The organism is Paenibacillus sp. FSL W7-1287, assembly GCF_038004245.1.
In the GTDB taxonomy this organism is placed as follows: domain Bacteria; phylum Bacillota; class Bacilli; order Paenibacillales; family Paenibacillaceae; genus Pristimantibacillus; species Pristimantibacillus camelliae.
This window is the reverse complement of sequence record NZ_JBBORD010000002.1, coordinates 468,700-584,042: the sequence shown is the minus strand read 5'-3', so window position 1 is coordinate 584,042 and position 115,343 is coordinate 468,700. Positions and strand designations below refer to the sequence as shown.

General features: G+C 42.6%; 111 protein-coding genes and 5 tRNA genes (2 of these 116 only partly in view). 32 read left to right on the top strand and 84 right to left on the bottom strand.

Annotation, left to right across the window (positions count from 1 at the left end; genetic code table 11):
* The 3 genes in view from NSQ99_RS22635 to NSQ99_RS22625 are tightly spaced (each overlapping or abutting the next) and all read right to left on the bottom strand, a layout consistent with a single transcriptional unit that may run on beyond the window.
* Positions 1-146: the beginning of a response regulator gene (locus NSQ99_RS22635; RefSeq protein ID WP_340839186.1), read on the bottom strand. 940 nt of this gene lie to the left of the window's left edge; only the first 146 of its 1,086 coding nucleotides appear in the window; its start codon is at positions 144-146; its stop codon lies off the left edge, out of view.
* Complete coding sequence (locus NSQ99_RS22630) at positions 143-2,935, bottom strand: hybrid sensor histidine kinase/response regulator (RefSeq protein WP_340839185.1); 2,793 nt, start codon at positions 2,933-2,935, stop codon at positions 143-145. Before NSQ99_RS22630 ends, NSQ99_RS22635 begins: the two co-directional genes overlap by 4 nt.
* On the bottom strand, positions 2,923-3,198 hold the full coding sequence (locus tag NSQ99_RS22625) for a hypothetical protein (RefSeq protein WP_340839184.1): 276 nt from the start codon (positions 3,196-3,198) through the stop codon (positions 2,923-2,925). The genes NSQ99_RS22630 and NSQ99_RS22625 overlap by 13 nt, the downstream gene beginning before the upstream one ends.
* 272 nt (positions 3,199-3,470) lie before the next feature.
* Between NSQ99_RS22625 and NSQ99_RS22620 the strand changes: the two genes are divergently transcribed.
* On the top strand, positions 3,471-3,782 hold the full coding sequence (locus NSQ99_RS22620) for a winged helix-turn-helix transcriptional regulator (RefSeq protein ID WP_251668531.1): 312 nt from the start codon (positions 3,471-3,473) through the stop codon (positions 3,780-3,782).
* Positions 3,783-3,833: 51 nt separating this feature from the next.
* Here NSQ99_RS22620 and NSQ99_RS22615 read toward each other — a convergent pair whose 3' ends face one another.
* From NSQ99_RS22615 to NSQ99_RS22600, 4 genes are all read right to left on the bottom strand, one after another.
* Positions 3,834-5,702, bottom strand: a complete 1,869-nt coding sequence (locus NSQ99_RS22615) for an SLC13 family permease (protein WP_340839183.1) — start codon at positions 5,700-5,702, stop codon at positions 3,834-3,836.
* Between the two features lie 310 nt (positions 5,703-6,012).
* Positions 6,013-6,777: a succinate dehydrogenase iron-sulfur subunit gene (gene sdhB, locus NSQ99_RS22610; RefSeq protein ID WP_251668527.1), complete on the bottom strand. Its 765-nt coding sequence runs from the start codon at positions 6,775-6,777 to the stop codon at positions 6,013-6,015.
* Between the two features lie 2 nt (positions 6,778-6,779).
* Complete coding sequence (gene sdhA / locus NSQ99_RS22605; RefSeq protein WP_251668525.1) at positions 6,780-8,537, bottom strand: succinate dehydrogenase flavoprotein subunit; 1,758 nt, start codon at positions 8,535-8,537, stop codon at positions 6,780-6,782.
* Between the two features lie 23 nt (positions 8,538-8,560).
* A complete protein-coding gene (locus NSQ99_RS22600) occupies positions 8,561-9,232 on the bottom strand; it encodes a succinate dehydrogenase cytochrome b558 subunit (RefSeq protein ID WP_251668522.1) in 672 nt (223 codons plus the stop codon).
* 219 nt (positions 9,233-9,451) lie between these two features.
* Here NSQ99_RS22600 and NSQ99_RS22595 point away from each other — a divergent pair, with 219 nt between their 5' ends.
* A complete protein-coding gene (locus NSQ99_RS22595) occupies positions 9,452-10,348 on the top strand; it encodes a LysR family transcriptional regulator (protein WP_251668520.1) in 897 nt (298 codons plus the stop codon).
* Positions 10,349-10,496: 148 nt separating this feature from the next.
* Positions 10,497-12,176 carry a CPBP family intramembrane glutamic endopeptidase gene (locus tag NSQ99_RS22590; protein ID WP_251668517.1) on the top strand — a complete coding sequence of 560 codons (1,680 nt, stop codon included), beginning with the start codon at positions 10,497-10,499 and terminating at the stop codon, positions 12,174-12,176.
* On the opposite strand, the gene uvrC is transcribed toward NSQ99_RS22590, so the two are convergent.
* Positions 12,136-13,977, bottom strand: coding sequence for an excinuclease ABC subunit UvrC (gene uvrC / locus NSQ99_RS22585; RefSeq protein ID WP_251668515.1), 1,842 nt, complete (start codon positions 13,975-13,977; stop codon positions 12,136-12,138). The two genes, NSQ99_RS22590 and uvrC, sit on opposite strands and share 41 nt — an antisense overlap.
* Positions 13,978-14,133: 156 nt before the next feature.
* Between uvrC and NSQ99_RS22580 the strand changes: the two genes are divergently transcribed.
* Complete coding sequence (locus NSQ99_RS22580; RefSeq protein WP_251668513.1) at positions 14,134-14,277, top strand: YqzM family protein; 144 nt, start codon at positions 14,134-14,136, stop codon at positions 14,275-14,277.
* 82 nt (positions 14,278-14,359) lie between these two features.
* Here the strand turns inward: NSQ99_RS22580 and NSQ99_RS22575 are convergent, their stop codons facing one another.
* The 4 genes from NSQ99_RS22575 to NSQ99_RS22560 all read right to left on the bottom strand — a co-directional run bounded on the left by NSQ99_RS22575 (position 14,360) and on the right by NSQ99_RS22560 (position 18,136).
* Positions 14,360-14,578: a YezD family protein gene (locus NSQ99_RS22575; RefSeq protein ID WP_340839182.1), complete on the bottom strand. Its 219-nt coding sequence runs from the start codon at positions 14,576-14,578 to the stop codon at positions 14,360-14,362.
* A gap of 673 nt (positions 14,579-15,251) precedes the next feature.
* Entirely contained in the window at positions 15,252-16,127 is an 876-nt protein-coding gene (cysW, locus tag NSQ99_RS22570) for a sulfate ABC transporter permease subunit CysW (protein ID WP_340839181.1), read from the bottom strand.
* Positions 16,128-16,139: 12 nt separating this feature from the next.
* Positions 16,140-16,967: a sulfate ABC transporter permease subunit CysT gene (cysT, locus tag NSQ99_RS22565; RefSeq protein ID WP_340839180.1), complete on the bottom strand. Its 828-nt coding sequence runs from the start codon at positions 16,965-16,967 to the stop codon at positions 16,140-16,142.
* Between the two features lie 41 nt (positions 16,968-17,008).
* Positions 17,009-18,136, bottom strand: a complete 1,128-nt coding sequence (locus tag NSQ99_RS22560) for a sulfate ABC transporter substrate-binding protein (RefSeq protein WP_340839179.1) — start codon at positions 18,134-18,136, stop codon at positions 17,009-17,011.
* 358 nt (positions 18,137-18,494) lie between these two features.
* Between NSQ99_RS22560 and NSQ99_RS22555 the strand changes: the two genes are divergently transcribed.
* Together NSQ99_RS22555 and NSQ99_RS22550 are read left to right on the top strand one after the other, a co-directional pair.
* Positions 18,495-19,091 (top strand): YdcF family protein, encoded by a 597-nt coding sequence (locus tag NSQ99_RS22555; protein ID WP_340839178.1) that lies wholly within the window; start codon positions 18,495-18,497, stop codon positions 19,089-19,091.
* 23 nt (positions 19,092-19,114) lie between these two features.
* The gene (locus tag NSQ99_RS22550; protein WP_340839177.1) at positions 19,115-19,483 is read left to right on the top strand and encodes a hypothetical protein; all 369 of its coding nucleotides are present in this window, start codon (positions 19,115-19,117) and stop codon (positions 19,481-19,483) included.
* A 77-nt stretch (positions 19,484-19,560) separates the two neighbouring features.
* On the opposite strand, the gene NSQ99_RS22545 is transcribed toward NSQ99_RS22550, so the two are convergent.
* Positions 19,561-20,064 (bottom strand): hypothetical protein, encoded by a 504-nt coding sequence (locus NSQ99_RS22545; RefSeq protein WP_340839176.1) that lies wholly within the window; start codon positions 20,062-20,064, stop codon positions 19,561-19,563.
* A 169-nt stretch (positions 20,065-20,233) separates the two neighbouring features.
* Between NSQ99_RS22545 and NSQ99_RS22540 the strand changes: the two genes are divergently transcribed.
* The 3 genes from NSQ99_RS22540 (at position 20,234) to NSQ99_RS22530 (ending at position 21,375) form a co-directional block, all read left to right on the top strand.
* Entirely contained in the window at positions 20,234-20,434 is a 201-nt protein-coding gene (locus NSQ99_RS22540) for a hypothetical protein (protein ID WP_340839175.1), read from the top strand.
* Complete coding sequence (locus NSQ99_RS22535; protein ID WP_340839174.1) at positions 20,421-20,621, top strand: hypothetical protein; 201 nt, start codon at positions 20,421-20,423, stop codon at positions 20,619-20,621. Before NSQ99_RS22540 ends, NSQ99_RS22535 begins: the two co-directional genes overlap by 14 nt.
* A gap of 265 nt (positions 20,622-20,886) precedes the next feature.
* Complete coding sequence (locus NSQ99_RS22530) at positions 20,887-21,375, top strand: NUDIX hydrolase (protein WP_340839173.1); 489 nt, start codon at positions 20,887-20,889, stop codon at positions 21,373-21,375.
* Between the two features lie 1,051 nt (positions 21,376-22,426).
* Here NSQ99_RS22530 and dnaI read toward each other — a convergent pair.
* The 3 genes from dnaI to NSQ99_RS22515 form a co-directional block, all read right to left on the bottom strand.
* On the bottom strand, positions 22,427-23,383 hold the full coding sequence (gene dnaI, locus NSQ99_RS22525) for a primosomal protein DnaI (RefSeq protein WP_251668500.1): 957 nt from the start codon (positions 23,381-23,383) through the stop codon (positions 22,427-22,429).
* A gap of 20 nt (positions 23,384-23,403) precedes the next feature.
* Positions 23,404-24,960, bottom strand: coding sequence for a DnaD domain protein (locus tag NSQ99_RS22520; protein WP_340839172.1), 1,557 nt, complete (start codon positions 24,958-24,960; stop codon positions 23,404-23,406).
* 796 nt (positions 24,961-25,756) lie between these two features.
* Entirely contained in the window at positions 25,757-26,047 is a 291-nt protein-coding gene (locus NSQ99_RS22515) for a YuiB family protein (RefSeq protein WP_251668482.1), read from the bottom strand.
* Positions 26,048-26,233: 186 nt separating this feature from the next.
* On the opposite strand from NSQ99_RS22515, the gene hemQ reads away from it, so the two are divergent.
* The gene (hemQ, locus tag NSQ99_RS22510; RefSeq protein ID WP_251668480.1) at positions 26,234-26,983 is read left to right on the top strand and encodes a hydrogen peroxide-dependent heme synthase; all 750 of its coding nucleotides are present in this window, start codon (positions 26,234-26,236) and stop codon (positions 26,981-26,983) included.
* Between the two features lie 102 nt (positions 26,984-27,085).
* Here the strand turns inward: hemQ and NSQ99_RS22505 are convergent, their stop codons facing one another.
* Together NSQ99_RS22505 and NSQ99_RS22500 are read right to left on the bottom strand one after the other, a co-directional pair.
* Positions 27,086-27,370 (bottom strand): hypothetical protein, encoded by a 285-nt coding sequence (locus NSQ99_RS22505; protein ID WP_251668479.1) that lies wholly within the window; start codon positions 27,368-27,370, stop codon positions 27,086-27,088.
* On the bottom strand, positions 27,370-28,563 hold the full coding sequence (locus NSQ99_RS22500; RefSeq protein ID WP_340839171.1) for an NAD(P)/FAD-dependent oxidoreductase: 1,194 nt from the start codon (positions 28,561-28,563) through the stop codon (positions 27,370-27,372). The genes NSQ99_RS22505 and NSQ99_RS22500 overlap by 1 nt, the downstream gene beginning before the upstream one ends.
* A 480-nt stretch (positions 28,564-29,043) precedes the next feature.
* Between NSQ99_RS22500 and NSQ99_RS22495 the strand changes: the two genes are divergently transcribed.
* On the top strand, positions 29,044-30,045 hold the full coding sequence (locus NSQ99_RS22495) for an NAD(P)/FAD-dependent oxidoreductase (RefSeq protein WP_340839170.1): 1,002 nt from the start codon (positions 29,044-29,046) through the stop codon (positions 30,043-30,045).
* Positions 30,046-30,196: 151 nt separating this feature from the next.
* Here the strand turns inward: NSQ99_RS22495 and sda are convergent, their stop codons facing one another.
* The 3 genes from sda to NSQ99_RS22480 form a co-directional block, all read right to left on the bottom strand.
* Positions 30,197-30,361 (bottom strand): sporulation histidine kinase inhibitor Sda, encoded by a 165-nt coding sequence (sda, locus tag NSQ99_RS22490; RefSeq protein WP_251668476.1) that lies wholly within the window; start codon positions 30,359-30,361, stop codon positions 30,197-30,199.
* A 270-nt stretch (positions 30,362-30,631) separates the two neighbouring features.
* On the bottom strand, positions 30,632-31,303 hold the full coding sequence (locus NSQ99_RS22485) for a YheC/YheD family protein (RefSeq protein WP_340839169.1): 672 nt from the start codon (positions 31,301-31,303) through the stop codon (positions 30,632-30,634).
* An 804-nt stretch (positions 31,304-32,107) separates the two neighbouring features.
* Complete coding sequence (locus tag NSQ99_RS22480; RefSeq protein WP_340839168.1) at positions 32,108-34,225, bottom strand: DNA topoisomerase III; 2,118 nt, start codon at positions 34,223-34,225, stop codon at positions 32,108-32,110.
* Between the two features lie 186 nt (positions 34,226-34,411).
* Between NSQ99_RS22480 and NSQ99_RS22475 the strand changes: the two genes are divergently transcribed.
* Positions 34,412-35,128, top strand: coding sequence for a metallophosphoesterase (locus NSQ99_RS22475; RefSeq protein WP_340839167.1), 717 nt, complete (start codon positions 34,412-34,414; stop codon positions 35,126-35,128).
* 168 nt (positions 35,129-35,296) lie between these two features.
* Here the strand turns inward: NSQ99_RS22475 and NSQ99_RS22470 are convergent, their stop codons facing one another.
* The 16 genes from NSQ99_RS22470 to NSQ99_RS22395 all read right to left on the bottom strand — a co-directional run bounded on the left by NSQ99_RS22470 (position 35,297) and on the right by NSQ99_RS22395 (position 53,821).
* Complete coding sequence (locus tag NSQ99_RS22470; protein ID WP_340839166.1) at positions 35,297-37,246, bottom strand: ABC transporter permease; 1,950 nt, start codon at positions 37,244-37,246, stop codon at positions 35,297-35,299.
* Positions 37,221-37,997 carry an ABC transporter ATP-binding protein gene (locus NSQ99_RS22465; protein WP_251668468.1) on the bottom strand — a complete coding sequence of 259 codons (777 nt, stop codon included), beginning with the start codon at positions 37,995-37,997 and terminating at the stop codon, positions 37,221-37,223. Before NSQ99_RS22465 ends, NSQ99_RS22470 begins: the two co-directional genes overlap by 26 nt.
* Before the next feature lie 118 nt (positions 37,998-38,115).
* Positions 38,116-39,189 (bottom strand): sensor histidine kinase, encoded by a 1,074-nt coding sequence (locus tag NSQ99_RS22460; protein WP_340839165.1) that lies wholly within the window; start codon positions 39,187-39,189, stop codon positions 38,116-38,118.
* Between the two features lies 1 nt (position 39,190).
* Positions 39,191-39,949 carry a response regulator transcription factor gene (locus tag NSQ99_RS22455; RefSeq protein WP_340839236.1) on the bottom strand — a complete coding sequence of 253 codons (759 nt, stop codon included), beginning with the start codon at positions 39,947-39,949 and terminating at the stop codon, positions 39,191-39,193.
* A 199-nt stretch (positions 39,950-40,148) separates the two neighbouring features.
* Positions 40,149-42,578: a glycoside hydrolase family 31 protein gene (locus NSQ99_RS22450; protein ID WP_340839164.1), complete on the bottom strand. Its 2,430-nt coding sequence runs from the start codon at positions 42,576-42,578 to the stop codon at positions 40,149-40,151.
* A gap of 17 nt (positions 42,579-42,595) precedes the next feature.
* A complete protein-coding gene (locus NSQ99_RS22445) occupies positions 42,596-43,480 on the bottom strand; it encodes a carbohydrate ABC transporter permease (protein WP_340839163.1) in 885 nt (294 codons plus the stop codon).
* Between the two features lie 16 nt (positions 43,481-43,496).
* Entirely contained in the window at positions 43,497-44,390 is an 894-nt protein-coding gene (locus NSQ99_RS22440) for an ABC transporter permease (protein ID WP_251668461.1), read from the bottom strand.
* Between the two features lie 66 nt (positions 44,391-44,456).
* On the bottom strand, positions 44,457-46,145 hold the full coding sequence (locus NSQ99_RS22435) for an extracellular solute-binding protein (RefSeq protein WP_340839162.1): 1,689 nt from the start codon (positions 46,143-46,145) through the stop codon (positions 44,457-44,459).
* Between the two features lie 168 nt (positions 46,146-46,313).
* On the bottom strand, positions 46,314-47,678 hold the full coding sequence (locus NSQ99_RS22430) for a response regulator transcription factor (RefSeq protein ID WP_340839161.1): 1,365 nt from the start codon (positions 47,676-47,678) through the stop codon (positions 46,314-46,316).
* A 2-nt stretch (positions 47,679-47,680) separates the two neighbouring features.
* The gene (locus NSQ99_RS22425; RefSeq protein WP_251668451.1) at positions 47,681-49,411 is read right to left on the bottom strand and encodes a sensor histidine kinase; all 1,731 of its coding nucleotides are present in this window, start codon (positions 49,409-49,411) and stop codon (positions 47,681-47,683) included.
* A gap of 160 nt (positions 49,412-49,571) precedes the next feature.
* On the bottom strand, positions 49,572-49,880 hold the full coding sequence (locus tag NSQ99_RS22420) for a hypothetical protein (protein WP_251668449.1): 309 nt from the start codon (positions 49,878-49,880) through the stop codon (positions 49,572-49,574).
* Between the two features lie 145 nt (positions 49,881-50,025).
* Positions 50,026-50,559, bottom strand: a complete 534-nt coding sequence (locus tag NSQ99_RS22415) for a Crp/Fnr family transcriptional regulator (RefSeq protein ID WP_340839160.1) — start codon at positions 50,557-50,559, stop codon at positions 50,026-50,028.
* A 117-nt stretch (positions 50,560-50,676) separates the two neighbouring features.
* Positions 50,677-51,183 carry a DoxX family protein gene (locus NSQ99_RS22410; protein ID WP_251668445.1) on the bottom strand — a complete coding sequence of 169 codons (507 nt, stop codon included), beginning with the start codon at positions 51,181-51,183 and terminating at the stop codon, positions 50,677-50,679.
* 281 nt (positions 51,184-51,464) lie between these two features.
* Positions 51,465-52,571, bottom strand: coding sequence for a PAS domain-containing sensor histidine kinase (locus NSQ99_RS22405; protein ID WP_445670577.1), 1,107 nt, complete (start codon positions 52,569-52,571; stop codon positions 51,465-51,467).
* On the bottom strand, positions 52,564-53,226 hold the full coding sequence (locus tag NSQ99_RS22400) for a response regulator transcription factor (protein ID WP_340839234.1): 663 nt from the start codon (positions 53,224-53,226) through the stop codon (positions 52,564-52,566). Before NSQ99_RS22400 ends, NSQ99_RS22405 begins: the two co-directional genes overlap by 8 nt.
* A gap of 127 nt (positions 53,227-53,353) precedes the next feature.
* Entirely contained in the window at positions 53,354-53,821 is a 468-nt protein-coding gene (locus NSQ99_RS22395) for a GAF domain-containing protein (protein WP_340839159.1), read from the bottom strand.
* A 199-nt stretch (positions 53,822-54,020) separates the two neighbouring features.
* Here NSQ99_RS22395 and NSQ99_RS22390 point away from each other — a divergent pair, with 199 nt between their 5' ends.
* From NSQ99_RS22390 to pflA, 4 genes are all read left to right on the top strand, one after another.
* The gene (locus NSQ99_RS22390) at positions 54,021-54,779 is read left to right on the top strand and encodes a Crp/Fnr family transcriptional regulator (protein WP_340839158.1); all 759 of its coding nucleotides are present in this window, start codon (positions 54,021-54,023) and stop codon (positions 54,777-54,779) included.
* A 189-nt stretch (positions 54,780-54,968) separates the two neighbouring features.
* A complete protein-coding gene (locus tag NSQ99_RS22385) occupies positions 54,969-57,509 on the top strand; it encodes an iron-containing alcohol dehydrogenase (protein ID WP_340839157.1) in 2,541 nt (846 codons plus the stop codon).
* Positions 57,510-57,548: 39 nt separating this feature from the next.
* The gene (pflB, locus tag NSQ99_RS22380) at positions 57,549-59,801 is read left to right on the top strand and encodes a formate C-acetyltransferase (protein ID WP_340839156.1); all 2,253 of its coding nucleotides are present in this window, start codon (positions 57,549-57,551) and stop codon (positions 59,799-59,801) included.
* Positions 59,801-60,589, top strand: coding sequence for a pyruvate formate-lyase-activating protein (pflA, locus tag NSQ99_RS22375; protein WP_340839155.1), 789 nt, complete (start codon positions 59,801-59,803; stop codon positions 60,587-60,589). The genes pflB and pflA overlap by 1 nt, the downstream gene beginning before the upstream one ends.
* A 140-nt stretch (positions 60,590-60,729) precedes the next feature.
* Here the strand turns inward: pflA and NSQ99_RS22370 are convergent, their stop codons facing one another.
* From NSQ99_RS22370 to erpA, 5 genes are all read right to left on the bottom strand, one after another.
* The gene (locus NSQ99_RS22370) at positions 60,730-60,852 is read right to left on the bottom strand and encodes a hypothetical protein (protein WP_340839154.1); all 123 of its coding nucleotides are present in this window, start codon (positions 60,850-60,852) and stop codon (positions 60,730-60,732) included.
* Between the two features lie 242 nt (positions 60,853-61,094).
* Positions 61,095-61,622 carry a hypothetical protein gene (locus NSQ99_RS22365; RefSeq protein ID WP_340839153.1) on the bottom strand — a complete coding sequence of 176 codons (528 nt, stop codon included), beginning with the start codon at positions 61,620-61,622 and terminating at the stop codon, positions 61,095-61,097.
* A 24-nt stretch (positions 61,623-61,646) separates the two neighbouring features.
* Complete coding sequence (locus NSQ99_RS22360) at positions 61,647-63,896, bottom strand: ABC transporter transmembrane domain-containing protein (protein WP_340839152.1); 2,250 nt, start codon at positions 63,894-63,896, stop codon at positions 61,647-61,649.
* A gap of 15 nt (positions 63,897-63,911) precedes the next feature.
* Positions 63,912-64,424, bottom strand: a complete 513-nt coding sequence (locus tag NSQ99_RS22355) for a hypothetical protein (protein WP_340839151.1) — start codon at positions 64,422-64,424, stop codon at positions 63,912-63,914.
* A gap of 259 nt (positions 64,425-64,683) precedes the next feature.
* Complete coding sequence (gene erpA, locus NSQ99_RS22350; protein ID WP_251668423.1) at positions 64,684-65,043, bottom strand: iron-sulfur cluster insertion protein ErpA; 360 nt, start codon at positions 65,041-65,043, stop codon at positions 64,684-64,686.
* Positions 65,044-65,234: 191 nt separating this feature from the next.
* On the opposite strand from erpA, the gene NSQ99_RS22345 reads away from it, so the two are divergent.
* A complete protein-coding gene (locus tag NSQ99_RS22345; RefSeq protein WP_340839150.1) occupies positions 65,235-66,299 on the top strand; it encodes an NAD(P)/FAD-dependent oxidoreductase in 1,065 nt (354 codons plus the stop codon).
* Between the two features lie 117 nt (positions 66,300-66,416).
* Here NSQ99_RS22345 and NSQ99_RS22340 read toward each other — a convergent pair whose 3' ends face one another.
* Positions 66,417-66,689 (bottom strand): YuzB family protein, encoded by a 273-nt coding sequence (locus NSQ99_RS22340; protein WP_251668420.1) that lies wholly within the window; start codon positions 66,687-66,689, stop codon positions 66,417-66,419.
* Between the two features lie 107 nt (positions 66,690-66,796).
* On the opposite strand from NSQ99_RS22340, the gene NSQ99_RS22335 reads away from it, so the two are divergent.
* Positions 66,797-67,042, top strand: a complete 246-nt coding sequence (locus tag NSQ99_RS22335; protein ID WP_251668419.1) for a NifU family protein — start codon at positions 66,797-66,799, stop codon at positions 67,040-67,042.
* Positions 67,043-67,092: 50 nt separating this feature from the next.
* On the opposite strand, the gene NSQ99_RS22330 is transcribed toward NSQ99_RS22335, so the two are convergent.
* The 10 genes from NSQ99_RS22330 to NSQ99_RS22285 form a co-directional block, all read right to left on the bottom strand.
* Positions 67,093-67,866 carry an SDR family oxidoreductase gene (locus NSQ99_RS22330; RefSeq protein ID WP_340839233.1) on the bottom strand — a complete coding sequence of 258 codons (774 nt, stop codon included), beginning with the start codon at positions 67,864-67,866 and terminating at the stop codon, positions 67,093-67,095.
* Between the two features lie 38 nt (positions 67,867-67,904).
* Entirely contained in the window at positions 67,905-68,621 is a 717-nt protein-coding gene (locus tag NSQ99_RS22325; protein WP_340839149.1) for a Cthe_2314 family HEPN domain-containing protein, read from the bottom strand.
* A gap of 110 nt (positions 68,622-68,731) precedes the next feature.
* Positions 68,732-69,655, bottom strand: a complete 924-nt coding sequence (locus NSQ99_RS22320; RefSeq protein WP_251668417.1) for a COX15/CtaA family protein — start codon at positions 69,653-69,655, stop codon at positions 68,732-68,734.
* Between the two features lie 90 nt (positions 69,656-69,745).
* A complete protein-coding gene (locus tag NSQ99_RS22315; RefSeq protein ID WP_251668416.1) occupies positions 69,746-70,084 on the bottom strand; it encodes a thioredoxin family protein in 339 nt (112 codons plus the stop codon).
* Between the two features lie 72 nt (positions 70,085-70,156).
* Positions 70,157-71,821, bottom strand: coding sequence for a putative polysaccharide biosynthesis protein (locus tag NSQ99_RS22310; RefSeq protein ID WP_340839148.1), 1,665 nt, complete (start codon positions 71,819-71,821; stop codon positions 70,157-70,159).
* Between the two features lie 23 nt (positions 71,822-71,844).
* Entirely contained in the window at positions 71,845-72,558 is a 714-nt protein-coding gene (locus tag NSQ99_RS22305; RefSeq protein WP_340839147.1) for a ThuA domain-containing protein, read from the bottom strand.
* Positions 72,559-72,575: 17 nt separating this feature from the next.
* Complete coding sequence (locus NSQ99_RS22300) at positions 72,576-73,055, bottom strand: DUF456 domain-containing protein (RefSeq protein WP_251668413.1); 480 nt, start codon at positions 73,053-73,055, stop codon at positions 72,576-72,578.
* Between the two features lie 40 nt (positions 73,056-73,095).
* The gene (locus NSQ99_RS22295) at positions 73,096-73,863 is read right to left on the bottom strand and encodes a Cof-type HAD-IIB family hydrolase (RefSeq protein WP_340839146.1); all 768 of its coding nucleotides are present in this window, start codon (positions 73,861-73,863) and stop codon (positions 73,096-73,098) included.
* A gap of 514 nt (positions 73,864-74,377) precedes the next feature.
* Complete coding sequence (locus NSQ99_RS22290) at positions 74,378-76,510, bottom strand: peptidoglycan D,D-transpeptidase FtsI family protein (protein WP_340839145.1); 2,133 nt, start codon at positions 76,508-76,510, stop codon at positions 74,378-74,380.
* Positions 76,511-76,532: 22 nt separating this feature from the next.
* Positions 76,533-77,033, bottom strand: a complete 501-nt coding sequence (locus tag NSQ99_RS22285) for a hypothetical protein (RefSeq protein WP_340839144.1) — start codon at positions 77,031-77,033, stop codon at positions 76,533-76,535.
* Between the two features lie 100 nt (positions 77,034-77,133).
* On the opposite strand from NSQ99_RS22285, the gene NSQ99_RS22280 reads away from it, so the two are divergent.
* Together NSQ99_RS22280 and NSQ99_RS22275 are read left to right on the top strand one after the other, a co-directional pair.
* Positions 77,134-78,318: an MFS transporter gene (locus NSQ99_RS22280; protein WP_340839143.1), complete on the top strand. Its 1,185-nt coding sequence runs from the start codon at positions 77,134-77,136 to the stop codon at positions 78,316-78,318.
* Positions 78,319-78,916: 598 nt separating this feature from the next.
* A complete protein-coding gene (locus tag NSQ99_RS22275) occupies positions 78,917-79,285 on the top strand; it encodes a toprim domain-containing protein (RefSeq protein WP_251669844.1) in 369 nt (122 codons plus the stop codon).
* Here NSQ99_RS22275 and NSQ99_RS22270 read toward each other — a convergent pair.
* Both NSQ99_RS22270 and cyoE read right to left on the bottom strand, forming a co-directional pair.
* Complete coding sequence (locus tag NSQ99_RS22270; RefSeq protein ID WP_340839142.1) at positions 79,282-79,911, bottom strand: SCO family protein; 630 nt, start codon at positions 79,909-79,911, stop codon at positions 79,282-79,284. The two genes, NSQ99_RS22275 and NSQ99_RS22270, sit on opposite strands and share 4 nt — an antisense overlap.
* Before the next feature lie 22 nt (positions 79,912-79,933).
* Positions 79,934-80,791, bottom strand: coding sequence for a heme o synthase (gene cyoE, locus NSQ99_RS22265; RefSeq protein WP_251669847.1), 858 nt, complete (start codon positions 80,789-80,791; stop codon positions 79,934-79,936).
* Positions 80,792-81,044: 253 nt separating this feature from the next.
* On the opposite strand from cyoE, the gene NSQ99_RS22260 reads away from it, so the two are divergent.
* The 3 genes from NSQ99_RS22260 (at position 81,045) to NSQ99_RS22250 (ending at position 83,146) form a co-directional block, all read left to right on the top strand.
* Positions 81,045-81,467 carry a cell wall hydrolase gene (locus NSQ99_RS22260; protein WP_251669848.1) on the top strand — a complete coding sequence of 141 codons (423 nt, stop codon included), beginning with the start codon at positions 81,045-81,047 and terminating at the stop codon, positions 81,465-81,467.
* Between the two features lie 99 nt (positions 81,468-81,566).
* Positions 81,567-81,989: a spore coat protein GerQ gene (gerQ, locus tag NSQ99_RS22255; RefSeq protein WP_432806954.1), complete on the top strand. Its 423-nt coding sequence runs from the start codon at positions 81,567-81,569 to the stop codon at positions 81,987-81,989.
* A gap of 155 nt (positions 81,990-82,144) precedes the next feature.
* A complete protein-coding gene (locus tag NSQ99_RS22250; RefSeq protein ID WP_340839141.1) occupies positions 82,145-83,146 on the top strand; it encodes a metal-dependent hydrolase in 1,002 nt (333 codons plus the stop codon).
* Between the two features lie 87 nt (positions 83,147-83,233).
* Here the strand turns inward: NSQ99_RS22250 and NSQ99_RS22245 are convergent, their stop codons facing one another.
* Positions 83,234-83,446 (bottom strand): alpha/beta-type small acid-soluble spore protein, encoded by a 213-nt coding sequence (locus tag NSQ99_RS22245; RefSeq protein ID WP_251669851.1) that lies wholly within the window; start codon positions 83,444-83,446, stop codon positions 83,234-83,236.
* A gap of 119 nt (positions 83,447-83,565) precedes the next feature.
* On the opposite strand from NSQ99_RS22245, the gene NSQ99_RS22240 reads away from it, so the two are divergent.
* Positions 83,566-83,760, top strand: a complete 195-nt coding sequence (locus NSQ99_RS22240) for a hypothetical protein (protein ID WP_251669852.1) — start codon at positions 83,566-83,568, stop codon at positions 83,758-83,760.
* Here the strand turns inward: NSQ99_RS22240 and NSQ99_RS22235 are convergent.
* Positions 83,748-84,155, bottom strand: a complete 408-nt coding sequence (locus NSQ99_RS22235; protein ID WP_251669854.1) for an O-methyltransferase — start codon at positions 84,153-84,155, stop codon at positions 83,748-83,750. The two genes, NSQ99_RS22240 and NSQ99_RS22235, sit on opposite strands and share 13 nt — an antisense overlap.
* A 241-nt stretch (positions 84,156-84,396) precedes the next feature.
* Between NSQ99_RS22235 and NSQ99_RS22230 the strand changes: the two genes are divergently transcribed.
* Complete coding sequence (locus tag NSQ99_RS22230; RefSeq protein WP_251669856.1) at positions 84,397-85,668, top strand: methyl-accepting chemotaxis protein; 1,272 nt, start codon at positions 84,397-84,399, stop codon at positions 85,666-85,668.
* A 125-nt stretch (positions 85,669-85,793) separates the two neighbouring features.
* Here the strand turns inward: NSQ99_RS22230 and NSQ99_RS22225 are convergent, their stop codons facing one another.
* Positions 85,794-86,735, bottom strand: a complete 942-nt coding sequence (locus tag NSQ99_RS22225; protein WP_340839140.1) for a CAP domain-containing protein — start codon at positions 86,733-86,735, stop codon at positions 85,794-85,796.
* A gap of 250 nt (positions 86,736-86,985) precedes the next feature.
* Here NSQ99_RS22225 and NSQ99_RS22220 point away from each other — a divergent pair, with 250 nt between their 5' ends.
* On the top strand, positions 86,986-87,378 hold the full coding sequence (locus NSQ99_RS22220; RefSeq protein WP_340839139.1) for a VOC family protein: 393 nt from the start codon (positions 86,986-86,988) through the stop codon (positions 87,376-87,378).
* Between the two features lie 131 nt (positions 87,379-87,509).
* Here NSQ99_RS22220 and ltrA read toward each other — a convergent pair whose 3' ends face one another.
* The 13 genes from ltrA to yicI form a co-directional block, all read right to left on the bottom strand.
* Entirely contained in the window at positions 87,510-88,772 is a 1,263-nt protein-coding gene (gene ltrA / locus NSQ99_RS22215; protein ID WP_340839138.1) for a group II intron reverse transcriptase/maturase, read from the bottom strand.
* A 163-nt stretch (positions 88,773-88,935) separates the two neighbouring features.
* Positions 88,936-89,109: a hypothetical protein gene (locus NSQ99_RS22210; protein ID WP_251671621.1), complete on the bottom strand. Its 174-nt coding sequence runs from the start codon at positions 89,107-89,109 to the stop codon at positions 88,936-88,938.
* Positions 89,110-89,375: 266 nt separating this feature from the next.
* Positions 89,376-90,026, bottom strand: a complete 651-nt coding sequence (locus NSQ99_RS22205) for a DUF4386 domain-containing protein (RefSeq protein WP_251669862.1) — start codon at positions 90,024-90,026, stop codon at positions 89,376-89,378.
* An 86-nt stretch (positions 90,027-90,112) separates the two neighbouring features.
* Positions 90,113-92,485 (bottom strand): LuxR C-terminal-related transcriptional regulator, encoded by a 2,373-nt coding sequence (locus NSQ99_RS22200; protein ID WP_340839137.1) that lies wholly within the window; start codon positions 92,483-92,485, stop codon positions 90,113-90,115.
* Positions 92,486-92,530: 45 nt separating this feature from the next.
* The gene (locus NSQ99_RS22195; protein ID WP_340839136.1) at positions 92,531-93,253 is read right to left on the bottom strand and encodes a DUF4386 domain-containing protein; all 723 of its coding nucleotides are present in this window, start codon (positions 93,251-93,253) and stop codon (positions 92,531-92,533) included.
* A 33-nt stretch (positions 93,254-93,286) separates the two neighbouring features.
* A complete protein-coding gene (locus NSQ99_RS22190; RefSeq protein WP_251669868.1) occupies positions 93,287-93,511 on the bottom strand; it encodes a helix-turn-helix transcriptional regulator in 225 nt (74 codons plus the stop codon).
* 1 nt (position 93,512) lies between these two features.
* The gene (locus tag NSQ99_RS22185) at positions 93,513-93,956 is read right to left on the bottom strand and encodes a hypothetical protein (protein ID WP_251669870.1); all 444 of its coding nucleotides are present in this window, start codon (positions 93,954-93,956) and stop codon (positions 93,513-93,515) included.
* A gap of 306 nt (positions 93,957-94,262) precedes the next feature.
* Positions 94,263-96,068 carry a family 43 glycosylhydrolase gene (locus tag NSQ99_RS22180; RefSeq protein ID WP_340839135.1) on the bottom strand — a complete coding sequence of 602 codons (1,806 nt, stop codon included), beginning with the start codon at positions 96,066-96,068 and terminating at the stop codon, positions 94,263-94,265.
* A 25-nt stretch (positions 96,069-96,093) separates the two neighbouring features.
* Positions 96,094-97,023 carry a glycoside hydrolase family 43 protein gene (locus tag NSQ99_RS22175; protein WP_340839134.1) on the bottom strand — a complete coding sequence of 310 codons (930 nt, stop codon included), beginning with the start codon at positions 97,021-97,023 and terminating at the stop codon, positions 96,094-96,096.
* A 138-nt stretch (positions 97,024-97,161) separates the two neighbouring features.
* Entirely contained in the window at positions 97,162-98,187 is a 1,026-nt protein-coding gene (locus NSQ99_RS22170; protein ID WP_340839133.1) for a Gfo/Idh/MocA family protein, read from the bottom strand.
* A 27-nt stretch (positions 98,188-98,214) separates the two neighbouring features.
* Positions 98,215-98,994, bottom strand: coding sequence for a sugar phosphate isomerase/epimerase family protein (locus NSQ99_RS22165; RefSeq protein ID WP_251669879.1), 780 nt, complete (start codon positions 98,992-98,994; stop codon positions 98,215-98,217).
* 121 nt (positions 98,995-99,115) lie between these two features.
* The gene (locus tag NSQ99_RS22160) at positions 99,116-100,159 is read right to left on the bottom strand and encodes an AbrB family transcriptional regulator (RefSeq protein ID WP_340839132.1); all 1,044 of its coding nucleotides are present in this window, start codon (positions 100,157-100,159) and stop codon (positions 99,116-99,118) included.
* Positions 100,160-100,313: 154 nt separating this feature from the next.
* Positions 100,314-102,635 carry an alpha-xylosidase gene (gene yicI, locus NSQ99_RS22155; RefSeq protein WP_340839131.1) on the bottom strand — a complete coding sequence of 774 codons (2,322 nt, stop codon included), beginning with the start codon at positions 102,633-102,635 and terminating at the stop codon, positions 100,314-100,316.
* 148 nt (positions 102,636-102,783) lie between these two features.
* Between yicI and NSQ99_RS22150 the strand changes: the two genes are divergently transcribed.
* Both NSQ99_RS22150 and NSQ99_RS22145 read left to right on the top strand, forming a co-directional pair.
* Positions 102,784-103,698, top strand: coding sequence for an AraC family transcriptional regulator (locus NSQ99_RS22150; protein WP_251669886.1), 915 nt, complete (start codon positions 102,784-102,786; stop codon positions 103,696-103,698).
* A 155-nt stretch (positions 103,699-103,853) separates the two neighbouring features.
* Positions 103,854-104,081 (top strand): 3-dehydroquinate dehydratase, encoded by a 228-nt coding sequence (locus NSQ99_RS22145; RefSeq protein ID WP_340839130.1) that lies wholly within the window; start codon positions 103,854-103,856, stop codon positions 104,079-104,081.
* Positions 104,082-104,238: 157 nt separating this feature from the next.
* Here the strand turns inward: NSQ99_RS22145 and NSQ99_RS22140 are convergent, their stop codons facing one another.
* From NSQ99_RS22140 to NSQ99_RS22125, 4 genes are all read right to left on the bottom strand, one after another.
* The gene (locus NSQ99_RS22140) at positions 104,239-105,498 is read right to left on the bottom strand and encodes an MFS transporter (protein WP_340839129.1); all 1,260 of its coding nucleotides are present in this window, start codon (positions 105,496-105,498) and stop codon (positions 104,239-104,241) included.
* A gap of 552 nt (positions 105,499-106,050) precedes the next feature.
* On the bottom strand, positions 106,051-106,917 hold the full coding sequence (gene hflC / locus NSQ99_RS22135; RefSeq protein WP_251669893.1) for a protease modulator HflC: 867 nt from the start codon (positions 106,915-106,917) through the stop codon (positions 106,051-106,053).
* Positions 106,918-106,931: 14 nt separating this feature from the next.
* Positions 106,932-107,999: an FtsH protease activity modulator HflK gene (hflK, locus tag NSQ99_RS22130; RefSeq protein ID WP_251669894.1), complete on the bottom strand. Its 1,068-nt coding sequence runs from the start codon at positions 107,997-107,999 to the stop codon at positions 106,932-106,934.
* A gap of 148 nt (positions 108,000-108,147) precedes the next feature.
* On the bottom strand, positions 108,148-109,056 hold the full coding sequence (locus NSQ99_RS22125) for a copper amine oxidase N-terminal domain-containing protein (protein ID WP_340839128.1): 909 nt from the start codon (positions 109,054-109,056) through the stop codon (positions 108,148-108,150).
* A 143-nt stretch (positions 109,057-109,199) separates the two neighbouring features.
* Here NSQ99_RS22125 and NSQ99_RS22120 point away from each other — a divergent pair, with 143 nt between their 5' ends.
* On the top strand, positions 109,200-111,365 hold the full coding sequence (locus tag NSQ99_RS22120; RefSeq protein ID WP_340839127.1) for a DUF2339 domain-containing protein: 2,166 nt from the start codon (positions 109,200-109,202) through the stop codon (positions 111,363-111,365).
* Positions 111,366-111,511: 146 nt separating this feature from the next.
* Here NSQ99_RS22120 and NSQ99_RS22115 read toward each other — a convergent pair whose 3' ends face one another.
* Complete coding sequence (locus NSQ99_RS22115) at positions 111,512-111,757, bottom strand: hypothetical protein (protein ID WP_340839126.1); 246 nt, start codon at positions 111,755-111,757, stop codon at positions 111,512-111,514.
* 473 nt (positions 111,758-112,230) lie between these two features.
* Between NSQ99_RS22115 and NSQ99_RS22110 the strand changes: the two genes are divergently transcribed.
* Complete coding sequence (locus NSQ99_RS22110; RefSeq protein WP_251669901.1) at positions 112,231-112,476, top strand: translation initiation factor 2; 246 nt, start codon at positions 112,231-112,233, stop codon at positions 112,474-112,476.
* 80 nt (positions 112,477-112,556) lie between these two features.
* Here the strand turns inward: NSQ99_RS22110 and NSQ99_RS22105 are convergent, their stop codons facing one another.
* The 7 genes from NSQ99_RS22105 to NSQ99_RS22075 form a co-directional block, all read right to left on the bottom strand.
* Positions 112,557-112,766 (bottom strand): hypothetical protein, encoded by a 210-nt coding sequence (locus tag NSQ99_RS22105; protein WP_340839125.1) that lies wholly within the window; start codon positions 112,764-112,766, stop codon positions 112,557-112,559.
* 79 nt (positions 112,767-112,845) lie between these two features.
* Positions 112,846-112,931, bottom strand: a tRNA-Leu gene (locus NSQ99_RS22100).
* A 49-nt stretch (positions 112,932-112,980) separates the two neighbouring features.
* A tRNA-Lys gene (locus NSQ99_RS22095) sits at positions 112,981-113,056 on the bottom strand.
* 43 nt (positions 113,057-113,099) lie between these two features.
* A tRNA-Glu gene (locus tag NSQ99_RS22090) sits at positions 113,100-113,174 on the bottom strand.
* A 142-nt stretch (positions 113,175-113,316) separates the two neighbouring features.
* Positions 113,317-113,407, bottom strand: a tRNA-Ser gene (locus tag NSQ99_RS22085).
* Between the two features lie 5 nt (positions 113,408-113,412).
* Positions 113,413-113,488, bottom strand: a tRNA-Asn gene (locus NSQ99_RS22080).
* 44 nt (positions 113,489-113,532) lie between these two features.
* Complete coding sequence (locus NSQ99_RS22075) at positions 113,533-114,003, bottom strand: SprT family protein (RefSeq protein ID WP_340839124.1); 471 nt, start codon at positions 114,001-114,003, stop codon at positions 113,533-113,535.
* A gap of 143 nt (positions 114,004-114,146) precedes the next feature.
* Between NSQ99_RS22075 and NSQ99_RS22070 the strand changes: the two genes are divergently transcribed.
* On the top strand, positions 114,147-114,503 hold the full coding sequence (locus NSQ99_RS22070; protein WP_251669908.1) for a hydrolase/acyltransferase: 357 nt from the start codon (positions 114,147-114,149) through the stop codon (positions 114,501-114,503).
* A gap of 268 nt (positions 114,504-114,771) precedes the next feature.
* On the top strand, positions 114,772-114,918 hold the full coding sequence (gene cmpA, locus NSQ99_RS22065; RefSeq protein ID WP_251669911.1) for a cortex morphogenetic protein CmpA: 147 nt from the start codon (positions 114,772-114,774) through the stop codon (positions 114,916-114,918).
* A gap of 118 nt (positions 114,919-115,036) precedes the next feature.
* Here cmpA and NSQ99_RS22060 read toward each other — a convergent pair whose 3' ends face one another.
* Positions 115,037-115,343: the final stretch of a Tex family protein gene (locus NSQ99_RS22060; RefSeq protein ID WP_340839123.1), read on the bottom strand. 1,850 nt of this gene lie beyond the right edge of the window; the window shows 307 of its 2,157 coding nt (coding positions 1,851-2,157); the start codon falls outside the window, past its right edge; its stop codon occupies positions 115,037-115,039.

Below are 115,343 nucleotides of genomic sequence, written 5' to 3'. Positions count from 1 at the left end.
AGATCTGGCTGTAGCGAGACAGCATCATTTAGTGCATCTCGAACACGTTTATATTTTCCCACAACCGTAACTCCGCCGATTTCACCTAAAAAAATCTCAATAACATCAAGTGCAATCTGTTCATCATCAATGATTATTGCTTTCATGTACCACCCTCCGTTATTAACAAAGTTACTCGAGTACCTACTCCCAGCTCACTCTCAATCTGGAGCTTTTGACCATATATCATAAACAGTCTACGATTAACGTTTTGCATGCCAACTCTTCCCGTTCGCCCTTCTTGTAAAGCTCGTAGGCGATCTGTCTCCATCCCAGCTCCATTATCATCTACGACTATTTTAGCTCCCTGCTCCGTCATAGAAGCACTTATGAGGATTCGACCTCCTGTCGCTATCGTCGCCAAGCCATGGCGCACTGCGTTTTCCACAATAGGCTGCAATATTAATGGAGGGAGCATGCAATGAAACCCTTCTTCAATCTCATAGTCGACACGGAATTGGCCGCTAAAGCGAACCACCTCTATCGCTAGGTACGCTTCGATCAGCTCTAATTCACGCTCAAACGGTATAACCCCGTTCTCCGATAAGAACATGAATTTTGCACGTAGATAGGTGCTTAGGTTAACGATTAATTCACGCAGCTTCTCTGTATCGGTATAGCTCAAGCCCACAACAGCATTTAAGCTGTTGTATAAAAAATGCGGCGTAATCTGTGCCTGTAAAAAATCAATTTCCTTTCGAATTGATAATTGAAAGGATTGCTTCATCGCAAGCAGAGATTGCATTCTAGCTTTCAACTCGGTCATTTCAAACGGCTTCAGAAGAATATCGTTAGCTCCTGCTGCAAATGCCGCCGAAAGGTCTCTTTTCTGACCAAATGCCGTAAGCATTAATACTGGCAGCTCAGCCATACCATGTGTTTTACGAATCTCCTTGCACACTTCAAGCCCTGATATACCCGGCATCATTAGATCTAATAAAATTAGATCGGGAACTGGTCCTTCCTTTAACAATGTAAGCACTTCGTCACCACTGCTGAGCGCAGTATATCGAAATTGTAGCGAGCTAACGACATGTATGAGTATTTTGCGATTTACTGGCTCGTCATCAACGATATAGACATGTATATCGGAAGCTTGCTCAAGTACTGCATCTTCAGCTCCAGCTGCAACATGATCAACGAATACTGGCTGCTTATCACTTGAATCTATCTGCGGCTTATCATTAGCTGTTGCTAGTGGTAGAGTAAATGTAAACGTAGTGCCTAATCCAGCTGTTGACGTTACCTCTAGTCTGCCTTGCTGCTGATCAATGAGCTCCTTGACAATTGTTAACCCTAACCCTAGTCCACTAATCCAACCATCATGCTCATCATAAGTTGTAAATGGTTCGAACAGATGCTTTAGTCGTTCCTCCGAAATACCAATTCCGGTATCGGAGACTGAAACCTTGATCTTTTCACCGACCACTTCTGCTTGAATCCGGATAATCCCTTTCTCTGTAAACTTCAGCCCGTTCTCGATTAGATTATAAAGAATCTGCTGTAATCGATCCTCATCGGCTCTTACATACGGGATTCCCTCAGGCATATCGTTAACAATCGTGACACCTGGCTTATCAATAACAACAGATAAGGTCTGAACAACGAAATCGACGGTCATTGCCAGATCTACTGGCTTTACATTGAGCTTCAATTGTCCATATCTAATTTTATTTAGATCAAGCACATCATGCACTAATCCGGCAAGTCTATTACCAATCGCATGAACGAATCGAATATTCTCCAAATGCTTGGGTGGCAATATGTGCTGAGAACTCTCGTCATCTAGCATAATTTGCGTTAAATTAATTATTCCGTGCAGTGGTGTTCTGAGCTCGTGGGAGGTTTTCGCTAAAAACTCATCCTTTTGACGATCAAATGCGACCAGCTGTTGATTCATTCTTTCATTATGAAGATAGGATTCATGGAGCCTGTCCGCCATTAGAAGCGCTTGAGACAATACAAGCATGAGCGGAGAGAAGATCATATAATACGGAGTATCGAGCGCCATTTGATAGCGGAACTGAGCGAATACCCACATCGCAATCAGAGCGAGAAAGCCAAGCAGCAAAAAGCCCTTGCCTTGAACACCTCGTTCTCGATTTCTAAATATGACGATTAATAGCGTGCATAAATATACTGAAGCGAGCAGTACGTGTACGATCAAATAATCAACGAGCATATGATTAGGTATGAGAAGTTCAATGAAAAGATAGACCGTAATAATCCATGACGTTACTTTGGAAAACTTTAAGTTTGTTTTGTGCAAGTAGCTTAGAACATATTGGCCATAGAAAAAGATCGTAAGTGCTGGACCAATAAATAGAATCTTCTGGAGCCAATAAAACGATAAAGAAGGGAATAAACTAAGAATCAATATTTCATTATCAAAGCAAAAAAACAGTCCTAGTGTAATACAAAAATAGCTGAAATATTTTAAGTGCGGTTCTCTCCGCCAATGTCTGAACATTCCAACATAATATAAGCCAAACATAAATAATGCTGTAATTAACGACATATCTAGCAAGCGAGAAATATCCTGTCGTGCGAACACGTCCTCTGTTAGCCCAAACTCGGGGGATTGAACAATTCCGCCCTCTACATTATTAAAGCTAGCAACTTGAATAATGAGCTCAATGGAGCCTGGTTGAGCTTCAGTCATCGCAATGATAGGCTGATTGCTTGCTTGGAAGGTATCTGCTTGAGTTGCGGGTGTACCATGGCCTCCCTTATCCTCACCATTGATAAAGATATGACTAGAGAGTCTGACCTTCTTCATTCGAAGACTGTAAGAGGCCTCTTCTTCGATTTGAATAAACAGTCGATACGTGCCAGCCGCTGTCTGTCCATCATTCGACAGCTCAGAAAAATTACTGGGAACCTTTACCCATTGCATTGGTCCAGTCTTTGATTGAGTAAAATGATTAGGCTCGAGCAGGACATCAGGGTAGAATTCCCATTCCCAGCTAACGGAATAACTCCTTGCTGCGAAAAATCCCAGCCTGTTGCATCCAGCTCCCCTTTAATTGCGATGGGGTAAGTATCTTTCGGCTCGATCCAGTTCATAATAAGAACAGAAATCCCGACAACAAACACCCCACACATTAACAATAGTGGAGCAAGATGTCTTTTTATTAATGCATCATGCAAACTTTCCACCTCTTCGCTCTGCTGTTTCACTCCATACTAAGTGCTTAATACAGAATGAAGGTCTTATGCACTATGTACTTGGTATTAGTATAATCGCTGTATCCCAGTTCGTCTAACACCAATCGCTTCCATACATTCACATGATGTTGTACGTATGTTTTTTATCTCCTAGAAATTGAGATCTATCGAACTTGAATGATTATTCATTAAAATTGCAACTTTATGTGTACTTACTTTTTTTAAGTAGTTATGGTACAATAAAGCAAAGGAAGGTGATTCGAATGGACTATTCCATTATGTGTCCAAGATTTGAATCAGCCACAGATATTCTTGGGAAAAAGTGGACAGGAAAAATCATTCACGTACTACTCGGTGGATCGAAACGCTTCAAGGACATTAAGGAGCAAATTCCAGAAATGAGCGATAAAATGCTCACTGATCGTATGAAAGAGCTGGAATGTGTAGGAATTGTTAAGCGTAATGTGTATCCTGAAATGCCAGTGCGTATTGAGTATGAACTAACTGAAAAGGGCCTCGCGCTCGAGCCAGTCATCTGCTCAATTCAAGAATGGGCTGAAAAATGGATAGATTAAATCAATAGAGCGATAGATGAATGCTTAGCATCCGTCTATCGCTCTACTTGTTTAGAGTGGAAATACAAAGGGTAGAGCAATAACCATTACAATACCTAGCAGCACCTGCACAGGAAGTCCTACTTTAACATAATCGAGAAATTTATAGCGCCCTGCTGCCATAACGAGTGCGTTAGGTGGGGTTGAGAAAGGCACTGCAAAGCACATGCTTGCACCAATCGATACCGCAAATAAATATGGTATAGGGCTAACGCCCATAGATATAGCAGCAGCTAACGCAATAGGTGCAAATAAAACGGCGCATGCCGTATTGCTAATGAATAACGTCATAAACGAGGTTGCAAAGTAGATCCCAGCCAATAGCGCGAGCGGCCCAAACCCTCCTATGCTTTGAACAAGTCCCTCAGAGATCATCGCTGCTGCACCTGTTTTTTCGATTGCTGTAGACATGGGGATCATCGCACCTATGAGAACGATGCTTTCCCAATTTACCGTTTTATAGGCAGCCTCCATATTAGGCAAGCAGCCTGTTGCAACCATTAGAATCGCTGCAACCATGACGCAGACGACTGCAGGCACGACATTAATAATCATAGCAGCAATCATCAATACCATAATAGCGGCTGCTATTGGTGCTTTATGACGCAATGGCATCGTAGCAGCGGCATCAGCTGGCTGACCTACGACAACAACATCCTCATGCTCTAACGCAAGTCTTGATATATGCTTCCATTCCCCTTGAATAAGCAGTGCATCACCTGCCCTCATCCGCTCTTCCTTTAGCTCACGCAGCAAATAAACGCCTTTACGCTGAATACCTAAAATATTCACGCTATAATTTTCACGGAAGCCGGAATGCTTAACGAGCTGGTTAATATGCTTAGAGTTTGAAGGAATAAGCACCTCTGCAATGCCGATCTGTGAATTTGCCAGATCCTCCAGCTTCGCACCTTCCTTCTTCTCTACTGCCTCCTCACTCATTAACATTAATTGATAAGCTTCACAGAATTCAACGATATGCTCGTAATCTCCAGCTGCATATATGACATCCTCTGTATGAAAAGTAGTGTTAGGACCTGCGAGCTCTGTATTAATCGTCTTCAAGAAAGGATTCTTATTCGATTGTCGGCGTCTCACTTCGTGGATATGTACATGGAATTGGCTTGCTACGGATAATTGCTTAAGGGTCATATTTACAATTGTAGAACCCTCATTAACCTTCAATCGATATAAATTATTACCTAGACTATATTGCTTCGCCAGCTCCTCCAGAGAGCGCTGGTGTTGACGTTTAGAGCTGTTGCGCTTATCTTTTCTGTTTAGCAGCTTGCTGAACAATGCGATAAGGATCGTGCCCGCAGCTAAACAAATCAATCCAATGGGAGTAAAGGAGAAGAAAGTAAGCGCACCATAGCCCGCTTGCTCTAGTGTCTCACTAATGACCATATTAGGCGGTGTCCCGATCAGTGTAAGCATGCCTCCCAGGCTGCTTGCAAAAGCTAGTGGCATGAGTAATCGGCCAGGATGCACGCCTGTGCTAGCCGCTAAGCTTACTACAATAGGCAGCATGACAGCGACTGTACCCGTGTTACTGACAAATGCACCAATGAACGATGCTGACAGCATGACAGTTAACAGCAGTCTCGTTTCATGATTGCCCGACAGCCTAAGGAGCTTGCCACTAACTACTTTAGCAAGACCCGTTTGAAAAATAGCTCCTCCCACGACAAATAAGCCGATCATCATAATAACGACAGAGTTTGAGAAGCCTGATAATGCTTCATTGGTCGTTAATATTCCAAGCATAACTAGCAGCGTTAAGGCACCGACTGCAACTAGATCCGATCTTACTCGCCCACTTACAAACAGTAATGATGCAATCGCTAGTATAGCTAGCGTTAACACCATATCTAAACTCACAAGCATCACCTCAAGCATCGACATATAATTGTTGTAGTATGTTCATTAAAACTGGCATCATTCAAAGCTTAGCTTACCATAGCACTACAGCTTTGCATGTGATTTTCATTACACTCGAATAATCAAATTTATTCGAAGCCATTGACAGAACCATCAGCTTTCGATAATATTGATTGTAAAGTAATTGATAATGATTATCACTATTAACAAACTGATAAAATCATAAGCTGGTCCATAAAAAAAGCGTCAGAATAGGTAACTACTCTGACGCTAACAATAACAAAATCTTGACTAATAGCTTATTTCGTATTTAGACACCAAGCCATTTTTTGAATAATAGCTTCGTCGTATCGCGATTCATCGCAGCGATCGAAGTCGTAAGAGGAATGCCTTTCGGGCAAGAACGTACGCAGTTTTGTGAGTTACCGCAGCCTTCAATCCCGCCATCCTCCATCAATGCAGCCAAGCGCTCATCCTGATTCATCTCACCTGTTGGATGAGCATTGAACAAGCGAACTTGGGAGATTGCTGCCGGACCGATAAAGCTGTTACGATCATTAACATTCGGGCATGCTTCTAAGCATACACCGCAGGTCATGCATTTCGATAACTCATATGCCCATTGACGCTTGGATTCTGCCATACGTGGTCCAGGGCCAAGATCGTAGGTTCCGTCAATTGGAATCCATGCCTTTACTTTTTTCAATGCAGCGAACATACGCTCACGATTAATAACAAGGTCGCGAACGACTGGGAAAGTGCGCATAGGTTGAAGTCTAATCGGCTGCTCCAGCTGATCGACCAACGCGCTACACGCTTGGCGTGGTTTACCGTTAATGACCATCGAGCAAGCACCACAAACCTCTTCCAGGCAGTTAGAATCCCAAACAACTGGTGTTGTCTTTTTGCCTTCAGCTGTAACCGGGTTTCGCTGTATTTCCATCAGTGCACTTATGACGTTCATATTCGGACGATACGGAATAGAAAACGTTTCGGTATAGGCTTCTGAGTCCGGCTTATCTTGACGGGTAATAATAAATGTAACCGTTTTGCTTGCTACTGTACTTTCAGCCATCGTTATTCTCCTTTCTTTTTGTCCGATGTATAATCGCGTTTACGAGGAGGAATCAAGCTAACGTCAACATCCTCATAAGAAATTTTTGGACCTTCTGCAGTCCAATCTGCAATCGTTGTTTTTAGGAACTGCTCATCATTACGCTCAGGGAAGTCAGGCTTGTAGTGCGCACCGCGTGACTCATCACGCATTAACGCGCCAAGCGTCATTGCCTCGGACAGCTCAAGCATATTCCATAGCTGACGAGTGAACGCAACACCTGCGTTGTTCCATTGCGCTGTATCGTTAATATTAATATTGTTATAACGCTGCTTCAGCTCTTTAATCTTATGAATCGTCTCTTGCAGCTTGTCATTAAAGCGAACAACCGTCATATTGTTCGTCATCCATTCTCCAAGCTCTTTATGAAGCACATACGCATTTTCTGTGCCGTTCATGCCAAGAATACGATCGTATTTTGCTTGGTGCTCTTTAGTCGCACGCTCAAATACAGAGGATGAAACATCTTCAGCAGATTTACTCAAGCCTTTAATGTACTCGACTGCTTTTGGTCCGGCTACCATTCCTCCATAGATAGCTGATAGCAAGGAGTTTGCGCCAAGACGGTTTGCACCATGATATTGATAATCACATTCCCCTGCAGCAAAAAGACCAGGGATGTTCGTCATCTGATTGTAGTCAACCCACATTCCGCCCATAGAGTAATGAACAGCAGGGAATATTTTCATCGGAATTTTGCGAGGGTCATCGCCCATGAACTTCTCATAGATTTCAATGATACCGCCAAGCTTAACATCAAGCTCTTTCGGGTCTTTATGAGATAGATCAAGGTAGACCATGTTCTCGCCATTAATTCCAAGCTTCTGATCGACGCAGACGCTGAAAATTTCACGCGTTGCAATATCGCGTGGTACAAGGTTTCCGTAAGCTGGATATTTTTCCTCTAGGAAGTACCATGGCTTACCATCTTTATATGTCCAGATGCGTCCGCCCTCACCACGTGCTGACTCACTCATCAAGCGAAGCTTGTCGTCCCCTGGGATCGCTGTTGGATGGATCTGAATGAATTCACCATTCGCGTACTTAACACCTTGCTGGTACACAGCACTTGCTGCCGTACCTGTATTAATAACGGAGTTTGTTGTTTTACCGAAAATAATACCAGGACCACCGGAAGCTAGAATAACTGCGTCACCACGCATCGTCTGAACTTCCATCGAACGTAGATCCTGAGCAGCAATTCCGCGGCATACGCCATCATCATCGATGACCGCACCTAGAAACTCCCAATGCTCATACTTTGTAACAAGTCCTGCTGCTTCCCAGCGACGAACCTGCTCATCTAGTGCATAAAGCAGCTGCTGCCCTGTTGTTGCACCTGCGAAAGCCGTACGGTGATGCTTCGTTCCTCCAAAGCGGCGGAAGTCTAGCAAGCCCTCAGATGTACGGCTGAACATTACACCCATACGGTCCATCAGATGGATAATACCAGGTGCTGCTTCACACATTGCTTTAACTGGCGGCTGGTTCGCTAGGAAATCGCCTCCATAAACTGTATCATCAAAATGCTCCCACGGAGAGTCGCCTTCACCCTTCGTATTTACAGCACCGTTAATACCGCCTTGAGCACAAACGGAGTGAGAGCGCTTAACGGGAACGAGTGAAAACAAGTCGACGTGCGTGCCGGCTTCGGCAGCTTTAACAGTAGCCATAAGACCTGCCAGTCCGCCTCCGACAACAATAATTTTATTTTTAGCCATTAGAAATCGCTCCTTGTTCTATACTAAAGAATTGAGCGCACTGCCATGACGGCATCTGCCACTTCTTTGAACTCATTGCCTCTAAACCCAACAAGGGACAAAATAAACAACACTGCTACTACAACAAATACACCCATACAAATTTTAGAAGAAATACGCTGCGCTCTTTCTCCTACTGTAATGCCCCAGCTAATGAGGAATGCCCATAGGCCGTTAGCAAAGTGGAAGGTTGCAGCAAGGACACCGATCAGATAAAGCACAAAAATCAGTGGATCGGTAGCAATCTTATGCATCGTAGAGCCAAGCTCTTCATGTGAAATATTGCCGATGTACACTTGGAATCGAGTTTGATACACATGCCAGAATACAAAGACGAACGTAATGACACCGGTAATACGCTGAGCGGTAAATGCCCAATTTCGTCCATACTTAAAGCGTCCTAGATTAGAATTCGATTGAAACGCTACATATAAACCATATATGCCATGGAACAGCAATGGGATGTAGATCAAGATGAATTCCAGGACTGGCAATAGCGGCAAGCTATTGATTAATTTAACCCCATTTTGAAACCCTTCAGGTCCTCGCTCGAAAGCTTGGAAATTCGTCAATGCATGCACGATGAAAAAACCGCCTAGTGGAATAATCCCCACTAAAGAGTGCAGCTTGCGAGAGAAATAGCTATTTCCCTTCATCTTTTTGTTTTCTCCTTTCAAACTGTAAGTGCTTACTTATCCAACTCCATAAAACCATTCAAATTGTACTCCACGCACCACATCTCGTCAACTTGTATTCTGCTGCGCAGACTACAGTCGACACATTTCTGCCATACTTTAATCCTACTCCACTTTCGCTTATAATGGAACTGCATATTTATTATTAATACTTATAACTTTTTAGTATAAGGAGAAGCCATGAACGAAGCATACCTCATTTTCAAATGTATTGTAGAGCAATCAAGCATGAATAAGGCAGCTCAGCTATTAAATTTATCACAGCCTGCGCTCTCTCGCAAAATTGCTAAGCTTGAGCAGGATATAGGCGCACCGCTGTTCAGGCGTGTCGGTAAACGCCTGGAGCTTACCCGCATTGGGCAGCTTACCTATGATTACGCGGCTGAAGGTGAGCGGCTTCACCGGCAATTCATGAATACCGTTGCAGAGTTCAAGGAAACAGGCAGGAGCTCGGTTACGATTGGAGCGAGCTTAACGACGCTGCAATCGACACTTCCTGATTTAATTACACTGCTCCGGGAGTCTCATCCTGAAATTGATATCAATGCCGTCACAGGAAAGACACATGAAATTGTTAATTATGTAAGGGAGCATAAGGTCGATATCGCCGTGATCGCCTCTCGGCTACACGATCCTTCGGTTCACTGTACGCCATTGTTTGATGATCACCTTATCCTTGCGCTGCCTCGTACGCTTGCAGAGGATGAAGCTCATCATATTAGTTTGAGTGATCTCAATCATATTCCAATGATCTTGTTTTCTAAGGGGACTTGGTATCGTCTGCTTACCGATGAGCTGTTCGAGCAATATCATTTGTCTCCAGAAATACGGATGGAGATCGATTCATTTGAAGCCATTCTGCGTCTGCTCCATACATTCCGGGCAGGTGCTTTATTACCCAAATCCTATCTTCGTCCTCAGCTTGTTACTGTGAATGATCTCGTAACGTATCATATACCAGAGCTGGAAGCAACAAAGCGCTCGACATCATTAATTCATGCTGATCCGAAAAGCTTAGATGCTGCCGTTCGCAGCTGTATATATGAAATTGCAACCCATTACCAAAAACAATCGTAATATATACTAAAGCTTCCTAATATTACAATATATAGAACAGCATCGAGCTGTCATATCTCCTGTGCACGGCTTTAGCATAATCTGCGAGCGTTGTTTAGGCTTTGTCTGTGCGGTATACTAGGAAGGACATCAATTGAAGAGGTGAAGTATGATTAATCCAATTTCTTCGAAGGCTTGGCGGGTCGCATGTATTGCTGCCCTAATCTCTGCGGTCGTTTTCGTACTTATGCAATTTCTACCTACTCTTTCATATGAGACGACATCACAACGACCGATTAGCAAAGAGAAAGCAATCGAAACTGCAACTGCATTTGTAAATGATCGCACCGGCTTTTTAGTTGATAAAGCTGAAGCCTACCATGACTCTGATAAGGACTATACCGGTTATCTAGCGAAATATAAGCTAGAAGAATCGCATAAAAAAACGTTTGAGGAATTTTTACCGATCGATCAATATCGAGTCAATGTAAGAACCGTTGGCGATGAGCTGCTCTTAGGTTCTGTTTTCTTAAACCTATATACCGGCGAGGTTGTCGGTTGGGATTTTACATACGCTAATCAACAGCTTGTCGATGAGCAGACAGCCCATCAGGCAATCTATGCTGAGCTTGAGCAGAGAAATTTCCCGTTGACTGAGGAAACCTACATTGATACTTATGAGCAAGTTGAAAGTCTAGATTTGTTCGATGCAGGTAATCGAACGACGATAGGTTATTATGTATCTAATGATCAGTTTGTTATTAAAGATGCGGTGATGCAGCTCGATGCCAGCGTTATCGAATATAATGGTTCTATTATCGTTAACCGTATGGTAACTGAGTTTATGCTGCCGGGGGATTATACCGAGCTCATCGACAAGCAGGATCTGTACGCTAACATATGGACCTTCGCGGTCTATACCTTTATGTCGTTCGTACTCGGCATCCTTGCTATCATCTATGCGATCATCTATCGCCAGCATACATCATTCAAATATGGTATTGTACTGACGATTATTGCATCAATCATTGGCATCATCGTTAATGCCGGCTTGATGAATTCTCAGTTGGGTCTAGAAGGACAAATGTTGTCTGATTCAGGATTCTTACTATTCTTTACGATCATTGTTACAATCATAACGATTATTTTAGGTGCAGTCAGCTACTACTTCTCATTTGTAGCTGGTGATGGTCTATGGCGAGCACAGGGCTTTAATCTGTGGCCTCGATTCAGGGAGGCGAATTATGGCAAGCATGTGTGGGATTCAATGAAGATGGGCTATTTGACGGCCATCATTGCACTTGGCGTGCAAACCATCATCTTCTTGTTGCTTACGAATCTTCTTGGCACTTGGTCAGCTAACGATACTTCCCAGTCATTGCTTAATTTCGAGTATAGCTGGCTGTTCCCATTAATCGCTTGGTTTGCAGCGATTACTGAAGAGGTTATTTTCCGACTATTCGGTGTCGGCTTATTCCGACGCTGGTTCAAAAACACTTGGATTGCAGCGTTTATTCCTACTCTGGTTTGGGCAGCAGGGCATACGCTCTATCCGCTATACCCGGCATCAACAAGAGTCATTGAATTGCTCATCATCGGGTATATGTTTACATGGGTAATGATTCGATTCGGATTTATTACAGGCATGTTCATGCATGCTGTATTCAATACAATCTTAATTAGCATCTCCATGTATGTGAGCGGCACAGCTGCAGATATGATCTCAGCTAGCTTCTTCCTTGTACTTCCAGTCATTATCGCTGGTATTATTAGATGGCTGCATGGACGAAAAAAGGACACGAAGGAGACTAATGCTCCTCCGTATCCTCCTGTAGCGCCGCAAGAATAGTACTTGCAAGCTTTTCTCCGATTGACAGAGGCTTAAAGTCTTCGACTTTAGCCTCTTTTATTTTTTTCAGCGAGCCAAAATGTTTAAGCAGCTGATTACGCCGTTTTTCCCCAATGCCAGGTATGCTGTCCAGCTTCGATTCGACCATCGACTTTGCTCTCTGCTGACGATGGAACGTTATTGCGAAGCGATGCACCTCATCCTGAATACGCTGCAGCAAATAAAACTCCTGACTATCACGCATGAGCGGCACAATTTGTGGCGGATCTCCCCCCATCAGCTCTGCCGTACGATGCTTTTCATCTTTAACAAGTCCACATACAGGGATATATAAATTAAGCTCATCCTGCAAAATTTCTGTTGCCGCTGAGATCTGGCCTTTTCCTCCATCGACGATGATAAGATCTGGAAGCGGCAAGCCTTCCTTCAATACACGCTCGTAACGTCTTCTTACGACCTCGCGCATCGTACCATAATCGTCTGGGCCTTCGATCCCTTTAACTTTGTATTTACGATACTCTCTTCGATCCGGCTTCCCATCTGTAAACACAACCATCGCAGAAACGGGGTTACTGCCTTGGATATTCGAGTTATCAAACGCTTCAATGCGATGCAAATGCTCAAGCCCTAATGCTGCGCCAAGCTGCCTAGCAGCAACGACACTGCGTTCCTGCTCACGCTCAATAAGCCTGAACTTCTCATCCAGTACATTTTGCGCATTTTGTGTCGCCATCGATACAATTTCACTTTTTTGTCCGCGCTGTGGAATAACGACCTTCACCTTTAGCCATTCATGCAGCCATGATGTAACCTCTTCAGCACTCATGCTGCTGTCATTGCTAGGAATCGGCAGCAGGATTTGACGTGGCAGCGCTGGATTGTCGCTATAATACTGCGTAACGAAGCTTATGAAATCATCGTATTCCTCGCCATAGTACGGAAAGGCCGTCCCATGACGCTCAATGAGCTTCCCTTTGCGCATATATAGAATTTGAACACTCATCCAGCCCTTGTCGACTGCATAGCCAAATATATCTCGATCCATTGCATCGTTCAGCGTTATTTTTTGCTTCTGCATAATCGTATCGATCGCCGTAATTTGATCACGATATTCCGTCGCTTTCTCAAACTCCAGCTTTTCTGCTGCTTCTTCCATCTTGCGCTGAAGCTCCTGTCTTACGGAATCCTCACCACCGTTAAGAAATCTAGTAATCTCATGAATCATCTGCTCATACTGTGATTGCTCAACCGGATACTCACAAGGAGCCAAGCATTGCCCGATATGATAATATAAGCAAACCTTGTCCGGCAGCTTGCCGCATTTGCGAAGCGGATAGAGCCGATCCAGCAGCTTTTTCGTCTGCTGCGCCGCATATGCATTCGGATACGGGCCAAAATACTTCGCTTTATCCTTAGTCACACGACGGGTGATCTCCAGCTTCGGATGCTTTTCATTCGTAATTTTGATGTACGGGAACGTTTTATCGTCCTTTAGCAGTACATTGTATCTAGGATTATGAAGCTTTATCAGATTACACTCAAGAATGAGCGCCTCCATATTACTATCGGTTATAAAAAACTCGAAGTCCACGATTTCACTGACGAGCTTTTGAGTTTTAGCATTGTGACTTCCTGTAAAGTACGAGCGAACGCGATTTTTAAGCACCTTCGCTTTTCCAACATAGATGATCACATCTTCACTGTTCTTCATTAAGTAACAGCCTGGCCGATCAGGAAGAAGTGCCAGCTTATTGCGAATATGCTCTTTAACAGCAGCCTCTTGATCATGTTGTGTCACCATTCTTCCCCCTTTTCTTGCTTGAAACAAGCCTCTCATTATTGTAGCATAATTTGAGGCTATCTAGCTTTTTATCTATAATTGACTTGCAGCTTTACAATACAGCAAATTATTGGGTATACTAGGAAAAGCAATTGGTCTGTCAAGGAGGACTGCAGGATGGAAAATGTACGCGATCCACGTCAACATATCAACGAAGAACCACGTGACGATCTTAAAGACGTTATTGTAGGCTTTGCTGTAATGCTTGGCTTTATGACCGTTGTGTTCGCTGCTGCTGTTATTGCGAAAGCAATGATGTAATGCGGCGGCATCAACATGAAAGCCCGCAACCTTTTCTCTTAATGAGAATGGTTGCGGGCTTTTTCATCGTTATCCATGTGAGCTAGCTTGAGGCAAGTCTAGGACGGGCTGTTTTCTTTTTAGAAGCTGATAGTGGCCCTTCACTTTCCTTGGCGGAGGCTAATGGATATCGGGTGCGCTCCATGCGATCTATTTGCACGATTTGACCATCATGCACCGTTACAATGACCTGACCGTATTGCATACCTGCAAGCTGCTCCGTTATGCGCTGCTGCCAAATATTATCCATTTCTTGTGTCATTTTATATACCTCCTTAAATATACATTATGCAGTTAAACGTACAGCTTCCAGCACCTGATTGCCCCGCTGAATCAAAGATTCGATGTCGAATACGCTACAGCGAGTTACTTCGTGATCAAAGGTGTACTTTTTGAACTTCCTCTTCCAATATGTGTTCAAAATGTTCACCTTTCAGCACCGAGAAGGTTGAAAGAAGCTAGAGATTGAGAAGCACAGCGTACGCAATTGGTACGTGAGCATCGGAAAGCTCGGCTGAATTCAAGATTCGATGTCGAATAAGCTACAGCAGAATACTTCGTGATCAAAGGTGAATGTTTTGAACTTCCTCTTCCAATATGTGTTCAAAATGTTCACCTTTCAGCACCGAGAAGGTTGAAAGAAGCTAAGGACTGAGGAGCGCAGCGTACGTTATTGGTACGTGAGCACCGGAAGGCCCGGCTGAATTCAAGATTCGATGTCGAATAAGCTACAGCGAGTTACTTCGTGATCAAAGGTGTACTTTTTGAACTTCCTCTTCTAATATGTGTTCAAAATGTTCACCTTTCAGCACCGAGAAGGTTGAAAGAAGCTAGAGATTGAGAAGCGCAGCGTACGCAATTGGTACGTGAGCATCGGAAAGCTCGGCTGAATTCAAGATTCGATGTCGAATAATCTACAGCAGAATACTTCGTGATCAAAGGTGAATGTTTTGAACTTCCTCTCTCCACTCCACAATCGCTTTAACAATCAACGTCACAATAGCCAGCACCATAAGCAAGGAAGCAATCGCAAATGCCGCTGAGAATTGATACTCATTGTATAAAATCTCTATGTGCAGCGGCAGTGTATTGGTGCGTCCACGTATGTGACCCGAGACGACAGATACAGCCCCAAACTCGCCCATTGCGCGGGCATTACACAGAATAATTCCATATAACAGGCCCCACTTAATATTGGGAAGGGTTACCCGCCAGAACACCTGAAAGCCCTTTGCGCCTAAGCTTACAGCCGCCTCTTCCTCGGTAATTCCTTGCTGTTGCATAAGCGGAATAATTTCTCTGGCTACAAATGGAACAGTAATAAACAACGTCGCAATGATAATACCAGGCACTGCAAATATTATTTTAATGTTGTGCTCGGAAAGCCAAGGACCGAGGTAGCTCTGCGCGCCAAACATGAGCACAAACACTAGGCCAGCGATAACAGGTGATACTGCAAAAGGCAAATCAATAAGCGTTAGCAGCAGCTGTTTTCCGCGAAACTTAAACTTTGAAATCGCCCAAGCAACGAGTACGCCAAATACGGTATTAAGCGGTACGGCGATAAAGGCAGTGATTAATGTGAGCCTCAGCGCAGACATCGCATCCTCATGAGCAATTGCCGCAAAATAAACGGATGCTCCCTTCTTTAACGCTTCTGTCATAACGACCGCCAACGGTAATATGATCATAATTGCAATAAACAGAACTGCTATAGAGATCAGCGTCCACCGTACGATGAGCGATTCATCGATATGCTTTTCTCGGGTCTGCTTCTTCGTGGTAGCATGATATCTAACGACTCCAGCCATATGCTCCCCTCCCTAAGAATTAGCCGTCAAGCGGCGATTCATCGACCACTGCAGCAAATTAATGAGCAATAGAAGTAGGAAGGATACAATAAGCATCACCGCTGCAATGGCCGTTGCGCCTGCATAATCATACTGCTCCAGCTTCGTCATAATTAAAAGCGGTGATATTTCTGTAACAAGCGGCATATTACCGCTAATGAAAACGACAGATCCGTATTCGCCTATTCCACGGGCAAAGGCTAACGTAAAGCCTGTAAGCAGCGCGGGATACAGCGTTGGCAGTACCACTCGAAGGAGTGTTCTAAGACGGTATGCGCCAAGCATGACGGCTGCTTCCTCCATCTCCTTCTCTAAGTCCTCAATTACAGGCTGTACCGTCCTTACTACGAAAGGGATACCGATAAAAGTCAGGGCAACAATGATGCCAAGCGGTGAATAGGCAACCTTAATGCCAAGAGGCTCTAGCAACGAGCCAATCCAGCCATTTTTCGCATATAGTGCAGTTAACGCAATACCAGCAACAGCAGTAGGCAGTGCAAATGGAATATCGACAAGCGCATCAATTATCTTCTTACCTGGAAATTGATAGCGTACGAGCACCCAAGCTACAATTAGCCCAAAAACGGTGTTGATTATGGCTGCGCAAAATGCTGTAACAAAGCTGATGCGATAGGAAGCAAGTACCCGTGGATTAACGATCGTATCCCAAAATTGCGCTAGGCTAAGCTCAAATGATTTGATAAAGATGATCGAAAGCGGAATGAGTACGAGTATGCTTAAATAAAACACAGATATACCGATGCTGAGTCGAAAGCCTGGAATGATGGAACGTTTTGACATGGCAATCTTTCTCCTTTAAATTGTACTGAAGAATCGATGAATTAGCTCCCAGGTGTGTAGATTTGATCGAATAATCCACCCTCTGCAAAGTGCTTTTCCTGTGCTGCTTTCCAGCCACCAAAGTCCTCATCGATTTGCAGCAGCTCAAGCTTTGGAAATTGATCGTTGAATTGCTCTGCTATCGCTTGGTTCGTTGGTCGATAATAATTTTTCCCGGCTATCTTCTGACCTTCATCTGTGTATAGAAACTGCAAATAAGCCTCTGCAACCTCTCTTGTTCCGCGTTTATCAACAACCTTATCTACGATCGCTACAGGCGGCTCAGCTAATATGCTTAATGACGGGTAGACAATGTCGAATTTATCAGGACCTAGCTCGTTAATCGATAAGTACGCTTCGTTCTCCCATGCTAGCAGTACATCTCCTATCTCTCGCTCGACAAACGTTGTCGTAGAGCCGCGCGCCCCTGTATCTAGAACTGGAACATGCTTGAACAGCTCAGCGACATATTGCTTCGCAGCCTCTTCATCGTTGTTGTTTTGCTTTAATGCATAGCCCCATGCGGCAAGGTAATTCCATCTTGCTCCACCTGACGTTTTTGGATTTGGCGTAATAACTTCTACATCTTCCTTAATCAGGTCATCCCAATCGATTATATTTTTTGGATTTCCTTTTCTAACAAGAAACACAATTGTTGAGGTGTAAGGCGAGCTGTTCAGCTCATATTGCGATTGCCAGTCAGGCTCGATAAGCCCTGCATCTACAATTGCATCAATATCGTAGCCAAGTGCCAGCGTAACAACATCTGCTTCCAGACCATCGATAACAGCACGACCTTGCTTACCCGATCCACCGTGAGACTGCTCGATCGTTACTTCTTGATTGGCCGTTTCTTTCCAATGCTTGGCAAAGGCTTCGTTGAATTCAACATATAGCTCCCTCGTTGGATCATAGGATACATTTAATAATTTCACAGCGTCCTTCGCTTTAGCTTGCTCGTTAGACTCTTTGCTATTTGACTCCTCTTTCCCATTGCTATTAACCTTATTCGATGAGCTCGATTCATTGCTGTTGTTGCCGTTTCCTTGACCGCAAGCAGCAAGCAGACCCACCATAAGAATTACTGCTGAGAACAATAATAAAAATTGACGAATAGACCGGATATACATAGACACTTCCCCCTTATTATTCGGGATAGGCTAACGTTCATTCCGGTGGTCCGGTCATTAATTATTATTCCTATCTGTTTAGTTGGTTATGTCGTGATATTAACAATTACTGCCATGCGTTGTCAATAGTTTTTTTTTATGCGAATGATTAGATTTACTTATAAATGACTTATTACACTTCATGTAGCTTTAAGTCTATTGCTGGCTCCCACATTATAATGCTTCACCTATTACTCACTAGCTGATTCAAGTAATCTGCTTTACTATTGGATTTGCAATTGCAACATTACGTTGCTTAGCTTCGTTAACTAGGTAGCAAGAAGAGGCATAAACATCCAATGCGTTATGCCAAAAAATAATGATCGAAGGTGTGGAGTTGAACACTGTTCATTTTATTAAACGTTTTTTCTTAGCAGCCGCAGCAGCTCTATTGCTTTGGTTTATCATTCACACGATAGTCATTGTAATGGACGGGCTGAATGATGAATTGATGCCTGTTGATGTAGCCGTTGTATTAGGTAATAAAGTTGAGACTACTGGACGACCCTCTAATCGGTTACAAGCAAGGCTAGACAAATCAGCCGAGCTATACAGAGAAGGCTACTTCACCTATATCGTTGTAAGTGGCGGTATTGGCAAAGAAGGCTTTGATGAGGCTAAAGTTATGAAGGATTACTTAATAGAAAAAGGGATAACGGAAGATAAAATAATAGAGGATAATAACGGGTACAACTCATATATGACGGCTCAAAATACTAGCCATATTATGAATGAGCAACAATTGGACTCGGTAATGATTATTACGCAGTATTTTCATATATCTAGGACAAAATCAGCGTTTAGTAAAATGGGAATTGAGGAAATCTACTCCGCTCATGCCGACATCTTTGAGTTTAGAGATCTTTACTCAATTATAAGAGAATTCCCAGCCTACTATAAATATCTATTAAAATAGTATTTCTCAAGGGAGCTTCTTATATGAAAAAAACTTGGAAAATCGTTATAGCAAGCGTTATTGCATTCTTTCTGGTTAGTATAATTGCTGCAGCAATTTTCATCAATAACATCGGATATCACAATATTAAGCTGATCACTGAACTCAATAAAAACTCAAATCAAATTCTCAAAATGGAAAAGGAAGGCGACTATTTGACGAAAGCCAATGCTCAAAACGAAAGGCTTATCAAAAAAATGATGAACGAAGGATGGAATTTCATAGATCAGGAAGGCGCCGGTTATTTTTTTGAAAAGAACGGTCAAGAAACGATCATTACTGTAAAACAAATGTGGAGTCGTCATTACGTAGTTTACAGAGTGACAAATGATGCTATTAATTTATCAGAGTAGTTGCGCTATAAATTGAAGGGGCTATTTTATGATAGCCCCTTTCCTCATTTGTTGCTCGTATAAAATTTTGAGTGGTACTATGTAGATTTATTTTTGTTAGCCATAAAGAACAGACCTGCAAGCACAAGCACAATGGCTAGAATCGGTTGACCGAAGAGTTGTTCATTCATCAAGCTGCCTAACGCAAATACGGCAAAGAATAGCAGTGACAAGATCGTTAACACACAGATTGGTATTAACAGCCATTTATTACGAGTGCCAAACCAGTAAAATTCAAACAGCCCTGCTGCAGCTGCCAATATAAAACCAGGCCACATATTTCCCCAGTTATCCAGCAGCATCGATATCTGGCAGACAATTCCTGCTACGAGCAAGGTTCCCCCCGGAATAAGCAGACCTATTCCTTTTTTATTAAGTACTCCGAAGTACAGCCAATGAAAAAACAAACCAAGCGGTATTACAAACATCGTTGGCCAAAAATGAGCAAATATGTAGCCTGTACTCATTTCTCCAGCTGGATTTAACAAAAAGTATACCCCTAGAAGCAATAGGACAGGTCCTACAATTGCTTTTCTTAACATACGTTCCACCCTTTCGATATTTGAGCTAAATGCCCGATCAACCTTTTATGTACTAACAATATGAAGTGTAACATAGCAAAAAACGCTGCACATCGTGCGGAGGGGGAGGGAGAATACTAGACTAAAGTCCAGATTCTTCTAGAGATGTAGTTCAAAATACTCGACTTTGATGACGATGATTTGGCTTACGGCGCTCATTCGGCGGCGAATATGGGGATCAACCGAAAACTACGTTGCTCTCGTACCAGGTGACGTACGCTGCGCTACTCGTTTTCTAGTTTCGCCCCATCTTCTTGGTCCTGAAAGCCGAGATTTTGAACCTTTATTGGAATGGGTAGTTCAAAAGTACGTCTTTGATGACGACGTGTAAGCTGACGGATCTCATTCGGCGGCGAATATGGGGATCAACCGAAAACTACGTTGCTCTCGTACCAGGTGACGTACGCTGCGCTACTCGTTTTCTAGTATCGCCCAAGCTTCTTGGTCCTGAAAGCCGAGATTTTGAACCTTTATTGGAATGGGTAGTTCAAAAGTACGTCTTTGATGACGATAACTAGGGCTTACGTAGCTGGCTCGACGGCGAATCTTGAACGGTACCGAAAAGCTTTTGCTTCCGATGCATGTTTTCTTCGAAAACAGTAGGTGCTCACGTACCAAGAGCGTACGATGCGCTGCTTGCTTTCTAGTATAAACCCTTGCATAGCTCAATGTCTCCCCATCTTCGACCCTCATTCCGATTGCAACAGAAAATATGTAACAGCAGGGAAATACGGTATTATGTGGAATCTGTATGTAACTCATAATAATTGGAGGTTTTGAAATATGGCTTTCCCTACACATATTGTATCGGCTGGCGGAATTGTAGAAGATGGCGAAGGAAATATACTATTAGTAAAAGCACATGACGATGGATGGGTGTATCCTGGAGGGATAACAGAAATAGGTGAGAACCTTATTGATGGCGTACTGCGTGAAATCAAGGAGGAAAGTGGCATAGACGCATCTGTTAGTCATCTCGTTAATGTGGTATCAAATACCGCGATACATAAATGGCATGACGGTGTGACCGACGTACCGACTAAGGTCATGTTCGATTTCGTATGCCAAGCTGTTAGTGGAGAATTAACAACTTCTGATGAAACGAGCGATTGTAAGTGGGTACCGAAGGATAAGGTGCTTGACTTCATTGCTTTACCCGCAATTCGCATGCGTTATGAGGCTTACTTGAACTACAATGGCTCCGTAAACTATTTGGAATACTATACTGCTAATACAAAGGACTGTGAGCTCAAGCTGCAACGACTAATCTAGATGATAGCGCCTCTTCCTTCTAAGAAATTCAATAAAAAAAGCCCCAGCGAAGCTCGATGTCTCCATCTGCGACCCTCATTCCGTAGGAATGTTCGAGCGATGGGAAACTTGAGCGGAGCGCTGAGACACTTACTTTGCTACGTTAGACTATGCCATCGAATCTTTTCATCGTAGCCAAACATAAAAAAAGAGAAGCATCAGCGGAGCCCAAATGTCTCGTGAGCGACCCTCATTCCGTAGGAATGTTCGAGCGAACGAGATATTTGAGCAAAGCGATGAACCCCTCTCACTTTGCTGCGATAGTCTACGCCGATGAATCTTTCCATCGCTGACAAACAGCAAAAAAGAAGCCCCAGCGCAGCTCAATGTATCCATCTGCGACCCTCATACCGTAGGAATGTTCGAGCGATGGGACATTTGAGCGGAGCGCTGAGACACTCATACTTTGCTACGATAGACTATGCCAACGAATCTTTTCATCGCTGACAAACAGCAAAAAAGAAGCCCCAGCGCAGCTCAATGTATCCATCCGCGACCCTCATTCCAAAGGAATGTACGAGCGATGGGACATTTGAGCGGAGCGCTGAGACACTCACTTTGCTACGTTAGATTATGCCATCGAATCTTTTCATCGTAGCCAAACATAAAAAAAAGAGAAGCATCAGCGGAGCTCAAATGTCTCGTGAGCGACCCTCATTCCGTAGGAATGTTCGAGCGAACGAGATATTCGAGCAAAGCGATGAACCCCTCTAACTTTGCTACGTTAGATTATGCCATCGAATCTTTCATCGTAGCCTAACATAAAAAAAAGAGAAGCATCAGCGAAGCTCAAATGTCTCGTGAGCGACCCTCATTCCGTAGGAATGTTCGAGCGAACGAGATATTTGAGCAAAGCGATGAACCCCTCTAACTTTGCTGCGTTAGTCTATGCAGATGAATCTTTTCATCGTAGCCAAACATAAAAAAAGAGAAGCCCCAGCGCAGCTCAATGTATCCATCTGCGACCCTCATTCCGTAGGAATATTCGAGCGATGGGACATTTGAGCGGAGCCTAGAAGTGACCTCGTTTGTTTTTTCCTGTTACAACGAGCTCATCCACATAAGGCGCGACACGATTCATAAGACGTCTACCTTTATGATGCTCTTCCCCATCCTTGTTCGTAAAGCTAAAATGACTCTCTAGATCAGCAAGTCGATAATTGGACGTATAGAATGTCGGCTTGCGATCCATACGATAGTTTAATATTGCCCCGAGCACATGATCGCGCACCCAAGGGTTAAGATTCTCCGCACCGATATCATCGAATACGAGCAGATCTGTTTCCTTCATTAAGTCTACCGTTTCCTTTAGCTTAGCGGGCTCGTGCATGAGCACCTTCAAGTCCTCTACAAAATCAGGCATATAGACGATTACGCCAGAATAACCTGACTTAGCGAGTTCCTGTAGCGCGTAGCACATTAAGTACGTCTTACCTACTCCAAAATCACCAGCCAAATAAAGCCCCTTCGCAGACAAGCCTTCTTCATTGGTACGATCAATGTATTTTAACAACTCGCCAACGATCTTAGCACGCTCTAGATCACTAGCAATAATATCATCAGCCGAATATTGACGCTTAAGCAATTTGTCATCGATAAAGAAGCTGCGAATGCGGCTGCGAAGTTGATTTTCATGCTGTTTAGCACGCAGCTTTTTGCAGGAAACCTTCTTATCGATAATTTGCGTCTGTCCGTTCAACTCTTCAACCTGAAGCATCGTATAATGCCCTGCAAAATCGTTAGGACATCGTTCTAGCCCAGGACAATTACTGCAGCTGCGATATTCGGTCACATATTGGTGCAGCCTGTTCAAATTCATTCGAATAGCTTCATCGGTGAGGTCTGGATGCTTCTCACGCAATGCGACAATCAGAGGGTCATCAAGCAACTCAGCCTGTTTTTGCTCTACCATGCGCATCATCTGCGCTCCATTAGGCATCGACTTAAGCAATTTTCCTAACGATTCCATCCCTGTTCACCTCTAATATTTTATTTCTGTTGATCAAACTTTTTAGCTAGCTGACGCAGCTCTTCTAGCTCCTCAGCTGAGATCTGTGCAGCAGCCACTTGTTCGTTATTAATGATTGGAATAACTGGTTTTTGTCTAAAGCCACGATTGCGATTGCTGCTACGAGGCGCATAACCGCCATTGCTTGCATTTGCAGCTGGTCGAATAGCAGGACTATTAGCATCCTCTCGACGTCGCTCTATCTGCTGCTCAAGCTGTTCCTGATCACGTACATATTGAACAGCCTTCTCATAGCTGTCTATCCCCTTCATCAGCATGTTCGATGCGATAGAGTCTAGATAAGCTTTCGTTACGCGTCCTGTCTCATTCATACCGATACCATAATGGATTAACACATTAATCACTGGCGGAACAAGCTTGTAATGCAAATCCATACGCTCAAACACATTTAAGACCCAATCAGGCACCTGACCTGGAAAGTATCGCTTAAGAAATTGAATATGCGGCTCATTGCGCATAAGCGCATTGTATTGTTGAATGTCGCAGTAGCCTGCAAGCAGCTTTGGTACTGGTAAGTAATATTGCTCGTCCACATCATGCTCTGGCTCTTCAACGTGCTCAGTTGAGGCATCCTCTTGAATATCCTCTTGGAACTTCTCCGTTCGAGCTAACAGACGAGCACGATCCTCATCATGCTTTTTATCCTGACGAAACAGCTGTACTGCAATTCGCTGCATATAATCCGTATCAAGCTCACCACTTACATCGAATACTCCATCCTCATCAAGCAATCTCGAGATCTGAATGAGGGATAGCTCGTATTTGTAAGCAACATAGTTAATTTGCGCGAGTTGCTCTGTTTTTGTTCGCAGCTGCTCAACAAAATATCGATTACTCGAGTTACGCGGGAAACGCATAATAATTTCGCTGTACGTATAACCTGCTGATGCAGTCATATGTACCGTTGGTTTTGCACGCGTTGGAGCTACTTCCTTTAACGCTTGCTCAAGCTCGTCATCCACTATAGAAGCGTTCAGCTTGAATATCTCGTAAAATGGCACTGATAAATTCTCTTTTTCATGATCCAGCTCACTAAGCTCCTCTGGTAGTGGCGCGTGTAGCTGTTCACGTATATCGATAACCGCATACTTGCCAAGCTTATCTCTTAGCAGCATCGTAAAATGTATATTTTGAAAAAACTCATTTGGTGGAAGAGGACTAGCAAGCTCATATTCATAGATATAATCATCATCCTCCGCTTGAATGAAGCGCGCACTTTGCAAAAGGCCAATTGCCTCTAGGCGAGACAGCTGCTCTAGCAAATAGCTCCGGCTTTGCTCATTCAAAGCAAGTCCAAGACCTAGCAGCAAGCGTCGATGCGGCTCAAGCGGCGAATAGCCCGTCTTGCCTTCAGGCACCATTGCGCAGAGCTGCTCGTACAGTGATATCGCAAATGCACCAACGAGCGGCTTATAGATTAAAGCGAGCATTCGATAATCTACTGTACTTAATGAAAAATCACGGACACAATAAAAACGATGATGCTCAGTATATTCGAATAACTGTTGAATCCGCATTAAATCGACTCTCCATCCTTTTGACAATCTTCCTTCTATTTTAACATAAATCTACTTGAGTTCGTATGCTTCGTGTCGTTAAACATAAAAAAGAACCCCAGTAGCTGAAGTTCTTTTATATTGTATACATTCAATATTCGTTTCGGAGTTCGGTACGGAGTCTTCGTAATCAACTTCGAGTTTTTGAACTACCCCTTCAATAAAGGTTCAAAAGCTCGGAGTTCAGTACCGAGAAGATGACTGGATACTAGATAACGAGTAGCGCAGCGTACGTAATTGGTACGTGAGCAACGGAGTTTTCGGTAGACTGGCATATTCGAAGTCGACCATACTAGAAAATGTCGCTTCGTAATCAACTTCGAGTTTTTGAACTACCACTTCAATAAAGGTTCAAAAGCTCGGAGTTCAGTACCGAGAAGATGGCTGGATACTAGAAAACGAGTAGCGCAGCGTACGTAATTGGTACGTGAGCAACGGAGTTTTCGGTAGACTGGCATATTCGAAGTCGACCATACTAGAACATGTCGCTTCGTAATCAACTTCGAGTTTTTGAACTACCACTTCAATAAAGGATCAAAAGCTCGGAGTTCAGTACCGAGAAGATGGCTGGATACTAGAAAACGAGTAGCGCAGCGTACGTAATTGGTACGTGAGCAACGGAGTTTTCGGTAGACTGGCATATTCGAAGTCGACCATACTAGAACATGTCGCTTCGTAATCAACTTCGAGCTTTTGAACTACCATTATGAGAAATCTATTGTACATCAGTCTATTAGTATTAAGCAACGCCCATATACTAGAACATTTTGTAACCGCCCTTGCGTAGCGCTTGAATCGCATATCCGCTAATGATTGCTCCAGCGATTGCGCCGATAACTGGAATAAAGTCAATAAATGTATACTGCGTAATGACATCGATAAGCTTTTCATCATTTCCATTCCAAGGTGCCCAGAATGCCAATACGATAATTAAAACGATAAAGAAATATGTCGGAAACCAAGTTGTTTTTATTAGCATATTTACGATAAATCCGATGCCAAACGTAATAACCATAAAAAGCATCGTCGCAAAAATAATTTGTAGCACTGCTTGCAGCCTCCTATCTACCATTTCCTCTATGTAACTAGCTTTTTTCAGTGTAATGAATCCCTAAGTCAAAGTCAATTCACATCTTCGCTTTTGTCACATTCCCGCCATTTGCTACCCTCATTTCATTAAGCTACAATGGTTACATATCTATATCATCTGCTATTGAAAGGAGTTTTAAATATAATGAGTGAAGCAGCACAAACATTAGAAGGCTGGTATGCTCTGCATGATTTCCGTGCGATTGATTGGACAGCATGGAGGTTGGCTGATGAAGCTGAGCGTCAAAAAGCAACCGAGGAGCTTCAACAGTTCTTAAAGGAATGGGGTTCAGTAAGCGAGGCTCGCACAGGCAGCACCGTTGTATATTCTATTGTAGGTCAGAAAGCAGATCTAGTATTCATGCATCTGCGCGAATCTCTGGAGGAGCTCAATGAGCTCGAGGTTGCATTTAACAAAACAAGCTTCGCCTCGTATACATACAATGTTTACAGCTACGTTAGCGTCGTTGAGCTGAGCAATTACTTGGCAGGCGGCAGTGGTGGGGATCCTATGCAAAACCCAGAGGTGGTTGCAAGACTGAAGCCTGCACTGCCTAATGCTAAGCACATTTGCTTCTATCCGATGAACAAACGTCGTGAAGGAAATGATAATTGGTACATGCTTAGCATGGATGATCGTAAGGCACTTATGCGCAGTCATGGCATGATCGGGCGTTCCTACGCTGGAAAAGTTAAGCAAATCATTACTGGCTCTGTCGGTTTTGATAACTGGGAGTGGGGCGTAACACTGTTCGCTGATGATGCGTTGCAGTTCAAGAAGCTTGTCTACGAGATGCGCTTCGATGAAGTGAGTGCACGTTATGGCGAGTTCGGCGATTTCTATGTAGGAAATGCTTTAGACGAACAAAAGTGGACAAAGCTGCTTAGCGTATAAGCTATGCTTCTAGCTGTATAAGCTACAGCACGAATAGGGGTGATCTTATCGACATTGTCGAAAAGATCACCCCTATTTACTTCTTAGCAGTTAAGCTATCCGTTAATCTTCATCCTCTTCAGCTGCTAATGCAGCAAGCTGAGCTTCGATTTCTGCTTTACGCTTTTGCTCTAAATATTCTGCCGTTGCAGCATCCCTTGCACGGCTTTTTTCCTTAAGACGTTCAATCGCAGGTAAGATAAGAATATCTACTTCCTTCTGCACAGTAGCAGATAGATCATATCTCTTCTGCGATTCCAAGTATGAGCCTACTTCCATCAATGCATTATATCGATCAAGCTCATCTCGCGTCAGCAATCCTCTAACCTGTACGCTGCAATGTCTCATTATAAAAATTTACCCTTTTTCAACACGAGTGGAATACCACCGATAATAAATAGATAGCGGATGTCGATAAGCTTTTTAATCCAAGCTGCCTTGCGACCTGTATACTTTTTGCCGAATGCAAGACCTATCGCTTCACCTTTACCTAGAGATGCGACCGTACCTTTATTACTAAATTCAAACTTCGTCAGGCTTTGATTGCGAATCGAAGCAGTTAAGTTATGAGCGCATGCAACACCTTGCTGCATCGCGATTTGTGCAGTTGGCGGATACGGACGTCCTTCTTCGTTAAATACTAATGAATTATCACCGAGCACATAGATATTCTCAGTTCCAGGACAACGCAAATATTCATCGACCTTAACGCGACCACGCATCGTATCAAAGCCCGCCTCTTCGATTAGACGATTACCACGAATGCCTCCAGTCCAAATAACTGTCGCAGACTTAATCTCTTCTCCTTCACCAATAACGACACCTTCCGATGTGCATTCCTTTATTGGTGTTCCTAGACGGAAGGTTACACCCTTCTTCGTTAGAACGTCCATGGCATACTCAACTAGCTCAGGATCGAAGCCTGGTAAAGCCGTTGGAGCTGCTTCAATATTATAGATTTTTACAAGAGCAGGATCTACATCATAGAACTTGCACAGCTCTGGAATTCGATCAGACAGCTCACCGACAAATTCAATCCCAGTAAAGCCAGCGCCACCCACGATAAACGTAAGATAGTCCAGGCGATGTGGCTCGCGCTTATAGCGTGCGAATTGATACTCAATATGCTCGCGGATAAGGCGCACGGAATTGATGCTTCTTATGTTCATGGAGTGCTCAGCAAGTCCAGGAATGCCAAACGTTTCAGGCTCTCCGCCTAAGCTGATCACAAGGTAATCATAAGAGAGCGTGCCATCCTCCAATATTATTTTTTTGTCTTGTGGACGAATTTGCACCACTGTCGACTTTACAAAATCAATTTTAAATTCATCAATTAATTTCGAAATATTTACTCGCGCATTTTCAGGCTTATCTGTACCAGCTGCTGGCATATGCAGATGCGTCGTGAAATAATGGTAATCATGCTTATTAACGAGCGTGACGTCTGCTTCATTATAATTTAATTCTTTTTGCAACCTTAGTGCAGTTAGAATGCCACCATATCCTGCACCGAGAATAACTATTTTCGGTATGTTGCTCATCGTAGAATCCCATCCATTCATTTATCTGTTCTGTATATTTGGACCCCATATTACGGTATAAAGTTTCTCTCTCTTTAGATAAATGTTCAAAAATTCCAGTATGTCCTTTGAACATTCATTATATATAAAATGTATTCGTAATGAAACATTGTCTCATTATAAGCTATTCTCGACTTCATATGTAAAAAAATAACACAAGCATCAACGTTGTGTTATTGATGTTCATATATGAAGTGAGGTAACTCTAGTGCATGAAAAATGTCGTTAAGACAAACGCTAACAGGAGTTAATTTTACAGCTTGCATATATACATCAGAAATGATACAGACTTTCAATCATATTTTCAAGGTTATTTTATACGAAAATATTTAGCATACTGCACAATTAATCATAGTGAAAATTACAAAACGCGCATTCCTTTCTGGCAAATAATTGTCTATAATAATAGGGTATTTATAAATAGAATGTTGGAGGTAAATCATGACTAATCCCGTAAGTCAAACAGAAGCAGTAGATATTTTAATTATCGGTGGCGGCCCTGCTGGCATGTTTGCAGCATTTTATGGTGGTATGCGCCACGCTTCTGTTAAAATTGTTGAAAGCATGCCTCAGCTAGGCGGTCAGCTTGCTGCCTTATATCCTGAGAAATATATTTATGATATTGCCGGCTTCCCTAAAGTAACTGCTCAAGAGGTAGTCGATCGTTTGAAGCAACAAATGTCCTTATTCGAGCAAGAGATTTGCTTAGAAGAAAAAGTAACCAACGTTAAAAAGCTTGATGAGCGCCTTTTCGAGGTAACGACGGACAAAGCGGTTCATTATGCAAAATCGGTTATTATTACAGCTGGAGTAGGAGCCTTCTCTCCTCGACGTCTTGAATTGTCAGAGGCTGAAAAATTTGAAAAAACGAACTTACACTATTTCGTTGGTGATTTGAATCGGTTTAAAGATCAACGCGTTCTACTTAGCGGCGGCGGTGACTCTGCCGTAGACTGGGCACTTATGCTTGAACCAATTGCTAAAAGCGTAACGCTTGTACATCGTCGTGATAAATTCAGAGCTCATGAGCATAGTGTTGAGCAGCTTATGAATTCTTCTGTTAACATTATTACGCCAACTGAAATAACAGCATTGCATGGTGATGATACAATTACTAGCGTGACGCTTACGGATGTTAAGAGCAAAGAAGAACAAACGATTGACGTTGATGCTGTGATCGTTAACTTTGGCTTCGTATCTTCTCTTGGCCCTATAGCTGAATGGGGAATTGAGATTGAACGTGGTTCTATCGTCGTGGATACTCGAATGGAAACCAATATTGCTGGTATTTTTGCAGCTGGCGATATTACAACATATCCAGGTAAATTGAAGCTCATTGCTGTAGGCTTCGGTGAAGCTCCAACAGCGATCAATAACGCAAAGGTATATGTTGATCCAACGGCTAAGCTGTCTCCAGGACATAGCAGTAATATGAAGCTGTAGGTTAGGTGTAATAAATATAAGGGAGGCTATTGTGCAACACTGCAATTAGCGTGTTGCACAATAGCCTCCCTTTCTTTATCTATATCGACTTTCTAACCTTACCAATACGAATAAGTAGATCAATTGCATCATCTAATCCGTTTTCATTGTGTTATGCCGTATATTGGTGCTCCGTCAATTTGGATGGGGCCATGTGAACTCCGAGTCCACGTCGTTGTAGCTCTATCACGATCAGCTGAATAAAATCGCTATCAACATCCTTCGATACAGCCTCAATATATAGCTCTTTCATCTGCTCATCACTCAAAGTCCTCACTACAACCACCTCCTAATTATTGGATTAACCCAATACTAGCATCTATTTCGAAATACGACAAGACTTGCCATTATTAACAAACTATTGTGGATATGTTGTGTATTTGATGTGTATATTTGTCAAATTTCCACGTTTAACTAATGGTATAATGTGGATACAGTTATCCACAGTCCGTTAATCCAACAGTCCTATAAAAATAATTAATAGAAACTATTTTTCTATTAATTTACACTATCAATCTATAAGACTATTATACTATGCCTCTCGTCCTTAGTGAGGATTCGTATTCACTTCCAGCATCCATACCTTACCGTACTTATCAATGCCATAATCGTAGCCGAGATGAGTCAGTCCAGGATACTGTCTAGTAAGGACATTGGTGCTAAGCTCGGTTAATCGGCGCATCTGCCCTTTCTTACTTTGTACCGCACCGCTTCCCAGCGTTTTACGAATAGCTACGGAGCCTTGCAGCAGCTTACCACCCTGTGTCAAGTTTGTAACGGCAAGACCTCGTTTAGCTTTACGGCCTACAATGGCGCGATAATGCCACTTTCCGGATTCGTACACATACTTTACACGATAATCTACTGGGCAACCATCTATCGTCAGCAGATCTATTCCTTTCTGTATCATATACTTACGATTTCTCATTTTTCTTTTTAATTGTTGAAACATAGCGTCAAAGCTTTGAAAACGCTGAATACTGCTTTTAGCATGAAAGGCAAAGCCTTCCGTAGTTTTCTTAACCTGAATGACCCCATTGCCTCCAGTTCCTACGACTGGTTTAATATAAACCATACTATGCTGATAGAGCATATCTCTTAAATTCTCATAGCTAAAGCTTCTAGTTGGAGGTATATGCGATGCTATTTCAGGATGAGACAGCAGTGCAGCTTGCTTAACGGTCTTGCTTGCGATTTTACGACCAGTATGCCAAGACATATAAGTCTCTCCTTTCAGTTCTATCTAACGTTCCAATTCAAAATTCGATGCCGAATATACATTCAGTAAAACTTCGTGATCAAAGGCGGACTTTTTGAACTACCTCTTCAAATCGATGTTCAAAAAGATCGCCTTTCAGCACCGAGAAGTTTGAATAAAGCTAGAGCTTGAGAAGCGCAGCGTACGTTTTTGGTACGTGAGCATCGGAAAGCTCGGCTGAATTCAAAATTCGATGCCGAATTAGCTTTCAGTAAAACTTCGTGATCAAAGACGCTCTTTTTGAACTACCTCTTCAAATCGATGTTCAAAAAGATCGCCTTTCAGCACCGAGAAGTTTGAATAAAGCTAGAGCTTGAGAAGCGCAGCGTACGTTTTTGGTACGTGAGCATCGGAAAGCTCGGCTGAATTCAAAATTCGATGCCGAATTAGCTTTTAGTAAAACTTCGTGATCAAAGACGTTCTTTTTGAACTACCTCTTCAAATCGATGTTCAAAAAAGATCGCCTTTCAGCGCCGAGAAGTTTGAATAAAGCTAGGGGGCTGAAGAGCGCAGCGTACGCAATATGTACGTGAGCACTGGAAGACCCCGCTGAATTCAAAATTCGATGCCGAATTAGCTTTCAGTAAAACTTCGTGATCAAAGGCGTTCTTTTTGAACTACCTTTAACAGTATATGAAAGATAGTCTATAACTCTTGTGCAGCCGTCTACTAGACTTTAAGTTTCATAGATGAAATACAAAAGCCCGCATGTTTTCCGATTCGATCGAAAAACATGCGGGCTTTTTATTATCCCTATATCATTGCTTACTCATTTTGTTCTAGTGCCGCCTTTAGCTTTTCAGCAAGGCTGTTACCTAGCCCTCCGCCATCATTACTATACTGCTTAAGAAGCTTCGCTGTTTCTTTACGATTTACTTTAGCATTTCCTTTATCATCCAGCTTCTCGATGACATTACAAGGACGGCATTGAGCATATTTTCCTGCCTTCCCGTCGTGCAGCTCCATTTTCTTACGACATTGCGGACAACGCTTATTAATTTTGATTGGCTCTGCCATCCGCTTATAATTACATTCTCTGCTCGCGCACACATATCGCTTGCCTTGCTTACCCTTCACCTCAAGCAACGGCTCGCTACACTGCGGACAGCGAGAATTGGTTATATTGTGCGGCTTATACTCTTTGTTCTCACGCTTCACTTGACCGACCCATTGCTCGGCCTGCGTTCTTATATGAGCCATAAACTGCTTCGCATCGCCTCGTCCGCGCGCGATATCCTCCAGCTGTTTCTCCCATTTTGCAGTCAGCTGCGGACTTCTTAGCTCCTCTACAACAAGCTCGATAAGCTGCTTGCCCTTCGCTGTTGGGTGCAGCGAGTGTCCACGACGTTCAATCGTTTCCGTGGATAGGAGCTTCTCTATAATATCAGCACGGGTAGCCGGGGTACCAAGACCATGCTTTTCCATGATGGAGAGCAACGATGCCTCTGTATAACGCGGGGGCGGTGTTGTCATGCCTGATTTAACTTGTATGCCGCGCAGCGCAACCTGATCTCCCTTCTTTAGAGTTGGCAGCAGTGCCAGCTCCTCCTCCTGCTCCTCAGGCTCCCTTGATACGGTATAAACCTCACGCCAGCCCTTGTCCTTTTCGACTCGGCCTTTCGCATAAAATCGTTGATCCTTAACTGCTAGCTCGACGCTCGTCTCATCGTAACGATATGGGCCGCTGAATAAAGCTAGAAATCTCCGGACAATTAGATCATATAGACGACGTTCATCGTTAGTCAGCACATTGAGCTGAACAGGCTCGTCTGTCGGAATAATCGCATGATGATCACTGACCTTGCTGTCATCAACGATACGCTTTGTAATATTAAGTGGCTTCTTCAGTATAGCCTTCGCATAATCGCGATAAGGTCCTATCGCAATTCGCTCTAAACGCACCTTAAGTGTCGATGCCATATCGCTTGTTAAATAACGTGAATCTGTCCGGGGATACGTAACGAGCTTGTGCTGCTCGTACAGCTTCTGCAGTACATTCGACGTCATCTTAGCAGAGAAGCCGAGCTTTTTATTCGCATCCCGCTGCAGCTCTGTCAAATCATAGGCAAGCGGATGCTGCTCTTGCTTCTCACTAACTTTAAGCGACGCTACTATGGCTTGCTTTACATCCTTTATGCTCTCTTTGATCTGCCCAGCCTGCTCTTGCTGCCATAGTCTACCGTCATGTGACGATTGTTGCTTCCACATTGCGGTAAAGCCGCCAAGCTGTGCTTGCAGCTGCCAATAAGGCTTGCCCTGAAACTGAGCAATCTCCTGCTCGCGTTCCATAATGATAGAAAGCGTCGGCGTCTGAACACGTCCTGCTGCAAGCTGTGCATTGTATTTACATGTGAGTGCGCGCGTCATATTAAGCCCAATCAGCCAATCGGCTTCAGCCCGACATACTGCCGAGCGATATAGGTTATTATATTCCGCTCCTGGCTTAAGCTTACTAAAGCCGTCACGAATCGCTTGATCCGTCTGTGAAGAAATCCATAGCCGATAAAACGGCTTCTTCCAATGGATGAGCTCCATAATCCAGCGCGCAACGAGCTCTCCTTCTCTTCCAGCATCCGTTGCGATAATAAGCTCCTTTATGTCCGTACGCTTACTGAGTGCCGCAATCGCTTTGAACTGATGCGAGGTTTCCCTCATTACTCGGATATTCATGCGCTGAGGAAGCAATGGCAAATCCTCTAACGCCCACGTTTTATATTTTTTATCGTAAGCCTCTGGCTCTGCTAGCTCAACAAGATGCCCTAGCGCCCATGTTACAACATACTTAGGGCCTTCAATATAGCTTTTTGATTTATTGGTGCAGCCTAGCACACGTGCAATTTCCTTCGCTACACTTGGTTTTTCAGCTAAAACTAATGACTTCATATAGATAACTCCAATCTATCGCATATGCTTCAACATACCATATGACTCGCTGGTCTGGCAAACGCTTAAGAGCGATGCACTTATGAAAAAGACAGGCTAATATAATGTAAACTAGACTGCTGTCCGAGACATTTAGGGCACTTCGCGTATATATTAAGTGTAGGACTTCAACTAAAAAAGAAGGTAGTGAATGCAGTGCAGCATGGATCAGCTAGACGCTCAAAACGACGGCTGCTGGCTATATCAGACATTCACGGACATCGGCAAGGCTTTCTTTCACTGCTTGAAGCCGCAAAGTACGACGCGAGCAAGGATCAGCTTGTCATTTTGGGGGACTTTATTGAAGCTGGGGAACCGATTACTTGGCGTCTCGTCGATACTGTGCACCAGCTAGTGGATAAGGGAGCCGTTGCTCTACCAGGCAATCATGAGCTTAAATTGGCAACCCTAAGACGCGGAAGTGCGGCACAACGTCTTAGATATTTACGCTTTATCCGTAAGCTGCCATCCTACTATAAAGAAAATGGATATCTTTTCGTACACGCTGGAGTTAGACCAGGTCTACAGCTTAATCTGCATCCTTTGCGAGAATTGACAGAGATTCGGGAGTCCTTCACAAGGCATCCGCTTTCTACATTGCGAACTAAGCTAGACTCAGATGCGGGGGGAACGGCTGGTCAGCGCATCGTGTTCGGCCATACACCAACATTCAAGCTTGGAGTCAATCCTGGCTCACTGTTTGTCGATGAATGCAGAATAGGCATTGATACCGGAGCGAAGCATGGCTACCGCTTATCACTGGTCGACTTTACTAATGGACTATGCTATTCCTGCTCAACGGATGCTGAATATCGTGCAGGCGATGTTTACGTATATCATGCTCCAGGTATTCGCAATCGCTAATAAAACTCAATGCCGATCCGTTCTGATTGGTCACTTTCATTACATCTCCTCCTCAAATGGTGACAAGTCCTATCTTTCCTTCGAGAATAGCATAATAGGGCTGCTTATGATCTCTCTCAGATCATAACAGCCCTATTGCTTGTTTCTCCCACTGCGTTGTTTCGTAAATTATGTTACAGGATTGGAGCCTTTACCAATGCTGTGTAAATAACTATTACTTGCAATAATAAAGTAAATGATCTGCATCACAACATAGATCCCAAACACAATCATCGCGTACATCCAATATGTTTCCCCCAGCAAACTATCAAGTGCCAGCATCGCGAACAACGCATGAATGATGCCAACGATGCATGGAAGGAAAAAGATAATGCCGATTTGCGTCGTAATAATTTTTCTCATTTCCTTATAGGTCATACCGATTCGACTTAAGCCTTTGAACATCGCCACATCCTCATCTCGCTCGGTAAATAGCTTAAAGTAAATCAATGAACCTGCAGCAATAAAGAATAGCAAGCAGATAAACATCCCGATAAAAATCGTTAAGGAAGTAGATTGTACAAAGTTTTGATATACGATATTACGTGTGTAATGAACGTTTTCATCTGCTGCTTCGGAGATATGACTGCTTAGCTCCTCAAGCATCGGCAAGCTTTTATTCAAATCAGAAAGTTCAATGCCATGTATTGTAAACGTCTGTACATTCTCATGCGTTAATAGCTGCTCATAATATTCATCGGATACGATGACGAGAAAGTAGCTCCAATAATAAATTGTGTTCATGACCGTATCTGTACGAATCTCAGTAACTGGTAGCTCTATCGCTTGATCGCCAACGTTCCCCTTGATTGTTCCAGTATAATCGACCAAATTATTAAAATAACTCTTCGAAACTACTGCTTCTTCATTCGACAGATTAAGCTGCTTACTGCTTTTAACTTTATCGTTAAATTCAGATTGCGGAATAATCATCGTCGAAAGCTCATCGTTGCCGAAGGAATAAGTAATTTCATTAATATTTAATTTATATTGTTCAAGCTTTAACCCGTTAATTTGCTGCTCCTTGCTCACGTTTAGCTCATGCTTAGCGATAAGCTCGTCTAGCACTTTTCTGTCCAGCTGCTCTACATTAGGATCAGCTGTCTCTACCCATGCAACCGCATATGGACTTTCGACAAAAGATTGATTTTTACCTGATGTATGCAGCACATAGATCGTACCCATTGCCGTCATGACAACCGCACTAAGTATGGTGATCGTAAACAGGATTCGTGCATTATCTTTAATTTTATAGCCAAGCTGTCCAATAATTAGCATGTTCGTTTTGTTATAGAACAAGTTCTTTCTTCGCTTGAGTACATTCAAAAACACAATACTAAGTTGAGAATACAGTAAATACGTGCCAGTGACGACGAAGGCAAGCACAGGCAATGCAGTAAAAATAAATGTAACTGGTGACATGGTAACCGCTAAGCCATAACCAAACACAATACTAATTAATCCAACAACAACCTGCCACTTTGAATATTTCAACTCACCCTTCGGCTGTTTATGAGCCTTAAGCAGCTCGATAATTTGTCCTTTTCCCATACGGATCGTCGTATACAGCGTAATAACAAAAAATATTCCAACAAAAATTATGATCGTCATTACGACTGCTTTGATCGGCACAGCAAAACGAATTTGTTCTTCTAGCTCCAGTATTGCTCCTAATCCCATAAAGAACAGCTTACTAAACAGAATGCCGGCCGCTATTCCCGCTAATGTCGACAACAGCCCAATCACCATATTTTCAATAAATACAAGCTTACGAAGCTGAACTCGTGTCATGCCGAATAAAGAAAACAATCCAAATTCCTTTTTACGAGATTTCAAAAAGGAACCACTAGAATATAGAATGAAAATAAAGCTGAAGATCGCAATAAGGTATAAGCAAAAACTCATTCCAGTTCGAACCTGATTGGCAGCAAACAGCTTACCGTTCACGACATCTGGATGTACAAGAAATGCATAGTAAATGTAAAAGATCGCCACGGAAAACAAGCTGCTTAAGAAAAAGGCACTATAGGAACGCCAATTTTCTTTTACATTTTTAAGAGCGAGGGAACGAAAGGTCATCAAAATCCCCTCCTAGCATGCTCTGTACATCTAAAATTTGCTGGAAAAATACTTGTCTGCTTGAACCGCGATTAATTTGCGTAAAGGGACGACCATCTTTAATGAAGATAATGCGCTGACAATAGCTTGCTGAGAATGGATCATGCGTTACCATAAGAATTGTCGCACTGAGCTCTTCATTCATTTTTTTCAAGGTGTCCATCACATCCTTCGCGGCCTTCGAATCCAAATTGCCTGTAAGCTCATCTGCCAGCAGCAGTGAAGGCTCATGAATAATGGCGCGTGCGATTGCCGTACGCTGCTTCTGTCCACCAGAGATCTCATATGTGCGCTTGTTAAGCAAATCCTCGATCTGCAGCAGCTGTACAATAGGCTTCAGCTTCTGTTCGATCAGTTTCGGCTTTAAGCCTTCCATGACTAGAGGAAGAATTATATTCTCCTTCACACTTAACGCATCCAGCAAGTTAAAATCTTGGAACACAAAGCCTAGCTCCCGTCGGCGAAACAGTGCAAGCTTGTGATCATTAAGCTTTGTCGGGTCAATGCCGTTGATCTCGAGCGTACCACTCGTCGGCTTATCAATCGTTGCCAGCAGGTTAAGAAGCGTTGTTTTACCGCTTCCTGATGGTCCCATCACTCCAACAAATTCTCCCTTTTCAATCTCTATATCAACATCCTTCAAGGCAGTATATAATACATTTTTATTGGATCCATATACTTTTCCAAGGGCTATCGTTTTTAGTACACTCATTGTAAAATTCTCCTTATCGCTTTCTTTGATGCTTTTATTATAGCGAAGCCTATGGCGCTTAGACATCGATGTACCTTTCAGAGAACCTTACAATGTTGTCACCTTCATCTAACCAACGCTACAAACGATGAATACCAGATTCCTTGATGATTAATGTAAATTCTGCTCCTTCACCCTGTGAAGAGCTTACCTTCAACATATGTCCTAAGCGCTGGCAAACCTCCTTGGCGAGGTAAAGCCCCATCCCTGTCGATTCCCCAGTCATTCGTCCGTTCTGACCAGTAAAGAAAGGATCAAATATCCGCTTAATATCCGTTGCAGCTATACCGATCCCTTCATCCTTTATCGTTACACTCGTTACATCAGACTGCTTGTCAATTACAATGTATAGACTTTTACTGCCAGCCTTGAGCTTACTGTATTTAATTGCATTGGTTATAAGCTGATTCATAATAAATCCAAACCATTTTTGGTCGGTTGCTGCAATCGCCTCACCAGTTAGTTTAGGAAAAATTGAATATTGAATAAGCAGCTTTTTATAGCGATTAATATACTCGCGAATGACCGTATGGAGCTCTACTGGTTTAATATGCAGATCAAGCTCTAGCTTGTCTAATCTCGCAGAGCTAAGCATCAGGTCAAGTCCATTGTTTAGCTTTTCTGTTTCCTCACTCATGCTGCGACTCAGATCAGCTTGCTCATTTGTGGACAAGCTCTTCCCCTGCTTTAATCGGTCAGCTGTTTGCTGCAGCTGCATATCGAGCACCGAAAGCGGTGTTTTCATCTGATGGACCCACTGCAGTGTAAAATGATGCTGGATTTCGCGTTTTCTCTCCATTGCATCAAGCTGGCTTTTATACATTCTCTGTTGATTAACGAGCAGCTGCTGCATCAGCTCTTGCTCTTTACTTACCTCCCCATGCAATATATAAATCGCTTCGAGCGGCTCTTTACTATGTATTGCTTCAAGCAAGGATTCGTAATAAGGCCGAATGCGTAAGTAGTTAATCATATGCCCGACCGCAATAGCTACGCATGCTAACACAATGTAATAGTACATACTTGAGAGATCGATCAGTGCTGCGTGCCGGTAACGCTCAATAAGGAACAGACCCGCTCCTAACAGAACTAGGGCGAGCTGACCAATGATGACGAGCAGCCGATCACGCAAATAAATTTGCAGCTTCTTCATCCTATTCTCCTTCACTTAGCTTTAGCTTATAGCCTTGGCCACGTATCGTTTCGATTGCACTTGGCAAACCGAGCTCACTTAGCTTTTTTCTGAGCCTTGTCATGTTTACGGTTAACGTATTATCATCCACAAACTGCACATCATCCCAAAGCGCCTCTAGCAGCTTATCACGTGCAACGACCTCTCCACATTGAACAAGCAGCATCTCCATTAACAGCAGTTCATTACGTGTAAGGTCAATGTGTTGCTCATCATAATGAAGCTCGTTGCGGTTAAGCCATAGTACGACACCATTAACCTCAAGCTTACCGTGCTCCTGCTCTTGACCTTGCTCACCGCTTGATCCCTCTGTTCGCTCAGCTGCGCCAGTCTCTTGCACAGAAGGCATAGCGTACTCGCCATAGGCGCGTCTAAGCTGCCCACGGACTTTGGCAACAAGCAGCTCCAATTGTACAGGCTTCGTTATGTAATCATCTCCGCCATTTTCGATGGCCATGACTTGGTCCATCTCGCCCTCTCGTGCAGAGATAAATATGATTGGCAAATTCGATGTTTTCCTTACCTGCCTGCACCAATAGTATCCGTCATAATAGGGCAAATTAATATCCAGCAGCATTAAGTGAGGATCAGCCTGCTCAATTTCTTCACTAATGTTCCGAAAATCACTTGCAAGTGTAACGTGATAGGAATATTGCTCGAGCTTCGCTTTCAACAGCTGAGCGATCTTCACATCGTCCTCTACGATGAATATCCGGTTTATCGTCATTAATCATCACCCTTATCTATCCAATTCATGCAATAAGCGCAGTTCGACTGAACTACGCTTAATTCTAACATGCATTACTCATATAACATACACCGTCAATAATTGATGAATACTATTTCGTTCAATGCAATACAGCCAGCTGACGATGATCCGCAACTGGCCGTATTGAAGGGCTTTTAATTATAGTTAATTTCTATGAAATAGTGATATGTGCATGATCAAAATGATTAGGTAACACGAGCTCTATTGAGCGAGTCTCGGCATTATAGCTCCATTCACACTGTCCAACTACATCATGTTCGTACATCATAACTTGACTTGGGGTGAAGAGCAGCTCCTTGATTTCAACTTTAATGGATTCACGCTGCTTCGTTAAGTTCTTCGCCACATACGATACATCGATACTCATCGAGTTTTGTTCAAAGCTCGTTGAAAATTGCAGCAGGTTATAGCTCCCCTGTTCATAGTCATACGTATTCGCGTCATCCTCATACCATTGACTTTTTATCTGACTGCCTTTTGTTGCGGCATATACGATATGTTTAATTGCTGCTTCTTCGTTCAATTGCGGCTTCCAAGCATCGCTGATCATATTTGGAACGACCGCACCTGCTCTAATATATAGTGGAAGGCGTTCAAGCGGCGCATCTGCTAATATATTTTTCCCGCCCTCATAGCGCTCGCCACTCCAATAATCGACCCATTCTCCTTCCGGAAGATATACGGCACGAGCTGTTGTGCTTGGTCGTAAGATAGGAGCAACAAGCAAATCTGTACCTACTAAAAACTGATCACATAGATTATATACGTTGCGATCGTCAGCATACTCTAAGAGCAATGGTCTCATGATCGGTAGACCCGTTTTATGCGCCTCATAGAATTGTGTGTAGATATATGGTAAAAACTGATATCGCATTCGAATGTAGCTTTGGCAGATCGCTTCAATCTCCTCACCGAATGCCCATGGCTCCTGGCGAATCGAATCAATTACGCTATGATTACGGCAATAAGGGAAGAATACACCAGCTTGCGTCCAGCGTGCCAGCAGCTCTGGTGATGCATGATGAGCAAATCCACCAATATCTGGTCCTGCGAACGGTTGTCCGGATAAGCCTAGATTAAGAACCATCGGAATAGACATTGCTAGATGCTCCCAGAAGCTGCGATTATCTCCCGTCCAAGTGGCCGCGTATTTTTGAACTCCCGCGTAGCCCGCACGAGTCAGTACAAATGGTCGGTTACCAGACAGCTGTTGCTTCAATCCTTGCTGGGTTGCCATGGACATAAGCATGCCGTACAAATTATGCAATTCCCCATGTGTTTTAGGATCACCGTCATTACGATGGACAACATCAAGATCCATCGTTTTCGTTGTATTAAACACAGCTGGTTCATTCATATCATTCCATATGCCGTGGATTCCAAGCTCTGTATAATATTGATGCTGCTCTCCCCACCATTGACGAATCTCTTCTTCTGTAAAGTCCGGAAATGCGCTTGTTCCAGGCCATACATCTCCAAAAAACAGATCGCCTTCAAGCTTTTTGCAGAAATAATCATTCAATATCCCAGCCTGATATTGCTTATAATCAGGGTCCTTCTTAACTCCCGGATCAACAATTGTTACAATACGAATACCTAATTCGTTTAATTCCTCAATCATCTTACGCGGCTGTGGAAAACGGATCGGATCAAATGTAAATACTCTGTATTCATCCATATAATGAATATCTAAATGAATCGCATCAACAGGTATTTGCTTTTCCTTAAAGGTATGAGCTAGTGCAATTACCTCATCCTGACTCATATAGCTGTATCTTGATTGATGATAACCGATCGCCCAAGCTGGTGGCAGATCCATACGTCCAGTCAGTGAGCTATAGCGGGAAACGATGTCCTTTACCGTATTACCAAGAATGAAATAATAATCTAGTTCTCCTGATTGCACCTCAAAGCTATAGGATTCTTCCGATGATCTAAAGTCAAAGGACGTTCTCCCTGGATTATCAAGGAAAATACCATATGGCGCTTTATCATAGTTAAAATGAATGAAAAAAGGAATAGATACATACAAGCATTCGATTTCAGGGACATGTGGATCAAAAACATCCGAATTCCACATATCATATTTCTCTCCTGCTTTATCCAAAAAGCTTGTTTTTTCTCCTAGACCATAAATATGCGAATCCTTCTCGTTCTGTTTTCTGCAGCCATATTTGCCTCTTGCCGAAGAATATAGCCCTACATCGCTAGATACGAGCTCACCATCTTGATTATATAGATCGACGCAAGCATTGTGCTTATGAATTACAGCACTTGCAGCTGGAAGCTTTACGTGATAAGCCTCCTCCGTTTCTACTAATTCGCCTTCTACGCTGCAAAACACATCTTGCTGTACGGCAATCGTAGTTTTAAAGCTTAACTCTTGGGCAGTCATTAGCTTTACGCGAATGATCTGCTCTGTTACAGGCTGCAGCAGAATGGCTGCCCTCTCTGTTTCAAACAGATAGCCACCTTCCTCTAATGCTTTTGCAGCAGTTATAGCTCCAGGTGTCCATAGCTTCTCTTCGATATCCAGCCCTTGCTGTTTATCTGGATGTATATTTTCACTTGTTTTCATCATGATTCTCCTTCAACTTATTATCCTTTTACTGAACCAAGCGTAATCCCCTTAACGAAATACTTTTGAAAAAATGGGTAAATAACTAGCAGTGGCAGCATAGAGATAAAGATTTTAGCTGCATTTAACGTCTGATTCGATAGGCTCGTTAACCGTTTCGCCGTTTCAGCATCTACCTTTGAAGGATCCAGTGTTACGGTAACTTGTCTAATATATGATTGCAGTGGATAGTTTTCATTTTTCGTCATGATCATAAGTGCTTGGAAAAACTCATTCCAATGTCCGACAATCGTGAACACTAATATCGTTGCGATAACGGGTGTTGATAACGGTAAAAATATTCCGAAAAGAATACGCCATGGACCCGCTCCATCGATTAATGCCGATTCCTCCATTTCCTTTGGTAGGTTCCGGAAGAAATTCATGACCAAGATGACATTAAATACAGGTAAGCCACCACCAAGAACTAATCCCCATATGGAGTTAATCAGTCCTAGCGACTTCATCGTCATAAACCAAGGTACAATTCCGCCATTAAACAACATACAGAAGATAAGCAGCCACATAATGATATTACGATGCTTGAATTCTTTACTTGTTTTCGAGAGAGGATATGCCATAAGCAATACGACGATAAAGGTGATGATCGTTCCATAGATCACGCGCTGAACAGAAATTAAAAACGATCGTAGAAACTGGCTATCGCTAATAATTGTTTCATAGGAAGAAAACGTAAATCCTTTTGGAAACAGAAATACATTCCCTGCTGCTACAGCTGCTCTATCGCTCAGAGAGACCACCAATGTATACCAAACTGGCAGAATACATAATAGTGTGATCGCAACAATTAAAATCACATTAAATCCATTGTAAAACTTGGATATAAGAGAGCGTTCTTCTATCATCTTCGTTCATCCTCTGCTAAAAGATTCTATAGTTCGCAAAACGATATGCTAGTGTGTATGAGATCGATATTAAGATAAGGCCGACCACTGATTTAAGCAAGCCTACTGCGGTCGCTAAACCGTATTGCATATCTATCAATCCAGCACGATATACCCACGTATCAATAATATCTCCGGTAGAATATACCGATGGGTTATATAGGTTGAATATTTGATCGAAGCCAGCATTTAGAATATTCCCAAGACTTAATGTACCTAGCAATATCGCAACAGGTAAGATACTAGGTAACGTAATGCTTGTTAATCGTTTCCATTGGGACGCCCCATCAATAGCAGCTGCTTCGTACATTTCAGGATTTATCGATGTAAGGGCCGCAAAATAGATTATGGCTCCGAAGCCAAATTCCTTCCATACATCACTGATTACGACTAACCATGGAAAAAGCTCTGCATTAGCAAAAAATAAAATCGGGTCCTTTCCAAACCAAGTTTGGAGTAGTTGATTGACTGGTCCTGTGTAAGAGAAAATATCAAGCAGGATTCCGGCAATAATGACCCAGGATAAGAAATGCGGTAAATATACAATCGTTTGTACCGAGCGTGTAAATAAACGATTTTTCACTTCATTGAGCATTAATGCAAAAAGCATCGGTACGATGAGGTTACCAATCATCTTCATTACTGCGATAATAATCGTATTTTTAAACACCTGCTTACTGTCATCAAGCTCGAACATATATTTGAAATGCTCAAAGCCTATCCAGTCTGAACGAAATATTCCGAGTCCGGGATTAAAATCTTTGAAGGCCATGACGATGCCATACATCGGTAGTAAATTAAAAAAGCATAGCCACAATAAACCTGGCAGGAGCATTAAGTAGTAATGTTTGTAAGCACTACGATTCTGCATATCTATTCTCCTTAATGGATAATGCTAGACGAGCGACATTGCGCTCGTCTAACATTATTCTTCACTTTACTGTAAATCGTTAACTTCTTGTGAAATTTGATCTCCGCCCTGCTGATACCATTTTTCTACAAAGGCATCGAATTCTTCGATCGGTGCGCTGCCCATAATGATTTTAAGGAATGTTTCATCCTCAAGCTTTTTCAGATTCGACCATCTTGTTTGCATCGTCTTAGTTTGAGACGTTACAAGACTTTTTACCCAATTGATATCTGCATTAACGAAGGTCGAGCCCCCGTTCAAATGCGCATAAAGATGAGAGAAATAGTCCGGATCAGATTCTTGATCCCAGTACTGAATATCAAAGTTGTCAAATGGCTCAAGCTTAACATTTTTTACGTGTGATGCGATTTCATATGTGAAGCCATAGTTCAGCTTATCTACCTCTTCAAGCGTAATCTCGTCTCTAAGCACCTTCTGTGTTGTGTTTACAGCATAATCAAGCTGATCTCCGTGTCCCATAATAAGGAATAATGGAATTTCCTGAGAAGTAAGTTCTTTACCAACAGCCGTTTTATAGCTTTCTTCCTTCTCATTTACATGGATATTAAGAAGCTTGATGACTGCCTCCGGGTTTTTATATGATTTCTTTACAACAATAAAGCTGCTGCCTGTTGCTTGATTGGAATTAAACTTGCCTTCCTCATTGACAGGGATAGCATAAGGTCTCCAGTTCGCTTTGTCGTCGTTCTTGATTGAATCCATGATATTATAAGCTGACCACCATGGACCAAAGAAAATACCTGTTTGTCCACTTGCGATTACTTCCTGTGTACTTTTTCTAATCCCAACTTCTTTGTCCAGTACGCCACTTGCATACCAATCTCTTAATACAGCTAAAGCTTCCTTCGTTTCCTCTGTTGTAGAACCATACACTGCTTTGCCTTCATCATCTTTTACCCAAATGCCAGGATATGCATCTTTAGCAAAAAATACAGAAGAGAAGTTTAAGAAATGGTCACTAGAAGATAGGAAGGTTGAGTACAATGAGCCACCCTGCTGCGTACCTACAACACCAATCGTATTGTCCCCGCCCATTTTATTATCTATAAATGCTTTAGCAACTTCCTCTAGATCTGCAATCGTTTTCGGTTCATTCAGACTAAGCTCATCTAGCCAGTCCTTACGAATCCAAGTTAGTGGTGCAGACGGAAGTGTTGTTTCAGGTAATGCGTACAGCTTCCCATCAAAGGTTACACCCTCTAAAAGACCTTCATTGGAATCATAGATCTGCTTCAAACGCTCTGAACCGTACTGCTCGTACACTTCTGTTAAATCAGCTAGCTGATCTGCCTTCACCATTTGTCTAAGCTGTGATTCATCTACGATCATTGCATCTGGCAAATCATTACTTCCTATTGCTAAGCTAACCTTTTGACCGTAGTCTGAGCTTGCTGCTTCCCATTCATGTTTAATCTCGATGTTGTATGCATCTAATAACCAACGTGTATACAAGTTGTTCTCTGCTGTATCATTACCTTCATAGGTATAAGATGGATCGATGGATCTACCAATCGAGACAACAACAGGCTCCTCATACTTAGCAAATGTATCCGTAGATACAGCCGTCTGCCCGCTTCCGCTTTCTTTTTGACTAGTGTTACCATTGCTAGCACCATTGTTCGTATTACCTGAGCATGCAGTAACACTCAAAGCTGCGACCAGGCTCAATGCGACAATTTTCAAGCCTTTTTTCATTACAATTCCCCCTAGTTTTTTTCTTGTGCTTGTTTACATGTTTTATTTTAATGTCTCGAAGCCCTATTTTGCGTTAGATAAAACGTGTTAAATAGGGGGATAATGTTATGCAAGAAAGGAGCATGTACGAAAATCGTCTACCCTATTTTCGAACATGCTCCTCCTTAATCATTTTTTACGCAATCGATCAGGTTGATGACCTAGTCTATAATCACTAGGCAATACACCTACAAATTCCTTAAACAATCGACTAAAATATTTCTCATCGTTATAGCCAACTTCCTCAGCAATCCATTGTATCGTTTTGCTCGTATGCACTAAATAGTTTTTGGCATGCTCCATTCGTACATCTCTAATATAATCGGTATAGGTTTTGCCGACAATTTGCTTAAAGCACTGACTAAAGTAGCTCAAGCTCATATTGACATGCTTAGCCATCTCTGCAGCGGTCACTGCGTTTTTATAGTTTTGCAGAGCTAAAGTTTTTGCCCTTGTAATGCTGCTTTGTATTTCTATTGAGAATTGTGGCTTCTCGCTAGAATCTCTAAGCTGCTGTCTAGTAAGCTTTAGCCAATGGGAGAATTGGACAAACGTAAGGAAATGATCCTCCATGACGAGCTCTTCATCCAATACGTTGTTATACATCCGGTTCCATTCATCAGTAAGAGAGAAAAATAATCGCATTAAGCGAATGGCAGGCAATTGAATCGCACTAAGCTCTGCTATTCGCTTCTCGAACAGCTTATCATCGAATATCCAGTCTGATTCGAGCCAGCTTTGCTTAATAGCAGATATATCGACCTCGACTTCATAATCTAGTCGTTCATGCAAATCCTCTATTGAAATCGTTTGCAGTGGAACATCAGGATTATAATCGTAAAAAAGACCGTTACGATTATAGTTGCGAATCAGTCTAAGCAGCTCTTTACGCTCCATGCCGTGGATTCCTTCAATGCAAAAGTATGCGAACGACTCTATTATAGGTTCAGGACAATAGCTCCAATACCATACGCCTGCTTCAACCTCTACTCCTCCATCAGCCCCTCCTGGTACATCCTGACCCAGTTCAATGCTTGGGTGTAACGGATACGCTACATAAATGCTTGAAGCCACTTGATCTTCCATTGACGGCTGTGAAAGCTGTCGTATCTTCTTCATATCAAGCAATGAGGCTATTCGACTTAATATATCCTCGAATTGCTCCTTTTCTAGCTCTGTTTTTGCGATATAATCAATAGCCCCTAAGCGCAATGCTTCCTGAATATAATCAAAATCTTGATGCAGCGTCAGTACGACAATCTGTATATGAGGATATGTTGTCGTAACGATCCTCATTAGCTCAATGCCAGACATTACTGGCATTGCAAGATCTGTAAACATAAGGTCTACCGTATTGGATTCCAAAAATTTAAGTGCATTCTCACCGTTATTGGCCTCTCCAATTACTTTCATGCCGAACTCTTCCCATGGCATAAAGCTAGCGAGACCCTTTCTAACAATTTTTTCATCATCTACAATTAATACAGATATCATAGTTATCGTTCTCCTCGACTGACTGGCAGACTCATTTTAACGATTGTTCCTTTGCCCACATCACTTTTAATGTGGAACGTTGCTTCTTGCCCGTAATTCGCTTCTAATATTCGAATCACATATTTCATTCCGATCCCCATTCCAACCTTCTTGCTATCTGCAGTATCTTGATGGAGCAGCTTATTCATTTGTTCCTGTGACATGCCTGTACCATTGTCTTGAATCGTTATATCTAATCTCTTATCTAGCGATATGTTGACATGTATATAGCCATCATCACTTACCCCATGATAGAGAGCGTTTTCTACTACCGGCTGCAGTATAAATCGAGGAATTGTAAGTGACATCGCATCCTCATCTACATCAATATCAACGTCGAACTGAAAATTATAGCGAATGCGTTGCAGCTGCATATATTCCTTTAAAGCTTCGATTTCCCCGCCAATCGTTGTTGCATCACCCATCTTGCCCAAATTGTACTGTAGCAGCTTATTAAGTGAAAGGACAAGCTTGTCTATTTCCTTTTGCCCATTCATCATTGCAATCCAATGAACAGTATCTAGTGTATTCATAAGGAAGTGTGGATTAATTTGATAAAGCAGCTTCTCCACCTCCAGATCAGCTCTTCTTTTCTCCTTAACTTCAATTTCACCGTAAAGCTCCCATATTTTTTTCTTCATTTCTCTCGTTTTGAATAGCAAGTAATCGAATTCAGGTATGTGAATCATGTCAGTATTATCTTTTACATTAGAATTAACTAGAGATTTCAATTCCGTATTGAATTTTTCAAGTGGTCTGTACACCATTCTTGATAGTAGTGTACCGATAATGATCGCTGCAATGCCAAACACGAAAATAAGAATAATAAGCTGCATGAACCACTGGTTTTTTTCTTGATTAAATTCGTTTTTAGGGAAGATGGACACAATACTCCAGCCTTGATTACTTACTTCACGATGCCATATGTATCTGTCGAATTTTCCTGAGCTCGTCTCTTCATTAATAAAGGGAAAGCTGCTATTCACGGGAAAAATCTCTTCATTCTGGCTATAGGTGATTTTTCCCTCATTGTTTAGAATAAGCATTTGCCGCGACTTCTTGATCTCATCTTCTGGTTCAAATAATGCAGTTGTTGTATTAAATCCGGTTTCTATGTACACATATACGTCCTCATGCGTGACATTTACCTTACGCATGGTACTGAACACTAGATGATTATTGGATCGGTTATAGCTTCGATGCGGACCATAGTAAGTGATCTCGGGATAGCTTTCCATTAGTGGAAGCGCTTCAACACTAAAGTCTTCTCTGACCGAGAAATTTTCAAAATCGACCATCGAACGATCCATAAAGTAATAAAAGGTTAACCCAACATTTGGATTAGAGAACGTTAATACATTCAAGTCACTCTTTAGGTCGTTTCGGTAGCGAGATCTCGTGAATGGGTCTTCTTCTACGTGCAGTAGCTCTAATAGCTTATTGTTATTCACTCCAAAAGCCATTTGCTGCGAGATATGATTCAAGTTATTCAAATTATTTTCAAGATTCAATATTTCTTGTCTTAAATTACTTTGTATGGATCCTTCTACTTTATTGGATAATATTGAGTTTATCGTAATAAAGGATGCGAGGCTTAAACATGTAAACGGTATAATAACACTGAGCATAATGATCGTTACGGTTCTATATTTAAATGTTGTTTTTCGATACCGTTTCAGGAGCGAATGATACATGATGCTATACCTCCATTCAGTCTATCCTAATACTATATCATGGCTTATGTGGGTGCGAGATAGAGAATGTTTTAGAAATAGGATGATATTTTATTCGAAATCAACAGAAAGAAGCATCTAGTCAACAGACTAGATGCTTTGTTAAAGTAACTATTGCCTTCTACCACTTGCCCCCGCGTAAATGCTCAATAATAGAACGAAGCTCGCCGTCATGCTGTGGCAGCTCGTCGCCACCCTTCATCTCGATCTTAGTAATATCTAGCTTATAGGTTTCTTTACTGTTCGTTGGTGCGAAGATCAAATCCCGTTCATCGATTAACTGAACATTATAGCCAAGCTGAGCAAAAGCAGCGATAAAATCTTTAATACTTGGCTGACGATCGTCCGGTAAAAAGATAAGAGCACGAAGCATTTTCGTCTCAGGACCATCGATAAATTTGAAGTGAAAGATACATTCTCTAAGTGCCATATGTACAATAGCCCCTTTCCATTATTTAATAACAGCTTACCGTTTTTCAAGCTCAGTTTCCATACCTTATCTGTAAAAAAAGCAGCTCGAGCATTGGTGCCAGAGCTGCTTAGCTTACATATATTCAACATAATCATTATATACATTACGCTGTTTTTAATTCAGCAGCATCCGTTTTTGTTTTGTCTCTTTTTGTTAGCTTTGCACCGATATTCTTTTTAAGCCAAGGTGCTACGAAGTAGTCTCCACCGAATCTACCTGCATTGCCTGCTGCCAGCATAACGATGAAGCCAAGTAGTACTAATAGCGGGTTCGTGCTTACTGTTCCAGCGAACATAAACATGAAGTTCATTAATAGCCCGAAGAAGACAGCTGGTATAGTAAGAATACCTGTAATTAATCCAATTCCGACTAGCAGCTCGCCCCAAGGAACAATTACGTTAATGACATCTACCATTGGTAAAGCGACGTTTTCGATGAATCCATTGTATAGCGGATAAAGCACTTCATCGCCTTTTGCAACAGGATTATTAATGGCATTGGTCATAAAGCCTGTAGCATCAAAGCCTCCGCCAGTTACTTTACCCCATCCACCTTTGATCCATTGATATCCCAGTATAATTCTAACAACGGCTACAATGATTGCTGCGTATTTATTCTCTCTCCAAAATTTTAACATATGAATCACTCCCTGTTTTTTATAACTTAATTATATTTTGATTATAACCGATACTTTGTGATTTTTATCACATAAGTTGTGAACTTTTTCACTTTCTATTCCATGCGTTCAGTTTAGCTATGCTTTTTTGAACCTAGCAGCAATTTTGTTGCCTACTTTTTCTTTAAGCCAAGGTGTTACAAAGTAGTCTCCACCGAATTTACCTGCGTTGCCTGCAGCCAGCATGATGATAAAGCCAAGCAGCACCATCAGTGGATTCGTGCTGATCGTTCCAGCGAACAGGAACATAAAGTTCATTAGTAATCCGAAGAATACAGCTGGTAATGTGAGTATACCGGTTATTAGTCCAATTCCGACTAACAGCTCGCCCCAAGGGATAATGACGTTAATGACATCTACCATCGGTAGAGCAATGTGCTCAATGAATGCATTGTAGACTGGATAGAGCACTTCATCGCCCTTAGCAACAGGATTGTTAATCGCATTTGTTAAATATCCTGTAGCATCAAACCCTCCCGTCGTCACCTTGCCCCATGCGCTCGTTATCCACTTATATCCAAGTACGATCCGAACTACCGCTACAATGATTGCTGCGTATTTATTGTCTCTCCAAAACTTTAACATTTGAATCACTCCCTGTGTTCTTTATGGCTTAAGTATACAATGCTCGCTGTTCAGCGAATGTGATTTTTATCACATATTACGTGAATTTTTTCACTTGTTTATTTTAAATGTATCCTCCTACCTTCAGATTGGTATTTCTACACTGAAAGCGGAGGATTTATCGTTTATTCAAATTCCACAAAAATCGTATTTTTCTGTAGATCAAAGGAGACTTTTCCACCGAGCTGCTACACCATAGTAAACCAACGAAGTAATCTCGCTATATCACTTTTCCTTAGTTTTTACTTTGGTATAGTAAGAACTACACTAGTCCCATGACCTGGCTCAGAAGTAATCGCTAATATTCCGCCTACACCTTGCGCCCGCTCCTCCATACTGAACAGACCTACACCTGTTTGTTCGAGCTCGCCCCGCTTAAAGCCTGCTCCATGATCCTTAATCGTAATAACGACTTCATGCCCTTTATCCTCGATATTGATCTGTGCCTCATCTACATCTGCATACTTCGCGATATTCGTCAGAGATTCCTGAATAACACGATAGATCACTGTTTCCTTAACAGAGCTCAGCCTTTGCTTCAAGGAGCCTTCCAACGTAACGGTGATTCCGAAGTGGTCCGTATAGTTTTCAATATACGTACGTATGGCAGGTCCGACACCGAGATCATCCAACACTGAAGGCCGCAGATTCCAAGCCATACTTCGTACATCCTGCATCATTCCAGATACTTCGTTTCGAAGCTGCTGCAGCGCCTCAAGCTCATTATGATGCGCAATCAAATGATCAATCTGAATCATAAAGGAGAATAGACTTTGACCGAGGCCATCGTGAAGCTCTCGTGAAATGCGCTTTCTTTCTTCTTCTTGAACCTCCATCACTTTAACCATCATCTTCTTCAAGTCCTTCTCAGCCTGCTTTAGACTTGTTACTTCATTACGAATGGCTAAATATTGATATGGGCGATCATGATCATCTAAAAACGGCACGATGGTTGTATTTACCCAATAATAGCTGCCATCCTTCGCACGATTTTTGATCTCACCTGTCCATACCTTGCCAGATGAAATCGTACGCCATAGTTCGTTAAAAAACTGCTTGGGATGATAGCCGGAATTGATAATGCGATGATCCTGCCCTATCAGCTCTTCCTCGCTGTATTTTGATATTTCAACAAATTTATCATTAACGTATGTAATCTTCCCTCGTACGTCAGTAATCGCGACAATTGAACTAACATTAAGTGCATACTGCACATCAATGAGATGCATGAGACGCTGCTTCGTAAGCTCAAATAGCTGTTTATCTTCCATGCTTTTCTCCAAATTAGAAAGAAAGAGATCCATTTGCTCAAATTGATTTCGTTGATTACGATTAATTGCTTTATTCATCTTCAAAATGCAGCAGCCCCTTTTGCAATGCAAATTTGATTAACTCAGGTCGTGATTTCAAACCTAGCTTCTCCATCAAATTACTTTTATGTGCCTCGACTGTTTTGACACTTATGAATAGCTGCTGCGCAATTTCCTTATTCGCATATCCCTTTGCAAGCCAGCTCAGTACTTCCTTCTCACGCTCTGAGAGCATATTATAGATTTCATCGTCTTCCGCTTTAACGTTACGCTGATTAATAAACTGACTCATCAGCTTCTTCGTTGCAGAAGGATACAGATATGCCTCTCCCGCAGATACAGCTTGAATCGCGCCAAGCAGCTCTTCATGAGGAGCATTTTTTAGAATATATCCTGATGCCCCTGCTTTAATCGCCTGGAACAAATACTGCTCGTCATCATGCATCGTCAATATTAATATATTGACCTCTGGCATGAGCTTTTTTAATTCAGCTGACGCTGTCATTCCATCTTTACCATGCGGCATGCTTAAGTCCATCAGCACAACATGCGGCTTCACCTGCTGAGATAGTGCGATTGCCTCATCACCCTCCGATGCTTCTCCTACCACTTCTATCTGATTTTTTCCGTGTAACAACATCGAGAGCCCCGAGCGAACTACTGCATGATCATCACATATAAGAAGCCTAATCATCGAAACAATCCCTTCACCTTTAATCCTGTTATCATTATAGCGTTTCACCGTCTGAAAATCAGCTATAATCATCTTCGAGGATGAAGTTCGATTCGAAAACTAGGCTTATTGTCGTTCAATATTCGATTTATTTACAGGGCACACTTTCGTTAAAGCACAGCATCGGGAAGTCGCCGTTCTGTTCAAGCTCCTCAATAAGCTTTGCCGCCGCAGTAATCTGATGTGGCTCATAGGAAACTTGCTCACGTTTACCGATTAATATGACCACTCGGCATTGTTGGCCCTTATGATATATTGGCCATACAGCGATATGCTTCAGCTTCTCGATCAGCATAATCGCTTCACTATAATCAGTAGCATGACTGTTTGCAGCATTGGACTGCAAAAACCTTCCTGTTCGAAGTGCATCTCCAGTCAGGCCAGAATAAATTTGCTGTTTGATCTTTACGGTTCGACTGCTAATGCTTCCGAAATACGGTCGCCATTGTATTTTTCTAGTATGTGTATTAGCAGTACCTATCGCTGTGAAATCACTTAACGTTATTTCAGTTAGCCGCTGCAATATGTTCTCTATGTGAACAGTTGTTGGAGTCATAGCGCTGTGCTCCTTTCTGACGAGATCGTACCGTTCAATCGATTAATATCCTAATTATAAAATGGACAGTTCCTAATGTATGTTAGGGAATATCCTTAAAAGCATTAGCAGCGATGTAGGGATTATCCCGATTTTCAAATATACAAAGTACACGTATAGTATAGATATGGCAATCCGTAACAGAAAGGATGATACTGTGATGAGTATATATTATGAAAACAATTCAGCAAAAATAAAGCGCCCGGACAGTAATCGTAGACCAGGATCATTAAGCACCGTCTTCACTGATGAACAGCTTGATCTGCTTGCTTCTGTGATGCACATAAAAAAATACTCTGCAGATACTCATTTATTCTGGGAGGGTGATGAAGCCATTGCGGTATACTGGATACTGAAAGGCCGCGTCAAGCTTAGAAAATCAACCTCAGATGGAAAAGATCTACTGCTTTCGATTTTGCAGCCTGATGATATGATCGCTGATATTGATACGTGGGATACTTCTCATCGTTATACAGCTGAGACGATTGATGAGGTAGAGGTTGGCATTATTCCTCGCCTTCAATTGGAAATGCTGATGTGCAAGCACGGAGATTTCGCATATCGCTATGCGATGTGGATGGGCTTATTACAGCGTAAAACTGAATCGAAGCTGCGTGACCTTCTGATGGGCGGTAAAAACGGTGCGCTTGCCTCAACGCTTATTCGTCTGTGTAACAGCTTTGGTGAGCGTGTTGAAGATCAAATCCGTATAAATATTAAACTAACCAATAATGAACTTGCAGAGCTTGTTGGAACGACAAGAGAAGGAGTCAACCGACTGCTCGCCAGCATGAAGAAGGAAGGAATTGTTACGAACAATCATGCAGGCTATATCTTAGTGACAAATCTCCAAGCCCTCAAGGATCTGGCAGGCTGTCCGATATGCCCAACTTGCCCGAACGAAATATGCAGACTATAACTGTTAATGTGCTCAATCGATTATAAACATAATCGCGGGCACTTTTTTTTTGCCGCTAACCTCTACCGCAAGTCTTTGATTATTTTGAACTTTGTGATTTTTCGCACATCCTTAATTGATGCTTCGCTCTACAATAGACATATATTCAAAAGTATATTGAAAAGTGCTTTGAAGTTAGGAGTGATAATTATGGCATTAAAGGAATCCAAGCTTCATCATTTAAGTACTGATGACGACTCACTAACTAAGTTATCTATTGAACGCGCACGTGTCGCAGCTGAGCATTACGACCAGATGGATCAAGTAAGCATTGATACCATCGTTCAGCATATGACGCTTGCAGGTATTCAGCGTCATATGGAGCTTGCTAAGCTAGAATTAGAAGAAACCAAGCGTGGTATATATGAAGATAAGATTGTTATGAATATGCACGCTACGGAAAGCATGTACCACTCCATCAAGTATATGAAAACGGTAGGAGAAATTGAGAATAATCATTATGAAGGCTATAAGATCATCGCTGAACCAGTAGGTATTATCGTATCTGTCGTTTCTGATGTTTCACCTGTTGCAACGATATTATCGCAATCCTTGATCGCTGTGAAGACACGCAATCCAATCATATTTGTTTTCCAAAAGGAAGCTGCACGCAGCAGTATTGAGGCCGTACAAACGGTACATGATGCCGCTATACTAGCTGGTGCTCCGCCCTACTGCCTGCAGTGGTTCAACCATCTCACTTATTCAGAGCTAACAACGATGATCTCGCATGCTGATGTCGCCCTCGTTATGTCAAACGGCGAGGATAGCGCCACCAATACAGCAAAGCAGCTAGGTAAAGCCGCAATTAGCACAGCATATAGCAATACCCCTTGCTATATTGATCGATCTGCGGATTTGAAGCAAGCCATTACAGACGTTATATTATCTAAAAATTTCGACAACGGTATGCTATTTGCATCAGAGCAAGCTTTGATTATACACGAGGAGCTTTATGAACATGCCGTTCGGATGCTTTCTGTGCTTGGCTGTCACGTGCTTGATGAGAAACAATGTGATGCTATCGACAAGCATCTATTTACAGAATACGGCGTTCTTCGCAATAGCTATATTGGCAAGCCTGCTGCAGAGCTTGCTGCTGCGGCTGGCTTAGATGTACCTTCGGACACAAAACTGTTGATTGCACCACTGAAGGAAGCAGGGCGACATATCCCGTTATCGTCAGTAAAGCCTTGCCCAATCCTTTCACTGTACAAAGCAGCAAATGATGAAGATGCACTACATCTTGCCAACCAGCTGCTTCAGCTTGGCTCAGCTAAGCATTCCGTCGTGCTGCATTGTCACGATGAGGAGGTGAGCGCTCGATTCAGCGATAAGCTTAGAGCTAGTAGGATTATAGTGAACACACCATCTATTGAAGGTACGATGATGCGTGACAAGCTCAGTAAGGAGCTTCTTCAGTTGAAGAAAATATCGAATCGAAACGTTGATATGCAATGGTTCAAAATTCCGCCTAAGCTATATTTCGCAGCAGGCTCGACGCAATATTTGAGTAAGATGCCAGATATTAGCAGAGTGATGATCGTGACAGATCACCAAATGGAGCAGCTTGGCTACGTGGACAAGGTTCAATATTACTTGCGCAAACGAACAGAGCCTATTCAAGTCGAGGTGTTCGCTGACGTAGCGCAGGAGCCGACCATAGATCTCATTATGCAGGGCACCTCGCGCATGAATGCCTTTCAGCCAGATTGCATTATCGCTCTAGGTGGTGGCTCGGCTATTGATGCCGCTAAAGCGATGTGGCTGTTTTATGAAAGTCCGGAGACAAATTTTAATACCATTAAGATGAAATTTATGAACATTCGCAATCGTGTCTATAAATACCCGCATCTTGGCAAGAGAGCTAAGCTCGTAGCGATCCCGACCACTTCTGGCACCGGCTCAGAGGTAACCTCCTTCGCAACGATAACCGATACGAGCAAGGGGCAATCGAAGTACCCATTAGCAGATTATGAGCTAACCCCTGATGTCGCAATCATTGATGCTGAATATACATCAACGCTCTCACCAATAGTTATTGCGGATACAGGCATAGATGTATTAACCCATGCGATCGAGTCTTATGTATCGATTATGGCGAATGATTTCAGTGATGGCTTAGCGATAAAAGCAATCCAGCTTGTGATGGAAAACTTGGAAAAATCTTATGCCTCCGGTGATCCAATTGCTCGAGAAAAGATGCATAATGCTTCAACCATCGCAGGCATGGCATTTTCCAACGCATTTCTTGGTATATGTCATAGCTTATCTCATAAATTTAGTGCAGAGTTCGGACTACCGCATGGTCGCGCCAATGGAATCCTGCTTCCGCATGTGATTCGCTACAATGCGTCGAGACCTACAAAGTTTCAGAACTTTCCAAACTATAAGCATTTTCAAGCGGATGTACGCTACGCCGAAATCGCAAGAATGGCCGGTCTACCTGCTAACTCTACGAGTGAAGGCGTCAACAGCTTAATTGCATCCGTTCGGCATATCAATCGAACCTTAGGCATACCTGAAAGCTTTCAAGAAGCAGGTATACCTGTTGCATCCTTTGAATCGAAGGTCGAGTATTTGGCGGAGCGTGCATTTGAGGATCAATATACAAACTACAATCCGCGTATGCCACTAGTTTCTGAGCTTGCAGAGCTTTACCGTCAAGCCTACTATGGTGAATTTCTTTAACACAATAACAAGAGGATTGATTCAGGGAGGAATATGAGAATGAGTACAGTAGAATCCGTAAAAGCTGCCTATCGTCACTTTAAGCAAGGGGTATGGAATGAAAGCATTGATGTACGTGACTTTATTATACAGAACATGACATCTTATACCGGTGATGAAAGCTTTCTAGCACCAGCTACTCCAGCTACGAATAAACTTTGGGAGCATATTAGTCGCCTATCCCGTGAGGAGAGAGAACGCGGCGGCGTATGGGATGTCGATACGACTACACCATCAACCATTACCGCTCATGGACCAGGCTATATCGATAAGGAGCTCGAGAAAATTGTAGGCGTCCAAACGGATGCCCCATTCAAACGCTCCGTCCAGCCTTTCGGCGGTATTAAAATGGTCGTCGATGCCTGCAAAGCTTACGGCTATGAAATACCACAGGAGCTTATCGATACCTTCACAGAAATTCGCAAGACACATAACCAAGGGGTGTTTGATGCCTATACTCCAGAAATGCGGCTTGCACGCAAAACAGGCATCATTACTGGCCTGCCGGATGCCTACGGACGCGGCAGAATTATCGGGGATTATCGCCGTGTTGCCCTTTACGGCATTGATCGTCTCATCGAAGAAAAGCTTGCTGATAAAGCACTAACAGATTATGCTCCGATGTCTGAAGATGTCATTCGTGAACGTGAGGAGCACTCTGAGCAAATTCGTTCGCTGCAGGAGCTTAAAGCGATGGCTGCATCCTATGGCTACGATATTAGCCGACCAGCTGACAATGCACAGGAAGCCATTCAATGGCTATACTTCGCTTATCTTGGAGCAGTGAAGGAGCAAAACGGTGCTGCTATGAGCATCGGCCGTATCTCTACCTTCCTGGACATTTATATTGAACGTGATCTAGCGGAAGGTACATTGACTGAGGAGCAAGCTCAAGAGCTGATGGATCATTTCGTCATGAAACTGCGTATCGTGAAGTTTTTACGCACACCTGACTACAACGAGCTGTTCTCTGGCGACCCAACTTGGGTAACGGAATCTATTGCTGGTGTAGCATTGGACGGCACTCCGATGGTTACAAAATCATCGTTCCGTATTCTGCACACGTTATATACGCTTGGTCCTTCTCCGGAACCGAACCTAACTGTGCTATGGTCAAACGAGCTGCCAGAAGCATTCAAAAAATATTGTGCCAAGGTTTCCATAGAGACTAGCTCGATTCAATATGAAAATGATGACCTGATGCGTCCGATCTATGGCGATGACTATGGCATTGCATGCTGTGTTTCTGCCATGAAGATCGGTAAGCAAATGCAATTTTTCGGGGCACGCGCAAATCTTGCCAAAGCATTGCTATATGCTATTAATGGCGGTGTCGATGAGAAAATGAACGTTAAGGTGTATCCACACGAGCTGCCTGCCTTGACTGATGAGGTGCTCGACTACGAAAAAGTGATGGCGAACTATGAGCAAGTAATGGATTGGCTGTCTGGCTTATACATTAATACGCTGAACGTTATTCATTACATGCACGATAAATATTGCTATGAACGCCTTGAATTTGCTCTACATGACCGCGAAATTCTTCGCACGATGGCATGCGGAATCGCTGGTTTATCGGTCGTTGCAGACAGCTTAAGCGCGATCAAATATGCGAAGGTCTACCCTATTCGCAATGAGCATGGTGTTGCTATTGACTTTAGAATCGAAGGCGATTTTCCTCAATACGGCAATAACGATCAACGTGTTGATGATATCGCAATTGCACTTGTTGAGCGTTTTATGAAGATGCTTAAGCAGCATAAAACCTATCGCAACTCGATTGCAACGCAATCTGTGCTAACGATTACGTCCAATGTCGTGTACGGTAAGAAAACTGGCTCCACGCCTGATGGCAGAAAAGCAGGCGAGCCATTCGCTCCTGGAGCAAACCCAATGCATGGACGTGACCGCAAAGGTGCACTTGCTTCATTAACTAGCGTCGCTAAGCTTCCATATGAACACGCCTTAGACGGTATAAGCAATACGTTCTCCATTGTCGGCAAGGCGCTAGGCAAGGACTCCGATACCCAGCGTCAAAACCTAACCGCATTGCTTGATACGTATATGGGGCAAAAAGCGCATCATCTCAATGTCAATGTGTTTGATCGTGAAACGCTGCAAGATGCAATGGAGCACCCAGAGCTATATCCGCAACTAACGGTACGCGTTTCTGGATACGCGGTAAACTTTATTAAGCTGACGAAGGAGCAGCAGCTTGAGGTCATTAGTCGTACGTTCCACGGAGCACTCTAATGAATACCACAACTGAGCTTCAGTCGCAAGCCGATCATGATCGACGTGTAAAAGGACGTATTCACTCCTTCGAATCGTTCGGCACCGTTGACGGTCCTGGTATTCGCTTCGTGTTGTTTATGCAGGGCTGTGCACTGCGCTGCAAGTTCTGTCATAATCCAGATACATGGGATATGACAACAGGCAAAGTAATGACTGTCGATGAAGTCATTGCGGAGATTGAGCCTTTTATACCATATTATAAAGCCTCTGGTGGAGGCGTAACCTTCTCAGGAGGTGAGCCTTCACTGCAAGCACCATTTTTGGCAGCCTTAGGCAGAGAGCTTAAACGCAGACATCAGCTTCACATTGCGATGGATTCATCAGGCTTTTGTGAGCCCTCGCATCTACGATCCACCTCATTGCTTGATGTCATTGATCTTATTCTGCTTGATCTGAAAATGATTGATGAGCAAAAGCATATTGAGCTGACGACTCAATCGAATGAGCGGATCCTTAGGATGGCACAGTTTGTTAAAGATTATGGCACGAGACTCTGGATCAGACATGTCGTCATTCCAGAAATTACGACCGATCCTGCAGATGTTGAACGCTTAGCTGCAGAGATTCAAAAGCTCCCGACCGTCGAAAGGGTTGAGCTTTTACCCTATCATGAAATGGGGAAATTCAAATGGAAGCAGCTCGGTTTACGTTATGAGCTTGAGCATATCAAGCCTCCGACGAATGAACAGCTTGCAACGGTTCAGAACCTGCTGCAAGCCCGCTTGGACATCCCTGTTATCATATAAACCGCAACGTTCGAATTACTCCCTTGTTCATTGCGGACTAGCCGGGCATCTTGGATGCTCGGCATTTTTTCTTAGCCTTAGTAAAAGAAAAAAATCGCTCTTAGCTGTATCTCAGCCTTGAACGATTAGTTTGTAACAGATTATTTAACTGGTACTGCACGAAGAGCTTCTTGCTGTTTCAGCAGCTCAACTGGAAGCATAGAGATTCTTCCGAAGCCTGAGCCTTTTTTAACTTCTTTAACATCTGGTTTTGCTGGATACATAGAAACATCTCCTTTATATAGACAACATTATTTCGTTGGTACTGCACGTAAAGTTTCTTGCTTTTTCAGCAACTCGACTGGAATCATGGAAAGCTTACTTAATTTCGTTCCTTCTTTACTCTTCAAATCTGGTTTAGCCGGGTACATAGGAGCACCTCCTTTACGTTTCTCACTTATTAATTAGAATTATATAGCAAAAACCTTGAAAAATCTGTAACCTTACTTACATTTTTTTATATTTTTTAGTTCTTGGGCTTTAATCGATTAAGAAATGCCCGCAGGTCTAAAAGACTCACCTTATACTGGCGTTCTAATCCATGCAGTCCATCAACCATCTTAGTAAAGGTTGCAAATTTGGGATATAACCTGTTCAAATATTCATTATCCGCTCGGGCAGTAAAGACGACTGTATGAATCGAGGGATTCTGTTCATGTATGTAATTCGACCAATCTCGAAAGCCATGCATAAATACTCTGGAGCTTCGTTCATGTGGAGCAATAAGTGCAGAGCTTATTCGTACGATTTGTCCGTTCGGACCGTACGTTGAATCATCTATATCCGCTACAGTCCAATAGTTCATGGCAGCGATTAGCTCATCGTTCTCATTGTAACTCAATATCAATGACATATACTGCATACAATACAACAAATGAATAAGTGCCTCATCCAGCACCATATCCTTGGAGAACTGCTCACGATGACGAATAAAAAATGATGAAAATTGCGCTCCTAGCTCATCTGAGTTGCCAAAAATAGAATATTGGTACATATCGCTTATCCTTTCTTAAGCTTCTCAGCCTAGTCTTTCCTCTAACATGCTCTGAACATATTGATTAACCTCTGGATGTCTCGATAGTATATGCTGCAAATGCTTACGCTGTAAGGAAATGACGACGCATAAGGTCTGCGCTTTAATGGTTGCAGTACGTGGGACATTTCTCAGTAGGGCAATTTCGCCGAAATGGTCTCCATCCTCTAGAACAGCAACGGTTCTATCCTCCAGCTGCCCTGCTTCACTCTTAAACTGCTTCTGGACCTCGACCTTGCCCCGAATGACTATATAGAACTTTTCGCCTCTTTCGCCTTCATGAATAATCGTTGCACCTGGCTCAAAGCGCTCAGTGTTGAACAGCATGGCGATATCCTCAAGCAGCTCGAAGGCAATAGGCTTGAAAAAGTTGAGCCTTGATAGTCGAGCGGCATCGATTTGCACATCGTCGCCTTCCTCTGATACCGTAAAGCCGGCCTGCTTTTCCCATAAGTATTGATATTGCCCCTGTAAAGCGAGCAGCTCCTCATGGCGCCCTTGCTCAACCAGCTGTCCTTTATTAAATACGCAAATAAGATCAGCATCCGCAACGGTAGATAAGCGATGGGTTACGGATACAACTGTTCGCTGCTTGCCGAGTTTTTTAATCGTCTCGTTCATCGCGGCCTCTGTTGCAGGATCAAGCGCTGAGGTCGCCTCGTCAAGAATTAGCAGCTGCGGATCTCTCACAAGTGCACGTGCAATTGCTAGACGCTGACGCTGCCCACCAGAGAAATTGTTTCCTTCATCCTCGACTATCGTATCGTAACCTTTCGGCAGTGTCATAATATAATCATGGATCTCTGCAAGCTTGGCAGCATGTATAATATCTTCCTCGGATGCATTCTGCTTGCTTATCGCTATGTTTTCTTTAATGGTTCCTCGAAACATAAAATTATCTTGAAAAACGACTGCAAGCTTATCTCTGAAGATAGACAGATTGTGCTTATCGAGACGTACTCCGTTAATGAGCAGTTCTCCCTCATCTGGCTCATAAAGCCCTAGCAGAAGCTGTACCATGGAGCTTTTACCTGAGCCGCTGCTGCCAACAAAAGCAACGGTTGCTCCACTTAATATACGTAATTGAACATGGTGAAGCACGCGACTTTCGCGACCGTAGCCAAACGAGACATCATTAAACTCAACCTGAAGTGGCTGCACAACTCCTCTAGCTGCTATCCCCTCAATAGCAACAGACTGCTCGAGCGATGCTGCAGCTCTAAATCGCTTCGATTGATCTTGCTCACTAGCCCCATCCTTTATATGGTCAGCCTCTAGCTCATCTGTTGCATGAAGAACCTCTTGAAGCCGCTCGACACTAACCTTCGCATCGGTAATTGCGGGAATGATAAAGGTCAAGCTGTACACAGAGTTGCCCATGGACATGTACATCGTATAAAAAGCGATCAGCTCTCCAATCGTTATACGGTCGACGATTGCTAGATACGAGCCAAACACCATAATTGATAGATTCACCACGAGCAAGCTAATCATCGGTATGCGACCTAATGCTGCATTAATTAGATTCATCCTATAGCTGCTCACGAAAAGCAGCTTTGTACGTTCTACAAAACGCTTCTGCATCATTTGCTGTAAATTATAGCTTTTAATAAGCTTTTGAGCCTTTACATTTTCAGTAATTTCACTATTAAGCTGCGCCGCTTGTTTCTTGTACTCCTCGTAGCTTTGCTTTGCTCGCTTGCTTATTAGAAGAGGTCCTACAAATATTAGTGCAGCACCAGCAATAATAATGAGTGCCATACTCCACTCCAAATAGAGCAGCACACTCATGCTTACAATAACGACAACAACGGACTGAATACCGGTCGACAATAACGAAGTCATCGTTGAGCTAACCGTTGGAATATCGCTTGAAAACAAAGCAACGTGATCACCTGAACGCTTCGCTTGAAAATAACGTATCGTTAGCTGCTGGAGCTTGGTAAATATACCTTGTCGTAGGTCCTGTTCAAAAAGTGCATTAAGGCGAGCTAGCAGACGATCAGCCAGAACACCAGCTATCGTACATAGCACGCCGAGCACGAGAAGAATCCCGACAATCCTTACAAACATGCTCTGATCTTTAGGAGTGACCGCATAATCAATAATGTAGTTAAAGCTTAATGGAGCGATCGAGATAAATATTAAATCTAAACCAAACAAGATTAAAAATAGTACGGTTAGCAGCTTATAGGCTTTTAAGTAAGTGCCGATTAATTGCAACACCTTCCACATGTTGAATGCTCTCCCTTAAAAATAATCTATTTGCGGAAATGAAGAGACATACTTCTCCAGCATTTCATATGGAATAACATACGAAACTAAAGAACCATATACAGATTGATGCTGTTGAGCTTCTATCGCTAGCCTCTTCGTTACGAGCGAGCGAATGATGGAGTCTTCCTTCGTCCAAAATTGAAGCTCCTTAACCGGTTCCTCCAAGTATTGCAGGCACTGCACCATAAGCTGCAGCAGCTCTAGAAATAGCTTGGTTGATCGGTATGGCGGCTCAATATAGAACACTTGCAGCTGAATAACCTCACGGTTCTCGTAATTGTGCTCTGCCGTTCCACGTATAAAGCTTAAGCAGCCAACTATCTGATGTTCGTCATCTAAGGCGAGAAATATTTCCTCATCCATCAGTACTGGGCTTGCGAGATAGTTAAACGAAACTGTAAAGGGATATGGCATATTCAACTGTATATAGCGGTCCAGCACATACTCCATATAACGCTGCTCATACATAAAAGCAGAAACTCTCATCACTTCAACCTGCATGCTGCACCTCACGCTTCCAAAAATTACAGTTACAAAAAATAGTAATATGGTACTATCATACATTAGTCATAAAGCGATGAGTAGATAGTAAAGAAAAGTTTTTTTGCAAAATATTTGTTTATTTACTCGTTAGTTATTTAAATTTTCATGGCATAACAAAACAACCAGTCACTCATAGCCGAGTGACTGGTTGTTGATAAGTGTTTAATGATTAAGCTAAGCAGCTGATAAATATTGACTCGGCTTAGCAAGGATCTGCAGCAGGATTGCCCGCAGCAGTCGCCGTGCGGAAGCTTGAGCCACAGCCGCATGTAACGGTAGCATTCGGATTATCAATCGTGAAGCCGCCTTGCATCGCAGATTCTTTAAAGTCAATAATAAGGCCCCGTAGGTATTTCGCGCTATCCTCGTCTACAGCAACCTTTAAGCCCTGAACCTCAAGAATCGTGTCAGTTTCATTCTGCTCATCATCGAAGCCCATTCCATAAGAAAATCCGCTGCATCCTCCCTCTTTTACGCCTACACGTAAAAATAGATCTGGATTGTTTTCCTCAGCCAGCATCTCATTAATTTTTTCAGCAGCTAGTTCAGTAATTGTAATCATTGTATTCCCTCCATTCTATTCTATTCCAATCCCAGCAATGAGATTTCAACTTACTTTTGTATAGTTATAGTATACTCCACTCCACAGTGAACCTCAAGATGAACCATTTTCCGTACATTGTCCTCTTCTCTTGTGGTAATATAGTACAAGTGACTTTTACAACATGTGTATACACAACTGGAGATGACGTTATGAAAAAAAAACTTGTAGTTCTAGGCGGTGGCTATGGGGGATTAGCGCTTATTAATGAGCTATTAAATAAAGGTTTACCGAATGACATTGCCATTACACTCATAGATAAGCAGCCCTTCCAAGGCTTAAAGACTGAATATTACGCATTAGCCGCTGGCACCGCGGCAGATTCAGAGCTAAGAGTCGCATTTCCTCAATCACCTGATGTTACGTTAGCTTTAGGTGAAATCACTTCGCTTGACCGAACTAAAAAACTAGTGCATGTGACCGGTCATGATCCCATTGCTTACGATTATTTGGTCATTGGTCTAGGTTGTACTGATCATTATCATGGAATTGTAGGTGCTGCGCAATACAGCAACAGTATTCAAACATTCCAAGCTGCGCGCAAAGCATACACCGCACTCAATAATATTGCGCCATATGGCACAGTAACAATTGTTGGAGGCGGTCTAAGCGGAGTTGAGATGGCATCCGAGCTGCGGGAAAGCAGAGGCGATCTTAAAATATCCTTGATCAACCGCGGGCCAAAGCTGCTTGGTGGATTCCCGGAAGGAATACAAAACTATGCTGCACAGTGGCTAAGAGAACATGATGTTGAATTGTTATTGAATACTCAGCTGGAGCGTATTGAGCATAATCATTTATTCGTTGAAGGCTCAGATTCGAGTCTAGAAACAGATATAACGCTTTGGACTGCTGGTATCCAGCCTGTTGAGCTCGTTCAACGTTTGGATGCGGATAAGGATAAGGGAGGACGTCTGAAGCTTAATAAGCATTACCAGCTGCAGAATGATCCTTCGATATTTGTTGTTGGGGATTGCGCTTCTTTACCGTATGCACCTAGCGCTCAAGTTGCTGGTATTCAAGGCGAGCATATCGCACATATCTTACTAGCGATCTGGAAAAACAAAACTATTCCTGTCGAACCAATTAAACTTAGAGGAACACTAGGTGCACTCGGCAAGCATAGCGGCTTTGGCGTTATGGGATCGATGTCCATAAAAGGACGCATTCCTCGCCTAATCAAAAGTGGTATTTTGTGGCGATCAAAGCATTCATAAAGTCATGGCACGGTGATGATGTCACGAATCATTGGAAGGTATAATAACTCATTCTTTACACATCATAAGGTGCACACAACGATATTATTCACTAATCATCACTATTTAAGCCTTAAACTACAGATCATCGAGTAATCGATCTAGAGCAGCTTGATTCTCAGCATCCTCAACGAGAAACTTTTGAATTGCTTCATCTAGCTCGGCGACCGAATCAGCTGCAACAATTGTGCCGTTTACTAAAGCGAAAGGCTTAAGATAGCATTCACCACAATTGCCAAGACATCCATATTCCGTTGTTTCGTACGTATCATCAAGCTCGTATTTATCGAGCAGCACCTCTGTACCGTGATGCATATTGCTTGTGCAAAATTCAATGGTTGGTTTTAACATAAACACACCTTAACTTTCAAAAAACTTATTGGTTCAACAACTTTGCTGAGAACTGTATTCATTTGCATTACTTTGTACTATAATAGAATAGAAAGGAGATGAATGCAATGAGTGAACAACTACAAGATACTAAGTATGATGAAGTATTGGACGTCCTTGACAAGCTTCGTCCGTTTTTACAACGCGACGGCGGTGATGTGGAGCTAGTAGACGTAGAAGACGGCATTGTAAAGCTTCGCCTAATGGGTGCATGCGGTAGCTGCCCATCTTCCACAATTACGCTTAAAGCAGGTATCGAGCGTGCTCTTCTTGAGGAAGTTGACGGCATCGTAGAGGTTGTACAAGTATTCTAAATAAACGATCAGTTTTGATCATAAGGCGATCTCGCATAAACGAGATCGCCTTATTTTTGATTTAGAATATTAGCGCGTATCGGATCGAAGCCACCCGTTACATCAATAATGTTGCCAGTTAAAAAGCTCGATTTCTCCTTACATAAAAACGTAATGACTCTAGCCACATCTTCGCCTGTTCCAGGCCTACCGGTTGGCTGCTCCTCGTCATAATCGTGCTGCACCTCTGCAATAGACTTTTCCTTATAGACACCTTTAATATCCCCAGGACCGATCATATTGACGGTGATACCGTATGGTGCTTCCTCGACTGCGAGAGATTTTGTAAAAGAGACTAACGCGGTTTTTGCTGCTGCGTATACGGCACGCTGCGGCCATGCTCTAGCTTCATTGGCATGACCAAATCCAAAATGTATAATTCTCCCCCATCGTTTGTTGCGCATATAAGGCAACACCTGATTATCTAACAACATAGCCGAGATTAAATTGCCTTGGATCAGTGACGTAATAAGCTCAGGATCATATTGTTGAAAAAGCTTCCGTTCCCGAACGAAAGGTCCTGCATTGTTAATAAGGATATCGACGCCACCGTCCCAGCTTTTCACGGCTTCCGCTAACTCATTAACACCATGAGATGAGGATAGATTCGCTTGAGCTAGTCTCACTTCGACCTTGTACTTTTGAAGCTCTTGCCTTAATTGTTCTGCTTCAGACTTGCTAGTATAATAATGCAGCATTAGGTTACAACCTTGCTGTGCTAATTCAATCGCTGTTCGTTTTCCTAGACCCTTGGCGCTACCAGTTATTAGCGCCTTTTTTCCCATAAGTTTCAATTCTATCCCCCTTCTCTAGCTATAAGCCCTTATTTTTGTTTCATGATTCGCTCGGCATATTGAAAGGTAAGTAGAATGGACTGTGTAACCATATGTAAACCAGCAGCTAAATCCTGTAATTGCAGATCTAAATTTTCTAGCTTTATTTCCGTTTCTTGTCCGTACATTCGCGTTTGCTGAACAAGATCATCGTGCATTTCAGAATTCATATAGTGAATTTCTGTATTACGTCTTCTTCTTAAACGATGTGTGGGCTCTTTACTGCTTTCCTTTAAGTCATTCAATGGCTTCGTTAAGTCTGAATGAACACCAGATTCACGCATTCTTCTCAGAACGGTAAAGTAAGAGAAATGCGGCTTTACACGCTCCGTGCGCATTTCCAGTAATTCATTTAAGAAAGTGCCCAGCTTATCCAGTAAAGAGAAAACTCGAATAAAACCATTCTTATCAAAGTAAACGTATCGTGTGTAATTTAACTTCTGAGTTTCATCCATTTCTGCTAAGGTCGAGCTTGTAATCATCTCTTTGTATTTTTTCGCAGCATAGTGACTTGAATATAGCTCGTGAAGAGAACTGCGCAAGCCAAGGCTCCATATTTCAAACTTTGACCAACGTTTATTCGCTTCTTCACTTTCATTCCGTTTTGCGGAGGCAGCTGCCGCATAGCGCTGCAATAGTTGATCTGCTTCAATAAAGAGTGGATCTGGCGTAATAGAATCTTCTGGATATAAAAATTGCAGCATCATTTCACCTCATTTTATTAGCTAGCTATAATCATACCATATTCTGTTCTGTGCTCGCATCTACACCCTTAATGCAAAAAAACTGCCACTCGGTTATCGAATGGCAGCTTAATTTATTGACGTTCTCGATATATCCAAGATCGAATAACTAAGTCAACGATTAATGCAAATAACGCTACAATAATTAAATTGTGCAATAAGCTTGTGAACAAGAACCAATTATCATTACCGATCGTACTTACGAGCCAAGCACCGCTAAATATTTGTGCTATGACTAATACAACAATAGCAAGAGATGATTGGGTTAAAGATGAATTTCCGGTTGTACGCTTAATGTAAAGATATAATGCAATAAGTACGATACCTAATATCGCTGCAGCGACACGGTGAATAAATGCAATACCCGTAGCTCCGGTCATCTCTGGGATAACTTCCCCATTACATAACGGCCAGCCGAGACATCCACCCGCACTTTCAGTATGACGGATAAATGCACCCAGATAAACAACAACGTAGCAATACACCGATGCTGCCAGTGCCCATGGCATCAGCTTGCGAGGGTACAGTGTTTTTTCTACAACACCCTTCTTATCACGATAACACCATATTACGAGAAGGGCTGTTGCGGCAAAGGCTACAAGAGATATACCAAAATGAATAGCCATAATCGGCGGAGATTGCGGCCACATAACGGCAGCAGCTCCCATTAACGCCTGCACAATTGTAAATAACAGCGCATACCAAGCATATTGCATTGGTTCACGGTACGCATTGCCTTCACGCTTGTACATGCGATAGATAGAGAAAAACACGATCGCCACTAAAATTCCTTCTACACCGCTCACGACACGGTGAGAGTATTCGATCATCGACTCAACCGTATAGGCTGGTACGAATTTTCCGTTACAGAGTGGCCAATCATCTCCACAACCGCGACCAGAATCCGTATTGGTAACTAATGCTCCCGCAAGAAGTACGAGCAGCATTCCAATACAGGACAGATTCGCTAAAGTTCGAAATCGTTTTGTAACCTTCATGTACTCACCTAATTCTTATTGTTCTGTCTTTTCATTATATCGAGCACATTAGGTAAAAGCCATGTTCAAAATGTGAATTTTGTAACAATATTATAACAGTTCGGCCATCTCAATTGTTCGATTCACAAACTGTTCAATCTCTTCACGTGTTTTGCGCAGCTTACTCACAAAACGTGCGATTTCCTTGCCGTCTTTGTAAGCGATAAAGCTTGGTATACCTAATATGTTAAGCTCAATGCAAAGATCAGGAAGCTCATCACGATCGACTTCATAGAATGTAGCCTTACCTTCATATTGCTGCACAACGTCTGGCATAAACGGATTGATATAATGGCAATCACCGCACCATGTTGTTTTAAATACAACGATTGTGAGCTTATCTCTCCCAACGAGATCATGGAACTGTGCATCATTAGTAATTCTAATCATTGCTTTATCCTCCTTGAGCTTTAAACATTGTTCATTCAGAAGCATTTATGCAGTTATTCTAGAACTAATGGATTAACCAGTACGAAGTACGCGCATTACCTTTCTCATCGGGCCTCTTAATTTCCCGGGCAATGCCTCGACATCCTGTGCAGTGATCACTTTTAGCTTCAGCAATAATATGCCGTAAATAACACACAATATACTGCCAGATATAAGCACGGCGATTAAATAAGAAAGCTTAGGTGCTAGCTCACCTGTTAACGAAAGCATCGCACGTTCAGCACCCCAGCAGGCAGCAGTGGATATGACTACTGCTGCAATATAAGGAATCCATTTTCTACCCATAACATGAAGCGACACGTCGCGCTTTATGAGACGAATATTTAACAGCGTAATGCTTAAGAAGCAAATCGTCGTCCCAATGATAAAACCATAGACCCCAAAATAATAACCAAACAAAGTACTAAATACGACCTTCATCATTAATCCTATAATCGTATTGTACATCGTCTGCTTCTGCTTACCCATACCATACAATATTGAGTTTGTTGTCATCATCGTAATTTGCAATATCGTCCCAGCACAAAGCAATGCGACAATATCATAGCCTTCATTGCTTGAAAACAACAAACCAGTAACGGAGTATGCGGCTACAGTTAGGTACATGGCAATTGGCACACCAGAGATGCAGACGATCTTCATAACCATTGATGTTTGCTTGTTTACCTCGGATTGATCCTTCCGAGCAAAAGCTGCAGCAATAATCGGAACGATCGAAGAGCCTAGGGCAATCGCTAAAATAGGCGGTATACCTGCAAGCGATTGTGCTTTAATCCCTAGAATCGCCGCAACATCTGTTGCTTGGACTGAAGTGTACACCTTTTCCGTTATGCGCTTGAAGAATGATGAATCAAATGTATAGACGAGATTAATGGTCATCGCAGTCAATAATGCTGGAATTGACATACGAAGGATCTCGCCATATATTGTGCGAAATTTCAGCTTAGGCCCTTTATTTACTGAATACGGTTGATTAGGCAGCAATGCAGCACGGGCCTCTGCTGACGTTTTTGATAAGCGAGCATCCTGCTTCTTAAGCTTACGAGAATAATAGATCATAATGACAAATGCTGCGATGCTTCCAAAAACACTACCAAACGTAACAGCTGCCGCAGAGGTTGTATCACTGTAGCCTAGTGTCAGGAATATATATCCTAGCGCAAGTCCTAATATTACGCGAGCAAATTGCTCTACAATTTGCGAGATACCTCCAGCGGCCATCATTTGACGACCTTGAAAATACCCCCTCATCATGGCAACAACTGGAAATACGATTAGTGCAGGGGCAATCGCTTGCACTGCTAATGAAACAGAGGACTCCTTAACGATCGTTGTTGCATAATAAGAAGCTCCAAAAAATAATATTAAAGTTAACAAAACTCCTGCTACCGCACCAAATATGAGTGCAGCCTTATAAACGCGGCGAGCTTCCTCATAGTTACCGCGTTCCATTCGTTCAGATACCATCTTGCTTATTGCACTTGGAAAACCAGCAGTTGCTACAGCAAGTAATATTAAATAAATTTGATTCGCAACAAAGAATGCATATTGTCCTTCTGAATTAAGCATATATTCAAGCGGAATTTTTTGAAACATACCTAGCATTCTGGCTACAAGCGCAGCCAGTGCTAGTATTAATGTGCCTTTCAGCAGCGAATCTTTCTTTAACGTTGTCATAAGTTATTCTTCTTCCTTTTCACCTACAGCTGCTCTAAAGGCTGAGCGTTGCCGCGTACCGGGGTTGCAGTCATTGTAGGCTTCGCCCATTTGATACCATTAGATATAACTTTAAGAATATGCTCATTATAATAAGTCGGGAATGTTTCATGTCCCGGACGGAAGTAGAAGATTTTACCTTGACCGCGTGTAAATGTGCAGCCGCTGCGGAACACCTCGCCGCCTTGGAACCAGCTAAGGAAAATTAGCTCGTCTGGTGCCGGAATATCAAAATGCTCGCCGTACATTTCTTCATGATCAAGCGTAATGTACTCAGGCAGACCTTCTGCAATCGGATGCCCTGGATTGACAACCCACAGACGCTCCTTCTCATTGGCTTCACGCCACTTCAAATCGCAGCCAGTGCCCATAAGCTTTTTGAATATTTTAGAGAAATGCGCGGAGTGCAGTACAATTAACCCCATACCCGCCATGACGCGGGCATGCACACGTTCAACGATTGCATCCTCAACACGATCATGTCCCATATGTCCCCACCATACAAGCACGTCTGTATTATTCAATACTTCCTCAGTAAGTCCATGCTCCGGCTCCTCTAGCGTTGCTGTACGTATATTGAATTGCTCACTTGCAAGGCCTTTTTGTAAAGCAATATGGATACCCTCTGGATATACACGCGTTACCTCTTCGTGCTGCTTCTCATGCAAAAACTCATTCCAAATCGTTACATTAATCAAGGTATTTTCCTCCTAAATTACAATATCCAAATGATAAACAGCACAATCATAATGAGCTGTAATACTATTTTAACAATAACACTGCTTAACAATCCAATTAATGAGCCCCAGCCTGCGAGCAATGCTTGCTTTAGCTTCGTACCAACAATTAATTCTCCAATAACCGCGCCTAGAAATGGTCCAAGAACAAGTCCGAAGGCCGGAATAACGAATGGCCCCACAATAATGCCAATCGTCGATCCAATGACTGATGCCTTCGTCCCACCATACTTTTTTACTCCCCATGCGCCAACGATATAATCCGCGACGACTAATACGATAAGGATAAAGGTTTGTAGAATCCAAAACCAGACATTAAAATCGCTAAAGCTAAAAAACCATCCGTACACAAAAAATGCTGCATAGATAGCGAATACTCCAGGCAATACCGGATATATCGTTCCAATCATCCCAACGATAAATAGTAAGACTACAATTATAATACCTAAAATATCCATTGCCTTCCCCCTTTAATCGGCAAAAAACTTACAACTAACGCTAAAGCTCCGCTTCAGCCTCGTTAAATATGTAGCGTCGAATGACCTCGGCTACGCCATGTTCGTTGTTGGAAAACGTAACTGCATCTGCTGCAGCCTTCACTTCCTCTTGGGCGTTTTCCATCGCGACTCCAAGCCCAACTGCCTCGATTGCTTTAATATCATTCAGGCTATCACCGACAGCGATCACTTCATCCATATGAATCCCCATGTGCTCGCATAACGCTTCGAGCGCACTTGCTTTTGACACCCCAAGTGGGTTTATCTCCAAATTATAAATGGAAGAATTAGATATTTCTAGCCCCTGCCAAGCTTCTATCTCACTGCGTATCGCTTGAATGATTTCAATATCCTCGTCATAATAGCCGAATTTTAGCCATTCATGCGCAGTTAGCTCCCCTTGCAGCTCATGCCAGCTGTCTTTATTGTAAATGCGCTTTGTCGTATATGCCCAGAACCAAGTATTCGGGTACTGAGTCGTAACACCGTGTAGCTTGCTAATCCAGTCCGCATCTAAAGTTTTACGTTGCAGCAATACATGCGGTTTCGACCAGATCTCTCCGCCGTTCACCGTAATCATAGGTGAATCTAGTCCCATATCCACCGCGTAGTCGATAGCATTAATAAAACCGCGACCAGTAGAAAATATAACAGTGACTCCCGCTTCCACTGCCTTCCTTATCCACTTCAAGTTCAGATCCGTGATATGTAAATCATCATTCAGCAATGTACCATCCATATCTAAGGCTAATAGTTTATATGCTGTCATATTTATCCCCTCCATGTCTCTCTAATATCTTATCATACCTATGCAATAAAAAGCTTCATCCCGCGTCAAGATGAAGCTCTCTACTCTAAATGTTTAGGATACGCGCTGTAATCCTGTTGTATACCTGTTAACCACTTCACTTAAATAGTCCTCCTGTAGCAGCAATACAAACGATGGCAAGAATTTTAATGACAAGTAAAAAGCGGCGAACGGCACTGTTCATCGGGATCTCCTGCTGTTCAACTATTTTCATACGATCACCTCCATCAAGTGATAATATAGTATATGCTGCTGACTTTGTTGCGTCACTGCAACTTTTTTTCCTTAAAGGTTGACTTTTCTGCACTGTTAAAGCTATGAGCTCGTCAGCTTCAAGTCTGAAGTTGTCGTGCTTTCAGCACCGAGAAATTGCCTTGTAGCTAACATCCTCTTTCGCTAATTTAAAGCAAATTGAGCAAGCATGTAGGTCTCCAGAGGAAACTTCCATGCTTGCTCATATACTTTTTGGCTCTATTTATTCAGCTTGAACATTATCTTCATTATCTTGCTCTACATCACTATCGGCACCTTCGGTCTCAGTTGTGCTGCTAGTAGTGCTATCGTTCGTGCCTGTTCTGCTCTTACCAAACAATTTCTCATATAGAGCATCATTCGGTTTATCTCTTAAGCCAAACACTGCATCGTACGCGTCAAAGATTTGGCGTCCTATCGGGGCTGCTCCCCAGCCTCCGAAGCCACCATCAGGGACAACGACTGCGACTGCCAGCTTCGGTTTATCTGCTGGTGCATAAGCGATAAATACCGCATTCTCAGCTACGCGTCCTTTCACATCCTGCTCTGACGTACCTGTTTTACTATTATAGCTATGACCAAAGCCTTCAAAGCCTTGCCCTTTTACTTGAGACATTCCCGTCTCGATCTCTTTCCAGTACTCATCAGGAATGTCAACCTCGTTCAAGACGACAGGCTCAAAGCTTTCAAGCAATTCTCCCGTAGAAGAACGAATCTCATTGACAAACTGTGGCTTCAACCGTTTTCCACGATTGGCAAGCATCGCAGTATATTGGGCCAACTGGAGCGTCGTATACTTCCCTTGCTGCCCAAAAGATGCATAGACTAATGCAGATTGTGGACTGCCTCGCTCAGCCTCAGAGAAATAATCAATGACTCCGGCACTTTCATATGCTAAACCGCTCTCTGTCGATACGCCTAATCCGAACTGCTTCATATAGCTATCCCAAATTTCAAGGCTTGACTTTCCATTGACAGAACCACGCTTGTATAGTCGATCTCCGATCATAGCAGCCATAAATGGGTTAGAGGATTTCGCAATCGCTAGCGCACCATCAATTTTACCAAGTGATTTATTCCCTGCGTTACGAATATACGCCTCATGTCCTGCCTTACCGTACGTGAAACGCCCGGTATCGTTATAATACGTCGATGTTGTAAATAATTCTTCATTCAAGCCAATGAGTACGGTCAGCGGTTTTATTGTCGAACCAAGGTTAACAATTGAGGACGGATGACCTGGTCTCTCCTCATCGGAGTACGGTCCGTAAACGGTACGTATCGTTCCGTTATTGAGGACGTGCAGGAAATTATCATAATCCTCTGAACTGATGCTTCCTCCTGCCCATATGTTCGAATCATAATCTGGCATACTTGCCATCGCTACGATCTTGCCTGTTTCCACTTCCATTGCAACGGCGAAGCCAGTTTTTGCATATGGTGCTCGTTCATATGGAAATGGTGAGTTTTGAATTTTTTCCAAATGAGCCATAATGGAGTTTTCTGTATGAAGCTGCAGATCCTTATCAATGGTCAGATACAGATCCGCGCCTTTTTCTGGATTCGTTATCGTGATCTCACCTGTTATCGCTCCAGCGCTGTTTACAGGGTAAGACTTCAATCCATTCGTACCGCGTAAGACGTCCTGATACATATATTCTATCCCATCGAAGCCAACCTCTTCTTGCTCAAGGTATTTATAGATTGGATTCGTTTCTTCCATCTTTTCGGCATAAAACTCATAAGAATTTCGTGCACCACTAAATTTTTTCAGATACCCTACGAGCTGAACTGCAACAGTATCCTCAGAATAATGGCGAACACTTTCTTCATGAATATTCACACCGACGAACTCTGATTGATTCTCCATGATGTAAGCAAGCTCTTCGTTCGTTAGCCCTGTTTTAATTCTTCGAGGAGTAGATATATAATTCCGTCTGTACTCTAAATCCATCTGACGAATGATATCCTCTTTCGTCATCATGTTCTTTTCATCACCATAGGTTTCAAAAACCTTTGCGAGCTTTTCAGCCATCTCTACTGCTTGATCCGTAGAGCTCCTGCCTCCTCGAATCGTTGGTTGAATGTTATAGTACAACGATTGTGTGGAGGAGGAGTATGCTATGGGATTACCATTCACGTCATAGATATTGCCTCGAATTGGAGCGATAGGATCGTGTTTTTCTGACTTTTTACTTCCCGCTGCACTTAATTGCGGTCCCTCTACAAACTGAAGCACTGCTAAGCGAACGATCAGCACGCTAAACACTGCAAACAATATAAAGAAAAATATATTCAGACGAAATGAAAATTGCTTTCGTCGATTAATTTCTCTTTGCTTTGGATCATCCTGCATCCTCGTTCACCTTCCTTGCATGTTACTTATTGCTGTTTTTTTGAGCTTGAGCAATGAAATCAGCAATAACGTCATTGCTCTTCACCTTAAATGCCGGAGCACCCTTTACCGAGATGGAAACCTCATCACTTCCAGATTGACCTTTGACAACGAGCGATGTCGTTGTAATTGTAAAGGCACCACCTTCACCTGCTTCATAGGATGCGTTTTTCGCTTCCTCAACCATTGCATCAAGCGCATCCTGCTTAACATTATCTGCAACCTTGCTTCCGATTTCCTTCAGCTCTTCAATACCAGATGTAACAAGCTCTGTACCAATTTGTTTGACATCATCAAGACTATAGCCGCTATACATAATCAGTCCCAGCACGATGAGCAGGATAAGCCCCCATTTGGCAACTGTTTTGACAACGTTAATGACGATAAGCACGATAATTAGCCCAATGACTAAAACGTACCACTTTTCTTGAATAAATGTTAACCATGTTTCCCAATCGTAACTCGAAAAATCTAAAAAGCTCATGTTCATCCCCCTTTTAATCTACACCAAATGAATAGTAGACATAAGTTGTCCTCATCATGCGTACAAGTATTAGTACTATGCTAGAAGGAGGCATATGCCTGTGAAAACCGCATTATGGCTTTACTTATTTCTATTCATTGCATTTTTTGATTTGCACGCTCAGTACCCGATCCTGACACCATTTGCTATCAGCTTAGGTGCTGCTCCATCCTTTATCGGATTAATGATGGGCTTATACTCCATTACTCATTTGCCCGGTAATTTGATGGCTAGCGTATATGTGGATCGCTTTGGCAGCCGCCCATTTATCGTAATCAGCCTACTATTAGCTGGTGCAATTCTATTATTCCAAGCATACGTTACGAACCCTTGGCAGCTGCTTCTGCTTCGCTCTATCGCAGGATTTGTGCTCGCGTTTCTATCACCTGCATGTCTATCATTGTTAGCGAGATTAAGCACAGATATAAGCGAGCAAGGAAAATTAATGGCCGGCAACGGATTGGTTCATACACTTGCCTCCGTTGTGTCACCTGCCGCTGGTGCTTTTCTAGTTGCTAAACTCGGTTTTACAGCCGCTTTTTATATACTAGGCTGGATCCTAATCATCACCGCGATATTAGCGATGTTTTTCATTAAAGAAAGTAAAATTGCACCTGCTAGCAAAGCAAATCAAAACGCTCAGCCTGAAATTTCTTCACCTAATCATCATACCATAGAACAAAGTGGCGATACCTTAAAATCAACTTCACTATCGTGGAAAATTTTCATGATTCCAATCGGTTTAAGCTGTGCTCTAGGTATATTAACGTTTGAACTGCCATTAATGGTGCAAAATAATGGCTCAATTATGACTACTGGCCTATTATTTACCGTCATTAGTATTGGATCTTTAATCACGTTATGTATGCTGTTTATTAACAAGTATAATCCAGCCTACAGAACGATATTAGGCACCATTGCGTTAACCGTGTTGTATTTTTTACTTGCATCGAATCTATCGATTCCTTTTATGCTGTTATTGCTGCTCATTGGTATGTGCAAAGGCATTGTGTTCCCTGCATTATCCCATTGGCTTATTCAAGTAAGTGATGGTGAGCGCTATGGACGTACATTCTCTATGCTCGCCATTGCCTCATCCATTGGCGCATTTCTTGGACCGTTTCTTGCCGGTCACTTAAGAGATTTTATCTCGCCATACTTTATTGCGTTTGTCATTCTCGCAGTTGCGCTTGCGTTTAATGCGTTGCCGGAACGTACTCCACCTAAACTCACCCTACCTGTATAGGATGGGTGGGTTCAAAAGTACGGCTTTGATTACGAAGCAGTGCGTTGTAGCATACTCGGCGTCGAATCTTGAACGCTAGCGAACCCTACAGTGCTCACGTACCAATAACGTACGCTGCGCTCTTCGGTCTCTACTAACGTCCAAGCTTCTCGGTACTGAAAGCCGAACTTTTGAACCTTGATTTTTATGGGTAGGTTAAAAGTACGGCTTTGATTACGATGTAACTTAATTAGCATATTCGGCATCGAATCTTGAACGCTAGCGAAAACTCCGTTGCTCACGTACCAACATCGTACGCTGCGCTACTTATTTTCTACTAACCCCAGCGAAGCTTACCATCTCTAAAGCGACCCTCCTTCCGCAGGAAGGTTCGAGCGTAGAGATGGTCAAGCGGAGCGCTGAAAGCCGAACTTTTGAACCCTGATTTTAATGGGTGGGTTCAAAAGTACGACTTTGATTACGATGTAACTTTAGATAGCAGATTCGGCATCGAATATATTGTCCTGCTTACAGAGCTGTTAGGTTTACAGCTCTGTTTTTATTTATCGTTCAACCGTGGTAAACTAAGCTTCAGTTCATGCTACGGAGGTAAGCTTTCATGAGAATATCCATCATCGTTGAAGGTAAGAATGATCGCAGTAAGCTGCAGCAAGTATTAGATAATGAAATCCATATTGTTTGTACGTTTGGTACACCAGGTAACAAACAGCTGCAGTCGATTGCTTATGAGCTTCGTCATGACGAAGTATTTATATTCACGGACAATGATTCCTCTGGACGGCGTATTCGTGGACTGCTAAGAGAGCTGTTTCCAGACGCTACTCACATCTATACCAAACGAGGCTACAAAGGCGTAGAAGGAACGCCGCTTGATTATTTAGCTGGGCAATTAGAAAAAGCAGGACTAGAGGAATTTGTCATATTCCCTGCTAATCCTGCTTCAAGCTGGCATAAAGATGAATTTTAGTACAGCTTCTTTAATTGCTTGTAAATATCTTCCGCTGTCAACTCAGGATCTCCCGCTTCGAGATTAGGCGAGCCGTTGATCCATTCGCGGATATTTCCATCCTCATCAACAAGGGAAATAATATTGCTATGATAGAATGTTTTGTTCTGCTCGTCATAGATGACTGCTACACCAAATTCGCGTGCTAGCTCAATGGATTCTTCTTTATCCTGTGCACGTAAAAACTTCCATGAATCAAACTCTGCACCTGTACGTTCTGCAAAATCTCGAATCACTTCAGGTGTGTCCGTTTCTGGATCAAACGTAATCGAGATGAGCTCGACCTTCTCTCCAAGCTCCCCTTTTTCCCTTAATATATCCTGTACTTCACCTAGCAAATAGGTTGTCGGTGGACATACATCAGGACAGCTCGCAAAGTAGAAGTAAACAATTCTATTTATACCATTTGTCGATTCTAGGCTAACTTCATTGCCATCGATGTCAGTTAGAGAAAAACTCGGTGCCGCCTGCTTTACTGTAAGTGGAGCTTCAGGCTTTAACACATACATGTACAGCAAATAGCCACCCATTAATAAAATCAAACAAACTAAAGCAATTTGAAAAGCATACTTCTTTAAGAATGCCATGTCTCTTTTTCCCCTTTCAGAGCTACAGCTTTGTAGTATTGATAATTAACATAATAAATACAATCATTAAGTAGTTCACTGAAATAAGAAAGTTTGTTTTCGCCCATTTGTCATCGTCTTTAGCTGTGAAACCAGTTAATGTATGAATTATCCAGATAACAGTAAGAACAGTAGAGACAATGAGATAAAACATGCCAGCCAAATTATAAGTATATAGTAAAATTACGGTGACCAAAAGCAGTACGAGATACGGTATCATTTGAATCTTCGTTCGCTTAACCCCTTTTACTACGGGAAGCAATGGAAAACCTGCAGCTCGATACTCCTCCACTCTCCGGATAGCAAGCGACCAAAAGTGTGCAGGCTGCCATAAGAATAAAAACGCAAACAACAAAAATGCACCCATATCAAATTCAGAGGTCACTGCACAATACCCAATAACAGGAGGCATTGCTCCAGATATACCACCAACCGAGGTGCTCCAAGTAGAGGTGCGTTTTAACCACATTGTGTAAATAACAATGTATGCGATCCAGCCTATCACTCCAAGTATTCCGCTAATTACGTTGACTTGCGTAAATAATACAGTTAATCCGACAACCCCAAGTATTATGCCATATATCAATACATGCGCTGGCTTCATTCGTTGAGATGGCAACGTACGATTTCGTGTGCGTTCCATCTTCATATCAAGCTCGCGGTCATAATAGTTGTTGATGACCGTTGCAGAAGCCATCGTTAAGGTACTGCCGATTAGCATCCAAATTAATAATACCCAATCAAAAGTCCACTTTGAAGCGATCCAGTAGCCTGCAAATGCAGCAAAAATGTTCAGTCGCAACAGGTTGGGCTTCGTTAAACTTATTAGATCTTTTAACACTTGCTAATCCTCCCGCTTTACGCAACACACTATATTTGCGATTATCCATCTTGATGAACCGTAACTAATCATACCGAAAAATAAAGCTTGTGACAATGTTCACTATTATTGTTCATTAATTCGTCATTCAAATGTGACAAAAACAATGTCACATATCTATCCCAAAATCATTGTCACACATGAGTGCCCAGTTCCATAGTATACCGTATAGTCTTGCGCCTAAAAACTAAATAAGGAGCTGATTGACTATATCATGGCTGTCATTAAAGCTAATACAGAGCATACCCGAATGCTTGCTCGATTGATGCGAGCAGAAGCAGAGGGTGAAGGTGAATTAGGCATGCTTATGGTAGGTAATGTTGGTGTGAATCGAGTGCTTGGGGAATGTCTTGATTTCCGAAATATTCGCTCGATCCCCGACATGGTTTATCAAAGTCCAGGCGGCTTCGAAGCAACGCAAAAGGGTTACTTTTATCAGAGAGCTCGTGAAAGTGAGATTCGACTTGCAAGGCGAGCAATTGGTGGAGAACGAACCCATCCTGCAACCTTCGCGCTATGGTTTTTCCGGCCTAGTGGAAGCTGTCCTAGCACTTGGTATGACCAACCGAACAGTGGCAGATTCAAGAGTCATTGCTTTTTTCATCCTACCCCTCAAAACTGTCCTAGCGTGTATTAACATTATTATTTTATTAATGAAGGGAAGTTACATGTAATGAGTTATTTTGATCAATCTTATTATTACCCTCAGAATTATGCACCATTCTATCGCGATGCGATGGCTGCTCCTCAGTACGTTCCAACTAGTGCGATGACTCCTGCTCAATTCGTTCCAACCAGCGCAATGACTCCGCCACCATCAGTACCGAGCGGAGCAATGGTTACACCAATGGGTGAGACAGTCGTGACACAGCAGCCACAATTTGAGGAATCCTATGTAGAAAATATTTTACGTCTAAACCGCGGAAAAGTCGGTACGTTTTATATGACATATGAGAACAACTCACAATGGAATGCAAAAATTTTCGTAGGTATTATCGAGGCAGCTGGTCGCGATCATATTATTATTAGTGATCCGAGAACTGGACAGCGTCACCTGTTACTTATGCTGAATCTTGACTATGTAACGTTCGATGAGCCGATTAATTATGAGTATCCGTTCCATGGTCAAATTGTAACCCCAGAGACGCCACCATTATAATTAAAAATCCTTTGTGCTATGATTTCTCTTTTCATTAGAGGAGAGAATTCATAGCTTTTTCATGTTTTCAGGCAGCGTTATGCTTTATTGAATGATTATGGAGTGGTAAGCTTGGTTAATACTGATGAGGACATTATTGATTAGGAGGCTACTCAGTGGATTCTGCATCACATTTTGTAATTGGCGTCGGCTTAGCAGGCTTGTCGCAGCTTGATCCTCTCGTTCAAACCGATCCTGCATTATCAACCGTAGTAATGATTGGAGTAATTGCTGGTTCACAAGCTCCAGACTTTGACACCATTTCACGGCTAAAAAATAATGAAACCTATATTCGTCAGCATCGAGGCTTTTCACATTCGATTCCTGCTATTATGTTTTGGACAGTTATACTTACAGCTCTATTGTACTTATTTGTTCCAAAACCTTCTGGCCTTCTTCACTTATTAGGCTGGATATTTCTCGCAGTGAGCTTACATGTGTTTATGGACTTGTTTAATACTTATGGTACACAAGCATTGAGACCTTTTTCGAAAAAATGGATCTCATGGAACATTATCCATATCTTTGATCCATTTATTTTTATAACACATGTTATTGCAGTGCTTTTATGGATTACTGGAATGGCAGAGCCTGTCGTTGTTTTCCCTTCGCTATATGCTTGTCTGTTCCTATATTATGTAGCGAGAACGATCTATCATCGATGGATTGACGTAACCGTCTCACGGAAAATGTCTCTGCCAGATGATGACACATTAACGGTTATGCCAACCGTTCGCTTTCGCTATTGGCACCTCATGCTAAAGCGAGCTGATGGAAGCTACGAGCTAGGCAGCTACATTAAAGGCCAAATCAATTGGCTTGAGACTGTTTCTTCTGATGAACATCCATTAATCGAGCAATCAAAATCACACCCATCTGTTGCGGCACTGCTTGATTTTTCCTATCATACAGTCGCCAACGTAACGACCCATGATTGGGGTACAGAAGTACGCTGGTGCGATGCCAGGTATCGCTATCGTAAGCAGTATCCATTCGTAGCCATCGTATTTTATAATCATCAACAGCAGCCTATCGCTTCATATGTGGGCTGGCTGAATGATCGTAAGCTGTATAAGCGTTTGTATCAGGAGGCTAAGCTCAATCTTTCTCCATCTTAGCTGTCATTGATCAAACGTAGTAAATAGATATAATAAAAAGAGCTCAAGGTTTCCCTTGAGCTCTCACTTAATAATGTGGTAAAAATATTAACGTTGACCGCCGGACAGTTGTTGTTCTGCGATTTGAACTAGCTTTTTAGTAATATATCCACCGACAGATCCTGCTTCACGAGTCGTTAGGTTACCGTTATATCCTTCTGGAGATAGTTGAACACCCAACTCCTGAGCAGCTTCCATTTTCATTTGGTTCAAAGCTTGTTGTGCTTGTGGAACGATTAATTGATTGCTTCTGTTTGCCATGATGTAAGTCTCCTTTCGACCTCTTCGCATAATTTCATTTGCAAGCTTGCAAACATATTATGTGCACGAAAACAATTACTATACACGATGAATTCATTTTTTTTAAGGAGAAATTAAAAATGCCTAAATATTTAGCTTTGATTTTTGCAACGATTGGAATATTGTTTTTAAGTGCAATGTCGATTTCAATTGCTCACAGTATGGTTTGGGTAATGATTTGGGGATTGTTAGCGGTTGCTACAATAGGGGTGGGGTTTGTGGTTCGTAAACGTTACAATAAGAGGAATGTAAAGCCTGAATCTCAAGAGGAATAGTCAATTAAGCTTTTACGCGGACTAAAAGTGGTCATGCTATTATTCCAAGTCGACATATTGTAATTGGACTCATATAACACGCTTGCCGACCATCCCTTTCGGTTAGGTCTAACAGAGAAGTCATATAATATTTCACCGTGAGTCCAATTACGCTTCAGCTTCAAGGCCTCAATCGCTAAGCTGCGAAAGCTTTCCACCTGATCTCTCGTTAACCCTTCTTGCTCTGCTTCGATTTCATTGTTCTTTAGGTAAATGGGATGATGCTTTACCCCAAATTTACCAATCGTGTTATTACGGATTTGTAGTAATACAGTCCCAGCGCATGCTCCTGTCAGCTCATTCTCTAGCTGCCTGAAAACAAAATCGATTTGTCTTGCTAATGAAATTTCCTTCATCAAAAAGCTCCTTTCTTCACTAATTTATGTCGGTATGTATCAAATATAGCGAATATTCTACGTTAATTCACCGCAATTTTTTCCGTAAACCACGTATAAAATACCCGTAACCACGCAATGCAACTGTATCTCACGCAGTATTTCCTTATAATTCAATAAGAATTATTACCCATTTCTATCATAGACCGAACTAAAAAGTGGTGCTATAATATGGATAATATCGAAAAAGGAGCGCTTTCATATGGAGAAAATAACGCAATGGTTTAATTCATTATCCGTAAAAAGCAAGATTATGTTTGTTACATACACCAATCTTTCCATTTTGACAATTTTTGCGCTAGTGTTTTCTTTCATTGTTGGTGAATATACTACTCCAATCATTATCATTGCTGCAGTTGCTTATGGTATCGCTTACCCAATCGTTCTTGTTACAGAACATGCAATCACGGCTTCCTTTCATGAAATTCAAAGTGCTGCCAATCGTATATCTAAAGGGGATTTTACGCAAACCATCGATACTGACGCGACAAATGCAGGTGAATTAGGTCATACATTCAACAGCATGGTTCAAAAGCTAAGAGAACTTTTATCTGAAACAATGAACATTACAAAGCATGTATCGGAAACGAGCCGTAGCATTTTCGAAAAAAATAATAGCATTAAACAAACGATGGAGCAGGTCGCAGTTTCGGCAAACGAGCTTGCAACTGGTGCTAATGTCATCTCTGAGGATGTTTCTGGGATGACCGAGTCGATTAACGAAATCGAACAAAAGGTTTCTAATTATGCAGTAGCAACGAAAGAAATGAACGTACGCTCAGAACAGACGATAGAGCTTGTTAATCGCGGTAGAATTGCTCTAGAGAATCAAAGTGAGGGCATGAGCAGAAATATAGAAGCAACAGAGCAAGTGGCGAGCACGATCAAGGAGCTGGCAGAAAACGCAAAAGGTATTAGTGCGATGACGAAGGCGATTTCTGAGATCGCTGAGCAAACGAATCTGTTATCCTTGAATGCTTCCATCGAAGCTGCTCGTGCAGGTGAGCACGGCCGAGGCTTTGCCGTTGTTGCTCAGGAGGTTAGAAAGCTTGCTGAAGAATCTACGTCCTCCACGAAAGAGGTATTCAATCTTGTTAAGAGCATAGATAAAGGGATTCAGAACACAATTGAGAATATGAAGCTTAATGAAGAAGTTGTTAGTATGCAAGCGGAGCATATTCGTCAGACAGAAGAAATCTTCAATCAGATCGTTGAAAGTATTCAATTTATCGGAGAGCAAATTTATCAATTTTCACAAGAAAGTGATAATATGCTGGAGAGCGCTAAGCATATTTCATCTGCCATTCAAAACATCTCTGCCATTACAGAGCAATCTGCGGCAGGAACTGAGCAAGTATCTGCATCCATGAACGAACAAATTCCATCCGTACAAGCAGTCGTTGAAGAAACAGAAAAGATGTTAAATATGGCAACTCAGCTTCAACGGACAATCCAAGTATTTAAATTAAAATAATATGCTTCAAAATATGTAATAAAGGGCCTGTCCAAAAAGTCATTCGATTGACTTTGGGCAGGCCCTACTTTATTTAGCTTATTAATTTAATATGGGGTAAAGTAATGTTCAATCAGTGCTTATACTTAGCCAATAAAGAGTTGTACCCATTTACCTTGAACATAGCCTACACCAAGCTTTGTGTAATTAGCATTTAAGATATTCGCACGGTGTCCTGGGCTGTTCATCCAATCGTTCATTACTTGCTCTTCAGATGTTTGTCCATAAGCAATATTTTCACCTGCAGTACGATAAGAAACGCCAAATTCACTTAACATGTCAAAAGGAGATCCGTAAGTCGGTGAAGTATGGCTGAAGTAGTTATTTACTGCCATATCACGTGCCTTCTCTGTCGCTACTTCATTAAGCTTCGTATCTAGCTCAAGCGCAGAAAGTCCTGCTGCTGCTCTTTCTTTGTTAACAAGAGAAAGGATTTCCTGCTGAGCTTCCGTAGCAACGACTGGGTTGGTGCTAGGTTTTGCTGTCGGAGCTTGAGTAGGCTGTGCAGTCGGTGCTGCTGTTGGTGCCTTTGTTGGCTGTGCAGTCGGTGCTGCTGTTGGTGCCTTTGTTGGTTGTGCAGTCGGTGCTGCTGTTGGTGCTTTTGTTGGCTGTGCAGTCGGTGCTGCTGTTGGTGCCTTCGTTGGCTGTGCAGTCGGTGCCGCTGTTGGTGCCTTCGTTGGCTGTGCAGTCGGTGCCGCTGTTGGTGCCTTTGTTGGCTGTGCAGTCGGTGCCGCTGTTGGTGCCTTCGTTGGCTGTGCAGTTGGTGCTGCTGGCTGAGCGTGCTCTAGAGAAAACTGTCCACTTAAGAAATAAAGCTTCCATGGACCTAATTGTACAGTCATTTTTGATTCTTTCGAGAATAAACCTAGCTTCTCATTGATTTTTTGAATAATTAGAGATTGTTGTGGGAAGCTAAACGTATCTTCCTTTTTTGCTTGACTATTTGCAGAAACAGTTAAACCTGAAGTTGCAATAAGTGTTGTAGCTGCAAGTACAGCCACACCTCGCTTGAATGTATTCTTCTTCATAAGTACCTCCTAGAATATGTTAGTAATTTTCTATCAGCTTTGAATGCCGACATTAGCCTTAGGCATTGGTACCGAACTACCTACATTTTCATCCTAGCAAAGCAAAATTCACTTAGCATGCAATAAAATTTACCAATATAAAAATGAAAGCGCTTAACTTATTGGCTGGCTTGTATTATTAAAATACATTCATCTATAATAAACCTGTGAATTAGAACTCAATTAAACCAACTTAGGAGCTGAAAGCTACGTGAAGAACGTTATGCCTTTTTTAATGTTTGAAGGAACTGCAGAGGAAGCTATGAATTTTTACACTTCTGTGATTGAGGATTCAGCTATAACAAGCATTACTCGTTACGGACCAAATGAAAATGGAACCGAAGGCAGTGTGATGCAAGCAACGTTTACATTAAAAGGACAATCATTTATGTGCATTGACAGCAATGTAAAACATCAATTCACATTTACGCCTTCCTTCTCTATCTTCGTCGTATGCGATACAGAAGAAGAATTAGAGCAGCTTTATACGCAGTTATCTTCTGGCGGAAAGCTACTTATGCCGATGGACAACTATGGTTTTAGTAAAAAATTTGCTTGGGTGAACGATAAATTCGGGGTATCTTGGCAATTGAACCTGCCATAGAATACGTAGGTACCGAGAGTCAAATTTATAGACTAACAGCTTGATATCCCTTCTCAAGCCTAATCGAGTAGGAGGGGGCGGCTAGCCCCGTCCTCTCACACCACCGTGCATACCGTTCGGTACACGGCGGTTCATGTCATATTCCGCAAGTGATTATATCTGTCCGTTAAACTTCTCAGTCCAAGAGATGACCAATATTGGTTGTCTAGTGACCGATGAAGAATCGGGCTACATGCAATTCTCCAGTATTTCTTCCTCGAATTTCCCCATTCATGTGCCTTTTGTTTCGAAACGCCTAACGACAGCAGTTTTCTGACCTTTGTCTTCGGCTGCTTCCATTCTTTCCATATACACATTCGAAGCCTTCTTCTTATCCATTCGTCCAACCCTTGGAACACACTTTTCGTATCGGCTAATGCATAATAACCGCACCAACCTGTAAGATATTGATTGAGTTCCTTTATTCGTAGTTCGATCGGGATTGGCTTACTCCGAGAGGTGATCACTTTGATCTTTGCTTTCACTCGATCTAGTGATGGCTTTGCGATCTTTATTCGCGGATTTTTCTTCTCCCAGCTGAACGTGAACCCTAGAAACTTGCGCTTCCATGGACGGGCAACCGCACTTTTCTCTCGGTTAACCTTCAATTTCAGTTTTCCTTCGATGAATGCAGTAATGGAGCTCATCACTCGTTGTCCTGCCTTCCACGTTTTCACGTAGATGTTGCAGTCGTCGGCATATCTCACGAAACGGAGGTTCCTCTTTTCCAGTTCCTTATCCAGCTCGTCTAGGACGATATTCGATAATAACGGACTAAGTGGACCTCCTTGCGGGGCTCCTTCCGTTGTCGATTGAACGAGACCACCTTCCATTACTCCCGCTTGCAGATAGCCGCGAATAAGTTTCAGCACCATTTTGTCTGTCACTCGTTCCGCCAGCTTTGCCATTAAGCGGTCGTGATGGATTCGGTCGAAGAATTTTTCCATGTCGATGTCTACCACAATGCGATATCCCTCTTCCATGTAGCTTCGCGCTTTCCTTACTGCATCATGCCCTCGCCGTTGTGGGCGAAATCCATAACTTTGCTCGGAAAACGTTGGGTCAAATACAGGCGTTAATACTTGGATGATTGCTTGCTGAATGAGGCGATCTGTCACCGTAGGTATGCCTAAGAGCCGAGTTCCACCGTTCGGTTTCGGGATTTCGACCCGACGGACTGGACTCGGTTCATAGGCTCCTTTCTTTATGCTTTCACGAATGGTTTGCCAATGTTGTACGAGGTGTCTGCGTAAATCTTTTACCGACATGCCATCTACGCCGTGGCTTCCTTTATTCGCTTCGACCCTCGCTAGCGCCGATAGCATATTTTCTCGTGACAGTATTTCTTCGATCATCCTTAGATACAACTCCCTTGCGTGAATGATTCTTTCTCTTTGTGCCGCTGATGAGCTCTGCCCTTCCGAGTACCCTCGCGTATTCACCGCTACTTTCCTCAGATAAGTCCTTTCGGATTGTCTGCTTTCATCGCCCATCCTCGAACGCCAAGATTCTTCATTCCTATTCCATGTTCGGTCCTTCCGCTAGCTGTTGCAACAGCCTGCGTACTATGACCTCTGCTGACTTCTGTACGTTCAGCTCGCCCTCGTGGGCAAGGTTACGAAGTTCACTTCGCATTCCGCACAGATCTCCCCAGGTAAGAACGCTATCTTCCTCTCCATCTATCTGCTTCATTTACTCTCGTACGCCTTCGGCAGTATGGACTTCAGTTTGTGCGGCAACTTCATCCAACGTACGCTAGCCTTGTATGAAGTTCGTGTCCCTCAGACCGGAGATTTGCCGCTGGCTTCCTTCAGATTCCATCTCGCGATGGACACCCTTGCCTTAAGCTATGGCTACTACTGCCTTCACCATTCGGGACTTGAACCCTAGAGATAGCGCCCATGCTGGGCACACTGCACGTAAAGAGGCCCAATCCTCAAGATCGGGCCTCTTCGATTTCACTTATTGAATCCTTTAACAATTAGCCAGATGGGAAAACCAATCTCAAATATTCCACCAGGAATAAATAAAACAATTCCCGGGTCAACTCCAATGATCGATAAGCAGCTGCTAGCGAAAAGCGAAGCATAACCGACAATCCCTAGCAAGGATAGAGGTCGTGGAATCAGTTTCTTTCGATACATCAAGTAACAGATCATTACACTTCCTATGCCAAGAGCGAGCATTGCCAATTCAAAAGTCATCTCTTGACCTTTAATAAGCAATTCTCCGATGACGGAATAGCTTTCCCAATTCGTACCATCCGCTGTATTAAAGGTCTCACTTAAAGTTAGTAGAACGAGTGGGCTGATTATCCCTACGATAAGAAGTACCGACTCTATAATTCTTGAGCTTAAATAGCCAATCGCGATCGATTCCTTGTGATGTCTCAACAATGGAAATAATAGCATGGCTATACCTACAACTACAGCGGAATTCATAAACTCAAGTAACAGACCAATATAAATTTCAGTACGATTCGAGTAGATATGAGACAAATAATCAGAAGAAGTAAGATTAGCTTCGATCAGCGTGCTACCGATCATATACGATGCAGTTGCAATCAGGAATAAAACGCCGATTATCCTCTCATTCGTTCTAGTGATCACTATGCATTCTCCTTTCAACTATGGATCTACTTTCAGCATATCCGTAGTGGAAAAAGATGAATAGACACTAAAGTGTTGAGTTCGATTTATTCAATCCAGCCTAGCTTGCGGGCGGTCGCAACCGCTTCTGTACGTCGTTCTACGTGTAGCTTGGCAAAAATACGTCTATTGTGACCCTTCACTGTATCGAGCGCTAAATATAGCCTATCTCCAATCTCTTGATTCGAGTATCCGAGAGCAATCAGCTGCAGTACTTCAAGCTCTCGTGTCGTTAAAGGCTCGATATAATCTGGTACATTTCTTTTATAAAGTAACGCTATTTTTTCAAACTCTTCAATATCTGCTAACCGGTTCAAGAGTCTATGTGCGCGAACATATTTTTTGATAGCGTCAATGTAATCCATTGCGTCTGAAGCCCCCTGCTGTAATAGCGTAATTCGAGCAATCATAAGTTTACACGAAACAATCATATCCTTGTTATCTGCTTGTTTCGCCAATTGAAGGCTCTTCTGTACATATTTCATCGAGGATTCTTGATCGTCCCATGCATAACTAATTCTTGCCAAACCTATATATGCTTCACATATCGCAGCCAAAGGCTTATCACCGTGCTCTAGCAATGCTCTGCTATAGTACTGCTCTGCACTATGTAGTTGTCCTTCCTGTTCTTCTAAATTTCCGAGGCCAACATAGGCTTGCACTTCAATGATATTGCCTCCTATTTTACGGCTAACGGTCAGTACCTCGATGAAAGCTTGTTTCGCCTCCACAAGATTGTTGCGATGCTGGTGAGCATCACCAAGCAGCCAAAGTGCCGTAATACGCACTGGCAGCAAGCTAGAATCAAGATACTTTAGAGCAAGACCGCATTGTGCAATTACGATATCTACTTGATGATTGTCCCGCTTGTTTTTGTTATGTGCAGGAACAATTTGTCCAACAAGCTCATTCGTTTTGTCAATGGAATCCGTCGAAAGTAGTTCATCTTCTGCTACGATCAGCCTCAATTCAGGCGGTCCAGAGCTCGCAATAGCCGCAACTGCTGCGCGCGTAGTTGCGATTATACCTAGCAAGTTATTAACGCTTGCATCCATATTAATTACCGCCAATGCAGCCTCTGCTGCCAGCAGCTTAGATTCAACCTCTGTTGGTCTGCCAGCCATCAGTAGTGCCGAAGCATACATCACCCATAACGACGGCCTTGCATTCAATTCCTTCTCCGGTAAAGACTCTAGCCAGTTCAGCACAGGCGTAACCTCACCTTGAAGATGCAGCGGCATACCGTTCCCTTCGACGAGACGAGCAGCCCTTTCTATATCATTAGCAGCTACCGCGTGACGGAAGGCTTCTAGGTTAAGACCATTCTTCTCATACCATACGCTTGCACGATGATGCATTAAAGCAACATCCTCCAGCTCTCCCAACCGAGCCCGCTTCTGTAGCTGACGAGTGAGCAATTCTGCAAAAAGATGATGATATCGATACCATTGTTGTTCATTATCCAACGCAACAATAAATAGATTAGCGTTTTCGAGCTTCAGCAGTACCTCTTCTCCCGAGACAGAGCTTTGCTCAAGCATCACGGCATCACATAGCGATCCGCAAAATCGATCAAGAATCGAAGTATATAGTAAAAACTTCTGCATAGATTCTGTTTGTCTAAGCAATACCTCATTGAAGAGATAATCGAGCAGAACATGTTGATTAACTAAAGATAATGGCGGCATTGGTTCTGAATGCTCAGCTTGTTGATCATCCTGCATGGAAAGAGCAGCCATTTGCAGCCCTGCAATCCATCCTTCCGTACGTTTTTCAAGCATAGCTACGGATTCCATAGACAGATTTAATTTCATCATATCATTCAAATAAGAGGCTATCTCCTCATCATTAAATCGCAAATCCATGACGCCGATGTCATTGACTTCGTTCTTAACCCGCATGGTCGTCAAATATAATTCTGGTTCTTCACGTGTTAGGATCACAATATGCAAGTTCGAGGGCATATGCTCTAGCAGCATGGATACGGCGTCATGAATAGACTTAGAGTGAATCACATGGTAATCATCAAGTACGAGTACGATAGGTATTGCTAGTCGCGATATATCATTGATTAGAACTGAGATTATAGAAGGGAGCGGTGGTGACTGAGGAGATTGGAGTAAATCTGTGACATGCCATTCGTGAAAAGATATATGGTTACGCAATGCTGCAACAAGGTAAGATAAAAAGCTAGCAATATCATTATCTCTTTCATCTAGTGAAAGCCATGCCACTTGACGATCACATTTGCTAAGCCAATCGCTTACTAATGTAGTTTTCCCATACCCTGTAGAAGCCGATATCAAGGTTAATTTTCGTTGCAGCCCTTGATCAAGCAGACCATTCAAACGTTGGCGTATTACTGTATCAGGTCTAAGCCTAGGGACATTAAGCTTCGTAGCGATTAGAGGTGCTACCATTACTTCACCCGCTTCACGATTAATAGTAATGACTTCCTGGGTGAATTATATCATCTTTCCAGCAGATATTTGCTTATTATTGTTAACTCTGAATGCGGTAGTGTTAAAGCCTTTAATAATGAGCCAAACGGCAAGGATCATTTCATTAGCCGCTACTGGAAGTGCCAGCATAACCCCCCACACTGAAATCTGTGAAATAACACCAAACATCTCTAACAAGGCTGCAATGAATACAAGCGACGCCCCTGTCATGCCTAGAATCGGAATAAATTTTGGGACAAGTCCTGATTTGTAGAAAATATAACTGTATAGCATCGTATTAATGCCGAGCATAAAGTTTGGACCAAGCATAAATGTCCATTCATGAATTGCTTTTAATAGTACCCCCGTAGCTTCCAATGAACTAGTATCTGTGACAATACCTGACGTATACGCCCGACTTAAGGATAGAAGGGAAAGCACACTAATAATACCGATTAAAATGATAACAGCCTCAAGAAATCTAAAGCATACATGCCCAAGAGCTAAGCTTTCATTGTATTTCCTTAACAACGGAAACATCGTAATTGAAGTGCCGATTGCCGAACAGACAAGAACAAGCTCCATTATGGCTCCCCATACGACCTGATTGTCATGTGCTGAACCATCTACGAAATAGCTTGGGCTGTTTAGAATCGGGTCGTACAATAATAGGCCAACGATAGCCGAAACCGCAGCAAGTATGAAGAAGAACCCTACCATTTTTGAAGCCGTATTGCTCGTATACATATTGTTGCCTCCTTTGTTTTCAAGAGCCATTACTTACTCCTTAGCACTGTCCTCGTAAAAAAACACTTCCTCTAGAGGCAAATTGAACACTCGAGCAATGCGAAAGGCCAATTCCAGAGATGGGGAATAGTTTCCCTTCTCAAGCGCCACGATTGTTTGTCTTGTTACGCCCACCAAGTCGGCCAATTGCTGCTGCGTCATTTCGTCCTGATTAAATCGTAATCTTCTAATATGATTTCCAACAAGGTGTTTACCCATCTTAGACTCCTTTCCTGTAGTAATAAAGCTTCATAACAGAACCGATCACGTCAGAGATGAACCCTGCGATAATGAGGATGATAAACATCGTCTGCAGCTGCTCATTCATAACCAGTGTTCCCATCGCTAGTAGAAAGCCGATGATAAACATAAAAAACGAGATTCGATTGGCCTTCATCTCAATCAGTTTATCGAGCTCATCCGCAAATGTCGGTTCCTTCTCACCAGTTGTCATCCTAAAAATGATGTTAAAAATAATACTAATGATGATGTGCGCGATGATCGTTACCACGGTTAAGATTAGGACAAATGACCCCCAATAACGTAAAGCTTCTGAAGATAGTTCCCCCCCTGGATATTTCGGATACATGTACAAGCAATAGACTACGAAAATAAGGATTGAGCTGAACATTGATACAATACTTTTCTTTTCTTGATACGTCATGCACCATTCCACCTTTACAAGGTTAATAAGTAAATTCTGTTATACAAAATGTAATATATTCCATACACTATGTCAAGTTTATTTTACACATTGTATGATTTTCTTTACATACGATCGTGAACATAAATTAGTAAATGAATGAAAAGGAGCCCTTGCGGGCGAATTCAAGCGATCGATAAAGTTGAGCTAAACGAAAAAAACGACCTCAGTGGGTCGTTTTTCGTCCTATAGTGAGTTCAAGGCTAAGTTCGTGTTAACAGTAAAATTCCGTCAGGCTCTTGTGATCTCATATGCTGTAGTCACCATCTAAAGCGTTATCGGCTGCATTAGACCATCCTCACCAAAGGTAATGCGGTCAATACAAACCTCGCGATGATAGCCTTTTCCTTCTGTAAAGCGAGATAAAGGCGTGACAAATCGATGATACGCCATCCAGTATTCATCCTTGCCAGGCTCTTGCATAATCGAATGGTGACCGGTACCAAGCATACCTTTTTCAGCGTTCTTCATGAGCACTGGGTAATGATAGGTAACTGGACCATAGAGGTGCTTCGACGTACCGTAGTTAACATGATAATTCTCACTGCCTGTATCGTCGCAGGACCATGTAAAATGATACAAGCCTCCTCGCTTAAGAACCGTAACGGCCTCTCTGAAATCATGTAGACCTTCTATATTAGCCATCGTTTCCTCAACGACACTGACCATATCGCTGCCTAGCTGCACGATAGCACCATCTCCATTGCCAAACAATAGATAGGAGGTGCCATCTTCCTCCCTATAAACTGCTGGATCAATCGTTTGACCCATCTTAATCGATAGACGCTTCATCTGCTCCATCGTAAGAAGCGGCTCAGGCATAGCAGTAAATGGACCGATAGGCGCCGGTGCAACAGCAACACCAATCGCGCTCACGCCGTTAGCCATTTTCCCACAGAAATAAAAATAGTAGCTCCCGTTCTTCTCAGCAATGGCAGGCGCCCATGCGTTGCCCACTGCCCATGGAACGTCAGGTGACAGTAAATCTACAATGACACCTTCATCCTTCCATATACGGAGGTCATCTGATGAAAATACATGAAACTCAGTGCCTGACCAGCCAGTAAAGCCATCAGATGTCGGATACAGATAGTAGCGGTCTCCAAACTTCGCAAGGTCTGGATCGGCATATTGACCGGGCAGCACCTGATGTCCATCGCCATATGCGGCTAGCAGCTGCGCACACTCGTCAATCGTAATCGGAATGACACTGCCGTGCCGTTTTTTGCTCGCCCCAAGATCAAAATCACCTTCCTTCACGACCCGGAATTCACCACTGTCCAAATCCGTCGTCAGCAGTGGAAGATACCCTTTGCCTTCTGCAAAGCGATCGATAATTAAACACCATTCCTCACGATCGTTAAGCTTGAAGATTTGTGGCCCTTCAACACCATATATTTTCTCTAAATTCGGAGCAGTTACAGCAGTGAACGCTTCTTTATGTAAGCTATTACCTTTTTCAAGCGTAATATTTTTCGTAGTCTCATCCTTGGATAATCGATAATAGCTTCCTTCGTGGGCAATGATCGTCGTGTCAATAATATGATTATCTCGCTCGATATATAGCTCTGCGTTGCTAAAATGAACAAAGTCTTTCGTTCGTGCACTATATATTTTGTGCTTACGCTCTGAGCCATCTAAGCCTTCCGTCGCTGACGCCCAGAATACAAGAAAATCTTGTGCCTCTTCATCATAGATCGCTTCGGGTGCCCACACACAGCCAGCTCCATCGATTCCAACCGTAACAGCCCAAGGCTTAGACCAATTGACCAAATCAGCGGACTTCCATACGATAATGTCTCTGCTGCCCTCGGTTACTGCAGCCCCCCAGCCTTTGCCACTAGCGATTCGCAGATCTGTAGCAATGATATAAAAATGATGATCTAGCGGCGAGCGAATAATGAATGGGTCTCTTACCCCTTTTTCACCTAAATCAGAGCGTAGCACTGGCTGACCACCGTTAAGGTCCTTCCAATGTAAGCCATCCTCACTATAAGAAAAATACACTTGCTCCCCATCTGGTTGCTCTCCAATAAAATGTGCGAGCAAATAACCACCATAAATCGTAGACATCGCCAATATCCCTCCAGTGTACAAATTAGATGAACTTTCCTGGATAACCGAAGTAAGGTGTGCCATCCGCATTCCAAGTAAATGCTTGAGCTCTTGCGTGGCGGTTAGGATCAAACAGCGGCTCACCGTCAATTTCCTTATAAGGCCGAGCATGATAAATGAGAATATCCTTGCTGCCATCAAGAGTCGTTGTAAAGCTATTATGACCTGGTCCATATTGCTGTGTCTCTTTATGTGAACGGAATACTGGCCCTTCTGCTTTGATCCATGAATCTGGATGAAGCAGATCACTTGAAGCATCTGCAGATATGATGCCCATCGCATAGTTATGATCTGTAGCGCTTGCTGAATATGTAATAAAGATTTTACCGTTGCGCTGAAGTACAGCAGGCCCTTCTACAACATTGTGGCCGATTCTTTCCCATGGCTGATCTGGTTTTACGATCAGGACTTGCTTGCTTTGAAGGGTCCATGGATTGCTCATCTGAGCGATGTACAAATTAGTGCCTCTACCCATCGAAGCGTCTTCCTGAGCCCATACTAGATATCGGTTACCACCAGCCTCAAAGGTCGTAGCGTCTAAGGAGAAGGACTCCCAATCAGTCGTCACCTGCCCCTTTTCTACCCACTCCCCTTGTAAAGGATTCGCTGATGCATTCTCTAGTACATATATTCTTTGCGCAAATATTGCGTCAGAATGGCCTGCTGCAAAGTAGACATACCATTTATTATCGATATAATGAAGCTCAGGCGCCCATACTAAGCCACCCATGACACCGCTTTCATGTTTTAGCCATATATCTACGGGCTCAGCATCCTTTAGGCCCTCTAAGCTACTTGATCTTCGCAGCTCAATGCGATCATACTCAGGTACAGAAGCTGTGAAATAGTAGTAGCCATCCGTGTGCAGGTATACCCAAGGATCAGCTCGCTGCTCAACAATAATATTGCTCATGCTCTATTTCCTCCTCTCTTTCTTAACTTTATTCTAAACTGAAACCGATTTCATTTCAATAAAATTGTATTTATTCAATAAAAAGAAAGCCAGTATAGAGGGATCGTCTCCTCCATACTGGCTCTAAATTCACGTATATTATTCGGTAACTTTAATTACTTTTCCTGTTTCTTGTGAAGCGAATGCATCAAGAATAACTTTAAGTGATGCTCTTCCTTCTTCACCCGTAACCGCAGGTACTGTATCGTTAACGATCGATTCTACAAATTTATCGATAACAAAGCTAGAAAGCTGCTTTTCGTTCGTAGAAATTTCTCCGGTTTGATATTTATTAACTGTACCATCACGAAGCTCAACGATAACCTGGTCGACTGGATCTGTACCGATGCGCATTACTCCGTTTTCACACCATAGCATTGTGCTGTTGTCCTCACCTTTGTAGTAAGTCCAGCTTGCTACAAGTGTACCGATCGCACCTGATTTCATGCGAAGAATACAGGATGCGTTATCATCACTTTCAGTGTCCTTCTTATCTAGTGTTCCAACGAATGCAGCAACCTCAGATACTTCATCATCAAGCATCCAACGGATAAGGTCTGACTTATGAACACCTAGATCGCCCATTGCGCCCATAATTGCTTCTTCTTTACGGAAGAACCAGCTATCTGCACCGTCGATACTCCATGCATCAGGACCAGGATGGCCAAAGGATGTACGGAATGTAAGCACTTTGCCAAGTACACCAGTTTTAAGAATTTCTTTTGCTTTTTCGTGAGGAGGCATAAAGCGTTGGTTATGTCCTACCATAAGCTTTACGTTGTTCGCTTTAGCAGCTTCAATCATTGCTGCAGCTTCTTCATCAGTTACAGCCATTGGCTTTTCAACAAGCACATGTGCTCCAGCTTTAGCTGCTTCGATGGATTGCTCAGCATGCAAGTAGTTCGGCGTACATACGCTTACTGCATCTGGCTTTACCTCTGCAAGCATTTCCTTATAATCGGCGTATGCTTTGCCACCAAGCTCCTTCGCATAGTGCTCTGCACGCTCAATAATAGGGTCAACGAAAGCGACTAGCTCAACATTCGGATTTTCAACATATTCAGGAATATGACGATATTTTGCGATAGATCCACAACCAATTACTGCAACTCTAATTTTAGACATTCAATACTCTCTCCTTTAGTACGATTATTAAAATTGGTTTAAGTAGTGCTTTTTAAGCCAGTTCATGCTTGTTGCAACGGATTCAAGCGGTGGATTCGTGCAAGAATCCTGCTCTACTATAATCCACTCTACATCGGCATCAGAAGCGGCCTTAACAATAGCCTCTAGTGGCAAATCGCCTTCTCCAAGCTCGACGGTATCAATTGTTTTCTCTGGGTCGCGGCTTTCCTTTAAGTAATCCTTCAGATGAAGCAGCGGCAGGCGTCCAGCATATTTTTGAATATATGCAACTGGATCAATACCGGAGAACTGTACCCAGCCAATATCCATCTCAACCTTTAGATCTTCTGCTGGTACACGCTCAAACAATGCTTCGAATACCATCTGACCATCGATTCGCGTACTGAATTCAAAATCATGATTATGGTACATTAGCTCGATTCCTTGCTCTGTACATGCTTTACCAATGGCAGCCAGATCAACAAGATGCTGCTGCCATGCTTCTACACTGCGAAGCTCTTCAGGAAGCCAAGGGCATATTGCATATTTGGAGCCAATCGTTTTCAAGTAATCAATCTCAGCCTGCAGGTTATCCTTTAAGCTGCTAAGCTGAATATGACAGCCAATTGCTTTTAGTCCAAGCTCATCAAGCAGCTCCTTCATGCGTGCTGCCGGAATATCACCATAATGGAAAAATTCTACACCCTCATAGCCTAATCCTGCCACATGACGCAGCGTACCTTCAAAATCTTCTGCTAATTGATCGCGAAGTGTATAAAGCTGTACACCAATATTCATTCTCTTCATTGTACACGCGCTCCTTATATTTCATGTTTATGTTGGATTTTGCTTTACTTGATATAAGTATAGCGCATACATCTGCAGAAAAACATTAATCGAATTAGCATAAACTTATGCGATCTTGTCATTATGATAGATCAGTAGCTTTTCGCGTCACTTTATTAGCAGCCCATTGCAGCAGTGGAAATACAATAAAATAAATAAAGAGCAATCGGAATAGTTGAAATAACGTAACAAAAGCCGGATCCGCTTTCATTGCGGTTGCTATTAAGCTCATTTGATCCATCCCGCCCGCTGCAGTACTTAAAAAGCTCGTTATCATATCAACCTGCGCAAGCTGTGCGAGTACAATCGAGCAGCCATAGCTAAATAATAATAGGATTATCGCGCTAATAAGTCCCATCATAATGACCTTCCAGGGGAGCTTAATCATGTCTGGCTTTAGCATAAGTCCAATATATGCTCCTATAGAAAGCTGAGCAGCATGCAGCATCGAATCAGGAATCGCTGGTGGCTGAACTCCGAAAGCATTAATGACAATGCCTACAACAACCGGTGCTAAAAAATAGGCAACAGGCAGCTTAAGCAGCTTACCTAGCGGAACGGAAGCAAAAGCGAGCAGCACATACAGTGCAATTTTCCAAAACGGTTCTTCCGGGTGGTGTACAGCATCGGGCAGCAATTGACCGCTAACGATAAAGGGTACGATGCTGACAATGGAGAGTACCCTGATGACTTGAAAATATGTAACAGTGCCAAGGTCTATGCCCTTATGCTCCTCTGCAAACGTAACAGACTGCGATAATCCACCCGGTATGCTAGAGGTTAATGCAGTCATAAAAGACATTCCTGTTAGCTTTTGTGTAACGAATGCGAGCAATATACAAAATAATAGCAGTACAATATTGAGCATCAGCATCAAGAGCAAATAATTTCCGATATTCAAAAATATTGATCTGGTAAAGGCTTCACCTATTGCAGCTCCTAGCAGCACTAATCCGCAGTTACGAAGCCAGCTAGGCCATACCCAGCTCGTTTTTGTTCGAATCGTAAGCTGAGCTAGCATGACTGAAAATATAGGTCCAAGCAGCCACGGCATCGGCAAATGAAGCAGCTGAAACAAGAGGACGCCAACTGAAGCTGAACCAAGCACCTTTATTATGGGGAGCAATTTCTCGCCACATCCTTTAGTTAAATATAGCGCTTAGGCGCTTTACCAGTATACCAGTTATCACTCTTTATGTTCCATACTTTGTCTATATGAAATAAAGCTCCAGATACCAGCATTGCCGGCATCTGAAGCTCATAAAAATTAATATTTACACTTAAGCTAGCTCGATTGTAAAGCTTGCATCGCCGACAGCACCAAGGCTAATAACGCCTTCCTCTACTTTTGCGTCAACGCCTGTAACTGCTTTAGCCGCTGCTTCACCTTTCACTGCTACAGAGAATGGTTTGCTTGCGCCTTTTACAGCTACAGTGATCGCATTCCCGCTACGAGAAGCTTCAACTGTCAATGAAACATTACCCTTCGCGTCGCGTACAACTGTGCTTGCTTGTGCACCATCCTGCAAGTTATGCAGTTGTAGCTGAACACCGTCAGCAAAATCATAATCAGGACGATCATTAACAGCCCCAATTGCAAGAATGCTGTTCTGACGAACGAATAACGGTAGACTCATGAAGTCGTAGGTTTCTGTTCTCCATACACCACCATCAACCGTTTCCCCAGTTAATAGATGGTTCCATTTACCTGCAGGCAAGTAGTACGTTACTTCGCCTTCTTCAGTAAAGATAGGAGCAACTAGCAAGGAATCACCAAGCATATATTGACGATCCAATTGCTCAACGGCAGGATCACCGTGGAATTCTAATACCATCGCACGCATAGATGGAATACCTTGCTCATGTGCTTGAACAGCAGTGTTGTACAAGTATGGCATTAGTGAGCTTTTTAGCTTCGTAAACTTACGAGTTACATCAACTGCCTCTTGGTCATAATCCCAAGGCACACGATAAGATTTGGAACCGTGTAGACGGCTGTGGCTGGATAGCAAGCCGAACTGCAGCCAACGCTTGAACACATGGCTTGGCGCTGTATTCTCGAAGCCGCCAATATCATGACTCCAGAAGCCGAAGCCAGACAAGCCTAGTGATAAACCGCCGCGAAGGCTTTCTGCCATTGATTCATAGTCCGCGTAGCAGTCTCCACCCCAGTGTACTGGGAATTGCTGACCGCCAGCTGTTGCTGAACGAGCAAATACGGCTGCTTCATTTTTACCAAGCTTCTCTTCCAGCACTTCGAATACAACTTTGTTATATAGCTGTGTATAGTAGTTGTGCATTTTATATGGATCAGAGCCGTCAAAGTAAACAACGTCTGTCGGGATACGCTCACCGAAGTCTGTTTTGAAGCTATCAACGCCCATATCTACTAGCTCACGCAGGTAAGATGCATACCACTCACAAGCTGCAGGGTTTGTGAAGTCTACAAGCGCCATGCCAGGCTGCCATAGATCCCATTGCCATACGTCGCCATTAGGCTTTTTAACAAGATATCCGTTCGCTTTACCTTCCTCGAACAAGCGAGAGCGTTGAGCGATGTATGGGTTAATCCATACACAAATTTTCAATCCGCGCTCCTTCAAGCGTGCAAGCATGCCTTCTGGGTCAGGGAATACAGACTCATCCCATTTGAAATCCGTCCAATGGAACTCCTTCATCCAGAAGCAGTCGAAGTGGAATACATGAAGCGGAAGATCACGCTCTACCATGCCGTCTACGAAGGAATTTACCGTTTGCTCATCGTAGTTTGTTGTGAACGATGTGCTCAGCCATAGACCAAATGTCCAAGCTGGTGGCAATGCTGGGCGACCTGTTAGCTGTGTATAGCGATCAAGTACACCTTTCATGTCTGGACCATCGATAATGAAGTATTCAAGCGATTCGCCTTCTACGCTGAATTGAACCTTCTTCACCTTCTCTGAAGCAACCTCTAAGGAAACTAGCTCAGGCTGGTTAACAAATACGCCGTAGCCTTTGTTCGTAATATAGAATGGGATGTTTTTATACGTTTGCTCAGAGCTCGTACCGCCATCCTCGTTCCAAATATCGACCGTTTGTCCATTCTTCACGAATGCAGTAAAGCGCTCGCCTAGACCATATACCCATTCGCCAACACCAAGATCAAGCTCTTCGCGTACGTACGCCTTATGCTTGCCTTCTTTAATGTAAGCCATAGATTTTTGCTGACTGCCTGTGATGCGCTTGCCATTGCGTAAGAAGTCAACCTTCCACTCAGGACCTTTTGCAATTCGTACGCTTAGATTGCCGCTTGTCAGCATCGCATACTCATCTGTCTCCTCGATAACTGCATGACTTTCAGCAGATTTGGATAGCTCAAAGTTAGGACCAACATCACGAACACCCGCATGATGAATAATTTTAACGCCAATGACACCTGGAAGCGGAGAGTGAAATTGAATCGTAAGCAGCATCGTATCTAGCATATTTGCACGTGTTACGATCGGACGTGGAGCAGCGTAAGCTGTAAGCACTCCATCCTTTTCATAAAAATCATGTGCTTGTACTGCGCCTTGAACATTGAACTGCTCATGGATTAACCAGTTTCCGTTTTGAAATTTCATAGGATCTGCACAACCTTTCTATGTGAAAATGTTTTGGACAGTAATATATGTGTTATACTTGCATTATAGTGATATTATTTCATTAAATCTAACAGAATAATGCTCAAATATAGCACTATTTTGATGTTTTGAAGAGAAGGTGAGTTGCATGGACTTAACAATTAAAACGAGCTTGAAGGAAAATAGAAGACATGGTAATGATTCCTTTCCGCTTGCCTCCTACTGGATAGATCAAAATATTGCAGGCGCACCGATACTCGAATGCCACTGGCATGATGAGGTTGAATTTTTTTATGTAATGGAGGGCGAAGTACTGTTCCAGCTCGACACGGACTATTTTCCTGTCAAGGCAGGGGAAGCGGTGTTCATTGATAGCGGAGAAATTCATGCTGGACATTCGTATAACAATTCAACCTGTATGTACGGTGCAGTTGTGTTTGATTCACAGCTGCTTTCAAGCTCCAGCTTTGATCATATACAAGCAAATTATATTGCTCCCTTTCTAGACCGTACGAAGACATTTCCAGTTCATATTACAGGCGATTCACGTTGGGAGCGTCAGCTGTTGTTTCAGCTTCGCGAGCTGCTATCGATCTGTGATCAGGGTGACCTCGGCTATGAGCTGGCGGCGAAGCAACAGCTGTACGCCATGCTGCACACCATCCTGCCGCAGGGCAGACATGTGAATCGAAGCAAAGGATTAAACAATGAAACGAAATCGCTACGCCTGAAAAAAGCGATCACCTATATTCAGCTGCATTATCATCAACCGCTAAAAATTGCTGAAATTGCTGGGCAAATCCCGATGAGTGAGGGCCAATTTATTCGTTTCTTCAAAAGCATGACACGTCAGACCCCGATCGAATACCTTAACTCGTACCGAATTCGCCGTGCAGCGGAGCTTCTGCTTGATCCGAGCAATAAGATCTCCTCTGTTGCGATGGATGTTGGCTTTGATCATATGAGCTACTTCGTAAAAGTGTTTCGCCAGCAAATGAATTGTACGCCATCAGACTATCGCAAACGAATGCTTCATGCGGGCGCTGAATCCTTAAAAGTATGATCAAATTTCTGGCTTCCATTCATTATGAGAAAACTTTCATCGGAATTTGTGGCATAATGCTCGAATATCATAGTTTTTTCAAAATTTTTTAAGGAAATATTAAGGTTTGCTCTTTACACTGTATATAAATCATCGCAGTGTTGGAGGTTGGTAACATGGCAACTACACTCGTATTCCAAAATAAAGCAATCCCTGTATATATGAGTGAACAAAATAAGAAAGCAATGCGCAAGCTTGAAGCCATTCTTAATCGCAAATGGGAAACTGGCAAACAAGCGCTGAAGCAATGTCTAGCTACGCTGATCAGTATTGAGATCGTAGGCTCCGAGGCTACATTGCATGCGTTGACTGAACACCATACTCTTACTATTTCTCTATACTAAACATACTCTCTATAAGAAAAAGCCTTGGCTGAACTTCCGCCTTAAGGTTAGACATTCTCTAACCTTAAGGCGCCGTTCAATAGCCAGGCTTTTTTTGTTTATATCTATTTGTTTGGTTATACCTACATTAATGTATGAATTGCTATTGTATGAATTGCTATTTTTGAGCCGCTAATTGCGGTTCCTTTCTGTTTCCCCATAAGAAGAGCAATGTGCCGATCCAAGCAAACGTCGACGCGATCATTAAGATGACATCGATATTAAGGGTACTCGTTAATGAAGTTCCTAGTATTGGCCCAATAGACCCGCGAATCCCAAAAAACATAAGGTGGATGCCGAATACTACAGCCTCTCTACCTGGGGCAATCTTAAATATAAATGCCATAATGCCAATATCCCAGATCGCTTCTCCGATCCCTTGGATGCCATTACCGAGCAGTACAGCTGGATAGGTTCCCCATAAGCTGTACAGCATAGGAACGATTGCGTACGCGCTTATGCCGATAAGCAGAATATATTTAATATCTATTCTATCTATCATAATGCCGCCTAGCCAAAAGGTTAGCAACAGCGCAACATAATAGGCTACACGCGCATAGCCGATCTCTACGTTAGTTAGCCCGAGAATATCCACTTGAATAATTTGATACAGTGGAATGGAGATCATATTGCCAAAGCCCGAAAATGTTGTTGCTATTAAGAAAATCGCAAGCAGCCGATTGCTTTTTATAAGCTGAAACTGCTCTATAATTTTCTGCTTGCGCCCTACCTTAGCGACCTCTTTAACGGCGCTCGTCTTTGGAGCGCTGCCTTGCTTTGACACTTTAATAGAATTGAAAATACTAACCGAGATAAACCCAGCGATTGCCGCAGCAATAAGTGGACCACGTGGTCCTAATATATCTGCCCAGCTTCCTACTAGATAAGCTAGCGGAATCATCAGCATACCCGAACCTACACGTACGTATCCCATTAATCGACCACGAATATTCGTTGGATATATCCGAGAGACTAGCGCTGCGTAGGCAGGAGCTTGAATGCCCATTAACAGCTGGAAGATAACCGCTGTCACCACGTATACACTGGGATCAGGAAATATTGCCGGTAGTAGTAATAGCAAGCGGCCAATCATATTCGGCCATATCGTAAATGGCTTCGGACTGCTGCTTTTTTCGATCCAGGATGCCCAGATAGGCGAAAAGATTAAGCCGATCGCAGGTGCTGCCGACAATATGCCAACCTGTAAATTCGATGCACCCTCCTGAATCGCGAAGGCAATGTAAAATTGATTCATTACGACGTTAAATAAGCTAAAAAACAGTGTAGCAATAAAATCAACTCGAACGTTCCACCAAACTCGTGGCGGCATATGCATGCCTAAAGCATAATGATGATGAGGCTTATTTTGTTGTGCCATGCTCAGTTACCTTCTTTTTCAGATGTTCACATCGATACTGTCCGAGAAGTAACATACTATATCTTTCAGCTTTTGTATAGTACCTACCAAATTTTTAATAAAGTTTCCTCGTAAATCTTTCGAGGCATGAAATATCACATAAAACACAGCTATATCGCCGGAATTTGCTCTAGTTATATGAATTATCATATAAAACGCAGCTGTTTCGACCGCATTCGCTCTAGTTATGTGAATTATCACATAAAACGCAGCTGTTTCGACCACATTCGCTCTAGTTATGTGAATTATCATATAAAACGCAGCTGTATCGCCGTTATTCGCTCTAGTTATGTGAATTATCATATAAAACGCTGCTGTTTCGACGTAAAACGCTCTAGTTATATGAATTATCATATAACACGCAGCTGAACCACCCGAATTCGCTCTAGCTATGTGAATGCCTCTTCAACTGGCTCTTATTGCATAAAAAACAGCTGTTCCCTGTACTGGGAACAGCTGCTTCATCGTTCATTTTAGTTTTTGGTACTTCTGAGTATTCGCTTGTGTCAACGTTTATTGCTGACCTAGCAGTATGCTAGCATATGGTGAATCGATTGGAATCATGATGACAGGCTCATTGCTTAGCGTCACGACATAGCTTTCTAATGTACGATACAAATTATAAAATTGCGGGTCTTTACCGTAAGCGTCGTTATAGATTTTAGCTGCTTCCTGCTCACCTTCTGCAACGATTTTCTTCGCGTCTGCTTCAGCCTGAGCCATTAGCTCAAGTGCAGTACGGTCAGCCTTAGACGTAATTTTGCGAGATTCTTCATCACCTTCGGACAAGTAACGCGCAGCAATTGATTCACGGTCAGAAATCATCCGATTATAAACACTTTCCTTATTGCTCTCTGGCAGATCAGTACGCTTGATACGAACATCTACAATTTGGATTCCGTAGTCGTCACGCTGTAAAGCTACCGCGACGTCCTTAGTGATATCATCATTCAAATTACCGCGTGCGGTATTCTCGCTAATGATCTCATCGTAGTTTACTTCAGATAACTTACGACGGACTGAGTTATATACCGCTTCATCAATACGACGTGTACCTGCAGAAACCGTGTGACTCGTCTTAATAAACTTTTGCGGATCATTAATTCTCCACACCGTATAGTTATCTACGAAAATAATCTTTTTATCTTTCGTCATAATTTGAGTTGGAGCATTGACATAGGTCATCTGATATTTAGGTAGCGATGTAACGTTATCAATGAACGGAACCTTAAAATAAAGACCAGGCTCCTTCTTTGCATCAATGGCTTCTCCGAATCTCAGTATAATTTTATATTCGCCTTCCTTAACTACGAACAGCGAGCCAGCAGCAATAATAACGAATACGATAACAAGTGCTGCTAATCCATACCATTTTTTCATCTTATGCTCCTCCTTTACTGTGCTGACGATTGAGAATTATTGGTGCTTGGTGTTGATTGAGACTGACTTGTCGTGCTCGAGCTTGATCTTGCTGTAGAGCCTGAGCGATTCATCATCTCATTAAGCGGTAAATAATTCACAGTATCGCTGTTAGAGTTCGTAATGAAAATCTGAGCATTAGGTAGAATTTTTTCTAACGTTTCAAGGATTAAACGGTTTTCCGTAATATCCTTATTGTTTGAGTACTCCGCATAGATCGCATTGAACTTAGCAACATCCCCTTGTGCGTTCAATATACGAGATGCTTTCTCCGCCTCAGCCTGCTCAATTAACGCTTGAGCCTCACCGCGTGCTTTTGGAATACGATCATTTTCATATTTCATCGCATTGTTAATTTTCGTATTTTTTTGCTCACGCGCATTCGTAACTGCACGGAATGCATCCGAAACTTCACCGCTAGGTGGCTCGATATCCTGGAACTTCAGGTCAATAATTTGAATTCCTGTTTCGTACTTATCCATAAGCTCAACAAGCTGGATACGAGCTAGCTCTTGGATTTCTGTCTTACCGTCTGTGATGACATAATCCAGCTTCTGAGCACCAATGACTGAGCGAATGGAAGCGATAGACGCATTACGTAAAAAGGTTTCCGGGTTTTCGATATTCGTTAAATAATGCTTAATATTATTAATTTTCCAAGTGATAACCGCATCAGCTGCTACGATATTTTCATCACCTGTTATCATCATTGCCTCTTCCTCTACTACTTCATCTCCGCTGGCTGTTTCACGATAGCCAATAGCAATGTTTTGGGTTAGCTCAGCAGGAACGATTTGTACTTGTTGGATCGGATGCGGAAGTTTAAAGTGCAGACCTGAACCTGCTTCATGTGTAATTTTACCAAAGGTGTACACCGCTGCTCTTTCCCTCTCCTCTACCGTATAGAAGGACGTCGAACCAATATAAAGCAATGCAACTGCAACAATAGCAATAACGACAAATTTTCTTACTGACTTCATATTAACTTCTGGTTTATTATTGTTCGGTGGTCCCTGCTCTGGCTTAAATGTTTCAAAACTCATATGTTGTTCTCTCCTCTCTAGATTACTGATATGTTATACGGCATTTTCAACAAATGGTCACAGTTTTTTCAGCTTTATTTAAGGTTTCTTCAAAAAGAAAGGCATCCTGCTTGAGGATGCCCACTATTTAACTAACGTTAGCTTTACATTATTTTGTATTAAACAAAGAGATATACAGATCAATTCCACCCTGCTCATCGCTAAACGCGGCAAGCTCGATTTCCGTATATCCGATCTGCCAAGTTGTCGTTAGCTCTGCTTCACCAGCTGCGATGCTATCTGCGAATTGTTCAACATCTTCATGATAATCAGCTTCATCATAGAAGTAGAGCTCATCGCGGTACGGCTCACCAAAATGTGCTTCCAATTCATTATAAAGTGTACCAATGGCAAGCAAGTAGTCCATATTCGATTGAGCCTGCACATCAAATGTATAATCAAGACTAAACAGCTTATCTCCATCAAAATAGTACGTAGGATATGCTGTAAAGCCAGCTATGTCAATCGCTTCATAGCGTATATGTGCTTTGTCTTGATCGATCAGCTCTAAACTTTCACTTTCCATAACGGAGGCAAAGCTGTCATTCCATTGCTGATCTCTAAGCCATACTGAAAGCTCGGTTTTTTCAGGAGCAGACGTTATATTAATCGTACGTTGCTTCCCATTCCAAACAACCTTTGCGCCTGTTGCCTCACTTATAAAGCGAATAGGCACGAGCGTTCTGCCCTTAAGTACCGTCGGAGCTGTATCCATTTTTACTTGCTTGTTGTTAATGTAGGCAACATTTTCTCCAATTTTCAAATGCATTAAAATATAATCATTATAGCCCGTTACCATTTTTTCTTGCTGATCCCATGAATAATTCATTCCTAGTGCTTTGAACACTGTTGTGTATTGGACCAATGTGTTATTATTTGACATAATCGGGTCGACGTCAAATTTCACTTGCTTGCCATCAACAAAAACCTTAATAGGATCTGTCGGAGCTGCAGCAGAAGCTATACTAGCCGGTAGTAATAATGTAAGCATTACAATAAGTGCAAACCATTTTTTCATTAACTAAGCTCTCCCTCTCTAATTGAAATTGTATTGATAGCATATAATCAAAACACGTATATCATACCAATATTTGAGAATAAAGTGAACGTATATGACCAATTCATCTCAAGGAGGAGATCCAGATCGAGTGGAATAAAAGAGTGTCAGAGCTTGAACAGCGCCTAGCAGCCGTAGAGCAAGAGCTGCAGCAGCTGAAAAAAAGCTCCGGGGGACAGCAGCAATCGCCCCCCCAGCAGACACAAGCAACAATACAGCAGGGAGCCCTTCACCCACCACCTGCAGCTGATTATCAGGGTAACCCTACAAGACAACCATTAAATCAGCAACAGAGTATGGGCGGGCCACAGCAACAGGTGCACCATAATGCTGATGGACAACAGCATTTGCAACAAAATCCGGTAGGGCAGCAAGGCACTGGTGCAGGACAGCAGCATGTACAGCAGAGCGTCCATCCAGCGCAGCAACAGCATGCACAGCAAGGCGTACGTCCAGCGCAGCAGCATGTACAGCAAGTCGTAGCTCCAGGGCAGCAGCCACAGCACTTGCAGCAGATCGCACGTCCAGCGCAGCAACAGCATGTACAGCAGGGCACAAGTCCAGGACAGCAGCAGCATGTACAGCAGGGCGCAGGTCCAAGGCAGCCACAGCACTTACAGCACGGAGCTCCTGGTCAGCAGCAGTACTTCCCGAACCATATGCAGCCTAATCTTGGCAATCAGCCGATTCCTAACATGGTGTCAAATCAACCTAATAAAGCATCCGGCCGAAGCATGGAAAACATTTTGGTGCGCTATGTACTTCCAATAGTATTTATCATCATCCTGCTTATCGGTATTCTTATGCTGTTTATAGCGGGCGTTGCTTTTGGTCTTATTACTGAGCCGGTTCGCTGTATATTAGGCTTACTGCTAGCAACCGCAATGTACGTCACAGGTATGCTTCAGCATCAGCGGAGCAAGCGACCCATACTCGGAAAAGCGCTGCTTGGAGGAGCTCATGGTGTCTTAATTATTACGATATCAATAGCTCATCTATCCTATGAACTGTTCGGTGTGGTCATAGCCGCTGCTTTTTATGTATTATCCTGTGCTCTTATTATCTATTCGGCTATTCGCTGGCGTTCCCAGCTGCTCGTATGTATCGCGATATTCTCAGCATATCTATGCGTATATCTAATCGATATTCAAAATGTACATGCGATTCCATACCTGCTTGTACAATTAGTTATTTCAATTAGCATGATGCTTCTCAGCTCAGCACTGAAATACCGATATGCTCACGGCATCGCATATTTTTTACTGCACTTTTCATTAATTATTACAAGCAACGTGCATTCGGAGGCTTCCAATGGCTTCTTGATTGCTGCATTGCTGGCACAGCATCTCGTTGTATTCATTCAATATATGAAACGAAAGCAGCTTCATGCTGAGTCTCATGTCATGCAGGCTGTTGGTGTGTTAGCCATCATAAGCTGGACAGCACATATTTACGGCGGTAAGAGCACGATTTTCCTGATCGTATCGATCATCATCGCAGCAGCTTACGCTGTAGCTATCTTATTTTTTGAACGTGGAGAAGCCAATGAGGAGCATGAACAGCGCTCACCATTCAAGCTACGTATTGAGATTAGCGCATTATTGGCGGCATTTGCGCTAATTTGCTTCTTTATAAATTTGCTTGGCACTCCATACACGAATCTTATTCTTTACGGTACCGGTGTCACGCTCGTTCTGTACGGCTTAAGGGATAACCTTAACCTGCTACGCTGGTTCGGAGCAGCAGCGCTAGGTATCGGCACCGTTAGTATTATGTTTGAGCCGCTTGATGCCATTCTCTCTTATGAGATGCTTTGCTGGATTGTCGTTCTTGCAAGCTTCCCAGTCATCTATCGTGAATGCAAGCAAACCCTACAATCAGAAGAGGCGCATAATCCGGCGAACGTTAAGGTATGGCTGTCAACCATCCTTTGGATTGAAGCTGCACTAGCCTTTTGGTTTATTACGATATTCGGTAATCTTGTAGGTGAGCTAATAGGTACGTCAGACTCAAGGCCATATTTTGTTTCTTTTGCATGGCTGCTCTACGCTATTATCGCCATTGCATATGGAGCGACTCGCAGTGCTGCACAGGCACGCTTAACGGGTATTATTCTACTACTCGTGATCGCATTCAAGGTCGTATTTATTGATATTACGTTCCTAAACATTCTCATTAAGTCCATCCTGTTTACGGTACTGGGCGGAGTCGGTATCTTAGTGTCCTACCTTCTCTATAATAAAACAGACGACCAAAATAAAACGCAGTAGGATTTGACTAAATAGCTAATTAACAAAGCCGCTCATCGCATGATGAGCGGCTGTTCTGCCTCTGTGGCACGACACAATAACTGCAGCTCGCTTCATTGCAGCATTAGATATTATAGCTGTCTGCAATCTAACAAAGCCTCATGAAATCAAATTTTATTCGTATCTTCGACAACGATATCCTCTATATCCTCAATGTTGAACCAATCATCATCCACTCGAAATCGTCCATGTAATGTGCTAACGTTATTGACGATACCTACTACTTTAAGCTCCTCATATGGATCATACATATGGAGTGACAACGATACTTTATACTGCATACTTTGCCGTAGTGCATCGCTGATAAGCTCCCGCCTGTCTATAATTACCCTCTTCTTTTGCTTGCTTTCCATGATCTAACCTCCATTAAACAGAGCTATTAATATAATGGAAGGATCTTGCCAACATACAGTTACATCAGATCATCGCCATTAATTAATACTATCATTATATGCGAACAAATGTTCGTTATCAAGTGATTACATGACAATTCCCCAATGAAATAGCTGTACAAGCACAAAAAAAGCCGCTTCTAAGAAGCGGCTCTGAATTAACAAAATGTAGATATAGAAAAAGGAACCTAGAAACGTAAGCCACCACGCAAACGTTAAGTTCCTTTAGAAGAAGGTGCTTGCCCCTCTCTACCTCATTCTAACATACATCGTTCCATAATAGGACTAGCAGGTTTTCCCATGTAACTACAGCTTCTTGACCACTTGATGGATAGTGCTCGGTCCTTTTAATTCTTTGTCTCCATAGTCGAACGTACCGCATATAATGTGCCTAGAGGTTCTTATCCCGTTCTTACAGAAAGGAATTCATCATCATGAAGAATAGAAATGACGAGGAATCCAGAGAAATAAAAATCGCAAGACTCGCACTTATCGGTGCTGCTATAGTGGTAATTGGTGATGGAATCGCTGCCTATGCAGCTGCTTTAACATTAGACCTATTAGAAAACCCTGAGCCAGATACTCGGAGTTCTTCAGCAACCGATCATCTCGAGGAAACTCAGGCACAGATCGATCACTATATTAACGAATTGATTTCAATTAGAAATAAATTGAGCTAACCGTACGATAAGATATAACTTTGTAGACTATTACACGAATACAACTTACGTATTTTCGCTTTCAGATAGCATGAGGGCTTCTATGTAATCAATCCCATCTGCCGTGCGAAAAGATAACGATATGCCTTGTGATGCTCATTATCAATGTACAATTGCTTCTTTGTTCCTGTAAAACCCATAACTTTAGTTTTAGACGGCCATTCTGGACCTCCCGAAAAATACAAATCATAGAGTTGCTTTAATTTTGCTTGTCTTAATTTTTTTCGAGTATAGATTTCTTCAATCTTCATAACTTATCACCTATATCACCTATTCGATGAAATAACAAAAAAAGTCCTTGCTATGCAAGGACTTGAACGTTTATATGTATGGTGCGGTAGAGAGGACTCGAACCTCCACGGGTATTCACCCACCACCCCCTCAAGATGGCGCGTCTGCCATTCCGCCACTACCGCAAATGGGAACATTATAATATTCATCCAGCTGACTTACTTAGAAGAAAACTGGTGAGCCATGAAGGACTCGAACCTTCGACACCCTGATTAAAAGTCAGGTGCTCTACCAACTGAGCTAATGGCTCTCATGATTATTGTTACTCATGCGAGCTGCTCTCATAAGAATAGTGGTGACCCGTAGGGGATTCGAACCCCTGTTACCTCCGTGAAAGGGAGGTGTCTTAACCCCTTGACCAACGGGCCGTGCAAACTAACTTCAAAAGAGACAAGATGTATCTTAACACATCAACTTACAATATGCAACAACTTTTTTTTCTAATCTAGGAAAATAAAAAAGACCGGTTAGTTCGGTCCATTATCAGCATCTTCCTATTAAGAAAAATGATGGCGGAGAAGGTGGGATTCGAACCCACGCACCACTTACGCAGTCTAACCCCTTAGCAGAGGGTCCCCTTGAGCCACTTGGGTACTTCTCCATGAATGGCTCCCCGAACAGGACTCGAACCTGTGACAACTCGATTAACAGTCGAGTGCTCTACCAACTGAGCTATCAGGGAACAACAAAAAGATAAAGCGGACAAGTAATAATCTACCATGTCCCTTATTCTTTGTCAAGCATTTTTATATTTAATTTTCCACTGCACCTGCCACAGCGATATTTGCTTACATCCATCCTTCTTTTCCGATAATATTGCTGGCCACAATGCACGCATTGCAGCAAGTAGCGATATTCCCGTTTCTTAGCTTCCTTTCGCTCAGGAAGCGTGTTGCAATAGCGCGAGCCTCCCACATGAGCAAGCAATTGCTTAAAATCTTGATCCCTATGCTTGTAGCCACGGTTTAATATATGCAAATGATAATGGCATAGCTCATGCTTTATAATTTTTTCCGTTTCTTCCTTACCGAATGCAGCCAGCTGATGGGGACTAATCTCAATATTGTGTGACTGAGTAAAATAGCGGCCACCAGTCGCCTTTAGTCTTGCGTTGAATGTCGCCTTATGGATAAAGGGTCTGCCAAAGTATTGCAGCGAAACCTCCTCCACCCATTGCTGAAGCTCTTCATTGTTCATATACAATCACCTTAATTATGAAAAATAAAATAATATTATCGTGTATCTCTTCTAGTATCCGTTCACTACTTGAATTGTAATTGAATTATACGCTAAACTGTCAAGTAGAACTGCTATCATTGAGGGGAGAGTTTCATTTTATTATGGCTATTATGCGCTATGTCTTATTGCAGCAACAAACCCAGCTCACTTTTGTTGAAATGCCCGCTACGCATGCATACCAGCTAAGTGCGCTTAACCTGCGCCTGCAGAAGGAAATCGATAAATTAACAGCAGAAGAAGTACCTGTTCTTCCGCTTGCTGTTGCTGAATGTGATGCCGTTGAGCTTCATTCAAGCGATGCCCGCATCGTCTCAGGCTTAGATTATATTAATACACTTGAAGCAGATTTCTCTGCAATTAAAGAAAAATCTTACCCGCTAATTTCATTGTTAACGGAAATTCGTGCACTTCAAGCTCAGCTAGAGCAATGGTATGAAGAGCTTGAAGAAGAAGCTTAAGCAATTACCGTAGTGACGCTCAGCTCAATAAGTTTATAAGCTTAAAAGCGCACAATATCTCTATAGGCTTTCTACGCGCTAAGGTTATTACTTAGTTATTAAGTTATGTACTACACGGTATAATTCAATCATATGCTACATCACTAGAGCTGTCATGGGATACACCCTGGCGGCTCTTCTTATTGACTCGATCAAGACAGGCACGAGATAAGCCTAGAGGACATATGTTATACAACACCATAAGCTACATGCACAAGGAGGTATAGCGATGCCCCACTGGCTTAAGAATCAATTAATGCGAGCATTCCAACGTGGCGATAAACGAAAAATACGTCTACTTAATGATTGCTGGTACTTCTACCGTTCTCAATCCTATCATATGAAAAGCGATACGGATAACAATCAATCCATATAATTGTACATTAGCACGTACAAACAATTAAGCCATTCATTTGCGTTAGACTTAGATCTCTCGCGCAAAATGAATGGCTTTCATGTTTAATCATTTCATTAATTCAGTTTTATGACCACGATCATTGTGGTTTTTTCATCGTTAATGCGACACGGCTCCGCTTAAGATCAACATCGAGCACCCATACCGTTACGGTATCACCAACAGATACAACGTCCATCGGATGCTTTACGAAGCGATCGCTTAGCTGAGAGATATGGACAAGCCCATCATTCTTCAAGCCAATATCGACAAATGCTCCAAAGTCAATGACGTTGCGCACCGTGCCTTGTAGCTCCATGCCCTTCGTTAAATCCTCAATGTTAAGCACATCGGTATGGAAAATCGGCGGCGGAAGCTCCTCACGCGGGTCACGACCTGGACGCAGA

Excerpts from the sequence above, each read along its gene's own strand:
- NSQ99_RS22400 (WP_340839234.1), bottom strand. The coding sequence starts at position 53,226 with ATGATTAGGCTTCTTATATGTGATGATCATGCAGTAGTTCGCTCGGGG.
- NSQ99_RS22505 (WP_251668479.1), bottom strand. The coding sequence starts at position 27,370 with ATGAGACATTGCAGCGTACAGGTTAGAGGATTGCTGACGCGAGATGAG.
- NSQ99_RS22075 (WP_340839124.1), bottom strand. The coding sequence starts at position 114,003 with ATGAACAATGAAGAGCTTCAGCAATGGGTGGAGGAGGTTTCGCTGCAA.
- NSQ99_RS22430 (WP_340839161.1), bottom strand. The coding sequence starts at position 47,678 with ATGATATCTGTATTAATTGTAGATGATGAAAAAATTGTTAGAAAGGGT.
- hflC (WP_251669893.1), bottom strand. The coding sequence starts at position 106,917 with ATGAAAAAATGGTATGGATTAGCAGCACTTGTTATCGTATTCGTTATT.
- NSQ99_RS22630 (WP_340839185.1), bottom strand. The coding sequence starts at position 2,935 with ATGCAATGGGTAAAGGTTCCCAGTAATTTTTCTGAGCTGTCGAATGAT.
- cysT (WP_340839180.1), bottom strand. The coding sequence starts at position 16,967 with ATGTCAAAACGTTCCATCATTCCAGGCTTTCGACTCAGCATCGGTATA.
- NSQ99_RS22550 (WP_340839177.1), top strand. The coding sequence starts at position 19,115 with ATGAAAAAAACTTGGAAAATCGTTATAGCAAGCGTTATTGCATTCTTT.
- NSQ99_RS22330 (WP_340839233.1), bottom strand. The coding sequence starts at position 67,866 with ATGGGAAAAAAGGCGCTAATAACTGGTAGCGCCAAGGGTCTAGGAAAA.
- NSQ99_RS22340 (WP_251668420.1), bottom strand. The coding sequence starts at position 66,689 with ATGTTAAAACCAACCATTGAATTTTGCACAAGCAATATGCATCACGGT.
- NSQ99_RS22225 (WP_340839140.1), bottom strand. The coding sequence starts at position 86,735 with ATGAAGAAGAATACATTCAAGCGAGGTGTGGCTGTACTTGCAGCTACA.
- NSQ99_RS22560 (WP_340839179.1), bottom strand. The coding sequence starts at position 18,136 with ATGTATATCCGGTCTATTCGTCAATTTTTATTATTGTTCTCAGCAGTA.
- NSQ99_RS22540 (WP_340839175.1), top strand. The coding sequence starts at position 20,234 with ATGACGATGATTTGGCTTACGGCGCTCATTCGGCGGCGAATATGGGGA.
- pflB (WP_340839156.1), top strand. The coding sequence starts at position 57,549 with ATGAGTACAGTAGAATCCGTAAAAGCTGCCTATCGTCACTTTAAGCAA.
- NSQ99_RS22470 (WP_340839166.1), bottom strand. The coding sequence starts at position 37,246 with ATGACCTTTCGTTCCCTCGCTCTTAAAAATGTAAAAGAAAATTGGCGT.
- gerQ (WP_432806954.1), top strand. The coding sequence starts at position 81,567 with ATGGCTGCTCCTCAGTACGTTCCAACTAGTGCGATGACTCCTGCTCAA.
- hemQ (WP_251668480.1), top strand. The coding sequence starts at position 26,234 with ATGAGTGAAGCAGCACAAACATTAGAAGGCTGGTATGCTCTGCATGAT.
- NSQ99_RS22500 (WP_340839171.1), bottom strand. The coding sequence starts at position 28,563 with ATGAGCAACATACCGAAAATAGTTATTCTCGGTGCAGGATATGGTGGC.
- NSQ99_RS22555 (WP_340839178.1), top strand. The coding sequence starts at position 18,495 with ATGATCGAAGGTGTGGAGTTGAACACTGTTCATTTTATTAAACGTTTT.
- NSQ99_RS22230 (WP_251669856.1), top strand. The coding sequence starts at position 84,397 with ATGGAGAAAATAACGCAATGGTTTAATTCATTATCCGTAAAAAGCAAG.
- NSQ99_RS22535 (WP_340839174.1), top strand. The coding sequence starts at position 20,421 with ATGACGACGTGTAAGCTGACGGATCTCATTCGGCGGCGAATATGGGGA.
- NSQ99_RS22335 (WP_251668419.1), top strand. The coding sequence starts at position 66,797 with ATGAGTGAACAACTACAAGATACTAAGTATGATGAAGTATTGGACGTC.
- NSQ99_RS22195 (WP_340839136.1), bottom strand. The coding sequence starts at position 93,253 with ATGTATACGAGCAATACGGCTTCAAAAATGGTAGGGTTCTTCTTCATA.
- NSQ99_RS22435 (WP_340839162.1), bottom strand. The coding sequence starts at position 46,145 with ATGAAAAAAGGCTTGAAAATTGTCGCATTGAGCCTGGTCGCAGCTTTG.
- NSQ99_RS22590 (WP_251668517.1), top strand. The coding sequence starts at position 10,497 with ATGATTAATCCAATTTCTTCGAAGGCTTGGCGGGTCGCATGTATTGCT.
- ltrA (WP_340839138.1), bottom strand. The coding sequence starts at position 88,772 with ATGATCGAAGAAATACTGTCACGAGAAAATATGCTATCGGCGCTAGCG.
- NSQ99_RS22345 (WP_340839150.1), top strand. The coding sequence starts at position 65,235 with ATGAAAAAAAAACTTGTAGTTCTAGGCGGTGGCTATGGGGGATTAGCG.
- NSQ99_RS22385 (WP_340839157.1), top strand. The coding sequence starts at position 54,969 with ATGGCATTAAAGGAATCCAAGCTTCATCATTTAAGTACTGATGACGAC.
- uvrC (WP_251668515.1), bottom strand. The coding sequence starts at position 13,977 with ATGGTGACACAACATGATCAAGAGGCTGCTGTTAAAGAGCATATTCGC.
- NSQ99_RS22140 (WP_340839129.1), bottom strand. The coding sequence starts at position 105,498 with ATGGCACAACAAAATAAGCCTCATCATCATTATGCTTTAGGCATGCAT.
- NSQ99_RS22620 (WP_251668531.1), top strand. The coding sequence starts at position 3,471 with ATGGACTATTCCATTATGTGTCCAAGATTTGAATCAGCCACAGATATT.
- NSQ99_RS22245 (WP_251669851.1), bottom strand. The coding sequence starts at position 83,446 with ATGGCAAACAGAAGCAATCAATTAATCGTTCCACAAGCACAACAAGCT.
- NSQ99_RS22595 (WP_251668520.1), top strand. The coding sequence starts at position 9,452 with ATGAACGAAGCATACCTCATTTTCAAATGTATTGTAGAGCAATCAAGC.
- NSQ99_RS22450 (WP_340839164.1), bottom strand. The coding sequence starts at position 42,578 with ATGATGAAAACAAGTGAAAATATACATCCAGATAAACAGCAAGGGCTG.
- pflA (WP_340839155.1), top strand. The coding sequence starts at position 59,801 with ATGAATACCACAACTGAGCTTCAGTCGCAAGCCGATCATGATCGACGT.
- NSQ99_RS22175 (WP_340839134.1), bottom strand. The coding sequence starts at position 97,023 with ATGAGCAATATTATTGTTGAGCAGCGAGCTGATCCTTGGGTATACCTG.
- NSQ99_RS22355 (WP_340839151.1), bottom strand. The coding sequence starts at position 64,424 with ATGAGAGTTTCTGCTTTTATGTATGAGCAGCGTTATATGGAGTATGTG.
- NSQ99_RS22365 (WP_340839153.1), bottom strand. The coding sequence starts at position 61,622 with ATGTACCAATATTCTATTTTTGGCAACTCAGATGAGCTAGGAGCGCAA.
- NSQ99_RS22125 (WP_340839128.1), bottom strand. The coding sequence starts at position 109,056 with ATGAAAAAATGGTTTGCACTTATTGTAATGCTTACATTATTACTACCG.
- NSQ99_RS22315 (WP_251668416.1), bottom strand. The coding sequence starts at position 70,084 with ATGATTAGAATTACTAATGATGCACAGTTCCATGATCTCGTTGGGAGA.
- NSQ99_RS22150 (WP_251669886.1), top strand. The coding sequence starts at position 102,784 with ATGGACTTAACAATTAAAACGAGCTTGAAGGAAAATAGAAGACATGGT.
- NSQ99_RS22520 (WP_340839172.1), bottom strand. The coding sequence starts at position 24,960 with ATGCGGATTCAACAGTTATTCGAATATACTGAGCATCATCGTTTTTAT.
- NSQ99_RS22405 (WP_445670577.1), bottom strand. The coding sequence starts at position 52,571 with ATGAATAAAGCAATTAATCGTAATCAACGAAATCAATTTGAGCAAATG.
- hflK (WP_251669894.1), bottom strand. The coding sequence starts at position 107,999 with ATGAGTTTTGAAACATTTAAGCCAGAGCAGGGACCACCGAACAATAAT.
- NSQ99_RS22165 (WP_251669879.1), bottom strand. The coding sequence starts at position 98,994 with ATGAAGAGAATGAATATTGGTGTACAGCTTTATACACTTCGCGATCAA.
- NSQ99_RS22235 (WP_251669854.1), bottom strand. The coding sequence starts at position 84,155 with ATGAAGGAAATTTCATTAGCAAGACAAATCGATTTTGTTTTCAGGCAG.
- NSQ99_RS22145 (WP_340839130.1), top strand. The coding sequence starts at position 103,854 with ATGGCAACTACACTCGTATTCCAAAATAAAGCAATCCCTGTATATATG.
- dnaI (WP_251668500.1), bottom strand. The coding sequence starts at position 23,383 with ATGGAATCGTTAGGAAAATTGCTTAAGTCGATGCCTAATGGAGCGCAG.
- NSQ99_RS22325 (WP_340839149.1), bottom strand. The coding sequence starts at position 68,621 with ATGATGCTGCAATTTTTATATCCAGAAGATTCTATTACGCCAGATCCA.
- NSQ99_RS22270 (WP_340839142.1), bottom strand. The coding sequence starts at position 79,911 with ATGGCATTCTTAAAGAAGTATGCTTTTCAAATTGCTTTAGTTTGTTTG.
- sdhA (WP_251668525.1), bottom strand. The coding sequence starts at position 8,537 with ATGGCTAAAAATAAAATTATTGTTGTCGGAGGCGGACTGGCAGGTCTT.
- NSQ99_RS22070 (WP_251669908.1), top strand. The coding sequence starts at position 114,147 with ATGGCTATTATGCGCTATGTCTTATTGCAGCAACAAACCCAGCTCACT.
- sdhB (WP_251668527.1), bottom strand. The coding sequence starts at position 6,777 with ATGGCTGAAAGTACAGTAGCAAGCAAAACGGTTACATTTATTATTACC.
- NSQ99_RS22530 (WP_340839173.1), top strand. The coding sequence starts at position 20,887 with ATGGCTTTCCCTACACATATTGTATCGGCTGGCGGAATTGTAGAAGAT.
- NSQ99_RS22200 (WP_340839137.1), bottom strand. The coding sequence starts at position 92,485 with ATGGTAGCACCTCTAATCGCTACGAAGCTTAATGTCCCTAGGCTTAGA.
- NSQ99_RS22445 (WP_340839163.1), bottom strand. The coding sequence starts at position 43,480 with ATGATAGAAGAACGCTCTCTTATATCCAAGTTTTACAATGGATTTAAT.
- yicI (WP_340839131.1), bottom strand. The coding sequence starts at position 102,635 with ATGAAATTTCAAAACGGAAACTGGTTAATCCATGAGCAGTTCAATGTT.
- NSQ99_RS22415 (WP_340839160.1), bottom strand. The coding sequence starts at position 50,559 with ATGTTAAAATTTTGGAGAGAGAATAAATACGCAGCAATCATTGTAGCC.
- NSQ99_RS22390 (WP_340839158.1), top strand. The coding sequence starts at position 54,021 with ATGAGTATATATTATGAAAACAATTCAGCAAAAATAAAGCGCCCGGAC.
- NSQ99_RS22190 (WP_251669868.1), bottom strand. The coding sequence starts at position 93,511 with ATGGGTAAACACCTTGTTGGAAATCATATTAGAAGATTACGATTTAAT.
- NSQ99_RS22425 (WP_251668451.1), bottom strand. The coding sequence starts at position 49,411 with ATGTATCATTCGCTCCTGAAACGGTATCGAAAAACAACATTTAAATAT.
- NSQ99_RS22185 (WP_251669870.1), bottom strand. The coding sequence starts at position 93,956 with ATGACGTATCAAGAAAAGAAAAGTATTGTATCAATGTTCAGCTCAATC.
- NSQ99_RS22440 (WP_251668461.1), bottom strand. The coding sequence starts at position 44,390 with ATGCAGAATCGTAGTGCTTACAAACATTACTACTTAATGCTCCTGCCA.
- NSQ99_RS22580 (WP_251668513.1), top strand. The coding sequence starts at position 14,134 with ATGGAAAATGTACGCGATCCACGTCAACATATCAACGAAGAACCACGT.
- NSQ99_RS22210 (WP_251671621.1), bottom strand. The coding sequence starts at position 89,109 with ATGAAGCAGATAGATGGAGAGGAAGATAGCGTTCTTACCTGGGGAGAT.
- NSQ99_RS22310 (WP_340839148.1), bottom strand. The coding sequence starts at position 71,821 with ATGACAACGTTAAAGAAAGATTCGCTGCTGAAAGGCACATTAATACTA.
- NSQ99_RS22105 (WP_340839125.1), bottom strand. The coding sequence starts at position 112,766 with ATGAAGATTGAAGAAATCTATACTCGAAAAAAATTAAGACAAGCAAAA.
- NSQ99_RS22600 (WP_251668522.1), bottom strand. The coding sequence starts at position 9,232 with ATGAAGGGAAATAGCTATTTCTCTCGCAAGCTGCACTCTTTAGTGGGG.
- NSQ99_RS22290 (WP_340839145.1), bottom strand. The coding sequence starts at position 76,510 with ATGCAGGATGATCCAAAGCAAAGAGAAATTAATCGACGAAAGCAATTT.
- NSQ99_RS22420 (WP_251668449.1), bottom strand. The coding sequence starts at position 49,880 with ATGGCACTTAGAGAATGTATCTTTCACTTCAAATTTATCGATGGTCCT.
- NSQ99_RS22110 (WP_251669901.1), top strand. The coding sequence starts at position 112,231 with ATGAAGAATAGAAATGACGAGGAATCCAGAGAAATAAAAATCGCAAGA.
- NSQ99_RS22465 (WP_251668468.1), bottom strand. The coding sequence starts at position 37,997 with ATGAGTGTACTAAAAACGATAGCCCTTGGAAAAGTATATGGATCCAAT.
- NSQ99_RS22495 (WP_340839170.1), top strand. The coding sequence starts at position 29,044 with ATGACTAATCCCGTAAGTCAAACAGAAGCAGTAGATATTTTAATTATC.
- NSQ99_RS22480 (WP_340839168.1), bottom strand. The coding sequence starts at position 34,225 with ATGAAGTCATTAGTTTTAGCTGAAAAACCAAGTGTAGCGAAGGAAATT.
- NSQ99_RS22545 (WP_340839176.1), bottom strand. The coding sequence starts at position 20,064 with ATGTTAAGAAAAGCAATTGTAGGACCTGTCCTATTGCTTCTAGGGGTA.
- cmpA (WP_251669911.1), top strand. The coding sequence starts at position 114,772 with ATGCCCCACTGGCTTAAGAATCAATTAATGCGAGCATTCCAACGTGGC.
- NSQ99_RS22575 (WP_340839182.1), bottom strand. The coding sequence starts at position 14,578 with ATGACACAAGAAATGGATAATATTTGGCAGCAGCGCATAACGGAGCAG.
- NSQ99_RS22285 (WP_340839144.1), bottom strand. The coding sequence starts at position 77,033 with ATGAGCTTTTTAGATTTTTCGAGTTACGATTGGGAAACATGGTTAACA.
- NSQ99_RS22295 (WP_340839146.1), bottom strand. The coding sequence starts at position 73,863 with ATGACAGCATATAAACTATTAGCCTTAGATATGGATGGTACATTGCTG.
- NSQ99_RS22360 (WP_340839152.1), bottom strand. The coding sequence starts at position 63,896 with ATGTGGAAGGTGTTGCAATTAATCGGCACTTACTTAAAAGCCTATAAG.
- NSQ99_RS22485 (WP_340839169.1), bottom strand. The coding sequence starts at position 31,303 with ATGTCTTGGCATACTGGTCGTAAAATCGCAAGCAAGACCGTTAAGCAA.
- NSQ99_RS22300 (WP_251668413.1), bottom strand. The coding sequence starts at position 73,055 with ATGGATATTTTAGGTATTATAATTGTAGTCTTACTATTTATCGTTGGG.
- cysW (WP_340839181.1), bottom strand. The coding sequence starts at position 16,127 with ATGGCTGGAGTCGTTAGATATCATGCTACCACGAAGAAGCAGACCCGA.
- NSQ99_RS22460 (WP_340839165.1), bottom strand. The coding sequence starts at position 39,189 with ATGAAGAAGCTGCAAATTTATTTGCGTGATCGGCTGCTCGTCATCATT.
- NSQ99_RS22260 (WP_251669848.1), top strand. The coding sequence starts at position 81,045 with ATGGCTGTCATTAAAGCTAATACAGAGCATACCCGAATGCTTGCTCGA.
- NSQ99_RS22240 (WP_251669852.1), top strand. The coding sequence starts at position 83,566 with ATGCCTAAATATTTAGCTTTGATTTTTGCAACGATTGGAATATTGTTT.
- NSQ99_RS22370 (WP_340839154.1), bottom strand. The coding sequence starts at position 60,852 with ATGTATCCAGCAAAACCAGATGTTAAAGAAGTTAAAAAAGGCTCAGGC.
- NSQ99_RS22180 (WP_340839135.1), bottom strand. The coding sequence starts at position 96,068 with ATGTCTACGATTTATGGTGGTTATTTGCTCGCACATTTTATTGGAGAG.
- erpA (WP_251668423.1), bottom strand. The coding sequence starts at position 65,043 with ATGATTACAATTACTGAACTAGCTGCTGAAAAAATTAATGAGATGCTG.
- NSQ99_RS22115 (WP_340839126.1), bottom strand. The coding sequence starts at position 111,757 with ATGGAAAGCAAGCAAAAGAAGAGGGTAATTATAGACAGGCGGGAGCTT.
- NSQ99_RS22410 (WP_251668445.1), bottom strand. The coding sequence starts at position 51,183 with ATGTTAAAGTTTTGGAGAGACAATAAATACGCAGCAATCATTGTAGCG.
- NSQ99_RS22320 (WP_251668417.1), bottom strand. The coding sequence starts at position 69,655 with ATGAAGGTTACAAAACGATTTCGAACTTTAGCGAATCTGTCCTGTATT.
- NSQ99_RS22395 (WP_340839159.1), bottom strand. The coding sequence starts at position 53,821 with ATGACTCCAACAACTGTTCACATAGAGAACATATTGCAGCGGCTAACT.
- NSQ99_RS22170 (WP_340839133.1), bottom strand. The coding sequence starts at position 98,187 with ATGTCTAAAATTAGAGTTGCAGTAATTGGTTGTGGATCTATCGCAAAA.
- NSQ99_RS22275 (WP_251669844.1), top strand. The coding sequence starts at position 78,917 with ATGAGAATATCCATCATCGTTGAAGGTAAGAATGATCGCAGTAAGCTG.